The organism is Enterococcus haemoperoxidus ATCC BAA-382, assembly GCF_000407165.1.
GTDB lineage: Bacteria > Bacillota > Bacilli > Lactobacillales > Enterococcaceae > Enterococcus_L > Enterococcus_L haemoperoxidus.
Window position 1 is genome coordinate 2100491 of the sequence record NZ_KE136479.1, and the last position, 115343, is coordinate 2215833.

The 115343-nt window shown below is 35.6% G+C and carries 111 protein-coding genes, 2 CRISPR repeat arrays and 1 other annotated feature (2 of these 114 running past the window's edge); of the genes, 22 read left to right on the forward strand and 89 right to left on the reverse strand.

All coding sequences use genetic code 11. The annotated features are described in order from the left end of the window. The 15 genes from trhO to I583_RS09730 form a co-directional block, all read right to left on the reverse strand. On the reverse strand, positions 1–932 hold the 5' portion of the coding sequence (gene trhO / locus I583_RS09665; protein WP_010760670.1) for an oxygen-dependent tRNA uridine(34) hydroxylase TrhO. Its footprint begins 10 nt before the window's first position; the window shows 932 of its 942 coding nt (coding positions 1–932); its start codon is at positions 930–932; its stop codon lies beyond the left edge, outside the window. Positions 933–1150: 218 nt separating this feature from the next. Beyond that, complete coding sequence (locus I583_RS09670) at positions 1151–1522, reverse strand: VOC family protein (RefSeq protein WP_010760669.1); 372 nt, start codon at positions 1520–1522, stop codon at positions 1151–1153. Positions 1523–1709: 187 nt separating this feature from the next. Then, positions 1710–3101, reverse strand: a complete 1392-nt coding sequence (locus tag I583_RS09675) for an L-cystine transporter (protein WP_010760668.1) — start codon at positions 3099–3101, stop codon at positions 1710–1712. 225 nt (positions 3102–3326) lie between these two features. Continuing rightward, complete coding sequence (locus I583_RS09680) at positions 3327–3713, reverse strand: DUF1149 family protein (RefSeq protein ID WP_010760667.1); 387 nt, start codon at positions 3711–3713, stop codon at positions 3327–3329. A gap of 135 nt (positions 3714–3848) precedes the next feature. After that, positions 3849–5192 carry a PFL family protein gene (locus I583_RS09685; protein ID WP_034682922.1) on the reverse strand — a complete coding sequence of 448 codons (1344 nt, stop codon included), beginning with the start codon at positions 5190–5192 and terminating at the stop codon, positions 3849–3851. A gap of 145 nt (positions 5193–5337) precedes the next feature. Beyond that, positions 5338–5607, reverse strand: coding sequence for an ACT domain-containing protein (locus tag I583_RS09690; protein ID WP_010760665.1), 270 nt, complete (start codon positions 5605–5607; stop codon positions 5338–5340). 294 nt (positions 5608–5901) lie between these two features. After that, a complete protein-coding gene (locus tag I583_RS09695) occupies positions 5902–6333 on the reverse strand; it encodes a hypothetical protein (RefSeq protein ID WP_010760664.1) in 432 nt (143 codons plus the stop codon). A 78-nt stretch (positions 6334–6411) separates the two neighbouring features. After that, positions 6412–6903, reverse strand: coding sequence for a WYL domain-containing protein (locus tag I583_RS16970; protein ID WP_244264867.1), 492 nt, complete (start codon positions 6901–6903; stop codon positions 6412–6414). Between the two features lie 16 nt (positions 6904–6919). Then, the gene (locus I583_RS16975) at positions 6920–7300 is read right to left on the reverse strand and encodes a helix-turn-helix transcriptional regulator (protein WP_010760662.1); all 381 of its coding nucleotides are present in this window, start codon (positions 7298–7300) and stop codon (positions 6920–6922) included. Further along, positions 7293–7694 (reverse strand): DUF3224 domain-containing protein, encoded by a 402-nt coding sequence (locus I583_RS09705; RefSeq protein WP_010760661.1) that lies wholly within the window; start codon positions 7692–7694, stop codon positions 7293–7295. The genes I583_RS16975 and I583_RS09705 overlap by 8 nt, the downstream gene beginning before the upstream one ends. Before the next feature lie 99 nt (positions 7695–7793). Continuing rightward, positions 7794–8324 carry a hypothetical protein gene (locus I583_RS09710; protein WP_010760660.1) on the reverse strand — a complete coding sequence of 177 codons (531 nt, stop codon included), beginning with the start codon at positions 8322–8324 and terminating at the stop codon, positions 7794–7796. Between the two features lie 22 nt (positions 8325–8346). After that, the gene (locus tag I583_RS09715; protein WP_010760659.1) at positions 8347–8625 is read right to left on the reverse strand and encodes a hypothetical protein; all 279 of its coding nucleotides are present in this window, start codon (positions 8623–8625) and stop codon (positions 8347–8349) included. After that, positions 8626–9291 carry a hypothetical protein gene (locus I583_RS09720; RefSeq protein WP_010760658.1) on the reverse strand — a complete coding sequence of 222 codons (666 nt, stop codon included), beginning with the start codon at positions 9289–9291 and terminating at the stop codon, positions 8626–8628. Then, positions 9275–9979, reverse strand: a complete 705-nt coding sequence (locus I583_RS09725) for an ATP-binding cassette domain-containing protein (RefSeq protein ID WP_010760657.1) — start codon at positions 9977–9979, stop codon at positions 9275–9277. The genes I583_RS09720 and I583_RS09725 overlap by 17 nt, the downstream gene beginning before the upstream one ends. Further along, positions 9972–10343, reverse strand: a complete 372-nt coding sequence (locus I583_RS09730) for a GntR family transcriptional regulator (protein ID WP_010760656.1) — start codon at positions 10341–10343, stop codon at positions 9972–9974. The genes I583_RS09725 and I583_RS09730 overlap by 8 nt, the downstream gene beginning before the upstream one ends. Positions 10344–10563: 220 nt before the next feature. Here I583_RS09730 and I583_RS09735 point away from each other — a divergent pair, with 220 nt between their 5' ends. Next, a complete protein-coding gene (locus I583_RS09735; protein WP_010760655.1) occupies positions 10564–11169 on the forward strand; it encodes a Crp/Fnr family transcriptional regulator in 606 nt (201 codons plus the stop codon). A 167-nt stretch (positions 11170–11336) separates the two neighbouring features. On the opposite strand, the gene I583_RS09740 is transcribed toward I583_RS09735, so the two are convergent. From I583_RS09740 to I583_RS09755, 4 genes are read right to left on the reverse strand one after another with little or no spacing between them, the layout of a single operon-like run. After that, complete coding sequence (locus I583_RS09740; RefSeq protein ID WP_010760654.1) at positions 11337–11591, reverse strand: metal-sensitive transcriptional regulator; 255 nt, start codon at positions 11589–11591, stop codon at positions 11337–11339. Beyond that, entirely contained in the window at positions 11581–11886 is a 306-nt protein-coding gene (locus I583_RS09745) for a rhodanese-like domain-containing protein (RefSeq protein WP_010760653.1), read from the reverse strand. Before I583_RS09745 ends, I583_RS09740 begins: the two co-directional genes overlap by 11 nt. Continuing rightward, positions 11886–13538: an FAD-dependent oxidoreductase gene (locus I583_RS09750; protein ID WP_010760652.1), complete on the reverse strand. Its 1653-nt coding sequence runs from the start codon at positions 13536–13538 to the stop codon at positions 11886–11888. Before I583_RS09750 ends, I583_RS09745 begins: the two co-directional genes overlap by 1 nt. Continuing rightward, positions 13538–13852, reverse strand: coding sequence for a rhodanese-like domain-containing protein (locus I583_RS09755; RefSeq protein ID WP_010760651.1), 315 nt, complete (start codon positions 13850–13852; stop codon positions 13538–13540). The genes I583_RS09750 and I583_RS09755 overlap by 1 nt, the downstream gene beginning before the upstream one ends. 237 nt (positions 13853–14089) lie before the next feature. Here I583_RS09755 and I583_RS09760 point away from each other — a divergent pair, with 237 nt between their 5' ends. The 4 genes from I583_RS09760 to I583_RS09775 all read left to right on the forward strand — a co-directional run bounded on the left by I583_RS09760 (position 14090) and on the right by I583_RS09775 (position 19394). Further along, a complete protein-coding gene (locus tag I583_RS09760) occupies positions 14090–14659 on the forward strand; it encodes a glycoside hydrolase family 73 protein (RefSeq protein WP_010760650.1) in 570 nt (189 codons plus the stop codon). A 121-nt stretch (positions 14660–14780) separates the two neighbouring features. Continuing rightward, positions 14781–15425 carry a response regulator transcription factor gene (locus I583_RS09765; RefSeq protein WP_010760649.1) on the forward strand — a complete coding sequence of 215 codons (645 nt, stop codon included), beginning with the start codon at positions 14781–14783 and terminating at the stop codon, positions 15423–15425. Then, on the forward strand, positions 15409–16815 hold the full coding sequence (locus I583_RS09770; protein WP_010760648.1) for a sensor histidine kinase: 1407 nt from the start codon (positions 15409–15411) through the stop codon (positions 16813–16815). The genes I583_RS09765 and I583_RS09770 overlap by 17 nt, the downstream gene beginning before the upstream one ends. Positions 16816–17057: 242 nt before the next feature. After that, a complete protein-coding gene (locus I583_RS09775; protein ID WP_010760647.1) occupies positions 17058–19394 on the forward strand; it encodes a glycoside hydrolase in 2337 nt (778 codons plus the stop codon). Between the two features lie 45 nt (positions 19395–19439). Here the strand turns inward: I583_RS09775 and I583_RS09780 are convergent, their stop codons facing one another. Both I583_RS09780 and I583_RS09785 read right to left on the reverse strand, forming a co-directional pair. Next, positions 19440–20522 carry an endonuclease/exonuclease/phosphatase family protein gene (locus tag I583_RS09780; protein ID WP_010760646.1) on the reverse strand — a complete coding sequence of 361 codons (1083 nt, stop codon included), beginning with the start codon at positions 20520–20522 and terminating at the stop codon, positions 19440–19442. 422 nt (positions 20523–20944) lie between these two features. Then, complete coding sequence (locus I583_RS09785; RefSeq protein ID WP_010760645.1) at positions 20945–21490, reverse strand: DUF1697 domain-containing protein; 546 nt, start codon at positions 21488–21490, stop codon at positions 20945–20947. A 114-nt stretch (positions 21491–21604) separates the two neighbouring features. Here I583_RS09785 and I583_RS09790 point away from each other — a divergent pair, with 114 nt between their 5' ends. Continuing rightward, positions 21605–21976 (forward strand): iron chaperone, encoded by a 372-nt coding sequence (locus tag I583_RS09790; RefSeq protein WP_010760644.1) that lies wholly within the window; start codon positions 21605–21607, stop codon positions 21974–21976. Between the two features lie 1546 nt (positions 21977–23522). Here I583_RS09790 and I583_RS09795 read toward each other — a convergent pair. Beyond that, the gene (locus I583_RS09795) at positions 23523–24101 is read right to left on the reverse strand and encodes a GNAT family N-acetyltransferase (protein ID WP_010760643.1); all 579 of its coding nucleotides are present in this window, start codon (positions 24099–24101) and stop codon (positions 23523–23525) included. Positions 24102–24261: 160 nt separating this feature from the next. Then, complete coding sequence (locus I583_RS09800) at positions 24262–24498, reverse strand: helix-turn-helix transcriptional regulator (protein ID WP_010760642.1); 237 nt, start codon at positions 24496–24498, stop codon at positions 24262–24264. A gap of 284 nt (positions 24499–24782) precedes the next feature. Here I583_RS09800 and I583_RS09805 point away from each other — a divergent pair, with 284 nt between their 5' ends. Further along, positions 24783–25145: a MerR family transcriptional regulator gene (locus tag I583_RS09805; RefSeq protein ID WP_010760641.1), complete on the forward strand. Its 363-nt coding sequence runs from the start codon at positions 24783–24785 to the stop codon at positions 25143–25145. A 71-nt stretch (positions 25146–25216) separates the two neighbouring features. Here the strand turns inward: I583_RS09805 and I583_RS17070 are convergent, their stop codons facing one another. The 11 genes from I583_RS17070 to I583_RS09860 all read right to left on the reverse strand — a co-directional run bounded on the left by I583_RS17070 (position 25217) and on the right by I583_RS09860 (position 40620). Next, positions 25217–25345, reverse strand: a complete 129-nt coding sequence (locus I583_RS17070) for a hypothetical protein (RefSeq protein WP_010760640.1) — start codon at positions 25343–25345, stop codon at positions 25217–25219. A gap of 2 nt (positions 25346–25347) precedes the next feature. Continuing rightward, positions 25348–26718, reverse strand: a complete 1371-nt coding sequence (gene rlmD / locus I583_RS09815; protein ID WP_010760639.1) for a 23S rRNA (uracil(1939)-C(5))-methyltransferase RlmD — start codon at positions 26716–26718, stop codon at positions 25348–25350. A gap of 108 nt (positions 26719–26826) precedes the next feature. Beyond that, on the reverse strand, positions 26827–27468 hold the full coding sequence (locus I583_RS09820; protein WP_034682934.1) for a deoxynucleoside kinase: 642 nt from the start codon (positions 27466–27468) through the stop codon (positions 26827–26829). A gap of 15 nt (positions 27469–27483) precedes the next feature. Next, positions 27484–28173, reverse strand: coding sequence for a nicotinamide riboside transporter PnuC (gene pnuC / locus I583_RS09825; RefSeq protein WP_010760637.1), 690 nt, complete (start codon positions 28171–28173; stop codon positions 27484–27486). Between the two features lie 294 nt (positions 28174–28467). Further along, positions 28468–29529: a diacylglycerol kinase gene (locus I583_RS09830; RefSeq protein WP_010760636.1), complete on the reverse strand. Its 1062-nt coding sequence runs from the start codon at positions 29527–29529 to the stop codon at positions 28468–28470. A 16-nt stretch (positions 29530–29545) separates the two neighbouring features. After that, the gene (gatB, locus tag I583_RS09835; protein ID WP_010760635.1) at positions 29546–30976 is read right to left on the reverse strand and encodes an Asp-tRNA(Asn)/Glu-tRNA(Gln) amidotransferase subunit GatB; all 1431 of its coding nucleotides are present in this window, start codon (positions 30974–30976) and stop codon (positions 29546–29548) included. Next, complete coding sequence (gatA, locus tag I583_RS09840) at positions 30976–32445, reverse strand: Asp-tRNA(Asn)/Glu-tRNA(Gln) amidotransferase subunit GatA (protein WP_010760634.1); 1470 nt, start codon at positions 32443–32445, stop codon at positions 30976–30978. Before gatA ends, gatB begins: the two co-directional genes overlap by 1 nt. Beyond that, complete coding sequence (gene gatC / locus I583_RS09845) at positions 32445–32750, reverse strand: Asp-tRNA(Asn)/Glu-tRNA(Gln) amidotransferase subunit GatC (RefSeq protein WP_010760633.1); 306 nt, start codon at positions 32748–32750, stop codon at positions 32445–32447. The genes gatA and gatC overlap by 1 nt, the downstream gene beginning before the upstream one ends. 199 nt (positions 32751–32949) lie before the next feature. Then, positions 32950–34995 carry an NAD-dependent DNA ligase LigA gene (ligA, locus tag I583_RS09850; RefSeq protein WP_010760632.1) on the reverse strand — a complete coding sequence of 682 codons (2046 nt, stop codon included), beginning with the start codon at positions 34993–34995 and terminating at the stop codon, positions 32950–32952. A 210-nt stretch (positions 34996–35205) separates the two neighbouring features. After that, positions 35206–37446, reverse strand: coding sequence for a DNA helicase PcrA (pcrA, locus tag I583_RS09855; RefSeq protein ID WP_034683298.1), 2241 nt, complete (start codon positions 37444–37446; stop codon positions 35206–35208). 232 nt (positions 37447–37678) lie between these two features. Further along, a CRISPR array of direct repeats spans positions 37679–38858; the repeat unit is 33 nt; unit sequence ATTTCAATCCACTCACTCAATAAAGAGTGAGAC. A gap of 274 nt (positions 38859–39132) precedes the next feature. Next, positions 39133–40620, reverse strand: coding sequence for an alpha-amylase (locus I583_RS09860; RefSeq protein WP_010760630.1), 1488 nt, complete (start codon positions 40618–40620; stop codon positions 39133–39135). 185 nt (positions 40621–40805) lie between these two features. On the opposite strand from I583_RS09860, the gene I583_RS09865 reads away from it, so the two are divergent. The 4 genes from I583_RS09865 to I583_RS09880 all read left to right on the forward strand — a co-directional run bounded on the left by I583_RS09865 (position 40806) and on the right by I583_RS09880 (position 45559). Continuing rightward, a complete protein-coding gene (locus I583_RS09865; RefSeq protein WP_010760629.1) occupies positions 40806–41558 on the forward strand; it encodes a DeoR/GlpR family DNA-binding transcription regulator in 753 nt (250 codons plus the stop codon). Continuing rightward, on the forward strand, positions 41555–42469 hold the full coding sequence (gene pfkB, locus I583_RS09870; protein WP_010760628.1) for a 1-phosphofructokinase: 915 nt from the start codon (positions 41555–41557) through the stop codon (positions 42467–42469). Before I583_RS09865 ends, pfkB begins: the two co-directional genes overlap by 4 nt. A gap of 133 nt (positions 42470–42602) precedes the next feature. After that, complete coding sequence (locus I583_RS09875) at positions 42603–44525, forward strand: PTS fructose transporter subunit IIABC (protein WP_010760627.1); 1923 nt, start codon at positions 42603–42605, stop codon at positions 44523–44525. A 281-nt stretch (positions 44526–44806) separates the two neighbouring features. Further along, positions 44807–45559 (forward strand): SDR family NAD(P)-dependent oxidoreductase, encoded by a 753-nt coding sequence (locus tag I583_RS09880; protein ID WP_010760626.1) that lies wholly within the window; start codon positions 44807–44809, stop codon positions 45557–45559. A 38-nt stretch (positions 45560–45597) separates the two neighbouring features. Here I583_RS09880 and I583_RS09885 read toward each other — a convergent pair whose 3' ends face one another. The 6 genes from I583_RS09885 to I583_RS09910 form a co-directional block, all read right to left on the reverse strand. Then, the gene (locus I583_RS09885) at positions 45598–46929 is read right to left on the reverse strand and encodes a hypothetical protein (protein WP_010760625.1); all 1332 of its coding nucleotides are present in this window, start codon (positions 46927–46929) and stop codon (positions 45598–45600) included. Positions 46930–47093: 164 nt separating this feature from the next. Further along, entirely contained in the window at positions 47094–48332 is a 1239-nt protein-coding gene (locus I583_RS09890; RefSeq protein WP_010760624.1) for an MFS transporter, read from the reverse strand. Positions 48333–48466: 134 nt separating this feature from the next. Then, the gene (gene allB / locus I583_RS09895) at positions 48467–49834 is read right to left on the reverse strand and encodes an allantoinase AllB (RefSeq protein ID WP_010760623.1); all 1368 of its coding nucleotides are present in this window, start codon (positions 49832–49834) and stop codon (positions 48467–48469) included. Between the two features lie 50 nt (positions 49835–49884). Further along, positions 49885–51345, reverse strand: a complete 1461-nt coding sequence (gene allW, locus I583_RS09900; protein ID WP_010760622.1) for an allantoin permease — start codon at positions 51343–51345, stop codon at positions 49885–49887. A 158-nt stretch (positions 51346–51503) separates the two neighbouring features. Further along, entirely contained in the window at positions 51504–52787 is a 1284-nt protein-coding gene (locus I583_RS09905; protein ID WP_010760621.1) for an MFS transporter, read from the reverse strand. A gap of 206 nt (positions 52788–52993) precedes the next feature. Next, positions 52994–54202 carry a pyridoxal-phosphate-dependent aminotransferase family protein gene (locus I583_RS09910; RefSeq protein WP_010760620.1) on the reverse strand — a complete coding sequence of 403 codons (1209 nt, stop codon included), beginning with the start codon at positions 54200–54202 and terminating at the stop codon, positions 52994–52996. Positions 54203–54648: 446 nt separating this feature from the next. Here I583_RS09910 and I583_RS09915 point away from each other — a divergent pair, with 446 nt between their 5' ends. Then, complete coding sequence (locus I583_RS09915) at positions 54649–56289, forward strand: PucR family transcriptional regulator (RefSeq protein WP_010760619.1); 1641 nt, start codon at positions 54649–54651, stop codon at positions 56287–56289. 86 nt (positions 56290–56375) lie between these two features. Here I583_RS09915 and arcC read toward each other — a convergent pair whose 3' ends face one another. The 8 genes from arcC to allC form a co-directional block, all read right to left on the reverse strand. Further along, positions 56376–57314 carry a carbamate kinase gene (gene arcC, locus I583_RS09920; protein WP_010760618.1) on the reverse strand — a complete coding sequence of 313 codons (939 nt, stop codon included), beginning with the start codon at positions 57312–57314 and terminating at the stop codon, positions 56376–56378. A gap of 12 nt (positions 57315–57326) precedes the next feature. Continuing rightward, complete coding sequence (locus I583_RS09925; protein ID WP_244264868.1) at positions 57327–58181, reverse strand: oxamate carbamoyltransferase subunit AllH family protein; 855 nt, start codon at positions 58179–58181, stop codon at positions 57327–57329. Positions 58182–58184: 3 nt separating this feature from the next. Then, positions 58185–59453 carry a YlbE family protein gene (locus I583_RS09930; RefSeq protein WP_010760616.1) on the reverse strand — a complete coding sequence of 423 codons (1269 nt, stop codon included), beginning with the start codon at positions 59451–59453 and terminating at the stop codon, positions 58185–58187. Positions 59454–59469: 16 nt separating this feature from the next. Further along, positions 59470–61227: an acyl-CoA synthetase FdrA gene (fdrA, locus tag I583_RS09935; protein ID WP_010760615.1), complete on the reverse strand. Its 1758-nt coding sequence runs from the start codon at positions 61225–61227 to the stop codon at positions 59470–59472. Positions 61228–61264: 37 nt separating this feature from the next. Continuing rightward, a complete protein-coding gene (gene allD / locus I583_RS09940) occupies positions 61265–62314 on the reverse strand; it encodes an ureidoglycolate dehydrogenase (protein ID WP_010760614.1) in 1050 nt (349 codons plus the stop codon). A gap of 216 nt (positions 62315–62530) precedes the next feature. Beyond that, complete coding sequence (gene allD / locus I583_RS09945; protein ID WP_010760613.1) at positions 62531–63598, reverse strand: ureidoglycolate dehydrogenase; 1068 nt, start codon at positions 63596–63598, stop codon at positions 62531–62533. A 20-nt stretch (positions 63599–63618) separates the two neighbouring features. Beyond that, complete coding sequence (gene allE, locus I583_RS09950; RefSeq protein WP_010760612.1) at positions 63619–64404, reverse strand: (S)-ureidoglycine aminohydrolase; 786 nt, start codon at positions 64402–64404, stop codon at positions 63619–63621. A 21-nt stretch (positions 64405–64425) separates the two neighbouring features. Then, positions 64426–65652 carry an allantoate deiminase gene (allC, locus tag I583_RS09955; RefSeq protein WP_010760611.1) on the reverse strand — a complete coding sequence of 409 codons (1227 nt, stop codon included), beginning with the start codon at positions 65650–65652 and terminating at the stop codon, positions 64426–64428. Between the two features lie 324 nt (positions 65653–65976). Between allC and I583_RS09960 the strand changes: the two genes are divergently transcribed. Further along, entirely contained in the window at positions 65977–66840 is an 864-nt protein-coding gene (locus I583_RS09960; protein WP_010760610.1) for an alpha/beta hydrolase, read from the forward strand. Between the two features lie 76 nt (positions 66841–66916). Here the strand turns inward: I583_RS09960 and tig are convergent, their stop codons facing one another. The 14 genes from tig to I583_RS10030 all read right to left on the reverse strand — a co-directional run bounded on the left by tig (position 66917) and on the right by I583_RS10030 (position 81555). Further along, positions 66917–68200, reverse strand: coding sequence for a trigger factor (gene tig, locus I583_RS09965; protein ID WP_010760609.1), 1284 nt, complete (start codon positions 68198–68200; stop codon positions 66917–66919). Between the two features lie 282 nt (positions 68201–68482). After that, positions 68483–69487, reverse strand: a complete 1005-nt coding sequence (locus tag I583_RS09970; protein ID WP_010760608.1) for an SIS domain-containing protein — start codon at positions 69485–69487, stop codon at positions 68483–68485. Between the two features lie 12 nt (positions 69488–69499). Then, positions 69500–70549, reverse strand: a complete 1050-nt coding sequence (locus tag I583_RS09975; RefSeq protein WP_010760607.1) for an SIS domain-containing protein — start codon at positions 70547–70549, stop codon at positions 69500–69502. Between the two features lie 27 nt (positions 70550–70576). Further along, the gene (locus I583_RS09980; protein ID WP_174270344.1) at positions 70577–71410 is read right to left on the reverse strand and encodes a PTS system mannose/fructose/sorbose family transporter subunit IID; all 834 of its coding nucleotides are present in this window, start codon (positions 71408–71410) and stop codon (positions 70577–70579) included. Beyond that, complete coding sequence (locus I583_RS09985) at positions 71391–72179, reverse strand: PTS mannose/fructose/sorbose/N-acetylgalactosamine transporter subunit IIC (protein WP_010760605.1); 789 nt, start codon at positions 72177–72179, stop codon at positions 71391–71393. The genes I583_RS09980 and I583_RS09985 overlap by 20 nt, the downstream gene beginning before the upstream one ends. 14 nt (positions 72180–72193) lie before the next feature. Continuing rightward, positions 72194–72664, reverse strand: coding sequence for a PTS sugar transporter subunit IIB (locus tag I583_RS09990; protein WP_010760604.1), 471 nt, complete (start codon positions 72662–72664; stop codon positions 72194–72196). 19 nt (positions 72665–72683) lie between these two features. Further along, positions 72684–73100, reverse strand: a complete 417-nt coding sequence (locus I583_RS09995; RefSeq protein WP_010760603.1) for a PTS sugar transporter subunit IIA — start codon at positions 73098–73100, stop codon at positions 72684–72686. 72 nt (positions 73101–73172) lie between these two features. Beyond that, positions 73173–75944: a sigma-54-dependent transcriptional regulator gene (locus I583_RS10000; RefSeq protein ID WP_010760602.1), complete on the reverse strand. Its 2772-nt coding sequence runs from the start codon at positions 75942–75944 to the stop codon at positions 73173–73175. Between the two features lie 295 nt (positions 75945–76239). Next, positions 76240–76452, reverse strand: a complete 213-nt coding sequence (locus I583_RS16980) for a hypothetical protein (RefSeq protein ID WP_010760601.1) — start codon at positions 76450–76452, stop codon at positions 76240–76242. Between the two features lie 375 nt (positions 76453–76827). Then, positions 76828–77211 (reverse strand): GNAT family N-acetyltransferase, encoded by a 384-nt coding sequence (locus I583_RS10010; protein ID WP_167584575.1) that lies wholly within the window; start codon positions 77209–77211, stop codon positions 76828–76830. A 157-nt stretch (positions 77212–77368) separates the two neighbouring features. Next, positions 77369–78337, reverse strand: coding sequence for a DUF1002 domain-containing protein (locus I583_RS10015; protein ID WP_010760599.1), 969 nt, complete (start codon positions 78335–78337; stop codon positions 77369–77371). A gap of 859 nt (positions 78338–79196) precedes the next feature. Beyond that, entirely contained in the window at positions 79197–80924 is a 1728-nt protein-coding gene (gene ptsP, locus I583_RS10020; protein ID WP_010760597.1) for a phosphoenolpyruvate--protein phosphotransferase, read from the reverse strand. Then, complete coding sequence (locus I583_RS10025; RefSeq protein WP_010760596.1) at positions 80924–81190, reverse strand: phosphocarrier protein HPr; 267 nt, start codon at positions 81188–81190, stop codon at positions 80924–80926. Before I583_RS10025 ends, ptsP begins: the two co-directional genes overlap by 1 nt. A gap of 173 nt (positions 81191–81363) precedes the next feature. Further along, the gene (locus I583_RS10030; RefSeq protein ID WP_010760595.1) at positions 81364–81555 is read right to left on the reverse strand and encodes a hypothetical protein; all 192 of its coding nucleotides are present in this window, start codon (positions 81553–81555) and stop codon (positions 81364–81366) included. A gap of 330 nt (positions 81556–81885) precedes the next feature. On the opposite strand from I583_RS10030, the gene I583_RS10035 reads away from it, so the two are divergent. Then, positions 81886–84141 (forward strand): ATP-dependent Clp protease ATP-binding subunit, encoded by a 2256-nt coding sequence (locus I583_RS10035; RefSeq protein WP_010760594.1) that lies wholly within the window; start codon positions 81886–81888, stop codon positions 84139–84141. Positions 84142–84346: 205 nt separating this feature from the next. Beyond that, positions 84347–84661, forward strand: a complete 315-nt coding sequence (locus I583_RS10040) for a DUF1827 family protein (protein WP_010760593.1) — start codon at positions 84347–84349, stop codon at positions 84659–84661. A gap of 55 nt (positions 84662–84716) precedes the next feature. On the opposite strand, the gene I583_RS10045 is transcribed toward I583_RS10040, so the two are convergent. Both I583_RS10045 and I583_RS10050 read right to left on the reverse strand, forming a co-directional pair. Beyond that, complete coding sequence (locus tag I583_RS10045; RefSeq protein WP_010760592.1) at positions 84717–85376, reverse strand: CatB-related O-acetyltransferase; 660 nt, start codon at positions 85374–85376, stop codon at positions 84717–84719. Positions 85377–85581: 205 nt separating this feature from the next. Then, the gene (locus tag I583_RS10050; RefSeq protein WP_010760591.1) at positions 85582–87159 is read right to left on the reverse strand and encodes a peptide chain release factor 3; all 1578 of its coding nucleotides are present in this window, start codon (positions 87157–87159) and stop codon (positions 85582–85584) included. A 512-nt stretch (positions 87160–87671) separates the two neighbouring features. Here I583_RS10050 and I583_RS10055 point away from each other — a divergent pair. Beyond that, positions 87672–89162, forward strand: a complete 1491-nt coding sequence (locus I583_RS10055) for a helix-turn-helix domain-containing protein (protein ID WP_010760590.1) — start codon at positions 87672–87674, stop codon at positions 89160–89162. Between the two features lie 57 nt (positions 89163–89219). Here the strand turns inward: I583_RS10055 and I583_RS10060 are convergent, their stop codons facing one another. The 3 genes from I583_RS10060 to I583_RS10070 all read right to left on the reverse strand — a co-directional run bounded on the left by I583_RS10060 (position 89220) and on the right by I583_RS10070 (position 92398). Next, positions 89220–90599 carry a hemolysin family protein gene (locus tag I583_RS10060; RefSeq protein WP_010760589.1) on the reverse strand — a complete coding sequence of 460 codons (1380 nt, stop codon included), beginning with the start codon at positions 90597–90599 and terminating at the stop codon, positions 89220–89222. A 246-nt stretch (positions 90600–90845) separates the two neighbouring features. Beyond that, positions 90846–91991, reverse strand: a complete 1146-nt coding sequence (locus I583_RS10065) for an AI-2E family transporter (protein ID WP_010760588.1) — start codon at positions 91989–91991, stop codon at positions 90846–90848. Between the two features lie 218 nt (positions 91992–92209). Beyond that, positions 92210–92398 carry a hypothetical protein gene (locus I583_RS10070; RefSeq protein ID WP_010760587.1) on the reverse strand — a complete coding sequence of 63 codons (189 nt, stop codon included), beginning with the start codon at positions 92396–92398 and terminating at the stop codon, positions 92210–92212. A 147-nt stretch (positions 92399–92545) separates the two neighbouring features. Between I583_RS10070 and I583_RS10075 the strand changes: the two genes are divergently transcribed. Then, positions 92546–92980: a GNAT family N-acetyltransferase gene (locus I583_RS10075; RefSeq protein WP_010760586.1), complete on the forward strand. Its 435-nt coding sequence runs from the start codon at positions 92546–92548 to the stop codon at positions 92978–92980. A gap of 80 nt (positions 92981–93060) precedes the next feature. Here I583_RS10075 and bph read toward each other — a convergent pair whose 3' ends face one another. The 3 genes from bph to recX all read right to left on the reverse strand — a co-directional run bounded on the left by bph (position 93061) and on the right by recX (position 96367). Continuing rightward, positions 93061–93594 carry a biofilm phosphatase Bph gene (bph, locus tag I583_RS10080; RefSeq protein ID WP_025872814.1) on the reverse strand — a complete coding sequence of 178 codons (534 nt, stop codon included), beginning with the start codon at positions 93592–93594 and terminating at the stop codon, positions 93061–93063. Between the two features lie 274 nt (positions 93595–93868). Continuing rightward, a CRISPR array of direct repeats spans positions 93869–94236; the repeat unit is 33 nt; unit sequence ATTTCAATCCACTAGCTCTATACAGAGCTAGAC. Between the two features lie 165 nt (positions 94237–94401). Then, positions 94402–95577 carry an A/G-specific adenine glycosylase gene (gene mutY, locus I583_RS10085; protein ID WP_010760584.1) on the reverse strand — a complete coding sequence of 392 codons (1176 nt, stop codon included), beginning with the start codon at positions 95575–95577 and terminating at the stop codon, positions 94402–94404. Beyond that, positions 95567–96367, reverse strand: a complete 801-nt coding sequence (gene recX, locus I583_RS10090) for a recombination regulator RecX (RefSeq protein ID WP_010760583.1) — start codon at positions 96365–96367, stop codon at positions 95567–95569. The genes mutY and recX overlap by 11 nt, the downstream gene beginning before the upstream one ends. Positions 96368–96504: 137 nt before the next feature. On the opposite strand from recX, the gene rlmD (I583_RS10095) reads away from it, so the two are divergent. Continuing rightward, complete coding sequence (gene rlmD / locus I583_RS10095; protein WP_010760582.1) at positions 96505–97875, forward strand: 23S rRNA (uracil(1939)-C(5))-methyltransferase RlmD; 1371 nt, start codon at positions 96505–96507, stop codon at positions 97873–97875. 213 nt (positions 97876–98088) lie between these two features. Here the strand turns inward: rlmD (I583_RS10095) and I583_RS10100 are convergent, their stop codons facing one another. The 6 genes from I583_RS10100 to rplK form a co-directional block, all read right to left on the reverse strand. Beyond that, positions 98089–98331, reverse strand: a complete 243-nt coding sequence (locus I583_RS10100; RefSeq protein ID WP_010760581.1) for a GlsB/YeaQ/YmgE family stress response membrane protein — start codon at positions 98329–98331, stop codon at positions 98089–98091. A 124-nt stretch (positions 98332–98455) separates the two neighbouring features. Continuing rightward, on the reverse strand, positions 98456–98719 hold the full coding sequence (locus tag I583_RS10105) for a hypothetical protein (protein WP_010760580.1): 264 nt from the start codon (positions 98717–98719) through the stop codon (positions 98456–98458). A gap of 161 nt (positions 98720–98880) precedes the next feature. After that, positions 98881–99246, reverse strand: a complete 366-nt coding sequence (gene rplL, locus I583_RS10110; RefSeq protein ID WP_010760579.1) for a 50S ribosomal protein L7/L12 — start codon at positions 99244–99246, stop codon at positions 98881–98883. A gap of 62 nt (positions 99247–99308) precedes the next feature. Further along, complete coding sequence (gene rplJ / locus I583_RS10115; RefSeq protein WP_010760578.1) at positions 99309–99809, reverse strand: 50S ribosomal protein L10; 501 nt, start codon at positions 99807–99809, stop codon at positions 99309–99311. Between the two features lie 43 nt (positions 99810–99852). Continuing rightward, positions 99853–99980: a sequence feature (ribosomal protein L10 leader region), on the reverse strand. 79 nt (positions 99981–100059) lie between these two features. Then, on the reverse strand, positions 100060–100749 hold the full coding sequence (rplA, locus tag I583_RS10120; protein WP_010760577.1) for a 50S ribosomal protein L1: 690 nt from the start codon (positions 100747–100749) through the stop codon (positions 100060–100062). A gap of 110 nt (positions 100750–100859) precedes the next feature. Further along, positions 100860–101282, reverse strand: coding sequence for a 50S ribosomal protein L11 (rplK, locus tag I583_RS10125; RefSeq protein WP_010760576.1), 423 nt, complete (start codon positions 101280–101282; stop codon positions 100860–100862). Between the two features lie 300 nt (positions 101283–101582). Here rplK and sdaAB point away from each other — a divergent pair, with 300 nt between their 5' ends. Both sdaAB and sdaAA read left to right on the forward strand, forming a co-directional pair. Then, positions 101583–102251 (forward strand): L-serine ammonia-lyase, iron-sulfur-dependent subunit beta, encoded by a 669-nt coding sequence (sdaAB, locus tag I583_RS10130; RefSeq protein ID WP_010760575.1) that lies wholly within the window; start codon positions 101583–101585, stop codon positions 102249–102251. Between the two features lie 25 nt (positions 102252–102276). Beyond that, positions 102277–103164: an L-serine ammonia-lyase, iron-sulfur-dependent, subunit alpha gene (gene sdaAA / locus I583_RS10135; RefSeq protein ID WP_010760574.1), complete on the forward strand. Its 888-nt coding sequence runs from the start codon at positions 102277–102279 to the stop codon at positions 103162–103164. 50 nt (positions 103165–103214) lie between these two features. Here sdaAA and I583_RS10140 read toward each other — a convergent pair whose 3' ends face one another. The 10 genes from I583_RS10140 to rpmG form a co-directional block, all read right to left on the reverse strand. Further along, complete coding sequence (locus tag I583_RS10140) at positions 103215–103463, reverse strand: carboxymuconolactone decarboxylase family protein (protein WP_010760573.1); 249 nt, start codon at positions 103461–103463, stop codon at positions 103215–103217. Positions 103464–103645: 182 nt separating this feature from the next. Then, the gene (gene rbsK, locus I583_RS10145; protein WP_010760572.1) at positions 103646–104545 is read right to left on the reverse strand and encodes a ribokinase; all 900 of its coding nucleotides are present in this window, start codon (positions 104543–104545) and stop codon (positions 103646–103648) included. Positions 104546–104561: 16 nt separating this feature from the next. After that, on the reverse strand, positions 104562–105029 hold the full coding sequence (locus I583_RS10150; RefSeq protein WP_010760571.1) for a GNAT family N-acetyltransferase: 468 nt from the start codon (positions 105027–105029) through the stop codon (positions 104562–104564). 36 nt (positions 105030–105065) lie between these two features. Then, positions 105066–106439 (reverse strand): C4-dicarboxylate transporter DcuC, encoded by a 1374-nt coding sequence (gene dcuC, locus I583_RS10155; protein ID WP_010760570.1) that lies wholly within the window; start codon positions 106437–106439, stop codon positions 105066–105068. 15 nt (positions 106440–106454) lie between these two features. Continuing rightward, positions 106455–107375: a ribonucleoside hydrolase RihC gene (gene rihC / locus I583_RS10160; protein WP_010760569.1), complete on the reverse strand. Its 921-nt coding sequence runs from the start codon at positions 107373–107375 to the stop codon at positions 106455–106457. A gap of 144 nt (positions 107376–107519) precedes the next feature. Beyond that, positions 107520–108536: a LacI family DNA-binding transcriptional regulator gene (locus I583_RS10165; protein ID WP_010760568.1), complete on the reverse strand. Its 1017-nt coding sequence runs from the start codon at positions 108534–108536 to the stop codon at positions 107520–107522. A gap of 36 nt (positions 108537–108572) precedes the next feature. After that, entirely contained in the window at positions 108573–109439 is an 867-nt protein-coding gene (locus I583_RS10170; RefSeq protein WP_010760567.1) for an alpha/beta fold hydrolase, read from the reverse strand. Between the two features lie 87 nt (positions 109440–109526). Beyond that, complete coding sequence (gene nusG / locus I583_RS10175) at positions 109527–110072, reverse strand: transcription termination/antitermination protein NusG (protein WP_010760566.1); 546 nt, start codon at positions 110070–110072, stop codon at positions 109527–109529. A gap of 171 nt (positions 110073–110243) precedes the next feature. Further along, positions 110244–110414, reverse strand: coding sequence for a preprotein translocase subunit SecE (gene secE, locus I583_RS10180; protein WP_010760565.1), 171 nt, complete (start codon positions 110412–110414; stop codon positions 110244–110246). A 17-nt stretch (positions 110415–110431) separates the two neighbouring features. Then, positions 110432–110584 (reverse strand): 50S ribosomal protein L33, encoded by a 153-nt coding sequence (gene rpmG / locus I583_RS10185; RefSeq protein WP_010760564.1) that lies wholly within the window; start codon positions 110582–110584, stop codon positions 110432–110434. A 148-nt stretch (positions 110585–110732) separates the two neighbouring features. Between rpmG and cbpA the strand changes: the two genes are divergently transcribed. Both cbpA and I583_RS10195 read left to right on the forward strand, forming a co-directional pair. Continuing rightward, complete coding sequence (gene cbpA, locus I583_RS10190) at positions 110733–111377, forward strand: cyclic di-AMP binding protein CbpA (protein WP_010760563.1); 645 nt, start codon at positions 110733–110735, stop codon at positions 111375–111377. 121 nt (positions 111378–111498) lie between these two features. Continuing rightward, a complete protein-coding gene (locus I583_RS10195) occupies positions 111499–112356 on the forward strand; it encodes a PhzF family phenazine biosynthesis protein (protein ID WP_010760562.1) in 858 nt (285 codons plus the stop codon). 51 nt (positions 112357–112407) lie between these two features. Here the strand turns inward: I583_RS10195 and murB are convergent, their stop codons facing one another. The 3 genes from murB to I583_RS10210 all read right to left on the reverse strand — a co-directional run. Then, entirely contained in the window at positions 112408–113310 is a 903-nt protein-coding gene (murB, locus tag I583_RS10200; protein ID WP_010760561.1) for a UDP-N-acetylmuramate dehydrogenase, read from the reverse strand. A gap of 71 nt (positions 113311–113381) precedes the next feature. Continuing rightward, on the reverse strand, positions 113382–114296 hold the full coding sequence (locus I583_RS10205) for a Gfo/Idh/MocA family protein (RefSeq protein ID WP_010760560.1): 915 nt from the start codon (positions 114294–114296) through the stop codon (positions 113382–113384). Positions 114297–114331: 35 nt separating this feature from the next. Continuing rightward, positions 114332–115343 carry the 3' portion of a chloride channel protein gene (locus I583_RS10210; protein ID WP_034683306.1) on the reverse strand. The gene runs 224 nt beyond the window's last position, so 1012 of the gene's 1236 nt are visible here — the last part of the coding sequence; the start codon falls outside the window, past its right edge — the gene reads right to left on this strand; it ends in the stop codon at positions 114332–114334.

Here is a 115343-nt window from a genome sequence, read left to right on the forward strand (position 1 = left end):
ATTGCTTCAAGTCTAGCCTTCACGTCTTGTTCTGAAAGTTCATTTCTCATCACATAGCGATTTGCAGGATGATGGCGACATTCATCTGAACAGCTGCCAAGATACTTCGCTTCATTTTCTTCTGATGCTAAAATTTGTTTATTACAGAAAGGATTTGCACAGTTGATATATCGTTCGCAAGGTGTGCCGTCAAACCAATCTTTACCGATGATTTTTTTATCTACGTGATTGATTTCAACACTGATTCGCTCATCGAAGACGTACATTTTACCATCCCACAACTCGCCTCTTGTTTCTGGATCTTTTCCGTAAACTGCGATACCGCCGTGAAGTTGGGAAACATCTTCAAAGCCTTCTTTCATCAACCAGCCAGAAAATTTCTCACAGCGAATTCCACCCGTACAATAAGTGACAATTTTTTTATCCATAAATTGTTCTTTATTGTCTCTGATCCATTGCGGCAATTCTCTAAAGTTACGAATATCAGGACGAACAGCCCCTCTAAAATGACCTAAATCAAATTCATAATCATTTCTCGCATCGATCACAACAGTGTTTTCATCAAGTAATGCTTCTTTAAATTCAGCTGGTTCTAGATATTTTCCAGTTAATTCTAATGGATTAACATCTTCTTCCAAGCTTAAAGAAACGAGCTCTTTTCTAGGACGAACAAACATTTTATGAAAGGCATTTTCTGGCACTTCATCGATTTTGAAATAGGTATCTTTAAAGCGTTCATCCGCTAACATTGCTTCCATATAAGCATCAGTATCTGCAATCGTTCCTGAAAGTGTGCCATTGATTCCTTCTGTTGCCACTAAAATTCTTCCTTTTAGGTTCAATGATTTACAAAAAGCTAAATGCTCCTTTGCAAATTCTTCTGGGTTTTCAATCGTCGTGTATTTATAATAAAGTAATACGCGGTAATCCATTTTATCTTTCTCCTTTTTCTAAGAAACTGTTTTGCTATCTCCATAATAACTGTACAGTCCCTATTTTATCTTCATACGTATTTAGTATATAAAAAAATAAATAAGAAAAGCGAGCTATTTGCTTGTGTATAAATACACAGATTAAAAAGTACGGTAAAATTAAAACTACCCAAGCTTTCCAAAAAGAAAAGCTTGAGCAGTTAGTATAGACTGACTTATTATTGACCTGATACTGCAAAATAATTCTCATCATTATCAGCAAAGTTAAAAACTAATCCAGTTGGTAATTGAACTAATTCCCCTACTCGTACACCAGCATCTTTCATTTTTTTATATAAATCTATTACATTGTCTGCAAAAAACATCAATGACGGAGTATTACCAGCAACTTCTGGTGAATGTTGTTGAATAAATTCTAAATCGTATAAAACAATCATTGTTTCTGCAGTTTCGCTTGGCGCAATTTCTACTACAAGTGTGCCGTCAACGGCATCTCTTTCTTTTTCGACAAAACCGATTTTTTGCCAGAACTTACTTGATTCCTCAACGTTCGTTACATATAACATTATTTTGATTTGGTTAGTAAACATGGTTTTTGCTCCTCATCTTTTTTTTCATTTTAAATTAAATGCTTTTTCATTATATACTTTTTATCATAGCTTATGGTAAGATTTATGAAAATAAATTTGCTTGAAAAAAAAATAAGACATGATTTTAAAAAATCACATCTTACTTTTCATTAATTAACTATCTTGGGGAAGAAAAGTAGATCACTTCTTATGCATTTTCTTCAATAACTAAATTGCGATCATTCAAAACATCACGATCTAATTCATTGATTCTTGAACTAGTCACAATTCCTGCAACCATGCTATCACTAACGTTAACAGCTGTTCTAGCCATATCAATCAATGGTTCTACAGAAATCACTAATCCAACGATTGCAACTGGTAAATTCATTGATCCTAAAACGATCAATGAAGCAAATGTTGCTCCTCCACCGACACCAGCAACACCAAATGAGCTGATTGTTACGATCGCAACTAACATTAAAATAAATTCTAAACTAAAGACATTGATTCCCACAGTTGGTGCAACGATTGTTGCCAACATCGCAGGATAAACACCAGCACAGCCGTTTTGACCAATCGATAAGCCAAAACTTGCAGCAAAGTTCGCTGTTGCATCATCAACACCTAAGGCTTTGGTTTGTGTTTCAATATTTAAAGGCAATGCTCCGGCACTTGATCTTGACGTAAAAGCAAAACTCAAGACTGGGAATGATTTTTTCAAATAATTCACTGGGTTTACTTTAACTGCAACTAAAATCAATAAATGAACCAGCATTACTATAATCAACGCGGTATAAGAAGCCAGTACAAATTTTCCTAAATTAAGGATCGCATCAAAATCACTTGTTGCAACAACGTTAGTCATCAACGCTAAAACCCCATAAGGCGTTAAACGTAAAACCAAAGTCACGATACGCATCGTGATTTTGTACAAACTATCAATTAGATTTGCAAAAAATTCTGCTTCTTTCGGTGCTTTTCTTTTCACGCCTAAGTATGCAACGCCGACAAATGCAGCAAAGATTACGACACCAATCGTACTTGTTGGACGAGTCCCTGCAAAATCTGCAAAGACATTTCTAGGAATAAAGGCTAAAATTTGTTGAGGAATCGATAAGTTTTCAACGGTTTCCTGTCTCGTTGCAAGTTCTGCAATTCGTGCCGTTTCTGCCGTTCCTTGTGTAAATTTGGCGCCTTGTAGTCCAAACAACATTGTTGTTCCGATACCAATCAACGCAGCCACAGCCGTTGTGCCTAATAATGTTGCTAGCACATTGAAACTAATTTTGCCTAATTGCTTGGATTCTTTCATCTTAGTAAATGCTCCTACGATAGAAACAAAAACCAAGGGGATTACGAGCATTTGTAAAAATGCTACATATCCATTACCTACGATACCGATCCATTCCATTGCTTGCGTTGTGACTTTGTCTTGCGTACCGAATGCGAATTGAATAATTCCACCTAATACAATACCGACACCTAATGCGGCAAAAACACGAGTTGAAAATTTGTAGTGTTTCGTTTGCATACGATAAAAGACATATAACACAGCAAGAAATGCAAGGACCACTAAAACAGTGATGAGTGTTGTCATTTTTTTCCTCCTATATTTTAATTTAAATGACAAGTCCATCAAAGGAAGTAAAGGTTCCCGGGGATCATTCTTCAACGACCCGCCCTAAAAATAAACAATTCATTTTCAGTGATAGATCTATTGTACCTGATTTAAATGGTTGAGGGGTACTATTTTGTTTCTATAATGATAGAAAAAAGAGTTTGTGATAGTCAAAAACTATCACAAACTCTTTAATTGAACATCCTATTCAGCTGCTGACTGGAAGTTTAATTGGATACCAGGCTTGTCTAATGCAATTTCAGTGACTTCATAAGCCATACGTTGCACGATATCGAACAACGGACTAACCAACTCATCCACTTCCTCTTGTGAAATATCATCTTGCGTTTCAATCTTATGATTGATGATATGATTGATTTGGCTAACTGAACCTGATAATAGATATTCCTCAAAAACTAAACGAAACTCTAAGCGAGCTGCAATAATTGAATTTTCTTTTGGATAGTTTTCATCGGTTGATTCGATTGGTGAAAAACCTACTCTAAGATCCGTTTCTACCTCTTCCATATCCTGTGTACGCATATCGTAATGAAAAGCCTCAACGACTTCTTGTTGACGTTTTATTTCCATGAATTAAAATCTCCTTTTTTTTAAGTTCAAGAACTATTATTTCTATCCAAATTAATCTGAACAAAGCATAGTCTATCTATGTTTTCATTATACCACACATCTTTTTATCACAAAAACTCATATCCTCTTTTTAATCTAATTTTTAAACGAATGAATTGGGGCAGGAATACGGCCACCACGCAAAATAAAATCAGTAGAAGCATAGTTATTGACTTTCATAACTGGGGCTCTGCCTAATAATCCACCAAACTCAACCATATCACCAACTTTTGTCCCTTTTGCTGGTATAAGTCTAACAGCCGTCGTTTTGTGATTGATTACACCAATCGCTGCTTCATCTGCAATCATTGCAGCAATTGTTTCTGCTGATGTCTCACCAGGTATCGCCACCATGTCTAAACCAACGGAACATATTGCCGTCATTGCTTCTAATTTTTCTAGATTCAGCGCACCATTATTAACTGCATCGATCATTCCAGCATCTTCTGAAACGGGAATAAATGCACCTGATAATCCACCAACATGATTACAGGCCATGACACCGCCTTTTTTCACTGCATCGTTCAACAATGCCAAAGCAGCAGTTGTTCCATGAGTCCCTACACTTTCTAAACCCATTTCCTCCAAAATATAAGCTACGCTATCACCCACAGCTGGAGTTGGGGCTAAGGATAGATCGACAATTCCAAAAGGTACATCAAGACGTTCTGATGCTATTTTTCCAACCAATTGTCCCATTCTAGTAATTTTAAATGCCGTTTGTTTTACTACTTCTGCCACGACATCAAAGGGCTCTCCTTTGACTTTTTCTAATGCTCGTTTAACAACACCAGGTCCGCTCACACCTACATTGATCACACAATCCGCTTCGCCAACTCCATGAAACGCCCCTGCCATAAACGGATTGTCTTCTACCGCATTAGCGAATACCACCAATTTAGCACAACCCATATCAGATTTTTCTGCAGTTTCTTTGATTACATAGCCCATATGACGAACTGCATCCATATTGATTCCTGCTTTGGTTGAACCGATATTTACAGAAGAACAGACAAATTCTGTTTCAGCTAACGCTTGTGGAATCGAATTAATCAAAATTTCATCACCATGTTGGTAGCCTTTTTCAACTAGCGCACTGAATCCACCAATGAAATTGACCCCCACTGCTTGAGCTGCTCGGTCTAACGCTTTCGCATATTTCACATAATCTTTGTCTGGGCTTGCCGCCGCAATAATTCCAATCGGTGTTACAGAAATTCGTTTGTTAATGATCGGAATTCCATACTCAGATTCGATCTCTTCACCAACTTTAACTAGATTTTTGGCTAAACGAGTGATTTTATCATAGATTTTTTCACACGCTCGATCACTATCGCTATCAATGCAATCTAACAATGAAATTCCCATTGTAATGGTTCGAATATCTAAATTTTCTTCTTCAATCATACGGATTGTTTCTAGAATCTGATTCGTTTCCAAAATATTTCCTCCTAAATTTAAAAGCGTAGTGGGCCGTTTAGGACTAGCAGATTTCATCTTTTCCCTAGACCTTCAATCCTTCTTAGGAATTGATGTGGTCGAATCCTAGACCATACTCTGTAGCTAAACACCCAAGCACTGATTATTATAGTTTATGCATAACATTGAAGATTTCTTCATTTTGAATACTGATTGTCACATTTAGTTTCTCACCTAAAGTGTTTAATTCAGAACGGATTGCTTCAAAATCGTTCTTTTCTTTAGAAATTTCCAATACCATCATCATTGTAAAATAGCTGTCCATGATTGTTTGGGAAACATCAATAATATTCATGTCCAGTTCAGCTAACTTTTGACTGACTCCTGCAATGATTCCCACTTTGTCTTTACCGATTACAGTTAATACTGCGCGCATATCATTTCCTCCTAAATTTAAAAGTTAAAAGAGCTTTTGTAGCACCAAGTAAAAAATAGGAAAAAATGACTGAGATGCTTCTTTTCTCATTCCATTTTTGTCTTTTTTCTGAGGTGGTAGCTCTTGAAGTTAGATAATATAAAACTTAAATAAGTTTTTCCTATTATATCATAATTTGTTCAGCTATTAACAAAAAATCAGAACAAAAGACTTTAAAAAGTAGTGATTGTTCGCTTTTTATTTTGCACAAAAAAGCTTCTGAGATTTTCATAAATGTTCTCAGAAGCTTTATAATTAAACCGTTTTATTGAATTGTTCTTTACAAGTTGAACAAGTAACCTTGATTTTGCCTTTGCCTTTTGGTGCTCGTAATTGCTGTTTACAGTTTGGGCACTTGAAAAAAGTATAAGTCTTGCGCTCTTTGAGCGTTTCTTTTGAAAAATTAACTTTCTTTTTTAGTTGCTGTACTTTTAAAACATAGCGAGTATTTTCATTGGAGCGAGGATAAATTCTTTTAGAGAAAAAACGATAGTTCATCCATAATAAAAGTGCCACTGCTAACCAAAACGCAATCGATGTTGGTAAAAATAAATTAAGCAATAATAGTATCAGACTAATCTTCATCAAGGTATTATTCAATTGATCCATGCGGGCGTATCTTCCTACCAATAATTTTTGAATTTTTGCATTCCAGCGAAGTAACCGTTCAAGCCAAATTTGTCCCATATGATCCCTCTTTTCTTTGCTATTATCTCAATCAATAGTCGTAGTTTCAAGAGGTATAGTGAAAAAATCTAGAACAAATCAAAAATAAATCTGGTTGATTTTCACAATTTCGTCTTTGACTTTTTCTTTTAATTCAATTGGGCTTACTACTTCAATTGAAGCACCAAATGATAACAAGTAAGAAGTTAGCCAAGCTCCTTCTGGCTGCCAGGTTTTTACTTTAGTATATTCTGTATCTTGCTCTATTTTGATATTAGGTAAATCTTCTTGTACTCGGTAAAATAGGTCATTTTTTATCTTAAATTCAATATATATCTTTGAAAATTCTGGCTGATAATCTTTGATCAAATAAGCTTCATCGATATCGTTAGTAGAAATTACTAGATCGGTCATCCTTCTTAATTTGAATAGTCGAGTGGTTTTTCTAACACAACAATAACCAGCTAAATACCAGACATTTTGCTTGAAAATCAATTTATTTGGCATTGCTTCTCTTATAGTTTTTTGGCCTTTTCCATTAATGTAGGAAAAAATGATACACTTTTTTTGATTTTTGGCTTTGGTGATCAATCCGATCAGATTTGCTTCATCTTCTCGACCCCAAGTTGAAAAATCTATATCGATCCATTGTTCTACTTCTTTTTTTAAATAAGGAGGACAGTTTATTGACTAAAGGGGTTACGCTTTTTAAATTAGTCGCTGCTAAATTTTGCAGAGCTAAAATGATCTGATCTTGCTCTGCATCATCTACAAAAGTAGCGGACAAATGATGCGTGTCCAACAAACGAATTCCGCCATCTCGTCCGCTTTGAGCGTATACTGGAAAACCTAACGCAGACAACGTGTTAATATCTCGATAAATCGTACGTGTCGATACTTCCAGTTGTTCTGCTAGGATCATTGCATTCGCTTTATTATGCATCGTTAAATAATGCATAATATAAAACAATCTAAAAAGATTATTCATTGTCCTTGAAATCCAAAATCAGCTTACTATTGTCACCAACAAAATCATATTGATAAGAGCCAGTCAATCCTTGTAATTCTCCAGTACTTTTAATGATCATGCCTGGGGAATCAAGTGATCCTTTATCGAAAATTCCCTTTTCAGCCGCTGTAAAGGTTCCTGTTTTTCCTTTATATTGGCCTTCAAAGTGAAGGAATCCTGTGATTCTAGCTGTTGCAAGATGACCATCTTCTTTATTGCTTTCTAAATAATAGAGCAAATACTCCACCCATGCTTTACCTTGCAAAGCGCCTTCAAGTTCGTATTCTGCTCGGACTCGATTCACTGGAAAGTCTATTTTTTGTTCATCTACTGCTTGTTCGTCCCATTTTGTTACGCTGAATGTTACACTCATACTTATCCCTCCTTATGAATTACAGGATAGCAAACATACGTTCCTTTTACAAGCGAACAGCGTATTAAAAATTTATTTTGATACACACATACTTATTTCTTAGTTCAATAGGGCTTCTGTAATTTTTCTGCTAAATACCGTCACGTTTTCTGAATTAGACGCTGCCGTCGTAACATCTAAATGACCAGGATCTTTTGACCATGCGCCTGAATCTGCAGTTAAATAAATGCTTAACTTTTCTTCATTTTTATGTTTATTTAGGTAATCAAGAACAGTTTTAGGTGGATCACTTGATTGAACTGTCGATAAGACGATTACTTTATCCCAGTCTTCAATCTCATTTTCCCCAATTTCTTCAACCGATTCTACTTGTATATAAATATTTTCATCCACTAGATTTTTTTTAAGTTCATTGATTACCTCATTTTTAAAAGCACGGTCTTGAGTGTAAATAATGGCTTTATAGGAATCGGACTTTTTCTTTAGCTCTTTATTGATTTCATAACTTGAAGTAACACCTTGAATCCTTGCGATGCGGTAATATCCTAAAAATCCAGCTCCTCCTAGTGCAATTAGAACAATTCCGATCAATCCATATTTGAACATTTTATTTTTCCATAATTTTTTCATTTTTTTACCTACTTTCCTTATTTTATTCGTAACGTAACGCTGTTATTGGGTCTAATTTTACTGCTGGATAAAGTGCGAAAATCACGCCTAATATTCCCGCTATCCCTAATGCTGCTGGTGTATTGAGCAGTGCTAGCTGAATGATTTGATCAAAACCAATACATAATTCAATTACTGGATCTGCTAAAAATTGGATTAAATGGGCAAAAGTGTTGGATAAAAGCATAATATAGATTGCCTCCGTCCTGAATAAACGATTGATATATGCTTTTTTATAGCCAATTGATACATTTTTTCTCACCTATCTATTATCCTTTAACTGATTTTTTTCGAGCCATAGATAAACAAATATGATTGCTGCTGAAAGACAAGCATTTAAAATAAACGTACTTGGATAAACATTTCCATTATTAAGTGGTAATGCGATATTCATGCTTTGAGGAAAGTAATAACGAGTGACGTCATTCAGCAAAACAATCAGTATCCAACCAATTGCCACAACAACTATTTTTGATAAATTTGGCAACCATAATTTAGCAACAATACCTCTGAGCAAAATCAAATAACTGATCGTACCGGCAAGATAAACAGCTAACTCTAACGCTAGTAGCAGTAGTTCTACTAGGTCTAACGAAATCATTGTAAAATTAAACACTAAATTGATTGCACCAATCATGATGACTTGAATATAAGAAAGTAAATATTTGGCAGTGATTTTCTCAAAAGGTGACTGATTAGCTGTGCTTGCTAATGTCAGATGATTCGACTTTATATCTAGTTGATTGATCCGCCAAGTCAAAACGATTGTCGCCCCTACAGAGATTACAATTGGTAGACGCTCCCACTGAGATTCGGGTATCATTATTTGAAAAACATATTTAGCAAAATAGCTGGTTAAAATCAAAAGCAAACTACTTAAAAAGAACTTCTTGCTTTTTTCATGATAAAAATTAAATAAACGTATCATTGGCTTCCTCCTCATAGATTTTTTTTAAAGACAAACATTTTCGTTCCCGTAGGTCTTCCAAATTGATTACTTCGCAATATCTATTTGGATTCATAAATAATACATCTGTAAATAAGGTATCCATCTCTTCAATAAAATTTGTTGAAACTAAAATTAGTTTGTTTTCACCACTGGCTTTCCTCAACATTTTTTTTACTTGTATGCGAGAGGAATAATCTAAATAAGCAAATGGCTCATCTAGCAGAAAAATACTTGTTGCTTTGGCGTATTCACATGCAATCTTCACTTTAACTTTAGTACCCTCTGAAAGTTCCTGCCATTTTTGCTTAGGAGAAATCTGCCAGAGTTCAAGTTGCTCTATCGCCTTTTCTAGCTGAAAACCAGGAAATAATAAAGTATACTCAATCAGTATTTGTCTAATCGTTTGGGTATCTTCAAAATAGTTAATGGTTGATGCATAGGCTATGCTAGATTTAAATAAAGTACTACTTTGTGGCTGATCATTGTATAGGATCAGCCCAGTGCTAATATTTTTTTGTCCAGAAATACAATCTAATAGAGTTGTTTTCCCCGTTCCGTTTTTTCCGAGAATACCGAGAATTTGACCATCACTTAAGTCAAAAGATAACTCATGAAAAATATTTTTTTGATATTCTTTACCGATATTTTTTACCCGTAATTTATTCATTTGCACTCCTCACAATCCGTTCAATGATGTGCTTATTTTCGTTCTGTGTTAAATCAAGCTTCTTTAATTGAACGATGAAAGCTTCTATATGTGCTTCAATCAATCGTAAGCGTAAATCTGTAATTTTATCCGTTTTGTTTGTCACGAACTTACCAATCCCTCTCTGACTGATCAAAATTTTTTCTTGTTCTAAAAGACTGTAGGCCCGTTGAATAGTTGTTGGGTTTACCTCTAAATCTTCTGCCATTTGTCTGACAGATGGCACTTTTTCATTTGGTTGCCATTGGTTACTAGCAATCAAATGTTCGACCTGCTCGATAATTTGTTTATAGATGGGTCTGTTTCCATCATAATTCACCTGCATCCTCCCTTTCCTAGTTGTATGCTGTACTGTTTCAGCCATACACTCAACTGGTAAAACCTATTTTAGAGGAAATAAAAAAAACGATTTATATCACTGATATAAATCGCCTAAAGTTGCTTTATTTATGGAAAGTTAGTTCAAAGAATTAATCAGATTATGCTATACTTTCTATACTTGAAAGGGGGAGGAACCAATCGAATTATATAAAAATAATCTACTTTTGATTGACTATTTAAAGAAAGTTCCTCATAGTAAATGGTCAGAAAAAACGTATCAAAAAGATACTTTGGTCGTTGATGAATATGAAAAAACGAAAAATATCTATTATGTTGTTGAAGGTGTTCTTTGTGTGGAAATCCTTAATGATGGCAAACGCTATATTTCTTCTTTTATTTTTCAAAATGATTTTTTCGGCTTGGATAGTTTTTCTACCTTTAAACAAAAGGAGCATAGTATTCGTGTCATTAGTGAAGATGCTACAATTTTTTGCTTACCAAAGGACAAGTTTCTTCTTTCATTAAACGAAGATCCTCATTATTATGAGTTAATGCTGACTAATTTTGCTGACATCTTCCAACGACATTACGGTTATTTTAATTTTCTTCATTTACCTACTACTAAACGAATGAAACATGCACTGACTTATTTGAGTGATCACATTGGTATCGTAACAGAGAGCGAACAGTTGGAATTACCGACATTTATCACACAAGAAGTATTATCAAAATTCTGCCGTACATCACAATCCAGAGTTTCCGTTTCTTTAAATGAATTGGCAGAAGAAGGCTGGTTAATAAAAAAGAAAGTTCCGATCACTATGAAATAAAAAAGTCAAAAATCAGTATCATGCTGATTTTTGACTTCTTACGAATAGACGGCGGAAACAAAAACAGTCCCTTCTTATTGCTGTAGAACACAATAAGCTAACAGTTGATGTTGCACAGTAACTACTTGGTTCTCTTGGGGAAACGCTTTTGTTCCACGCCTTTTTATTTATCTTGTTTTTACGATCATTTCTAAGGCCTTTATCATTTCTTCTCCAGCTAGATCGATATTTTCATCTTCCATACACTGCTTTAGATTTTCAGTTACTACAAGCCCTATGACTTTATCGATACTTGAACGAACTGCCATCAATTGCGTCACAACTTCTCGGCAATCTTTTCCTTCATCCATCATTTTTAAAATACCGCGAATTTGTCCTTCCGAACGTTTCAAACGATTCGCTAATTTAGGATCACAAGCCATCCACAACTTCTCCTCTCCATGCAGACATACCGCCCATCACATTCGTAACATCATACCCTACTGAAGCAAAATATTCACTCGCCATTTGCGAGCGCCCGCCGGCATGACAAATAATATAGTAGTGTTGAGTTTTGTCTAATGATTCTGCTGTTTCTTGTAGCGTGCTTAGTGGTAGATTTTTTGCACCTTTGATGTGTCCAGAAACATATTCATCTTCCTCACGTACGTCTATGATTGCTAGTTGATTTCTTTTTTCTAATTGTTCAAATTCATCGATCATGATTGATTTATACATTATTTAATAACCTCCTGAGGGTAAATTGTACTGTATAGTTGAAACGCACCATCTAAATTTTTAACGTTAAAGTCATTATTTTTCAAAATTCGTTCTGCTAAATAACTACGTTGCCCACTTTGACAGCTTACAATGATTTCTTTATCGGATGGAAGTTCCGTTAGACGACTTCTTAATTCATCCAATGGAATATTTTCAGCTTGAGGTAATGAACCGTTACTCTTCAGTTCTCCTGGGTTTCGCACATCTAGTAAAAAGGCACCATTTTCAATTGCTTTTTTCAATTCGTAGTATTGAATAGTATCAGAAAAACCTTCAACAATATTAGTCGCAGCATAACCAATCATATTAACAGGGTCTTTTGCTGAACCAAATGGTGGTGCATACGTAAATTCTAATTCGGGCAGATCCATAACGGTCATATCTGCTTTGATTGCAGTTGCTATAATATCAATTCGTTTATCCACACCATCTTGACCAATCGCTTGGGCGCCATAGATTTTTCCCGATACAGGATGAAAAAGTAACTTCATCACGATCGGGTGACTCCCTGGAAAATACCCCGCATGGCTTTTGGATGTTGTGTGAACGGCTTTATATTCTAGATTATTGTTACGTAATTGACGCTCACTTAATCCTGTGCTCGCTGCCGCGAGATCAAACACTCGCACGATTGCAGTGCCTATACTTCCTTGGTTTTTACGAGCAACACCTGCGATCACATCCGCTACTTGGCGTCCTTGGCGATTGGCTGGTGAAGCAAGCAAGATCAAAGCATCTTCTTGTGTAATTTGTTGTTTGACAATGATCGCATCTCCAACTGCATAAATATCTGGATCCGTTGTTTGATATGTTTCATCTACAACAATACCACCACGTATGCCAGTTTTCAAATCAGCAACAACGGCCAGATCACTAGATGGTTTGACACCAATCGATAGCACTGTAAAATCACTTGAAATTGTTTCACCTGAGCTTAATTTGATTTGTTTTCCTGCTTTTTTAAACTCCGTTGCTCCGGATCCTGTATAGACAGTGATTCCTTTTTCTTTTAATTCTTTTTCAACAAAGGCCGCCATTTCCTCATCTAAAGGTGGTAAAATTTGTGGTGCTGCTTCTACGATTGTGACATCAATGCCTAAATGACTCAAATTTTCAGCCATTTCTAACCCAATGAACCCTGCACCAATCACAACGGCTTTTTTAGGGTGCTCATTTTTGACAGTTGCTACGATCTTATCGACGTCTGGCACGTTTCTTAATGTATAAACATTTGTTGCTTCATTCAGCCCTTCGATTGTCGGTAGCACTGGTTGTGCCCCAGGTGAAAGAATCAGTTTATCATAACTGATTGTGTCCTCTTTACCGTTTGCGTTGGTTAATACTGTTTTATTTTTTCGATCGATTTTAACTGCTTCTGTTTCTGGATAAACGTCAATATTGAATCTTTTTTTCAACTGTTCAGGTGTTTGTAAGATCAATTCAGAGCGTTCACTGATTTCTCCTGATACGTAGTAGGGCAAGCCACAATTTGCAAAAGAAACATAGGGGCCCTTTTCTAAAACGATGATTTCAATCTCTTCTGATAATCTTCTTAATCTAGTCGCAGCTGACATTCCGCCTGCTACACCACCAATAATCACTACTCGCATTATAATTTTCCTCCTCTGACTTCTCCACGCCAAGCACTCATGCCACCTTTGACGTTGATTGCATTGATTCCTTTAGCTTTTAATTTTTTTACAGCTTGCCGACTTCTCATTCCAGATTGGCAAATTACATAAACTGGTTCTTTATCTTTGTTTACATAAGAACCAATTTTACTGAGGGGTATATTTTTTGCTCCAGATATGTGACCCGATGCAAATTCTGTCTTTTCTCGAACATCAATCACTTCTGGCTTTGTTGCTAATTTTTGTTGAAGTTCACTTGTACTAACTGAATTTCCTTTAAAAAATGAAAACATTTGCTCCTCCTTTATACCCTATAGGGTATTTACAAAAACAATCATAAATGATTTTTTTTGAGTTGTAAAGCACTTTGTTTATTATTTTTTATGATTAAAAAAATAATTAGTGCCTTATTTATTAATCAATCTGAAGTATTTATTAAGAAAGCCAAACAACTATTAACTTCTTTGGCATATTTTTGTAACATATAAGCTCTATACTAAATGTAACACTTTAAGAAAAGAGGTTATTATATGAATCAAGGAATTCTAAGAAGACAAAATATTTTACCATTACTATTGATTCTACTTCTTTCATTTGCTAGTCTTTTCCTTATTTTTAATAAAGAAGAACAACCAATCCAAGATGAAACCACTGCTTACCAGCAGATTTTTATTGATGAAATAGCAACTGAAGCTAAACTTTTACAGAAACAGACTCATTTATTCGCCAGTATCACTATTGCTCAAGCAATTTTAGAATCTGACTGGGGTCGTAGTGATTTAGCAGTAGAAGCAAAAAATTTATTTGGAATCAAAGGAGCTTTTAACGAACAATCTAGCATTATGCCTACAGATGAATTTGTTGACGGCGAGCGGATCACGATCGATGATTCTTTTAAAAAATATGAAACGATCCAAGAATCAATGGTCGATCATATGGAATTTTTAAAAGGTGGGACCTATGATGCAATTAAAACAAGTAAAAATTATCAAGAGGCAGCTGTTGCTTTGCAAAATGGAGGCTATGCAACCGATCCAGACTATGCCGAAAAATTGATTCAATTGATTGAGGAGTTTAAACTTTATAAGTATGATAAATAATAAAAGCATATCATGAGCGGTTCTTATTTGATGCTGCTATGCTTTACACTGATTGAATTTTTTACTAATTCATCCCTTTCTCATCCTAAAGAAAAATAGATTTTTAAAAGGAGTCGTGAACATGAATATTTTAGTTGCCGATGATAGTCCCGAAATGGTGCAAATCGTTAGTGCTTATTTAAAAAAGGACGGATTTAAAGTCTATACTGCACTTGATGGTGAAGAAGCATTAGATATTTTTTATCAAGAAAAATTAGATTTAGCCGTTATTGATTGGATGATGCCTAAAATAGATGGACTAAAAGTCATTAAAACAATCAAAGCTGAAAGTTCATTAAAGGTCTTGATGCTAACCGCAAAATCAACCGGTGAAGATGAGTTTCTTTCTTTATCTAGTGGAGCAGATGACTATATTACCAAACCTTTTCATCCACAAGTGCTCTTGTTACGTATTAAAAAATTACTTAGTTTGGCTCATTCATTTTATATCAAAGATTTACTAATCGAACCCGCTAATTTGAAAGTTTGGAAAAATGAGCAACCAGTAGATTTAACAAAAAAAGAATTTGATTTATTGATGATGCTCATTAAGAATCGTGGCAGTATTTTAACCAGAGAACAACTATTAGTCGGAGTTTGGGGTATGGATTATGATGGTGTAGCACGTACTGTGGACACACATATTAGAAGGCTTCGTGAAAAAATTGGCGATGAGATTATCACCACCAAACGAGGAGTGGGCTATCTCATTGAACAAGAAAACTAGAAAAATCAGTACAACACTCACATTGACCTTTTCACTGATTATTGTAGGTAGCTTTATCATCATGTTTCTTTTAAATAGTCTGATTGTTCCTTATTACTATTTTTCTAAAATGGATCATAAAGTCACCTCCGTTATGACAGATATTCAGCAAAACACCCGATCTGAACAACAACTAGCTGAATTAGAAGAGAACAATCAAGTCACGATCATCTCACGAAGTTTAGATGGCACCTCTCTTGATGATTTTAATGAAGCCTTGAATGTAGAGTTGAATCGAAAAAAGGTCGCATTAAATCGCTTTTGGATTACACAAGAAACATTGGATCAACTACAAAATACATCTCAATCTGTCCAACGAAATTTTGACCAAGGGAAGCAAAAATCCAGCTTCTTGGTTGAGATGAGGGTGATCGATCATACCTTTTATTTAGTTGGTGTTTCAACAGTCAATTTTTCCGAAACCGCTAATCTAATCAATACATTTAACTTTATTTCTTTGAGTCTGACATTGGTTCTAATCATTATCCTAATTTACATCTCTGTTCGGAAAATAACAGATCCTTTAGTCAACTTAAAAAAAGTAGCGGAAGAAATCACTGGGTTAACATTTGTGACGACTGATGATATTCCAGCGAATGAAATTGGTGAATTAGCGCTTAGCATCAACAAAATGAGTTATGCTTTAGCTACTTATCAAAAAAATTTATTAGCTAAAAATGAACAACTTAAACAATTCACAGCAGACTTGACCCATGAATTAAAAACACCGATTGCTTTGATAAAAGCATATGGCTCTGGTATTGAAGATGATTTAGACGACGGAACGTATCTTGAGGTGATTTTACAACAAACCCAACGATTGAATGATATTGTTGATCAAATGTTGGATTATGCAAAATTGGAGCAACAACAGCCAATCAATAAAGTTCCACTACACTTGTCAGATACCTGGAGACAAACAGTGACTGAGCTTACGCCGACCATGGAAGAAGAGGAAATTCTATTATTAGAGGCCGATAGCGACAGACCTCTTTCATTGATCGAAGCTGATCCAATATTGATCAAACGTGTTTTTGAAAATTTATTGACGAACAGTCTAAAATATACAACTGACAAAGAAATTCAAGTTAGCTGGCGAGAAACAGACGAATTCATTGAATTTACGATTAGTAATCAAACAGCCCTACCTGCTGATTTTGATGTGAACAAGCTTTGGGAAGCCTTCTACGTTCACGAAAAATCACGGAATAAAAACTTGTCAGGAACAGGACTAGGCTTATCGATCGTTCAATCAATCATGCAAGAACATGGATTTACAATCGAAACAAGATTAGTCCATCAAACATTGATTTTTGTTCTACATTTCTATAAACCTGAAAGACAAGCGTAGCATTTTACGCTTGTTTTTTTGATGTCTGAATTTGGCATTTTTCTGTAACATTCACTTAGTAAAATTAGGGTACGCTATTGAGTTGGGCTAGTTTGCTCAGCTTTTGTATTATCTAGCTTTACAGGCTTGCTCCTTGGAAAAAAGATGATCTATGCTTGAGGCAAAGAGCGCCTCAGTCATACTTCCCTATTTTTCTGTCGGAGCAGGACGAGCCTGCTCAGCTTTTAAATTAGGAGGAACTCATGAAAAAATTGTCTATCTATCTTGGCTTAGCCGCAATCACATTCTCTTTATCCGGTTGTCATTTCAACCAAAGTAATGCAACAAACAAAGCAGAAAAGTTAATTGTCAACAATGAAATTGAAAAAAACAAGACTTATGCTAAAACTGATTTCTCTTTTGATGTTGATCCAGCAACTTTCACTGTCTCTATTACTGAAAATGGTGAAAAAGCAGAAGTGTCAAAACCTCAAGAACCAAAGGAAGTCTCTGAGCTAAAGAAACGCAAAGAAGAAATCAGTTGGACTTATCCGAATGAACAAATCAAGGTAAAGGTGAAAAAAGAAAACAATCATCTAGCTGTGGCACTCACAAGTTTATCCGATGAAGATACATCTTTTACTTGGCCTAAATTAGACGCTAAAAACTATGTACTCCCGATTGCTGAAGGAAAAACAATTCCTAATGATCAAAAAGAGTGGCTTGCCTACTTTAAACAAAATGAAGAATTATCAATGAGTGAAGCTTTCTCAATGAGCTTTTTTACAACAAATCAAGAAACTTTTGCTACAACTTTTGTAATGGATAACACTTTTAACAGTGATCTTTTAACAAAAACCGAGCCTCACCTTACTTTGGAAGCTAACCACAATTTTATTGGCTTCGACAAAAATAAAACTATGAATTACCGACTTTATGTTACCGATAACGATCCTGTCGCGATCGCCAAGACCTACCAAATGGATCGAATCGATTTAGGTGAATTCAAGACACTTGACGAAAAGGAAAAAGAAAATCCAGAAATCAAAAAAATGCGTGGTGCAATTCAAGTTTATTACTGGAACAGCCGCATTTTAACAACGGAAGATATTAAGTGGGACAAACTACCTCAAATGATTGATGAACCAATTTTTCAATGGATCGCTGAATTATTGACTCAATACGGTGAAGATGGTTCTGAGGAATACTTAAAGGCTTTAGAAGCGTTTAAAAACAATGAAGGCTATAAATATGAAAAAAACACCTTCTTAACATCGATTAATTATGTTCTGCTTTATCCACAATTTTATACTAAAGATATTTTCAAAAATCCGGATGCAGACGCACAAAAATTGATTGATAAAGGCATCGATAAACTAAGTGAACAAGAACGCTACACTTTGAATAAACACTTATTAGCCGGTGTCCTAGGTGATTTAGTCCCCCCACTTGCGCAATGGGGACAAGCAACGTCATCTGATGTTTTTAAAGAGATGAAAGACTCAGGAGTTGAAAATGCTTGGATTGGTCTACCAAACTGGGCGAATGGCTTGATGAATCCTGAAATGGTCAAAACTGCAGCTGATCAAGGTTATCTGATTGGTCCTTATGATTCTTATCAGTCGATTCAAGAAAATGCTAGCATCGATTGGAATACCGCTTCTTTCCCTAACAAAAATCTATATGACAATGCAACTGTCACGAAGAAAAACGGTGAAAAAGTTGCTGGTTTCTTGGGTAAAGGACGCAAGCTTAATCCAACACTGATTTTCCCTGATGTAGAAGAACGATTTACTGGTATCATGCAAAATAAAATTCCATTCAATTCTTGGTTCTTAGATACGGATGCTGCTGGTGAAATTTATAATGACTATAGTCCAGATCACTTAACTACACAAAGTGAAGATGTTGCCGGACGTTTAAAACGGATGGATTATTTTAATCAAAACGGTCTAGTTATCGGTTCTGAAGGTGGGAATGATTTTGCTTCAAAAAATATGGTTTTTGCTCACGGAATCGAAACACCTGTCATTATGTGGTCTGATCCTGATATGCGTGAAAATAAAGAAAGTGACTATTATGTGGGAAGTTACGCTGCTTTAGATGGCGGTATTCCAACAAAATATAAAAAAGTCGTACCAATCAAGGAAGAATACAAAGCAATTTATACTGATCCTGTTTATTCTCTGCCACTGTACAAGCTTGTTTATAACCGTTCAGTGATTACTTCTCATCAATGGGAATGGGATAGTTATAAAATCAAAGATCAAGTCGGCGAACGTCGTATGAAAGAGTATTTGTACAATACTCCGCCAATGATGCATATCGATAAAGCAGCTTGGGAGGAGCATAAACAAGATATTTCTGATAATGCTAAAATTTGGACTCCTTTCCAAAAAGCAGCTTTACAACATGAAATGACTGATTTTAAAGTGTTAACAGATAATCGTTTAGTTCAAAAAACTGAATTTGGTGATTCTTTATCTGTGATTGCAAATTTCTCTGATACTGATTATGAAGCAGATGGTGTTAAAGTTGCCAGTCATACTGCTTTGATCATAAACGATGGGAAAGAAACTGTTGTAAAAACAGAGGATTAACCATGAAAAAGAAACGAAGCCGAAATAAATGGCTTCGTTTCTTTTCTATTTTTTCAACTTAAACATCATCACAACAGGATTATGATCTGAATTTTTAAACTCAGCATCAATCACTTTTCCACTAACGTTCTCAACATTTTCTGAAATGATAAATCCATCAATCAACGCTACAAACGACTCTCCTTTTTTATAAGGTTTATCCAAATTGCGAACTGATGGCACTGGTATTTTTCTTTCACTTAAAGCCGCAACTTTTAAATTCTCTGGTAATTCTTTTTTAGGAAAAGGCTGCAGCCATGTGTATTCTTCTGTGGTATCATTTTTAAAAGTCTCAGTCGAAGAATCTAGCAGATCATGGTTAAAATCACCACCACAAACAACATAATTTCCTTTTTTATATTCATTTTCCATATGATCAAATAATTTATGGACTTGTTCTTTTTGGATTTTTTGGTCTTTGATGTAGGCAGATAAATGAACATTATACAGCATTAGATATTTGCCATTCTCAACAGGGATTTTTGATACAGTAAACGCACGGTCTAAATCAAAAAATTTATTAAAATTCGTTTCGATTGGTAAGCTATAGCGGGTACTTGCTTCAATGATATTATTGCTTAAGGTTAAAATACCTGATTTTGATTTTCCGATTGGATCTAGAATCGGATACATCAGAAACGCTGAATCGTAATTCGATGCGAATACGCTAGAATAGTCCCTGAATTGCTGATTGAGTTGCGCTACTTCATCCACATTACGACTACGGGTCGCTTTTTCATCAACCTCTTGAAATAAGGCAAAATCAGGACTGATTTTTTTAGTCGTATCGATCACGCCAGAAATATTTTCGATCACACTGTCTTTACTTACAGCTTTTGATTGTTTGCCACCATCCATAAAGAATGTATAATCTGGTGTGTAAGAGCCATAGCCAATATTGAAGGTTGTGATTTTATATTCCTTATCAGTCGATGCTTGTTTTACTTTAGCTTTTTGATTGATTTCAATAGGCAAGTTGTCCGCGGTTCTAGAGTAACTAAAATAAACGTAGCCAACATAAGCTAGAATGATTGCGATAAAAATGGCGAGAATGCCTATATAGATCTTGATACTTTTTTTTAAGTTCATTATTTTCTCAACTTTCTACTGTGTACTTTCCATTCTACAGTAAGAACAAACTAATTCATTTGAAGGCATTGGTGCTCCACAAAAATGACAGATTTTATTTCCTACTTTATTCGTTTTCTTTGGTGTTCGAATAACGGCTTCTTTTTCAACAACTTTTGTTACTGCAGCAAGGTTTCATATTATACAACAAACCAGCTCTTTTGATCATAAATAGACTATTTTTTATAACTGCCATATTTTTATTTTCCCCCAACACAATTCCATTTTTTTAACGTAATATCCATTATAAGCATAAAATTGATTAGATTCAATATGGTATAAAAATAGCTTGAAAATCATTTTAGCTACATCTGATTTTCAAACTATTTGAGGATTTATATTGAACTAAGTTCTTCTCTTTCGGTATCCAGTATCCTTATTTATTAATTTTTTTGTACTAGCTCGGCAAGCTTATTTACTGTATTCGCATTTCTAATCGTAATTCGACTATACATCTTGGTGCCAACGATTTTTGACCAACGGCTTTTAGAAAATGTTTTTATTGGTGCTGACCAGAAAATAACTCGTTCATGATATGCTACTTTTTCATAGCCTGCTTTCGCTTCACCGACAGATGCAATCACTTCTTCTGTTGTCGTTGGCGGAATCACAAAAATGACATTGTGTTTCGATTTTTTATCCGCATTCCACCATTTTGGTATCTCTTCTAACGCTGTCAGTAAAGCCTTAGCAGAGATGATCGTCACTATGATAGTGAGTTTAAACTCTTTTTCAATCAATTTTTCACACTCGTCAGTTAGTTGTAAAATATCTGTTACTTCACTAGAGAAAATAACATTTCCACTATTCAAATACGTAACCACATTTTTAAATCCATGTTGCTCAAAGCGCTCTTTCAAAGTTGCCATGACCACTCGATTTTTTCCACCAACATTCACACCACGTAACAAGGCTATATAGGTTTCCATTAGTATATCCCTCCTACCTAATAAATCATTCTTGTTAAAGTAAATATTTTCTTCAAGATCACTCTTATATTATAATAAAGAAAACAATAACTAGAAAGAAAAGAGGACACAGCGATGAAAGATATCAATGAATTTTTTTCAACTATCAGCGAACCCGAACATCGTAAACGCGCAGAAGAGTTGTTTGATTGGACGATGAAATCATATCCCCAATTCAACGTTGTCATAAAATGGAACCAACCTATGTTTACTGACCATGGAACATTCATTATTGCATACAGCTCGTCTAAAAAACATCTTTCAATTGCGCCAGAAACTGTCGCGATTTCAGCATTCAAAGAGGCTATTGAAAAATCTGGTTATCAACATACTGATAATATCATTAAAATCACTTGGGATCAGCCGATCGACTTTTCATTATTGAAAAAAATCATTGATTATAACATTCAAGAAAAAATTGATTATACAAAATTTTGGAGAGAATAGATTATATATTGGACACCTTATTCAAAAAAGTTTCATCGATAAGAAATTATTGAAGTAGTAAAACTGATTTAAATCTATTATTATTTAGACATAGAGAGTTACTTAATTATCTTCCCCAAAGATAAAATAAGAATCAAGAGCGTGGGACAAAACTAAAAAACAGTTTTGTTTCGCGCTCTAAATCCGAATAAACGGCGAGAAAAAAGCAGATCCTTCGGAAATAAGCTGAACGCTTTTGTCTCGGCCTATTTTTATCGGTATTTTATTAGACTTCTTAATCTTACAATGATAAATGGATTTCAGATTGCGCGTTAGCCTATATTCTTCTTTTTTCCTTACCGAACAAAAGGTTAAGAATTTCTATAGCAAAAAAAGGCTGATACTTATAACACCAGACCTACTTTTTACTCATTGCGTTTAAATTTTACTATTTTAAAAAACTTATTGACGAAACTCCTACCTTTAAGTTAAGATAATATTACAAAATTAAATAAAAAAAGGCGCTCTGCAGGAGGACCGCAAATCATCCCGCAGAGCCCTGTATTATCAGCACAAACTAATAATACAAGTTGCCTCCGTCAATAGTTCATTGACTATTCTCATTGTACTAAAAGTAAGAAAAGATTGCTAGTCATTTTTACGATTTCAATGAATTAGTTCATGCATATTTAGCGAACGCTTCATGGTATTAGTTGCTGACTAATATCATTTTTTTTGGTTTTGAATTTATTTTCAGATAATTAGAGCGAAAAACAAAATAAACAGGCACTCTGTAAGAAGACCGCAAATCCTCTTACAGAGCCCTGTATCGTCAGCACAAACTGACAATACAAGTTGCCCAGGTCAATGCGCATTGACTCATTCATTTTACCTAAAATTTGTAAGAAATACTAGCTTTTTTTTACAAGTTTTATTATTTGGAGAGTTAATGATGTCTTATTGAGCTTTTGCACGGTATTGGTTGGTGATCAATACCGTATTTTTTTCGCTCTTTTTATAAATAGTAAACACCAAGTTCTCCTTTTTTCTTAACCCTTTTCTATATTCATCTCTTGGTGTTTACGAGCTGATGTTACTGAAATTATTTGCCACCGTGCTTTTCTATTTAGTTTAAAAAAGTTGCCGAGTCAATGCGTACAACAACAAATGATAAAAAAATAAACATGCAAACAAATAATTTCCTAGATCTACAAAACTAAGTAGCTAAAAGTAATAAATAATTCCCAGTGCACCAGTGATAGTTAGATTCTGTCTGGCGGAAGACAGACTCTAGCTTTAAAATAAAAAATAGTGGTTTTGCAGAGCCAACTATTTCAAACAGTTGTTTAACTATGATGCTATTCCTTTTTAGTAAACTACCAACCAACCATTTTACCAATATAGATTAAACAACTGTTTGTTTTTTATGTGAAGATTTCCAGAAAAGACTATTAAGGAAAAACTTCTATTTATCACTAAGAACACATGCATAAAAAAGTACTTACTCTTTCTTCTATTCTACAAATTTTGCTTAACGATTTACTTTTTTTCAAAAGAAGTTTTCCCTCTATAAATCCTCGATAAAGTGCTCTGGATACTTATCCCAATACTCCATATAAACTCTGTCTTGATTCTCATCAAAATTTAGTTGATACATTCTAAAGGTCACTTTAATATCTTTAGGTTGCCATTGTTCCTTATACGAATAGTTGTAACTCATCCCATTTTTTTGCATGACTTTGCCACTTCCAATATTATCTATATCATGCGTAGCTGTAATAAAAGCCCAGCCTTGTATTTTTAAAAAATCGATAACTGCCTCACTTGCTTCTGTCACTATACCTTTGCCCCAATGCTCTTTTTGAAGGCCATAGCCGAAATCATGACTCTCACTGCCACTTGCTGCGATATACCCGATTAGATGGTTGTTCTCTTTAAGACAGATTACAAAATAATAACCATCATTTTCTTTGTAGTACGGTTTGATATGTTCTTTATAGAATTTTTTTGTATCATTTATGTCTTTCATGGGATACCAAGGAAGATATTTATTAACCTCTTTATCAGATAATAGTGTGTTCAACGCATTTAGATCTGTTTCTGTTGATTCGATTTCTCGAATAATCAATCTTTTCGTTTCTATCATTAAGATTCTCCTGAGTCTAAAACTTTTTTGTTCAACTATCTGGAAATAAAAAACAGAGTATCTCGCATAATAAAAGCTAATGCTTCAATTATGTTATCCTTGATCCGATTCAACTTTATTCTTTTGATACCATTTTACGAGAACACACTATTATAATCAATTATTTTTTATGGTTATTATCGTCTAGCTTATCAAAAGTAACAAGTTGCTCAATCGTAGTCCCCAGCACTTCTGAAATAGCATACATTAATAACAAAGAAGGATTGTGCTTATTTTTTTCTAAATTAATAATCGTCTGTCTTACAACGCCTACTTTATTTGCGAGCTCATCTTGAGACATTTTAAGATCTGTTCGATAAGTGTGTATATGAACATCGAGGATTTTACTTCTTACCATTCCAAACTCCTTTCTGATTGATTTTGATAATTCTTAAAACAAATTAATTTGTCTTAGAACTATTCTAAAACTTTTTTATTTAATAAACTCATATTTCCAACCATTAACCAAAAAATACTTAACTTAATGTTACCACATAAGATAAAAGTAGGAAATACTATAGAGGTGCTAAATAACCTTTTTCGTTAAAAAAACAAAATTGCAGAACATACCCTATTTCATTTGACCTAGAGTTAACTCTAAGTGTTAAAATGAAAAAAGTAATAACACGGGAGGAAACCAAAATGGGCTACAAAATAAATGAATTCTCAAAAATGACTGGCCTTACGCCATATACTCTACGTTTTTATGAAAAAGAAGGATTGCTTACGGTGAAAAGAGATCAAAATAATATTCGGATTTATGATGATCGCAATAAAGAGTGGATCGATTTTTTTATGCATTTAAAAAAAACAGGGATGACGATTGACGATTTAAAACAATATCTTATTTGGTGGTATGAAGGTGATGAAACAAATCAGGATCGATTAGATTTATTGAAAAAGCAAAAAGAGAACGCTCTAAACGAAATGAAACAAATTCAAGAGGGAATTGACATGCTTGATTATAAAATCGATGTTTATACAAAAAGAGTTCTAGGAAACTAAAAAAGCAAATCAAAACTAACAGATAGTTTTGATTTGCTTTTTAAATTTGTTTTCAGGCGCTATTCCTCAAACTACTTATTATAAATTTTCGGACCTTTACGCATGTTTCTGCGGTCATTTTTAGGCTTCTCCATTTTTTCAGATCTGCCTCCACCTTGTTTCTTCTTGATTAACTCTAACATTTTTTTCTTTGTATCCATATTTACACCGTCCTTGTTAGCAAAGTAACTGACTCGATATGAGTCGTTTGCGGGAAGTTATCCACCGGCTGTACTTCTTTTACTTCAAAGCCGCCCTCAACGAGTAAGGCAAGGTCTCGTGCCAATGTTGCTGGATTACAGCTAACATAAACAATACGGTCCGGTTTTGTCTCGATCAACGTTTCCACTAAACTTGCTTCTAAGCCTTTACGTGGTGGATCAACGATCACAACATCTGGTTTTATGTCATTTTCGATCATTCTTGGTAATGCTTCTTCAGCTAATCCTGCTGTAAATGTTGCATTCGTGATATCGTTTAATTTTGCATTGCTCTCAGCATTTTTCGCTGCTTCTTCGATGACTTCCACACCATAAACGTGTTTTGCATCTTTCGCCAATGTTAAACCAATCGTACCGATTCCACAATACGCATCTACAACAATCTCTTTACCAGTCAATGCTGCGTATTCTTTAACTTTATTGTACATCACTTCCGTTTGTTGCGGATTTACTTGGTAGAATGAACGAGAAGAAATTTCAAATTTCAAATCAAAAATCGTATCGATCATTTTATCTTCACCATGTAATAGAATCGTTTCATCTCCGAAAATCACATTAGTTCTCTTTGGATTCACATTTTGCACGATGCTAACAACTTCCGGTAAAGCTTCTAAAATATCCGGAATGATTTTACTTGAGGGGAATAGTTTTGGTGTTCTAGTAATTAGAACAACCATCATTTCACCTGTGTGGTAACCACGACGAACGACAATATGACGTAAGTTACCTGTATTATCTGATTCGTTGTAAGGTTTGATGCTATAACGTCTCATGATGTCACGGATTTTGATAACTGCATCATCGATTTTAGGATCTTGAATATAGAAATGTTCTAATGGAATTAGGTCATGACTATTTTTTCTAAAGAAACCCGTTTGTAGTTTGTCTTCAATTTTTCTTACTGGAATTTGAGCTTTATTGCGGTAACCCCAAGGATTGTTCATGCCTATTGCATCCAGCACTGGAACATCTGGTAATTTTGCTACACGCTGCATCACATTTTTCACTTGGTCTGTTTTAAAAGTCAATTGAGCGCCGTATGCTAAATGCTGTAATGGACTGATCCCAACTTTAGTAAAGTTAGCGTCTTTAACTGGTACACGGTCTTCGCTTGATTTTAAGATGGTCAAGACTTTTCCATAACCAAAACTTTTGCCGACTTTCAGTACTTTGATTTCGATTTTTTCACCAGGTAAGGCATTTTCTATAAAAAGCGGGTAACCATCAACTTTGGCAACACCCATTCCTTCATGTGTCAGATCAATAATATCAACTTCGATTGTTTCATTTTTGTTCACGGGAAAATTATTCATAAGTCGCTCCTTCTTTAATGCGCTTCTCTCATTCTAATGAAAAAATGTTAGAAAAGCAATAGAGAGTTTGTTTCTACAGCTAAAAGAAGTAAAAATCAATTTTTCTATTTAATTGATTTCAGCTAGTTTATTTTCAATCAGCTGAATCACTTGTTTTTTTGCTTCTTCACTTTCGATAAAATCATACTTATCTCCATCAATTTGGATTTTAGGGCTCTCATTGTATTCCTCAAACCATTTTTCATAGCGTTTATTCAATTCTTTATAGTAATCATACAAAGCTGGATCTTGTTCTACTTGCTCATAAGTTCGTCCCCGTCTTTGAATACGTTCCAACATCTTAGGAAATGATATTTTAATATGCACTAATAAATCTGGGCGCTTTTTATTCGCTGCAAAAGGCAATTCTTGCAGCATATTTTCTAATAAAGAATCATACACTTTTACTTCAGTCTCATTCGCTCTTCCTAAGTCAGCGTTTAAATGAAATAATAAAGAATCTTCATAGATCGAACGATCCAATACATTGTTTTCATGAGAAAGTGCTTGTTTAATACTATCAAATCGCTTGTTTAAGAAATAAATTTGTAGTAAAAATGCATATTTTTTAGGATCTGCATAAAATAAGGGTAATACTTCATTATCCTCAACTGATTCATAAAAAGCTTCTGATTTTAAATGTTCTGAAATAATTTCTGTTAAACTTGATTTCCCTGCACCAATTGTACCTGCTAAAACGATCACTGCCATCGAACTCCCTACCTATTAATAATTATTTTTTTTAATTTTTAGCCAATGGATCATGCCATAAATAGAATTGATTGTATACATGCAGTACATGACAAACAATGCATAGTCTCCCCCAGCATGGATCCCCGCTCTAAACCATAATACTATAGAAAACAAATTACCTAACAACCAAAAAACGAATTGTGACTGATATCTTTTGATCATCAATAGCATCGCTGTTGCCGACACACTAAATGTGACTGCATCCAGCAATTGCTGTGCATCATTGACGAAACCTAAAATAGAATAAGCAACAATGCCGATTCCCAGCCAAACGAATCCTGCATAGAGCCATTGAATGCCTTTTAAAGTTTTTACATCTGTCACATTACCTGATCCATCTTCGCTGACTTTTAACCATGTATACAAACCTGTAATATCCATTACAATGTAAAAACTTTGAAGTAGAACTTCTGCGTATACTCGAGTTTTAAATCCAAAATAGCCGATGATCAGCGCACTTATAAAACCAAATATATAATTGCTAGCTTTTCCTTGGGCAATTAAGTTAACACAAATAATCCCGGACAAACCACCCACTAGTGTAATCCAGCTGGATGGATTAAAAACAAAAGCGATTAATTGTACCAAAATCATTGCAAATAAAAAAAGATAGTTCTTTCTTTTCCATCCTTTAAAGTCATTAATAATAAAATTTGACCTCATATCAAACAACCCTCTCACTTGCCCTATTTATCATTTTCTGCAAAGATGACGACCTATTAAATTTACCCCTGTTTTCGTCCTAAGTCAATGAGAATCCTTCTCAATTATTGATTATGAGATATTTTTTATACAACATATTGTGTTTTTTAATATTATAAATCTATATATAGTATACCTGCTATCTTTAGCTCATTTTTTATTTGTTATAAACTTATATATAACTGAAGTGCTTCGACCCGCTGCAACAAAAAGTATCCAAGGCAAACTTGCCTTGGATACTTTTTGTTGCTTAAATTATTTTTCTTTATCAGCGATTTTTCCATCACCATCAATATCTTCTTCAGTTAGACGTTCAACTTCTTTTACAAACTCTTTACTTGTTTCAAAATACTCGTCTTCCTCTTCATCATAATCATCTAAAACAGAGCCCATAATCGCATTAGATGGAATTGCATCTGCATTGGCAAACATTTCAATATGCTGATGTAAATTCGTAAATTCCATTGGTGCATCACCACCATATTCACCATCTAAATTGATCATCATACGACTATTTGGTTCAAGTGTTTCCGCATGCAAATAACTGGTTTTTGTATAGATCAAACGATTATCTTCGATATGTTTACCGCCATTTAGCATTAATGCAGCCAAATGTAAAATCTCAAATACATTGGCGGTTTTTACGATGATCAATGAGAATTTCCCATCATCGAGTTTTGCATCAGGTGCAATTTTTTCAAAGCCACCAACTGAATTGGTCAAGCCTAAGAAAAACATCGAAGCATTCCCTTCGTAAACACCTTCATCATATTCCATCCTCATTTTTACTGGTTTGACCCTTGGCAACATTTCTGCTCCTTTTGCTAAATAAGCTAGGTATCCGAAAATACTTTTAAGCTCTGAAGGAACTTCATATGTCAATTCAGTTAAATGACCGCCAGCTGCAATATTGATAAAATAGTTATCTTTTGCTTTACCGATGTCCATCTTGACGGTTTGATTCTTTTTGATAACTTCTGCTGCTTTCACAATATTGTCTCTAGGAATTTTTAGTGCCCTTGCATAGTCATTAGTTGTTCCAGCTGGAATAATCGCCATAGACGGTCGCTTTTCTAACGGAGCAATACCATTTACGACTTCATTGATTGTTCCATCACCACCGGCTGCAACAATTAGATCAAACCCTAATTCAGCAACTCGGCGTGCTTCGTTCTTAGCGGAATTTTCTTCTGGAGTTGTAGCAAAAGCACTAGTTTCATATCCGCATTCTTCCACTATGGAAAGAATATCAGCTAGATTTTTTTTGACTAGCTCTTTACCTGAAGTTGGATTATAAATCACTCTTGCTTTTTTCATAATCATCTGCTGCTTTCTAGCGTTTTGCTAATTCTTCTTGTAGTAATTTATTTACAACACCTGGGTTAGCTTGCCCTTTCGTTGCTTTCATGATTTGCCCAACCAAAAATCCTACTGCACGATCTTTTCCATTTTTGAAATCATCTACAGATTGTTGATTATTGTCTAATACTTCATTGATGATCGGTAATAATTGTGACGGATCTGATAATTGAACTAAGCCTTTTGCTTCGACAACTTCTTTCGCATCCCCGCCGTTTTCAATCAACTCTTTAAAGACTTTTTTAGCAATTTTAGAGCTGATTGTACCATCTTCAATCAATGTGATCATGCCCGCTAAATTGGCAGGCGTTAATTTCGTATCTGGTAATTCGATTTTTTCACTATTCAAGTAAGCTGACACTTCACCCATCAACCAGTTAGATACTTGCTTGGCATCTGCACCTTCATTTAATGCAGCTTCAAAGAAATCAGACATTTCTTTCGTTAGAGTTAGAACCATTGCATCGTATTCTGGTAAGCCTAGTTCGTTGATGTAACGAGCACGACGAGAAGCTGGCATTTCTGGCAAGCTTTGACGAACACGTTCGATCCATTCATCATCGATCGCAAAACGAGGAACATCTGGCTCTGGGAAGTAACGGTAATCGCTTGAACCTTCTTTAACACGCATCAATAATGTTTTATTGGTTGTTTCATCAAAACGGCGTGTTTCTTGTTGAATTTCGCCACCAGATAATAATACTTTTGCTTGACGTTTTTCTTCAAAGGCAAGACCTTTTTTAACAAAACTCATTGAGTTTAGGTTTTTAAGCTCTGCTTTTGTTCCAAATTCTTCTTGACCATAAGGACGTAAAGAAATATTGGCATCACAGCGCATTGAGCCTTCTTCCATTTTCACATCTGAAACGCCAGTAAAGAGGATGATTGAACGGATTGCTTCTAAATAAGCATACGCTTCTTCTGGCGAACGCATATCCGCTTCTGAAACGATCTCGATCAAAGGTGTTCCTTGACGGTTCAAATCGACGTAAGAATAACCACCGTCACCGTGAATATTTTTACCAGCATCTTCTTCTAAATGCACACGTTCGATACGAATACGTTTTGTTTTACCTTCCACTTCAATATCAATCCAGCCATCATGACCGATTGGTTGATCGAATTGAGAAATTTGGTAAGCTTTGGGATTATCTGGGTAGAAATAGTTTTTACGGTCAAAATGTGTATCTTTAGAGATTTCACAATTTAACGCAAGCGCTGCTTTCATCCCAAATTCAAGTGCTTGTTTATTCATTACAGGTAATACGCCTGGATAACCCCAGTCGATCACATTTGTATTGCTATTTGGTTCTGCCCCAAAGTGAGCGGGTGCAGGTGAAAAAATTTTAGAATTTGTTTTTAATTCTACGTGGACCTCAAGTCCGATGACAGTTTCAAAATTCATTAGTCATTCCCCCCTAAGATCACAGGTTTTTTCGTATGGAAATCAGTCGCTTGTTCAAACGCATATGCTGCTTTATACATTGTGCTTTCATCGAAAGCTTTACCAATGATTTGTAGACCAACAGGTAATCCTTCTGAGAATCCTGCTGGAATTGACATACCAGGTAATCCAGCTAAGTTAACTGGAATTGTTAGTAAATCATTCATGTACATTGTGATTGGATCATTGATATTTTCACCTAAACCAAAAGCGACAGTCGGTGACGCAGGACCAATGATGATATCGTATTTTTCAAAGACATTATTAAAGTCTTGTTTGATCAATGTTCTTACTTGTCCAGCTTTTTTAAAGTGTGCATCATAATGTCCAGCACTTAATGAGAATGTACCAAGCATAATACGACGTTTTACTTCTATACCAAACCCTTCAGAACGTGAATTTACATACACATCTTCAAGGTTTTTCACGTTTTCAGAACGGTAGCCATAACGAATACCATCAAAACGTTGTAAGTTTGAGCTTGCTTCAGATGAAGCGATGATATAATAAACAGCTACACCATATTTAGAATGAGGTAAGCTAACTTCTTCAACCGTTGCGCCTAAAGCTTTAAATGTTTCTGCCGCTTTAAGGACAGCTTCACGAACGCCAGCGTCCACACCTTCACCAAGATATTCTTTTGGCAAAGCCACTTTCATCCCTTTGATATCTCCTGTTAAACCAGCAGTAAAATCAGGGACTGAAACGCCTGCAGAAGTGCCATCTTTTTCATCGTATCCACTAATTGCATTTAATGCTAAAGCATTATCTTTAACATTTCTTGTCAATGGACCAATTTGATCCAAACTAGAAGAGAATGCGATCAACCCAAAACGAGACACACGTCCATAAGTTGGTTTCATCCCAACGATTCCGTTAAATGATGCAGGTTGACGGATACTACCACCTGTATCAGTTCCTAATGAAACTGGGACTTGACCGGCTGCAACCGCCGCAGCTGAACCACCTGATGAGCCACCAGGAACTTTAGAATGATCCCAAGCATTTTTGGTTTTCTTAAAGTATGATGTTTCGGTACTTCCGCCCATCGCAAATTCATCCATGTTCAATTTCCCAACAGGAATCATATCTGCTTGATATACTTTATCCATAGCCGTTGCATCATAAATCGGGTTGAAATTGTGGAGCATTTTTGATGCTGCTGTCGTTAAAATATCTTTGGTTACAATGTTATCTTTGATCCCAATTGGAATACCTGCTAAAGGATTTGATTCTGTAATACCTTTAAGATCGATAGCTTTTGCAAGCTCTAAGGCTTTTTCATCATTAATCGTAATAAATGAATCCACATCTTTTTCGGTCTCATTGATACGGTTCAATGTAGCTCGCGTTAAATCAGTTGCTGTGATTTCTTTTGACACAAGTAAATCATGCAGTTCTGTTAGTGACTTATCATATAATTTTTCCATTATGCACCAGCCTCCCCATTGTCGATAATTGCTGGCACTTTGATATAGCCATTTTCTGATTCAGGTACGTTTTTCATTAATTCATTGCGATCCATACCAGGTGTTATTACGTCTTCTCTCATTACATTGATCGACTGTGCAACATTAGAGGTAAATGGAACGCCCTCTGTATCTACTTCTTCTAATAATTCTACCATGTCGATGATTTTGCCTAATTGATCAGTAAAGTCTTTTAACTCGTCATTAGAAAAAGACAGTTTAGACAATTTGGCTACATGTTTTGCTTTTTCTTCGCTGATTGCCATGGATACCCTTCTTTCCTTTAGAAAAACTCAATCAAGAGTTCACTAGTTCATTTTTATACTGTTAAACGACATTTCACGTTAAAAAACAGCTTTTTTCTTATTCTATCATAAATTTCTAAGAATTTTTGAAAGAGATGGAAGAAAATAGTCTGAAAATGTAAAAAATAGCACCGAAAATTCGATTTGTTTCATTTTTCAGCTATTCGTCTGACTCTTTTGTATAGCTATTATCTAATGCGGTGACCATTTGTTGTTCATCCCATACCTCAACACCAAGATCTTGTGCTTTGGTTAATTTACTACCGGCATCTTCACCAGCAACCACAATATCTGTTTTCTTTGAAACACTGCCCGTTACTTTTCCGCCTAGATTTTCGATTTTTTCTTTCGCTTCTTCTCTATTATAATGTGTAAGTTTTCCAGTTAAAACCACTGTTTTATCTTTGAATGGCGATTCTACAGCTTCTAATTGAGACGTACGAATCCCTTTGTATTCAAAATTCACGCCTGCTTTGGTCAGCTCGTCCATCAATTCGTGTACTTCTTCATTTTCAAAATAAGTCACTAAACTATCCGCAATGATCTCACCCATTGAGTCTAATGCCACGACTTCTTCTTTAGTCGCTTTGCTGATCGCTCGTAAATCACCAAAATGTTCTGCTAACACTTTGGCTGCCTTAGAACCAACGTGACGAATCCCTAAACCAAAAATCAAGCGTTCTACAGAATTATCACGACTTGCGGCAATTGCTTGATAAATATTACTGGCCGACTTTTCTTTGATTTTTTCTAACGTCATCAACTGCTCTTGTGTTAAAAAGTAGAGATCAGCTACGTCTTTGACCAACTCTTTGTCATACATTTGCTCTAATACGCGAGGACCTAAGCCATCAATATTCATCGCATTTCTAGATACAAAATGATTTAGTCCTTCTTTGATCTGAGCTGGACATTTTGGATTGATACAACGTAAGGCAACTTCTTCATCCAGATGAACTAATTCACTATTACAAACTGGACAGTGCGTTGGAATTTCATAAGGTTGACTGTTTTCATCCCGTTTTTCGGTCAAGACTTGGGCAACTTCTGGAATAATATCGCCAGCTTTATAAATAATCACCGTATCATTCAACCGAATATCTTTCATTGCAATGAAATCAGCGTTATGCAAACTCGCTCGACTGACCGTTGTCCCAGCTACACGGACAGGCTGCATCACAGCGGTTGGTGTTACAACACCAGTACGTCCAATCGTCCATTCAATTTCTTCCACGATCGTTTGTGCTTCTTCTGGCGGAAATTTATAGGCAATCGCCCAACGAGGTGCCTTAACGGTGAAACCTAATTCATCTTGAATCGTAAATTCATTGGTTTTGATTACGATTCCATCAATTTCATAAGGTAATTCTGATCTTTTTTCATGGTACTCTTCTATATAAGCCCAAACTTCATCAATTGTTTGACATAGTTTTTTTTCAGGATTGGTTCTAAAACCGATTTCTGATAATTCATTCAGCGCATCGTACTGCGTTTGTGCCGTCATTGGACCAAAATCAGCTACAGTATACAAAAAGGTACTAAGATTTCTTTTGGCAACCATACTTGTATCTAACTGACGTAAGCTTCCTGCTGCTGCATTTCTTGGATTAGCAAAGACATCTTGTCCAGCTTCTTCCCGTTCTTTATTCAAATTAACAAATGATTGTTTTGGCATGTAGCATTCGCCACGAACTTCAACTGAAATTGGCTTTTTCAACTCTAAAGGAATCGATTTAACTGTTTTTAAATTTTCCGTGATATTTTCACCGACTGTTCCATCACCACGAGTTGCGCCTTGAACAAATTTACCATTTTCATATTTTAGTGAAATAGCCAGTCCGTCAATTTTTAGCTCACAGCAATAACTCACTGGTTTTCCAGCTAATTTTTGGACACGTTCATCAAAATCGTAAATATCTTCTTTACTGAAACCATCATTCAAACTATACATCTGCACTTCATGTGTGACTTTTTCAAAGCCTTGTAAAATCTTCCCCCCAACACGCTGCGTTGGCGAATCAGAAGTGATCAAATCTGGATATTCGGTTTCTATGTCTGATAATTCTTTATACAAGCGATCATACACATAATCTTCTACGGTCGGTGTATCAGCAACGTAATATTCATGGGAATACTGATTTAACTGAGCTCGTAGTTCTTTTGCTTTGTCTGTTGCTTCGGCTAATGTTAACGGCGCTTGTGCCATGAATAATCCCTCCTAATATTAAAGTGGAGCAAATCAGTTAATCCTCTAGACAATCAGGAACTTAGCAGTGAAACGTTCTTTGTATCACTGCTAAGTTATTTATTGTCATAAGGATTAATTTGTGCAGCTAGATAAACTTAAAAGCTGAAAGAGCACATGCAGTCCTGACAGGAAAATAGAAAAATATGAGGGTGGTGCTTTTTACTACCCTTATATTTTTTCAATCGGAGCAAATGCTGCTAATAAACGCTTGATCCCTTTTTCTGGGAACGCAACGTCTAGTTCTAAGTCTTTAGCAGTACCGCCAACTCGCACAACTGTACCTGTTCCCCACGCTTTATGTCTGACTTTATCTCCTGCCTGCCAAGCCATTGATTCCCCACCACTAGCAACTTTATCCGTCACTGGCTGTTTGGTTGGCTGCGCATAAGCAGGTTTAAATACTTTTGGTTCAAAGGTTCTGGAAGGTGCTTTTGGTGCTGCAATCGAACCTTGTAAATCTAATAATTCTTCATCGATTTCATCTAAGAAACGACTTGGACGATTGTATTGCGTTCTTCCGTATAAAGTTCTGGAAAAAGCATTTGTGATAAATAAAATTTCTTCTGCTCGAGTAATTCCTACATAAGCTAAACGGCGTTCTTCTTCTAATTCACTTTCTTCTAACATCGCACGAGATAGTGGGAAGACTCCTTCTTCCATTCCAATCAAAAAGACAACTGGAAATTCAAGTCCTTTAGCCGCATGTAATGTCATTAGTGTCACTTGAGACGTACTTTCTTCTAAATTATCTAGGTCTGAAACAAGCGCTAGATCATTTAGGAAAACGGCTAATTTTTCATCTGGTGCATCTGCCTCTTCTTCACTTTGACGTTCATAACGTTTATCAAATTCTTGTGTAACCGTTAAAAATTCATCCAAGTTTTCTAAGCGCGCTTGAGATTCTAAATTATTTTGTCTGACTAATTCTTCACGGTAGCCACTGCGATCCAAAACTTCTTTCACCAATTCGGTGATTGTTAAATAAGGAATCATCTGTGTCAAATCTTGAATCATCATCCCAAAGCTACCTAACTCTTTACCAGCCTTACCTGAAATATTTGCTAGATCCACATTTTGTGATGCTTCGAGTAACGACCAACCGTGCATCTGAGAAAAACTTCTTAATTTCTCAACAGAGCTTTTACCAATACCTCGTTTTGGTTCATTGACTACTCGTTCGAAACTAAGTGAGTCCATTGGATTAGAAATGATATTCAAATAGCCTAAAATATCTTTGATTTCTTTACGATCGTAGAATTTATGCCCACCGACCATCGTATAAGGGATATTTGATTTAAGCAGCATTTCCTCCATTACACGAGATTGAGCATTCGTCCGATATAAAACCGCAAAATCACCATAGATACGATCTTTTTCACGCATTTCTTTTTGGATTTGCCCAACGATAAACTGCGTTTCATCCCGTTCGTTATCGCCACGGTAATAAACGATTTTTTCTCCGTCAGTATTTTCTGTCCATAATTGTTTGTCTCGACGATTGCTATTGTTTTTGATTACATTATTGGCTGCATCTAGAATTTTTTTGGTAGAACGATAATTTTGTTCTAACATGATCACAGAGGCATCAGGATAATCTTTTTCAAAATCTAAGATATTCTGCATATCTGCGCCACGCCAGCCATAAATACTTTGGTCAGCATCACCCACGACACATAAATTTTTGAAGCGTGCTGCTAACATATTAACTAAAGTATACTGAGCATGGTTGGTATCTTGGTACTCATCTACATGGATATAATGGAATTTATTTTGATAATATGTCAATGAATCAGGATGTTCATTAAATAAACGAATCGTATTCATAATCAAGTCATCAAAGTCCATACACTGATTGTTTCTCAATTCTTTTTGGTACATCTTATAGCACTTTGCGACAATTTCTTCATAGGGTGTGCCTTGTAATTCCTCAACTTTTGCTGGCGTCTGCAACTCATTTTTAGCATTACTGATTGTGCCAAGAATCGAGCGAGGATCGTATTTCTTTATATCGACGTTTAATTCATTTAAAATCCGCTTCATCAACGTTCGCTGTTCAGAAGTATCAATGATCGTAAAATTACGATTGTAGCCGATATGATCGACGTCACGACGTAAAATCCGCACACACATTGAGTGAAATGTCGAAACCCAAACATCATTTCCACCAACTTCTAATAGTTTCCCAACCCGCTCTCTCATTTCTTTTGCGGCTTTATTGGTAAATGTGATCGCTAGAATATTCCATGGGTTAACATCTTTTTCTTCAATTAAATAAGCAATACGGTGCGTTAGAACTCTAGTCTTTCCGCTACCTGCTCCCGCCATAACTAATAAAGGCCCTTCAGTATGTAGAACGGCTTCTTTTTGTCTCGGATTCATACCTTGGATCAAGGCGTTTTCTTGTGCCATCATCAACGTCCTCTCTCTTTTTTCAATCTTATACATTATACCAAATATAGCAGGAAAATTCTTTAATAATGATGGAATTCTTGGAACAATATTTTCTTTTTAAAGGATGATAATTATAGTGACAACTCAACTTTACTTATTGTTTTTTTGGAATTAAGGGGGAAATAAAAAAACTCACTCAAATAAAAGAGTGAGACCACTAACAAAAACAGGGACACTAACCAGCGCAGGCATTTCCATCCACTCACTCAATAAAGAGTGAGACCATGTCGAAACTTTGGCAGTTTACTAGATATAAATGATTTCAATCCACTCACTCAATAAAGAGTGAGACGATTTGGATGCCGACGCAGAGACAGACGACTTGCAAATTTCAATCCACTCACTCAATAAAGAGTGAGACTCTCCATCTCGCAACGCCTGTAAAGATGGAAGGAAATTTCAATCCACTCACTCAATAAAGAGTGAGACTACGAATACTTATCACAGGTGATTGTAGATAAATATTTCAATCCACTCACTCAATAAAGAGTGAGACGGAAGAACGTGCTTATATCACGTCCATTTTAAGGGATTTCAATCCACTCACTCAATAAAGAGTGAGACTTGGATGTATATTGCTTTTTTGAGTATCGGTAGAATTTCAATCCACTCACTCAATAAAGAGTGAGACTATGTGATATCAAAACAAACCATTAACGCAATTATTTCAATCCACTCACTCAATAAAGAGTGAGACAAATGGGTCAATCTGTTATCCAAGAGATCAGAGCAATTTCAATCCACTCACTCAATAAAGAGTGAGACATGCAGTCAAGAAAAAGTTTTGCTGCGTTAGAGTGATTTCAATCCACTCACTCAATAAAGAGTGAGACCCATCTTTGTTCTTAACTCTTCAGCGATAGTAACTATTTCAATCCACTCACTCAATAAAGAGTGAGACTTTCTGAGTTTGACGGGTTAAAAGACTTTTTTAATTTCAATCCACTCACTCAATAAAGAGTGAGACTCGTAAAGTTCTCTTAGTTCGTCTGTTTGGATAAATATTTCAATCCACTCACTCAATAAAGAGTGAGACGGAATCAGTGTAGATAAACTGGCTGAAAACTTAGCATTTCAATCCACTCACTCAATAAAGAGTGAGACATAAAAAAAGTTGAACAAGCTGTTTAGACCTTGAATTTCAATCCACTCACTCAATAAAGAGTGAGACTTTGTAGCTGATCGATACTTTTTTCTTTTTCCTATTTCAATCCACTCACTCAATAAAGAGTGAGACAATGAATCTCTTATAGATTGCATTTCCTTGAGAATTTCAATCCACTCACTCAATAAAGAGTGAGACAAAATTTGTATATTACTTAAACGCTGAGGAGGGCATTTCAATCCACTCACTCAATAAAGAGTGAGACTGTGAAAAAGTAACAAACAACTTACATATTTATTACTTTCTCGCATTGACTTCATCTAAAAATGTGAATACAATGAGAAAAAATCCGATTTAACACCTATTTTCAGTTGAATTCTGGTGCGGATATCCTAGTAATTTCATGTGCACTTAAGGTTCGCACCAAATTTATACCAATAACTTCCTACACTTAGTATAATTATTCTTTCAATAGAAGTCACGCTCTAATTTACATGTACCTATGTAAAAATAGCAAGTACTTCTCATCACTATTCTCTTTACAATGTCAAACCATCAATTCCTTTACTCAATTTTTCTACAATTTCTTCATTTACATAAACAGAGATTTCTCCGCCATTAACTGGAAATGTTCCGCCACCTGTTTCATCCAGTATTACTTTCGCATTGTTATTTCCTAAAATATCAACAAATACTTTTCCTGCATGTATGGCACTGATCGTCATTGTTTTTGCACCTGCTTGAGCATTTGTCATGATAACTGCATATCCTGACTTTTCATGATCAAAAGTCCCAGTTCTGATCCAGCCAATCACATTTTGATCGTCAAAATAATCCATTTCACTACCATACGCTAAACGTTCACGAATCTTCAATAATAACTCTAGATCCTTTCCAACAGCATCCACACCTTGAGAAGGAATGCCAAATAAATCACCCCAAAAGACAACAGGAGTCCCAGCTTTACGCAATAAAATCAAAGCATAGGCATGAACTTTAAACCATCCTGCGACCCACGACTCCAAACTTTGTCCTTTTTGAGTATCATGATTATCAACAAACGTTACTGCCCATTCTGAACGCTCTTTAGCCAGTGTATCTTCAAAAATATTCCGCATATCATAGCGACCATCCGAGTTTGCAGCCTCATAAAAATGGTAATGTAAAGGAACGTCAAATAAAGAAATCAGCGTTCCAGAACTATCGATATAATTTGTTAATTTCTTCAGCTCACCATTCCAGTATTCACCAACTACAAATAACTCCTTACCTTTTTCTTTTCTTCTATTTAATAACCAATCGACAAAATAATTGAACTGAATATGTTTTACTGCATCTAAACGATACCCGTCAACATCCGTAAGTTTTTGATACCAATGACCCCACTTATTTAATTGAGCAACGGTTTCTGGATACTCCATATCCAAATTACAGCCCATCAAATAATCGTAATTGCCATTTTCATTATCAACTTCTTCATCCCAACCTTTTCCCTCAAAGTTGAAAATCCCATGATCTTGTCTACGGTCGTCAAAATCAACACCAGAAAAATTCTTCCAAGTCCAGATATAGTCATTGTATTTCCCATTTCTTCCCGGAAAATTGAACTTCGTCCATGCCGAAATTTCTTCTTCCCCGCTGAGTGCTTCATTCCGATTATCCTGACGATATTTCACAGCTGAAACCGTCTCTTCCTCATCAGCTCCCATAAAATGATCAAACACAATGTCACCATAAACTTCCATTCCATGTGCTTTCAATGCTTTGATACACTTTAAATACTCTTCTATAGTACCGTACTTAGTTGGGACTGTTCCTTTTTGATCAAACTCACCTAAATCGTATAAATCATAAGGTGCATACCCCACATCATCTAGACCATTTGCACCTTTGTATGCAGGGGGAAGCCACACCCCATTGATTCCTTTTTTATGCAATTCTTCTGCTAATTCAGTCAGACGTTGCCAATGCTTGCCGTCAGCTGGCAAATACCATTCAAATCCTTGCAATATTGTACGATTATGCATACGTATCCCTCCGATTTATCCTAACTTCATTAAGCCAAACAACAAACCTCTTTGTCAAATGATAGAATTTTAAGTTCTCTCTCAACACTTTGAACGTTTTAAAACTTTTTTGATCGTTTTTGACCGATATTGATTGCATCGAGAAATTAGATGTGCTATTATAATCATTGAAAAGAGGTGTGAAAATGCTTACAGAAGAAAGACATCAAGCAATTTTACGTTTATTAGATCAACAGTCAGTCGTGAAATCACAAGAATTATCTACTCTTTTAAATGCTTCTGAGTCAACTATACGTAGGGATTTACAAGAACTAGAAGATGCAGAATTATTAGAACGAGTTCATGGCGGTGCAAAGCGAATTTTAAATTTAGGCTTTGAACAAAATATGACAGAAAAATCAGTCAAAAACACGCAACAAAAGCAATTAATTGCTTCATTAGCTGCTCAATTCGTTCATGATGGCGATGTTATTTATTTAGATGCAGGCTCAACTACTTTAGAAATGCTACCATTTTTAACAGGAAAAAATATCACAGTTGTGACTAACTCAGTCCATCACGCAGCTAAACTTGGCGATTTAAATATCAATACCATTATTCTTGGAGGATCATTAAAACTATCCACAAAAGCGATTATTGGTGCAACTGGCATGGAACAACTTAGTCATTTTCGCTTCAATAAAGTCTTTATGGGGATGAATGGCGCCCATCTTGAGTTTGGTTTAACCACTCCTGATCCTGAGGAAGCAGCTTTAAAACGTTTAGCTATTGCTCAAACTGATGAAGCATATGTTTTGATCGACCAAACCAAACTTAATAAAGTAACATTCACAAAAGTAACCGAGCTTGATGATGTCATTATCCTCACCAATCAATGTTCTCCAGAGTTACTTGAACAATTTCAGAAAAAAACAACGATCAAGGAGGCAATACAATGATCTACACAGTGACATTAAATCCTTCAATTGACTATATCGTTCATGTAGAAGGTCTTAAATTAGGCGACTTAAATCGTATGACCAACGACTTTAAGCTACCTGGCGGTAAAGGTATCAACGTTTCCAGAATCTTAAAAAGAATCCAAGCTGAATCGACAGCTCTTGGTTTTCTAGGCGGTTTTACTGGGAATTTCATTTCTGACTGGCTGAAAAAAGAACATATCCAAACGAAATTTACAACAGTTCAAGAAGATACTCGAATCAATATCAAACTAAAATCTGAATCCGAAACTGAAATCAACGGTTTGGGACCTGCTATCAGCAACGAAGAGATGCAAGACTTGAAACAAGCTTTAAGCATGATTTCAGCTGGTGATATTGTTGTTTTATCAGGAAGTACACCTGCAACACTTCGTGAAGGTTATTATGAAGAGTTGATTCAAATTATCAAAGATAAAAATGCTGAATTTGTCATTGATACCACAGGTAAAGATTTATTAAATGCTCTACCGCAAAAGCCTTTACTTATCAAGCCAAACAACCATGAACTGGCTGAATTGTTTCACGTAGAATTTAAAACTATGGAGGATATCTTGCCATTTGGAGAACGTCTGTTAGAAGATGGTGCACAACATGTCATCATTTCAATGGCGAGCGACGGCGCTTTCTTATTCACCAAAGACGGTATCTATCGATCAAATGTGTTAAAACGACCGTTGAAAAATTCTGTTGGTGCAGGAGATTCGATGATTGCAGGATTTGTAGGGACTTTTTCTAAAACTAATGATCCTATTGATGCTTTTAAATGGGGCGTTGCCTGTGGCAGTGCTACAGCTTTTTCAGATGACTTGGCATCTGCTGCATTTATCAATGAATTGATTTCAGAAGTGGAAATCGAAAAAATCAAGTGACTTTACATTATTTAGCTTCACGATCTCATTTTACTTTTGCTTTGAAACACAGTGAATGAAATGAACTGATGTTAAGAAATAAAAGGTGACGTGAAACAGAACGTTGTTACTTATATACTTAGGAGGAATAAAAATGAACATCAAAGACTTATTAGTCAAAGACGTTATGATCATGGATCTACAAGCGACCGATAAAAAAGGTGCCATCGATGAAATGGTCAAAAAAATGTACGATGGCGGTAGAATTTCTGATATTGAAACCTATAAAGAAGGAATTTTAGCTCGTGAAGCACAAACATCAACCGGTCTTGGTGACGGAATTGCGATGCCCCATGCTAAAAATAGTGCCGTTAAAGAAGCCACTGTTCTATTTGCTAAAAGTAACAAGGGAGTTGATTACGAAGCATTAGATGGACAGCCAACTTATCTATTCTTTATGATTGCAGCTCCAGAAGGCGCCAACGATACTCACTTACAAGCTTTGGCTGCCCTGTCTCGCTTATTGATCGATCCAGATTTTGTTGCGAAATTAAAAGAAACAAAAACTCCTGAAGCAGTTCAAAATTTATTCCAATCTGCTGAAGAAGCCAAAGAAGAACAAGAGAAACAAGAACACTTGGAAGAAGCAGCTAAAAACACTCAAGATTCAACTCGTAAATTCGTCGTTGCTGTTACAGCTTGTCCAACAGGAATCGCTCATACCTATATGGCAGAGGATGCTTTAAAGAAAAAAGCCAAAGAAATGGGCGTTGACATCAAAGTTGAAACAAATGGTTCTGAAGGAATCAAAAATCGTCTAACCGCAGAAGATATTGCACGTGCTGATGGTGTAATCGTTGCAGCTGATAAAAAAGTTGAAATGAATCGTTTTGACGGAAAAGAATTAGTTAACCGCCCAGTGAGTGATGGTATTCGAAAAACTGAAGAATTAATTACTCTAGCAACTAGCGGTACAGCTCCGACCTTCCATAGTTCTGAATCAGATACAAGTGAAGAAGACGGATCAGCTGATGGTTCAGTTGGTTCAAGAATCTACAAGGATCTGATGAACGGTGTTTCACATATGCTTCCATTCGTTATCGGTGGCGGGATCGCGATTGCTCTTTCATTTATGATCGACCAATTTATCGGCGTTCCTCAAGATCAATTAAGTATGCTTGGTAACTACAACGAAGCAGCTTCTTGGTTCAATCAAATTGGTGCTGCTGCATTTGGCTTTATGTTACCTGTTCTAGCTGGATTTATTGCTTCAAGTATTGCTGATCGACCAGGACTAATCGTAGGTTTTGCTGCGGGTGCATTAGCGAATACAGGTGGTGCTGGCTTCCTAGGTGCTTTAGTCGGCGGTTTCTTAGCCGGATATGTCATTCTTTTCTTGAAAAAGCTCTTCAAAGGCTTGCCTAAATCACTTGATGGTATCAAAACGATTTTATTTTATCCCGTTTTTGGTCTACTGATTACTGGTGGTTTGATGCTTTTAGTCAATGTTCCGATGAAAGTCATCAATGATGGTTTAAATAATTTCTTATTGAGTTTAGACGGAACAAACGCTGCTCTTTTAGGTGCTTTACTTGGTGGTATGATGGCTATTGATTTAGGTGGTCCAATCAATAAAGCTGCCTATGTATTCGGAACAGCTTCGATTGCTGCGACAGTTACAGAAGGTGGTAGTATTATCATGGCTTCCGTTATGGCCGGCGGTATGGTTCCTCCATTAGCTATTTTTATCGCAACATTGATCTTTAAAAATAAATTTACGAAAGACCAAAAGGATGCTGGTTTGACAAACTTAGTAATGGGCTTATCCTTTGTTACTGAAGGCGCGATTCCTTTTGCTGCAGCAGATCCATTACGCGTTATTCCAAGTTTTGTCGTTGGTTCAGCATTAGCTGGCGGTTTAGTTGGTGGTTTCGGCATTCGTCTATTAGCTCCTCACGGTGGTATCTTCGTAGCTTTATTATTAAGCCATCCAATTTTGTATCTATTATTTATTGCAATTGGTGCAATTGTTTCTGCCGTGATTTTGGGTATTGTGAAAAAACCGGTTACTCAATAATTTTTCATAAAAGAAACATAAAAAAAACTGTACTGTCTCCCAAAAAACTGCATAAAAAATAGAGTGGATTTTCCACTCTATTTTTATGCAGTTTTTTGATCGAATAAAAGTTTCACATTTTCGGTCTATATCATTAGCTTTAAAAAATGTTCTATATTAAACTTATATATAGGTAATACGCATTCTTTACAGGTTAAATTTTTTCAAGGTCACAATCATCTTTTTTAGAATAATCAGAAAGGATAACTATAATGATTTTTTCATTATAGCGGTTTTTTTATATGAATAGATTATTAGATAAAGTAATGTTGATTACGGAAGCTGATAGCAGCATCGGTACTGTAACTGCTAAATTAGCTGCCAAAGAAGGGGCAATTATTGTTTGTACAGGTAAACACTTAGATAAACTCACACCTGTTGTCTCAGCTATAAGACAAGTTGGTGGTTTAGCCTTTGCTCTTCAACACGATATAAGCTCTGTCAGCAGTTGGCAAAAAGTAGTTTTTGATACAATAAATAACTATGGAAAAATTGACGTCTTAGTTAATAACGCTGGGATTTCCTCTCCAAAAATGATTTTAGATCTATCGACTGAAGATTGGAAAAAAATTCAAGGAGTCGATGTAAACAGTCTCGTATATAGTCTAAACGAAGTGATTCCTTTTATGATAAAAAATGGCGGTGGATCCATCATTAATATTTCATCTATGGAGGGTCTAGTAGGCTTACCAGATAGCAATCCTTATGTGGCAGCTAAAGATGTTATTCGATCAATTTCACTTGATGCTGCATTTGAATATGCGAAAGACAATATTCGAGTAAATTCAATTTGTCCAGGTATTATTGAAACTCCGATGATTGAAACTACTTTTCCAAATACCAGACCTGCTTATAAAAAATCTATCCATTTTCCTTATCTAGGTAAGCCAGAAGATATTGCTAACAGCGTTATTTATCTAGCTTGTGACGAAGCTAGTTTTGTCACTGGTGCTAAGATGGTTATTAATGGAGACCGAATCGCTAAATTAATATAGTTATAGGGGCTGGGATAAATATCCCAGCCCCTATAAATCTACTCACTCACATCGAGCGTTTGATTGATTGTCTCTAAATAACTTGAATCCAAAAATACAACACGTAAATGATTTTTAGCCTTTTTCAAATCAAAGCGTGTAGACGCTTCTTTTTGCTTTAGATTACTAATATTCACATCAAATAACTTATCCCATAATGCATCTAAAGGAATTTGCTTAATTGCTTCTTTAGGTAAGTAAAAACGTAACACAGAGACAAATTCATCATATTTTTGATCAAAGACATCAATCTCTAAAAACTGCCGAATATAAAATTCATACGCTGAAAGTCCGTCATCTATCGCCATTTTTGGATCTACTACACGATAATTCATCATTTTACGGCTTTTTTCATCGATCCACGGAAAATAAGCTTGTGCATTCAATATTCCTTTTGTGCGATTTACTACATATTTTTGATGAAGCTTGTCGTAACTTCTTGTGACAAAATACGTGGCATCTTTTTTTTCAACTGGTTGGTAGTAGCTGTTTTGATATTGAACAGTTTGTGTAACGTCTTCAACAAAAGCGTACTCTATATATGGCGGACGTAAAACCCCCGTGCCATTATTCCAAGCTAGTTGATCATAGCCCATTTGATCTCGGAACAAACGCTGATATTTTTGATTAATAGGTAAATCCCAATTAAAAGGATTTTGAAATAATGTTACTTTGATTACTTGATTATCCATTTCCTCTACAGATTGAACTTGTTGCACTTCTAAAAAAATAGGTTTAGGAATAATTTGACAGTATAAACTTGAATAGTACATTTTCCAACACGAAGTCAAACACAAACCTTTAAAATAAATGTCATAGCCCGCTAGCTGATTGCAATCAACGATTACAGTTTTTTTATCATTATATCGTTTGGGAAGCATAGCGATTTCACTATCTGTCTCAAAGGTTCTTTTTTCAATAAGTTCAACATTATTATACAAATATTCATCTAACGGTCTAAGATAGCCATATATGCCATTTTTAATCATTCGGGTGTCGCAATAGTCTTCGATCATCGTTTGATTGTCTAGAAAAATAGTACCATCTAGAATCGTCCGTTCATGAAGTTTTAACTTAGAAATATGAAGCTGAAATTCTCCGCCTTGACTGTTCACCTTGATCCATAAATTTTCTTCTTCTGTCAGTTGTTGAATCTGATGAGTAATTGCTTGTAAATTAAACGGCTGCGCTTTTTCATCACCAAAACGATAGCTTTCAGGTATGGTCACAATGCGTAAAAAGCTTAACCAATCAAAAACATCCTTTTTTAACTCTTCTAAAGAAAAGTCAGCCCGAGCGACTACCATATATATTTTCTCAGTTTTTTCCATTTGCCCCACCTCGTTCCTTTAGATAAGTATAACGAAAATAAAGACAGAGTTCATCTAATATACTTCTAGAATCGTCAAGTTGAGTTTAAACAGCAAAAAAAACACCTTGCTTCTTTCGATTTAGAAAAAACTGAAAGAAGCAAGGTGTCTTTTATTACGCGTTTTCAATACGTGTTTTCATTTGTATCCCTAACAAAACGATTAATCAAGTAAAACAAAAAAGTTCCGATTCCTATAATTAGAATTGCTAAATAAAATGCATAGAGTTTTGAACCAGTGATATCAGAAATTTTCCCAGTTAATGACGGAACAATGACAGATGCAGACATTCCAAAGAAATTAAACACACCATACATTGTTGCAATGCTGCCCCTCGGTGCTGACTCCCCTAACCAAGAAATAATGATTGGCTCAACAGCTAACTTTCCAAAAAAACCATACGCCATAATACCGATCACTAAAATTGTTTGACTCGTTGTAGTCACGGTTATAAATAGCACACTGGCGGCTAGTAGTTCAAGTAAGATGATCATTTGAACTTTTTTCATTGGAATACGATCAGCAATTCGACTAAAAATAAGCGCACCTGGAATTGCTGTGAAAAATACCAAAGAAGAAGCTAAGCCAACTGAAGTTCCAGAAAAACCTTTTTCAGTTTCTAAAAAATTAGGCAACCAAGTATCGATTAAGTAATATGTGTACAATGTTGAAAAATATAAAATATACGCAGAAACCATTCGAGGTTTAAAAAGTGCTCTGATCGACATTGTTTTTTTCTTTTCTGATTTTGTATTAATTGCCTTGTTTGGTTTTTCCAACCGAATAAAATACAAAAACATAGTCACAGCTAGTAAAATCAACACGATCGTCGCAAAAATCAAGGCTTGCCAAGGTAATACACCTGTTCCAACTAGATAGCTTGAAGAAATCAAGCCTAAGCCACTTCCGATTGCTGTGCCGCTATTAACAATAGCTGTCGATAAACTTCTTTTAGAAACCGGTACATATTCAGCGGTCAGCGAGTAAGCCACACCATAATAAGTCCCACAACCTAGTCCGGCTAAAACACTTCCAACAAAAACAATACCAATATTTTGCGCTAATCCAACAACCAATGCACCCAGACCAAATAATAAAAAGCCCGGAATCAGAATTTGTTTTTTTCCTAATTTATCCACTAGCACGCCAGAAGGAATTTGCATGCAGACATACCCTAAAAAATAAAAGCTTGAAATATGACCAAGCTCTGCATCAGTCGCACCGCCAAAATAATCACTAATGATTGGATAAATAGGTGTTAAAATTGTTCGATAGATCCAAATAACGATCCAACCAATCGTTAATATATAAATAATCTGTTTCCAATATGGCATCTGGCCATTCAGTCTTTTTTTTTCATTCATAATCCACGCTCTCCTTTATCAGGCAAACTCACTTAATAAATGGCTTCTCCATTTTTTGCCACTAAAATAAAAAGGATCAGACAATAAAAATGAATATTTTCATGTCTGATCTCCTTCTTACTCTATTAACTTAGTTACTTCTTGATAAAGGCACCAACAAAGTCAGTTGAAACTCCGTCTTCTTTTGTATAGATAACATGACCTCTTAAAACAGTTTGTACAACCTGAGCACCGATTTCACGACCAATATAAGGGCTGATTTTATTACGATATTCTAAATCTTCAGCTTTTAACGTATAGGGTGCATTCGGTTTAATCAAAACAAAGTCAGCATCTTTCCCAATACTGATTCGCCCTTTTTGATCCAGGTCATAACGATCAGCAGGATTGGCGGCAATAATATCTGCAAATTGTTTCAATGACATCCCTCTTTTTTGAACCCCTTCGTCAAAAAGAACATCGACATTATTTTGAACCCCAGAGATTCCGCCCCATGCTTCAAATGCATTGTCTTTATCTTTTAAATCAGGTGTACATGGTGAATGGTCAGATGTTACAAAATCGATTTCTCCTGATAACACTTTTTCCCACATACCATTTTGATTTTCTTTATCACGAATCGGCGGTGAACATTTTACCACTGGACCGATTGCGTCTAATTCATCTGTTTCAAAGTAAAGATAATGAGTACAAGTTTCACACGTTACATCAACACCAGACCTTCTTGCCTTTGTTACTTCTTCTACACCTTCTGGACAGGCAATATGGCAAATATGGATACGACAGCCCGTTTCTTTAGCAAATAAAATCGCTCTGCGAATAGGTTCAACTTCAGTGAAGACTGGACGACTGGCAACGTATGCTTTCAACGTTGTTTCTCCATTTTTATAGGCAATCTCGCCCAACTTATCTGTAATCGCAGCATTTTCTGCATGAATTGCTAGAACCTTCCCAGTTTTAGCAACTTGTTTCATTCCTTCGTAAAGAGAATAATCATCGACATTCATGAAATCCCCATCAATGCTACGATCTCCACAAGTTGCCATAAAACATTTATACGCTGCAACTCCGCCATCATTTAACTCTTGAATACCACCTGTAAGATTAAACGGCACTAAACCACCAAATGATCCAACATCTGATTTCAATTTGCCTTTTCCAGCAGTATATTTTATTTCTAACGATTCACCATCGACCGTTGCCGGCACTTGGTTTAAAGGCATCTCCATAAAGGATGTGACACCACCTTTAGCACAAGAAGCTGTTCCAGTGATATAACCTTCCCATTGATCTCGATAACCGCCTCCTGGATCAGTAATGTGTACATGTGCATCCACCATACCAGGGCTAACAATTAAACCTTCTGCATCAATGACTTTATCCGCATCGCCAAGATCATTCCCGATAGCTACGATCAACCCATCTTTTACGGCAACATCCGTCTTAACTTCTCCCGAATCCAGAATAACTAAACCATTTTTGATTACTAAATCATGTGTCATATACGTTCCTCCTAAATTTATAAACCGAATGAGATAGCCCAAAAAGTTTATTAGTTTTTATCAAAAAATTTTCTTAATACTAAATATAAAACAAACGCAGATACAAAACCAGAAATCCAAGAAATATCAGAAATCACTTTTAAAGCAGGAATAAAATTACCACTTAAACAAATAACTAATGCCACAACAGTAGCAGCATACGCAGGTTTATTCAATCCTTTATAGATATTCTGACTATTGTCAGCTTTTTGATCCATATACAACTGATTCAAGTCGATCTTTTGTTTCTGTACAAAATAGTAATTAGCAATCATTGTTCCTGCAACAGGTCCCAAGACCGCACCGATCGTATTCAAGAAAATAAAAATACTATCTGCATTTTCCATTAATTTCCACGGCATAATCAGAAAGCTGATAACACTAGCAAGTAAAACACCTTTTTTATAATCGATTTTCTTAGGAAATAATGCACACAGCTGATAAGCAGCTGGAATGATATTCCCCGTTGCATTTGTAGAAACTGTTGTTAATAAGAATACTAGCATTGCAACAATAATAGCAAATGAATTATCCCAACGATCCACAATGTTTAAAATATTCCATTCTTGGATTCCGTAACGAATAGAACCACCGATTAAAATCACTACACTCGAAAAGGCAAATATGCCGTAACCAACTAAAAAGCTAGCTGTTTGACCAATAGTCTGATCTTTCGTTGATTTTGCATTTTGAGTAAAATCAGACACACTTGCTCCCGGTGCCGCCCAAACGGCTAAAACTGAATTAATGATCATAAAATAGACAAATACAGGTGAAATATTATGTGCTGCTCCCGCAACGTCATATGATAAAATAGGTCCCAAGCCACCTGCTGCTCCAATGGCCCAAATAGCCATACCACCAAACACAATATAAATCAATGGACTTAGAATAGCTGTGAACTTGTTCAGAATCTTTCCACCGCCGAACCCAATCAACATATTCACCGCCCAGAAAATCGTAAAGGCGATCAATCCTGGAATAGAAATTCCTAAGATCATCGTATCTCCGCCAAGAGTTAGAAAACCTGGCCAAATCTTACCAAGTAAAATCAATAATGCCAATGAACCTGTGTAATTCTGCAATCCAAACCAAGCAATCGCAGCAACACATCCCCTAAGAAATCCTGGCAATTTTGCACCTATATCGCCATAAGTTGAACGTAAATGAATCGCAAAAGGAATGCCATATTTTGATCCCGCTCGACCATTAAAGGTCATAAACAAAGCAACTGCCAATGCACTTATCACCAAAGCCAACATAATATTGATTGGTGAAAGTCCTAGAAATAAAAATCCCCCTACGGCTGTATAATTAGGAATATTATGCACTGAACCCATCCAAAGCGTAAAATAGTTCATTTTTCCCATCATCCTTTTAGACAATGGTTTTGGAAGCAGATCTTCATTATAGCCACGCTCTCGATACCTTTGAAGTTCTTCTTCCGTGATTTGGTAATCTTGGTTTTCCATTATTTCGCCTCCTTTTTAAGCGCTTACACACACTAAGATTCCAAATAATATCTTATTTTTATGTATTCTTTTTGACTAAAAAAATATGATGTGTTTAATTTCTATCAACTATATTTAGTTTCAGAAGCTAAACACATCACTATTATAATCACATGTACTTATTCAGCACTTGCTTTCTTTTTATTCAAGTTTGCTAATAAGAATAAAGCCGTTCCAACTACTAGTAGAATAACTGAAATATAAAAGCCCATTTCTTTTGAACCAGTCGCATCAGAGATTGAACCTGTCAATGTAGGTGCAATAACTGAAGACATCATTCCGAAAAAGTTAAATACGCCAAGTGTTGTACCAATCCCAACTTTGGGTGCATTTTCTCCAAGCCATGAAATAATGATCGGCTCTACAGCTAGTTTTCCTAGGAAACCATATAAAATCAAGCCAATCAATAATAGCGTTGAGTTTGTTGCTTGCACAGTCAATAATAACATTGCTGCTGCTAAAAATTCTAAGATAACAATAAACTGTACTTTTTTATGCATGAATTTATCAGCTAGACGGCTGAAGAATAACGCACCTGGAATTGAAGCAAACGCTACAAGAGACGCAGAAAATCCGATTGCTGCTCCTTCAAATCCACGTTCAGTTCCCAAGAAGTTTGGTAACCAAGTAACTGTCATATAATACGCGTAACAAGTAGCAAAATATAAAATATAAGCAAATAGCATTTTTGGTGAGAATAATTTTTTGATTGAAACATGTTCTTTTTCAGCAACAGGAGCTTCTGGTGCAGCTGCTGCGGCTTCAGCTGCCTCTGCCGCTTCAGATTGTGCTAAGAATTCAGCATCTTCTTTATTATTACGAATAATTGCAACAAATGCCACTAGCATCACAACAATCAATGCTACAGAAATATACATCATTGTTTGCCATGGGAATTTTAATTGAACAACTAAAAAACTAGATAAAATCAAACCTAAACCAGAACCAACAGCTGATCCGCTGTTTACAATTGCAGTAGAGAAACTTCTTTTTTCACGTGGAATATTTTGAGAAGTTAGTGAATATGCTGATCCGTAGAAAGATCCACAACCTAAACCTGCTAAAACACTACCAACATAAATCATTTGAATATTTGTTGCTTGAGAAATTAATAAAGCAGCTACTCCGAAAACGATAAAACCTGGAATCAATACTTTTTTCTTCCCGATTTTATCTACTAAGAAACCTGCTGGAATCTGCATTGCTACATATCCAAAGAAGTAACAAGTAGAAATAAAGCCTAACGCTGTATCCGTGATATTTCCGCCAAGTGACTCATTGATTTGCGGATATGCAGGTGATAAAGCTGAACGATATACCCAGATCGTTACCCAACCTGCACATAACAAAATAACAATTTTTTTCCAATAATCCATTCCTGAATTCTTACTTTTTGCATCCATGTCTTTTCCTCCATATGTTATCTTTTAAATGCGCGATACTAAAAATGTTTGTGCAATTTTTATTTCGAACATCTAATAAATAACTTCCTTATTCCTTTTAATTGTAAGCGGTAGCAAACTTTCATGCATCATTATTTTTCACAAACTTGTTAAAAAGTTTGTGCAAAACGAACAATCACTTGCTCTTTCACACAAACTAGTTTAATTTATTTTTTGTAGATTGATAATGCTGCTTTTACCGCTTCGCCTTTATTGATATCTGCCCCGTAATAGTTAAGAGCACCTTCTAAAGCAGATAATACATGAAGAACATTAGATTTTCTGCTACTATACCCCATATTTCCAATACGCCAAACTTTTCCTTGCAAAGCCCCAAAGGAAGAAGCAATTTCCACACAAAATTCATCTAGCATAAGCGCACGAACTTTTTCACCATCGATTCCTTCAGGAATCATGATCGGTGTAACTGTTGGCATTTTAGTCGTCAAATCACCATAAAAACCTAAACCCATCGCTTTTATACCAGCAACAATTGCTTGGTCATTTTGCGCATGGCGCGCGTAGACATTATCCATCCCTTCTTTGATCATCATTCTAAGGCCTTCATGCAGTCCGTAGATCATGCTTGTCGCTTCCGTATGATGATTGATTCGCTCTTCGCTCCAATAACGCTGTAACTGGCTTAAATCAAGATAATTACTGCTAATATGATTTTCATTGCGAATATCCTTACTTAACCCTAATTCTTTTTGGTAGCGGCTAGTAAGAACCTTTTCTACTCGGTCGTTATAAGTGATCAACGATAAACCAGAAGGGACGCTCACACATTTTTGTGTTCCCGCAATTGCGATATCGACTCCCCAGGCATCTACTTCAAGGGGCACGCCACCATATGTTGCAACCATGTCTACAACAAAGAAAATATCATTTTCTTTACAGTGTTGACCAATTTTTTCCATTGACTGCATTTGTCCATTGGCTGTTTCACCATGAACCATAGCAACAATTTTCGGTTGAAATTTTTTGATCTCTTCAATTACTGTTTCTTGTTCAAATGGTGAGTCCCATTCTTTTTCAAGATAATGAATCTCGGCTTGTGCTCGCTCACAGATTTCTCCTAAAAGATATGCAAAACGGCCATATACCGGAATCAGCACTTTATCTCCTGGTTCGATCAATGCGATTAAAGCAGCTTCTAAACCAGAACGTGATGTTCCATCAATTGCAAATGCTTGCTCATTTTTTGTGCCGAAAGGAATTTTGATCATTTCCTTCACTTCATCCATAATTTGTAAAAAAGCTGGATCAAATTGACCTAAAATAGAAGCTGACATTGCTCTTAATGCGACCGGATGAGCCTCAACTGGCCCTGGTGTCATGATTGTTCTGCTTGGTACTGATATTTCTGAAAACATAACTATTCCTCTTTTCCGTTTTAATTTCATCCTACCTTTATATCCAAAAAAGTCATTGTCACTTTTGAATAAAAAAAATGAATTTTCGGTTATTATGTACAAACCATTCTTGAATCTGCATGCGCTATCATTTAAAATAGAGATATGCTAGGAAATACAATAATATTATGAGTTGATACTTCCTCATCAAAAATTTATCACATGTCTGCATTTTTACTATATACTCTATAGCTTATCAGAAAATGAGAAACTATGCTTGTGAAATTTCCTATTTTTCTGCCAAAGCTGAACGAACCCGCTTTGCTTTTATTTTTATCTAGCTGTACAAATCAATCCTTATGAAAATGGCTAAATTAGCAGTAAAATAACGTTCGTATTAATGCTAACTTCCTAATTTCTACAGGTATAACCAATTTGTTCCACATTTAATAATAGGAGGAAATCCATTGACTACTTTAGAAGATTTATTAAAAATACCAAGATTTTCCGATCTAAAATTATTAACGCATCCTACAAAAGCCAACACAGTTGTTGAAAGTATTGAAATTTCTGAAACTCCTGATGTGGCAGATTTTATTCCAAAAAAGATTTTTCTTTTGACGACTGCCATGGTATACAAAGAGAATCAAAAAGAACTAATTACCTTGATTGATTCTTTAAAGGAACAAGAAGCTGCTGGAATCGGTATTAAAGTTGGACGTTTTATCGAAGCAATTGATCCTGAAGTAGTGGCTTATGCTAATAAAATTGATTTTCCGGTTATTCAAGTACCAAGTACCCAACCTTTAGGTGCTTTGTTGCATCAGCTATTAAATTACTTATGGGATACTAAAACTGAGCAATTAAGCTATGCTCTAGACATTCAAAAACGTTTTTCAGATTTATTAATTCATGATGTGAGCATTGCACGTTTTACCGCTGATTTTGGTAAAATGATCAATACGCCAGTTATTTTAGTAAGTCCTTATCGTAAAGTGATTGCGCACTCAAAACATTTTACCCAAACTTCAAAACCAGCAGAGTATTATGTTGAGCAACTCGTCAGTAAATATAAGACTTGGACCGAAGACAGCCACGCTTCATTTGTGATCAAAGATTTAAATCAAACTCCTTTGCAAATTGCAGGGTTTTCAGTTACAGTAAATAGCTATTTCCCACATTATTTATTGGTTTTAAATCCTGAACAAGTGCCTTATCCAATGTCTGAATTCGCTGTAGAACAAGCCTGTTTAGTCCTGTCATTCATGTTGTATAAAAATCAAAAGGTTCAAGAGTCATTAGATTTTCTCAAAAGTGATTTTTTAGCTCAACTAGTTGAATATCAACAAACGCCTCATCAAACTAAACGCGATTGGCTTGATCTAGGAGCAAATTATGGCTTAAAGAAAAGTACACAATATCAAGTTGTTTATGCTGTTTGCAGTCAAACAACCACCACTGCAACGAAAATCAAATATCAACAAGAAGAAAGCGACGTTGCTTTCCAATGGCTACATGAGACTTTGCCACTTCGAATCAAAGATATTAGTATTTTTAAAGTAAAAAATACGGATCACTTAGCCATTTTAATCCAAAGTAGAGTAAATGATTTAGATAAAATTTTAACTGAATTATCCTTAGAATTATCTAAAAAACTTCCAATTACGTTAACTTTTGCTTTAGGAAATTTATATGAAACTACTGAACAAATTGCTAATTCATTTATCGAAGCCAAAACGGCCTATGAAGAGATGCTCACAATGACAGATAGTCCTTTAATTCATCGATACCATCCTAAAGGAATGAAAAGTCTATTTGAAAAGATGAGCCTTGAAGATATTCATTATTTCTGTGAAACAACGTTAAAAGAGCTTGCTTACCCTGTGGAAGACTCGTTTATAGAACTTCGTAAAACCTTACAATGTTATTTGAGTTTCCAATGTGAGATTTCAAAAACGGCTAAAGCAATGTACCTACACCGCAATACCATAAAATACAGAATCGATCATTGTGCCAAATTACTGGGGAAAAATATCCAAGATCCAACAAATAGTTTGAATTTCCGTTTAGCCTTAGAATTATCTGAGCGATCGAATCAGCATCAATAAGTAAAAGAAAAGAAGCTGTGATTTAACCACAAGAGTCAAATCACAGCTTCTTTTTGGAAAAAAGTGCCTTTTCTATTTGTATTCGTTTAGCCTGTAATTCTTGTTCCTGCTCTACCTAATAACGCTTGGTCAGCCTCTTCTAAAGAACAAATAATAGCGGTCTTGCCTTGTGCTGCAAATCCAATTGCCGCTTCCATTTTTGGACCCATACTACCGTCAGCAAAATGACCAGCATCCATATATTGTTGTGCTTGTTTTACAGAAATTGTTTCTAGTTTTTCTTGATTTTCTTTACCATAATTAATATAAACATTGCTTACATCTGTCAACATCATGAAGACATTTGCATCGATTTGTTCCGCTAGTTTTTTACCTGTGCGGTCTTTATCAATAACAGCTTCAATTCCTTTTAACAAACCATCTTGGTTGCGAACAACAGGAATTCCTCCGCCACCACCAGCGATAACAATCGTATTTTGATTTAATAGCTTAACAATGGCATCTACACCATGAATTGCTTTTGGTTGTGGAGAAGGAACAACACGGCGATATCCGCGACCAGCGTCTTCCATCATCACCCAATTTTTTTCTTGTTCCATTTGTTTCGCTTCTTCTTCTGAGTAAAAAATTCCGATTGGCTTATTTGGATTATCGAATGCTTCATCATCAGCTGAAACTTCTGTTTGCGTTAATAATGTAATAACATTACTTGTCAACCCTTTTGTTTCCAATGAGTTTTTCAAACTTTGTTCTAACATATATCCAATAAAACCTTGTGATTCAGCGTTACAAACATCTAGTGGAAACGGTGGAACTACATCTTTTGCTTCCTCGTTTTGTCTTAAAATATTCCCAACTTGAGGACCATTTCCATGTGTCAAAACGATTTCATAGTTTAATTCTTCTACTTTTGCAACAAGCTCTGTACTTGCTTTTACATTCTCTAATTGCACCTCAAGTGTTGCTTCTTGGTTTGGTTTTAAAATTGCATTGCCTCCCAATGCGATCACGACACGATTTGCCATAATTATCCTCCTTCATTTAATGCTTATTAATTTAATTGTTGTTAAAAAGCCTGCCAGTAAATCAACACCTGATGTGTGCCCTACTGAAATAAGTGATTTAACTACTTTTATAATATGTTCTTCACTGCTATTTGTCGTCAATGCTTCCATCAATTTAAGAACTGGTTCGCTAAAATGTCCTGCTAACGCGCATAACAAATAATGCTTGCTGATATCTGTTGTAACAGAACGTTCTGATAACAGTTCAGTAAGTAATAGGTTCGTTAATATTGAGCTTTGTTTATCCAGTAGCAGTCTCGCAGCAAGATGTCCAACAATCATGTCATCTCCAGAAGGGGTTAGCCCCATTCCTCGACCTAAAAGAAAATCAAGACCTGATTTTTGTTGTGACTGATTTTCAGAACAGAGCTGAATAAGCGCATTTTTAAATGAGTGTTTTCCTTCTAAAAACTGAGCTAAAGACTGTTGATTTCCCGTTACCTTTACTAATGAATTTGAATATGAAAATAGTCTTTCTTGACTTTTTCCCTCTAAGTTTCCGACCACCACAGCTATTGACGAATACCGTTTCCCATGTGTCAGTAATAGATGATTTTTTGAAAAATGCAAACATTTTTGCTCCCAAGTAATTTGTTCTCCAATTTCGATTGTTGATAACACGTGTGAAAAATCACTAGCTTGTAAGTAAATACCATTCGGCATAAAAGGATAGTTAGTGGTCGTCACGACCACTAACTGTTGTTTCCTCTCATCTTGAATATTGAAGCTATTCTTATATTTACTATGGACCCGCCATTTTAGTTCTTCAAAGTTATCCATTAAAAGAAGTTGATCAATAAAACAAGCATTAACAAACAATATCTTCACCTTTTATTCTGTAAAACCTAATTTTTTTGCATAAGCTAAGACAGCTTTTTCAAAACAGTCGATTGGTGGTGTTACAGTTCCGGCACCAATTTGACCTAGACCAGCTTTTTTATTTGCGATCCCTGTATTGATTACTGGAAGAATTCCAGTTTCTACAACTTTTCTCGCATCAATTCCGAGACAAATTCCTTTAAAGTCCCAAGTTGGAACTGGAAAGTTAGGGTTAGTGTCAATACAAATTTCAGTCATTTCATTACTTGTATTCAATGCATCATAGAAACCACCTGAACCAACAAAACGAGTAACTGCTGGAGCTGCGATCATGGCCATACCACCGACACCAAATGTTTCAGTGATAGCACTATCTCCCATATCTGGCGCTGCATCTGCTTCACTAAAGCCAGAGAAATATAACCCTTGCGGTGTGTTAACAGGTCCTGTGAACCATTCGTCACCCATTCCAGCAATACGGATACCAAACTCATATCCATTTCTACACATTGCAGTTACGATTGTTCCTTCTTGAATTTGTCTTGCCCCATCCATTACAGCTTTCGCAGAAGCCATCATGATATTTAAGAAGAATTGATCTGTATCCGCTAAGAATTGTACAACTTCTTCACGTTTCGTTTGATCGATTTCAGTCAATCCAACAATGATCGGTGCCATTTCTTTCAAGAAAGCTAATGATGCTGCAATATTACGTTGGTGGAATTCATCCCCCATAGCAATTGCTTTAGCAACCAACACATTGATGTTTAAGCCGTCTTCTTTTGTTTTTAATGCTGCACTTAAAACAGGTGCCAATGTGTCTCTCATCCATCTCAAACGAGTGATTACTTCATCAGAATAAGCACCAAAACGTAATACTGCACCAATTCCTTCGTTCATCGTACAGAAAGCACGATTGCCATCTGTTTTATTTTCAACAACTAAAACAGCCATATTTGCTGATGTGATTCCACCCATTGGTCCTACAGCATTTACATGATGACATGGAATCAGTTTTACTTCGCCAGATTCTAGCATTTTTCTTGCTTCTTCTTCAGTTTCACACCATTCTTCAAATAATGCTGCTCCCACACAGGCGCCTTGAATTGGATCAACCATTTTATCGTAAGTGATTGGAGGTCCTGCATGAAGTAATACTTTTCCTTCATTTAATTCTGGGATTACTGATTTTGCTGGAACTACATCTAATAAGAAAGGAGAACCAGCAACGATTTTTGCTGCTACCGCTTGGTTTGCTTCATCGATTGTTTTATATGCCATTTGATTTTTTTCTCCCTTATTTAGCTAATGCTACTTTATTTAAGAACTGTAATGCTTTTTGCAAAGTGATATTTCCGCCTGCAACAGGTTGCCAGTCATATTGAACCACTTTACCACCATGATTGATGATTGCTTCAGAGAAACTACGTAAACCAACGTTGATAAAACCTTGATTTGTTAATAATGCTAACATTGCTTCTGTTGGCTCAATTGTAACTGGATTCACTGCTGGTGTTGCTTCAATTGCTTTATCTGTTTGTGTCAATGGATGATCTAGGATCGCTAAAGCTAAACGCACTGCTTGTGCGTTACTGTCACAAAGAATAACGCCAGCCTCTTTCATGATTGTTTCTTGCTCATGAATGTTTTGAGGATCTTCATCCGTTCCCACAATCGTACTGATCACAAATAATTCTCTACCTTCAGCTTTTGCATTTGCTTTGATTTCTTTGATAGTTGGTGCTAATTCTTGTGCCATATTTGCATGAGAACCGTAGCCTAATACAACATCTAATAAAATGATTGCTGTTTCAGGGTCTTTTCCTGCTTCTTCTAACATTTCTTTACGTTTTGATGGATCGATCATTGGATGAGGTTTACCTTGTGTATAAACATCATCTCCTAAATCGATGATTTCATGGCCTTGATTTTTTAAGATAAAGCCTTCAGGTGCATGATCGTCACCTGTTAAAGCTAAACCTTCTTTGATCAACATTGCTGCTTCATAAGCAAGTGTTCCACCAGAGTACAAGCCTTTAACATATTTTTGTTCTGGTTTGAAAGAATGTGCTGGTACAGATAATGTTTCTTTCACCGCTGTAACAGCTTCTTTATTCAATAATTGAATAGCCGTTTGAGCCGCTTCTTCTAATGTATAGGCACGATAAAGATTTTCTTCATGTGATGTTGGTTTTTCGCCTAGGAAAATCGTTACAGCAGGTTTTGAGATGCTTCTTAAAAGATTTAGGACTTCATCACGAACTTCTGGTGCAGGTGGTTTAGAGATCACGACAACCACTTCTGTGTTAGGATCTTTCTCTAATGTCATAATACTGTCTTTTAAAGTGATTCCGCCAATTTCAGCTTTCAAGTCACGTCCACCAGTACCGATTGCATTCGTCACACCGCCACCTAATTTGTGGATGATCGTTGTTACTTCTTGAATACCTGTTCCAGAAGCACCAACAACGCCGATTTTCCCTTTACGAACAGCATTTGTGAATGCCACAGGAATACCATTGATAATCCCAGTTCCGCAATCTGGTCCCATTAATAAAAGACCTGCATCATGTGCTTTTTCTTTTAGACGTTTTTCATCTTCGATTGCGACATTATCACTAAAACAAAAGACATGCTTGCCTTCATCTAATGCTTTTTCAATCTCAAGTGCTGCATGGGTACCAGGTATAGAGAAAACAACTACGCCAGCATCTTTGCCAAGCTCAAAGGCTTTATCCCACGTTTTTACGACTTCTTCACCAGTAGTGTCGCCGCCACCTTTTGTTTGTTCTTCTAAAAATACATCGATTTCAGTTAGGACTTGATCGATCAATGAGTCGTCTTCGATGTCTAAAACGATCACCATATCATTAGACGATGCCTTTTCTAATTCATCGGTGTATAAGCCACCTGTTTTAAAAATATCTTTATTTGCAGGTGTTCCCATCATAACTGAAACATTATGAACGCCATCGATTGTATTTAATTTGTTGGTTAATAACATCAAGACGATTGAATCTTGATAGCTATTTGCTTTAATAATTGTGTGCAGCATTGAAATTCCTCCATTTATTTATTTTGCTTTGCAAAATTTATTCCGCAAACTTATTTTTATGATCATAACGATCATAATGAATATCGTCACTGATTAAATATTCGTAAATATCATCCACAATTTCGATTCCATTTTCTTCATAATTTTTTTCACGTGCACGTCCTCGTTCACCTGGATAGTTTACTTCAGTAAAACCAGGACTTGGGCTGATTTCTTTTAATTCATCCAACATTGTTGAAATATTCTTTTTAAAGACGTCTAAACCAATGAAGAAATCTGGATTGATCACAATGTGAAGCTGACCTAATTCGCGGCCTTTAGATAAATCATGATACATGGAAGAAACGTGTTTGCCAAACGGCACGCCTAGTAAAATCCCCGATAAAATATCTACCATCATCATCAAACCATACCCTTTTGGTCCTGCAATCGGCAATAACGCGTTCACTGCTGTAGAATCCGTTGTTGGATTTCCTTTGGCATCGACTGCCCAAGAGTCTGGTATAGCTTCTTTTTTAGATCGAGCATGCAATATTTTCCCCCAAGCTTGAACGGTTGTTGCCATATCAAATGTAATCACACGATCGTCATTACTAGGGGCAGCAAACGCAATTGGATTTGTACCGAAGTAAGGTTCACTTCCTCCAAATGGTACAACCATTGGGTCAGATTGGCAAACAGAAAGGGCTACCATATCTTGTTCTGCAGCTCTTTCTACATAATAGGCAAGCGCTCCGCTATGAGAGATATTACGAACCCCGACAACAGCAACACCATTTTTCTTTGCCATTTCAATGGCTAGGTCCATTGCTTTTTCTGCAGCAACAAAACCAGAACCATTATCGCCTTCAAACATACCACAGCTAGGAGCTGTTTGCTCAAAAGAAAACGTAGGATCGTTGGTGATACCGCCTTTCGCAATTCTTTCCGAATAATATTCCACACGCATCGCACCGTGAGAATGAATTCCTCTTGCATCTGCAAACGTTAAAACATCACTTACGATTCCTGCATGTTCTTCCGATAAACCAGCTTTTTGTATTTTATCTTTGATTAGTTGATGTAAATCCGCTTTTTTTACTCTCATTTAAAACGCCTCCTTTTATTATCGGTAACAACGTTCCGCTTCGACAGAAAAATAGGAAAAATTGACTGAGGTGCTTTTGGCCTCATTCAATTTTTATCTTTTTTCCGAGAAGCAAGCCCGCGTAGCTAGATGCCATACGACAACAATTCTCCGCTTCGCTAATACTTATACAAACCAACAACATTTTTTATACTATATCTTAATTCCAAAACAATTCTATTTTTTTTCACCAAAAGCATTCGTATTTTCATATCGATCAAAATGAAGTGTGTCACTCTTTAAATAGTCATAGATATCTTTAACGATGTCGATACCATCTTTCATTGATTTTTCATAATTGATTTGATTGATTTCGCCTGGATAATATACTTGCTCAAACCCATCAGCTGCTGGAATGGCATGTAACTCTTCTACCATACCATCCACTGATTCTTTGAACATATCCAAGTCAGTAAAACGTTTTGGATCGATCAAAATATACATTTGACCAACATTACGTCCTTTGCTTATATCGTCATACATTGAAGAAACGTGTTTCCCAAATGGTAAGCCTAAAAGCATACCTGATAAAATATCTACCATCATCATCAAGCCATAGCCTTTTGGTCCTGCAATCGGTAATAAACCATTGACTTTATGGGGATCCGTTGTTGGTTTTCCTTCTTTATCAACTGCCCAAGTATCTGGGATATCTTTATTTTTAGAACGAGCATCCAAGACTTTGCCCCACGCTTGAACAGTAGTTGCCATATCAAAAACAACAGGTTCATGACCTTTTCTAGGCGCTGCAAAAGCAATCGGATTCGTTCCAAAATAATTTTCTTTTCCTCCAAATGGTACGACCATCGGATCAGATTGACACATTGCAATAGCAATCAAATCTTGTTGCGCAGCTTTTTTCACATAATAAGATAACGCTCCGCTGTGACTGATTTTAGAGATTCCCACAGCCGCAACTCCTGATTTTTTTGCCATATCTATAGCATAACCAAGACCAACATCTGCGACGAATTGTCCAGCGCCATTTTTACCGTGAACGATTCCTGAACTTGGGCCAGTTTCTTCAAATTCAATTACTGGATCAAGCGTCACACCGCCTTTGTCGATTTGTTCTGCATAATATTCTACCCTAACGGCTCCATGTGAGTGGATACCGCACGCATCTGCAAATACCAAATGTGTCGCCACTTCATCTGCATGCTCTGGTTTTAAACCAGCTGTTGTTAATTTTTTTTCGATCAAATCATGCAATTCTTCTGGTTTCACTACAACAGTTTCATTCATTCTTAAACTTCCTCTTCAAATTAAATTTCTGGATCACGGTTGCAATCTTTTGAATAGACATACATCAATGGTTCGTCACGTCCTACAGCATAGGCTGCTTGTTGTACGTATGAACTCATAAAGATATAATCTCCCTTTTCGACTGGCATCCACTCATTGTCTAAGTTATACATGCCTTGTCCAGAAAGTAAGTACGCACCGTGTTCTTGATAGTGTGTTTCAATATAACCATGACTTGCTCCTGGTTCAAATGAAAGAATGTGGAAGTTCATATCAAAGCCTAGATCTTTCGGTAAGAAGTCCCATAAAAGAACGTCTTTCATGCCTTCATATTCGATTGGTTCCATATCATTGACATTACCGACTACTTTATGTGCTTCATAGCCTTCTAGTGGTTGATAGCGTTTTTTGTATAAGAAAATTTCAGTATCCGCATCTTGTCCATTTTCCAAATACATCAATGTGCTAGCAGGTAAATAGACATAACCACCTTTTGTTAGTTCATGTGTTTCTGTACCATCATTGACTTTTAGGACACCATCAATCACATAAACAATTGTTTCCACACCGTCTCCGCCAAAGCCACGTTGGTTTTTACCATCTTTGTGTAGCGTAATAATATAATCGACAAAATTTGCACCTAATTGTTTTGATCCTAAAATTGAACAATCACAGTTTTCAAAACCTGGAATCACATTATTTACCAATCCATCATGAGGAATCAATGCATAATTATTTTTTTTGATCACAGCTCTAGATGATAATAAACCATCAAGATAACCTGTTTGATTATTTTTATAACCCATTTTTATTTTTCCTACTTTCTTTTATTTATATGCTAATTCGTATAAGGCACTTGCAAGTACTTTGACACCGTTGACCAAGTCATCGATATCTGTTGCTTCTGCTGGGTTATGACTAATACCATTAATACTTGGTACAAAAATCATAGCCGTTGGGAAGTGTGGTGCAATAACTTGTGAATCGTGACCTGCTCCACTGTGCATCACTTTATATTTCATGTTTTCAGCAATAGCTGCCGTTTCAATCGCAGTCACAATTTCTTCATTCATCGGTACTGGCGCTTCATCCATCCATAAATCGATATCGATTTCTAAACCATGTTCGGCAGCAATTTTTCTCATTAATTCTTCAATTTCTTTAGTAAATGCATGCAATTCTCCACTATCGGTATGACGACAATCCATTGTAAATAGAACTTCACCAGGTACTACGTTTACAGTATTTGGTTTTGGTTCAACTTTACCGAAAGTCAATACTAATGGATCACCGACTTCTAATGCACGATCGATTGCTTGTGAACAAATCTTAGCAAAAGCATAAACAGCATCTTTACGATAGCCCATTGGCGTTGTTCCAGCATGATTTGCTTCACCTTTTAGAACGATCGTATAGCGTCTTTGACCTGCAATATTATTCACAACACCTATTTGTAAGTTTTCTTTTTCAAGCACAGTTCCTTGCTCGATATGAATTTCTACGAATGCTTTAATATCATCTCTTGCAGCTTTGCTTTCATCTCTAAAGTCAAACCCGTGACGTTGCATTTCTTCAACGAATTTCAAACCTTCAAAGTCAGAGATTTCAATAACATCTTCTTTTTTCGCTTCGCCGACGAAGTTTTTACTTCCCCAGAAAACCGTTGGGAAGCGACTGCCTTCTTCTTCAGCCATTGAGATAACTTCTAATGAACGTTTTGGTTTACCGTATGTTTCTAATAAATATTGGATGGCAACATATGCTGCGATGACACCAAATTGGCCATCTAAGTTCCCACCATTGACAACAGTATCAATATGAGAACCTGATAAAATCGTTTCTTCTGGATGTTCTGTTCCTTCTACTCTACCAAAGAGATTACCGATTTCATCAAATGAAGCTGTCATGCCTATAGCTTCCAAATTTTCTTTCACAGTTTTTTGCGCTTTTAACCAAGAGTCAGAATACAATAAACGTGTCATTCCACCTGTTGGATCGTTACCAATATTAGAAATTTGATCGATATTTTCCTGTAAAACTTTTTTTAAATCCATTAGATACATCTCCCTCTTTTATTATCATAACCATTGTAAGCGGTTGCCGACTTTCATACACTATCCATATTTCACAAATTAACTACTATCTTTGTGCGCATTAAACATAAAGACTGAGGCTATTTGGGTTAAAATAGAAATAAGTTAGTGAAATTATCTTTATTCATAGGCTAATCTTTGGAAAAAAGATAAAATAGTAGTATGACATAATAATATAAATTCACATTTTTCTGTTAAAAGCTGAAAGAAACATTGCTTCCATTGGTTGCTTGATATTGAAATACACTCGGAGCATTGTTTCTTATAATTCAAGGAGGACTTTTTATGATAAAACAAGAATTCTGTTATAGCCAACTGAATGATTTAGACTTGTCTGTGACCTTTTATTCAAAACAAAATGACTCTTCTGCCAAAGCTACACTGATTTATTTGCATGGTGGCGGACTTCTCTACGGTAGTCGGGATGATTTACCAGAAACCTATTGTGAGCTTTTAGTGGAGAAAGGCTATAATTTGCTGACCGTTGATTATCCTTTAGCACCTGAAGTCAAACTGCCAACTATTATTAATTGTTTAAGAGAAGCCATTGATTGGTTCTTAAAAAATTACCAATCGATTTTAGGCTTGGAGCGTTCAGATTATTTCTTGTTTGGTCGTTCAGCTGGCGGGTTTCTTTCCTACCTATTATCTGCTCGTTATGCTTTACCAGAGCAAAAAGGATTGATCAGCTTTTATGGTTATTATGATTTGATAAACCCGGCTTTCAGTCAGCCAAGTAGTTACTATAATCAATTTCCTAAAATAGCACCGCTAACTGCTCAAGCTTTGATTCAGCCTGAACCAATTGCAGGTGTTTCTATCAATGAACGATTTTCACTTTATTTATCTGGTCGACAATTTGGTAACTGGTTGAGTTATCTAACTAACTCTCCTAGTGAAAAAGAAACGTTTAGTTTAACTGATACAGAACTTGCCCAACTTCCACCTACATTTTTAGCCCACAGTTCTGCTGATCAAGACGTTCCTGTTGAAGCATCTCGTATTGCCAGTAATAAAATCTCCAATGTTACTTATGAAGAAGTCGAAAAACTTCCTCATGATTTTGACGGTGATCTTACTAAAAATGAAGGGCTTAACGTTTACCATGCTTTGATTGAATGGCTTGACAAAGTATTAGCCACAACTTGATTTTAACATAATTGATTGATTCTTTAACTTAAAAAAAGACATTCCCGATCACTCAGGAATGTCTTTTAAATTTCGTTTATTTTTCAGTTGCAGTTTCAGTGATAACTTCTACTGCACGTTTCATGCGGATATCATGTTTTAACATGTCTTCTGTTAAGACTTTTTTAACTTGATCGATCGGCATGTTGTATTGTTCTGATAGTTCTTTGATTTCATTATCCATATCTTCTTGAGATACTTCGATATCTTCTGCTTTAGCGATCGCTTCGATTACAAGGTTTGTTTTCGTACGAACTTCTGCTTCTGCTTCAAATTGTTTGTGCAAGTCAGCTTCTGTTGTTCCAGTTAATTGATAGTACATATCTGGAGCGATTCCTTGACGTTGCATGTTGTTTAAGAATTCATCCATTGAACGGTGAACTTCATCATGTACCATTACGTGTGGTAATTCAACGATTTCAGCATTATCAACAGCTTGACGGATAGCTGCTTCGTCTTTTGCTTCTGTTGCAGCAGCTTCTTTAGATTCTGTTAATTCGTTACGGTATTTTTCTTTTAATTCGTCTAATGATTCTACTGAATCGTCAACATCTTTCGCAAATTCATCATCTAAAGTTGGTAATTCTTTCGCTTTCACTTCGTGAACTTTCACTTGGAAAACAGCTTCTTTACCAGCTAAATCTTCTGCTTGGTAATCTTCTGGGAATGTTACTTTTACTTCAACTTCTTCGCCAGCTTTTTTGCCAACTAATTGTTCTTCAAAGCCTGGGATGAAAGAGTTAGAACCTAATTCAAGAGAATAGTTTTCGCCTTTTCCACCTTCAAAAGCTTCGCCATCTTTAAATCCTTCAAAATCGATTACGACAGTGTCGCCTTCAACAGCTGCTTCGTCTTCTTTGATTACTAATTCAGCTTGTGCATCTAATTCACGTTGGATGCGTGCATCTAAGTCTTCGTCTGTTACTTCACGGTCTTGTTTTTCAACTGTTAAGTTTTTGTATTCGCCTAATTTAACTTCAGGTTTTACAGTCACTTCAGCAGTTACAACCCAATCTTCCCCTTTATTCATGCTTTCAACATCAATTTTAGGTTGTGATACAGGATCGATTCCAGCTTCTTTCACAGCTGCTTCGTAAACTTCTGGTAACACTGCGTTCAAAGCATCTTCATATAATGCTTCTTCGCCGTACATACGGTTGAATACTTGACGTGACACTTTCCCTTTACGGAATCCTGGTACGTTAAGATTTTTTTTAACTTTATCGAATGCTTGTTTCAAGCCTTTTTCAATTAGAGTTTGATCAACTGAAAAAGTTAACACACCATCATTGGTGCCTTTTTTTTCAAATTTCGCAGACATTTGTTTCCCTCCGAATAACTTAATTTTATACATGAATTTATGTTATGCATACCTTTAAATAGTACACTATCACTGGATAAATGTAAACATTTTAGGTGAGAAGAAGGGAAAATAAACTGATTTTTTGAATTGTAAAATGAATTACTTGATAAACGAACTAGACTAACTTACTTATTTCCTAGTATTTTCCAAAAAATTTTAAAGAGGCAATATTACTTATCTGCTATTCAATCAAACTGAAAACGGACTGTAACTTTTTAGTTGCAGGCCTTTTCTTTCATTTTAATAATCAAACTGACGATAATAACGTCTAATATCTAACGGATGGCAATTCAACTGTTCAACATGAGCATCAATACGTTGTGTCACACAATGCATCAGCAAGAATGACAAAACTCTTCCACGATATTTGTCACTGATTCCTGCGACTGGATAATCCTTTGAATCAATAATCGTATAGTTAGCGCAAATACGCGGTAACAAATTCGCTACTCTTTCAGACAATGGACGTTGTTCATCCTCACCAATAAATAAAGTGACTGCCGTTGTTTCCTCCACAATTTCTAACGTTCCGTGTAAAAACTCAGCAGCATGGATTGATTTTGAACGTAGCCAACTTTGTTCTTCCCAATAGCACATTGCATAAGAATAAACTGCGCCCCATTGATTACCCGCTCCGATAAAATAATGCATATCATCGTGACGATGGGCTTGGGCAAATTTTAACCCAAAGTCATCCGCTTTTTTCTCAGCTTCAACTAAACCAACAGGAAGATATTCTTCTAGTTCTTGATAATATTCTTCATAATCATCAAATTCGCTATTATTTTTCATCAATCGATCTGCTATCATAAAGAACTTGATTTGTTCCGTTCCTGGTGCTGGATACGTCACAACATAATCACATTTTTCTGCTAGAATACTTCCTTTTGCATCAATAAAACCGATCAATGTTGCCCCAACTGTTTTAATTTCTTCCACCGCTTTGACAACTTCTTGGGTTGTGCCAGTTACTGAAGACAAAATAACGATCGAATCTTTGGTTAAGCGACGATTGCCAGTTGTATAATATTCAGCGGCATGCTGTACATAAGCAGGTAGATTACTTTTTCCATTAATGTACGTCACTGCTTGCATCGCTGAAGCATAGGTTCCGCCAATACCAAGATAATAAATAGAGTCAAATCCTTTTCCCCACACTTCATCAACTATTTTTTCGACTTGCGGACGTAGTGCTAACGCTCCTTTGATATCTTCTATTTGCTTTGTTTCGTTAAATTTTAACATTGTTTACGCTCCTTAAATTTTACTTTTTAATACTTGGTCAAAATCATCAAAAATTCGTTTATTTAAATCAATTCCTTTACCTGTCGCAATTTGATACGCGAGGTATTGGAAGGGAATCACCAATAAAAGTGGACTGATTTTTTCAGGTGTTTTAATTGATAATCCTACTGTTTTTGAATCAGTTTTCGCTTCCGTGGTAATCGTGTAGCAATTCCCAACATCGTTTCTTAGATAATTTTTTAACGCTTTGCTTCTATCATTCAGTACATTATCATTTTCTATAAAAAATAGTGAATGTGTGTTGTTTGCTTCTAAATAAGGTCCGTGCATATAGGCTTCAAGTTCAAATCCTTGTGAGGGTAAACGTACCGTTTCAGTAAATTTTGTTTCAAATTCTTTAGCTGTTCCAATGTTAGGTCCGTAGCCAATCGTTATAAAACGTACCCCCTTACTTAGATCCGCTTGATTTTCCAACCAAAATTCACTCGTTTTTTCGATTACCAGATTGATTTGACTGATTGCTTTCTTTAATGCCAACAGTTCATTTTTTACTGTAGATTGATCAATTGACTCGCTTTGATAAGCGATACGTAACCCTAATAACATTAAATTCAACACAGTTGCTAAATAGCCTTTTGTAACAAACCCAACCGTCTCGATTCCCATATTTAAATCTAGCACTTCATCCACTACTTGACTGATTGGGCTACTTGTATTGCTAGTTAGAGCAATCGTTTTGATTTTTCTAGTTTGTGTTAGCTTTTGTACTGCCTGAATGGTTGATGCACTTTTGCCACTTTGTGAAACTGCTATGATCAAGTCAATACTCGGATCGATTTTCCCATAGTGGAGAAAATTAAAGGGTTCTTCTATTTGAACATATACAGGTGCCGTTTGTTCTATATAATATTTTGCAGATAGACAAGCATTATAAGAAGAACCTGTTGCTAAAATCAAACAGTGTTTAACATTTTTCACCTTGATTTGTGTGATATCAAATGAATTGATAATCGTTTCTAACGTTTCTTGTTCTTCATTGATATAATCCAACATCGTTTCCACTGAATCTCACCTCACTCTACTTTTCACTTAAAAAATTCCAATCAAGGAACCTAAAATTCCGACGACTGCCATTCCACCAAGAATTGCCAGGGGTTTTACTTCTTTTTTCAAAAGATAGAAAACTGCTCCAAAAGTTGCTAATGGCAATAGTTTAGGCATGATATCATCAAAAATACTCTGCACTGTTACTGCTGTTTCTCCACTGCCACTGATTGTGACTGGAATCGAAATATCGATCATCGAAGCCGTCATTGCGCCAACTACCATCAATCCAATGATTGAAGCGCCTAAAGTCAAGCTTTCCATCATCCCGTTCGCTTGAATCTTTTTCAAGAAACCAGTTCCTAATTTATAGCCCCAACCAGTAAATAGGTAGCGCAAAATAATATGTGGTACGTTAAAAATCAGCAAGAATAAAATGGGGCCTAAAATATTTCCTTGTAGAGCTAGTGACGTTCCAACTCCGGTCGCAATCAAACGTAATGTTCCCCAGAAAAATGAATCTCCTAACCCTGCCAAAGGACCCATCAATGAAGTTTTAATACTATCGATCGTACTCACATCAAATTGTTCATCTAGTACATTTTCTTCTTCCATCGCCGTATTGATCCCTAATATCAAGGTCACAATATGAGGTGTGGTATTGAAAAAGGCTAAATGTCGTTTCAGAGCGTGAGCCATATCAGACTTTTTAGGATACAATTTCTTCAAAATTGGAATCATCGCAAACACATATGCCATATTCATCTGACGCTCGTAGTTCCAAGAAAATTCCATTTGGAAAGACCGCCAGAAAACACTGTTCAATTCTTTTTTCGTGATTAACTTTTCCGTTTGTTCTTTAGAAGTCTTCGTCATCATCCATAACCTCCCCGTTTGATGTTTGGATCATTTCATTGCCTTTATTGTGGTTCATGATATTGACCACGATCACAGCTGTGATCGCCCCTAAAATTGCAATCCCTGTAACTGGTATTTCTAAATAAGCCATCAAAGCAAAACCTAGAAAAAAGTATGGTGCTACTTGTTTATTGATCAATAAACGTGCCAACATTGCAAAACCAAGTGCTGGAATAATACCCGTTGCAACGGATAAACCATGTTGAACAAACTCAGGAATCATATCTAATAATCCCTTGATTGTGTTACTCCCTACAGCAAATGAAATGGAAACAATGAGTGCTAACATCAGAGACAAACCAAAACCTGCCGCCAAATGCATTCTTTCTACCCCTTTATAATTCCCATCATCCGCGTAATTATCTGCTTTTTGGCTCATCGTTGGAATCACCAAACCCAGATAGACATTTTTCAAAATCAGCGTTAATGTTGCGATTGGTAAACCTAAAACCAATGCAGTTTCTGTTCCAGCGCCAGCCGTGATTGCAAATGCTGTTCCTAAAATCCCCCCTGTCACCACATCTGGGGGAATCGATGCTCCTACAGAAAAAGAACCAATAAATGCTAATTCCAAGGTTGCGCCCATAATAATGCCCGTTTTAATATCCCCTAAAACAATTCCTGTAAACAATCCCGTCACGATCGGTCGGGACAAAAGCGATGTACCTAAGGCATACTCAGACTGAGCAATAAATGCGATAACTCCTAACAAAATTGCTTGTACAATCATTTTAATCTTCCTTTCTAAAATGCATCTAAAGCAGCAACTTTTTTATCATTAGGGACTTGTCTAATCTCAATATCAACTCCTTCAGCGATTAATTCTTTAACCAAACTTTCTTCACCTGGCGTTATATTTACCGCCTTAGAAATGTTTCTAGTTCCTTCTCTGACTTTCATTCCACCAAGATTAATATGCTTGATTTCAGGACAAGACTTCGCCAATTTATACGCATCTGCCACACTTTCAACGACGATAAATAACTTATATTTATCTGTCACGCCACTTTGTAAAGCACTGATTGAATCTTCGATCGTTTTAATCACTAATTTAACGCCTGCAGGCTTGGCTAACTTGATCGTCGTTTTGCGAATATCATTTTGCGGTACATCATCATTGGCAATCAAAATACAATCTACCCCTAAACTTTGGGTCCAAGAAAATGCCACTTGTCCATGTAATAAACGGTGGTCTACACGTACTAATTTAATCATGATTGATTTCCTTTCTCTTTTAGAATTCTTCTTCTTCGTCTTTTGCTTTCAATAAGTTACAATACTTGATCGTTTCTTGAGACGTTTTTATTGCTTGTATAATCAAATTTTCTAAAGAGTCTGTGATTTCTAATTGAGTATAAAGTTCAATTAACAAAGACAAATTCAATCCAGAAATTAAATACACATTTGGCTCTTCAACATACTTAAAAAACTCATTGTTTACGCTACCACCAAAAATATCTGTGATTACGACCAATTCATTTTTACGATTTTCAGCTATAATTATTTCTACCGTTTGAGCTAAATCAAAGTCTTCTCTCATATAGGCACAAACAACTTCTACATTTGTTGATTTCCCACAAATCAGTTCTAAAGACGTTCTGATACCTTGTGCAAAATTCCCATGTGTTGCTAAAATAATTTTTCTTGCCATCCTGCTCACCTCACTTACACTTTATTAATAGCAAAAAGGGTGCCAACTTTAGTGGCACCCTTCGTTTAACGATTAAAAATCACTTTCATCGCTGATATATTCAGTGTTTTCAAATAAAACATCATGAACATAAAAAAGTTCTGAATCTGGAATATCGACACTATAGACTTTCTCTATGACACTAAATGCTTCTTTAATCTCTTGTAACTCTTTTTCATGACACTCCTGCAACATGTCAAAACCACTATATACTTCGATTGGTACATTGCGAATTAGGCGTTCGACTAAACAACTTACATGAACATACAAGGCCAATTTCCGATCATTACTAATCCGATGACCCCAACCTTCTTCTAACTGTTTCAAAAATCCCTCAATTTGTTCGATGATTTTTTCTGTATCCAAAATCGTCACAGATTGAATCACGCGATCCAACGAAAAATTACGAATCAATTGATTGCTAAACTCTTCTTGAGAATCTAATACTAAATTGTTTTTTAACCAATCCAACAAGCTCTCAATCCCGATACCAGCAATCAAATCCTCTAATGAAATGAACGGTACACCTTCCACAGCTGGATTAGCTGTCCCGACGATTCCTAATACATCATACAAGGAAAATGCTTTTTCAAATTCGACTGGATTGCATAGTTGCCTGAATTCACAGGGGATAAGTTTTACAGAAGTCGTATCTGGCAAACTTTTTTCAAGTAAATTACTAATTTGAACAGCCGTTCCAATGCCCGTGGCACAAGTCGTGAGGATGATTTTTTCTTTTTTCATTTCTGGCTGAATGATTTCCCATTGATACTGATGACTGCTTATCGCTTTGGCTGGGATTTCACCAAGTTGCTGTTGTCTTTGAATGCCTTCTCCCACTGCAATCGCTAAACTAGTGGTTACATTGTTCATCAATACGATTGGTGCCGTGGTTTCTTTTGAAAAATAACGATGGATTTCTTTTAGAGAGCCCATATCAAATAAAATAATCAACCCGTTTGACGTATCATTTCGCTCAATATATTGCATTAGTTTCTCAGCAATTTTCTTTGGCGTAACATCTAATGGCATATCAAAGGATTGAAATAATAGTTCATTTAACATCCGATTCGCTACATTAGCAATACTGCTAGCAGTGGCGTAGCCATGTGCCACAATTACTGCTTTAGGATAAGAAGTTTCTTTGGTATAGCCTAGATTATCAATGTAAATTGATAAAATAATCCGATCCATACTGGAAACTTCAATATCCAATGACGTCTTGACTAAGTTTAAAATCTGTTCTGCATATCGATAACTATTTGGTAACTGCGCTTTGATATCCAGTAACAACATCTCGATCAGCTGAACCCTCTCAATTTCTGGTAACCATTCCACGTATCGTCGTTGAAATAGATAATGACTGATTGCATAAACTAAGCTGCCATTAAAACTAATTTGATAAGCCGATTCAATTTTTTCAAGCATCTGCCGCATATGCTGTGTAATAAATAGCAACATCTCCTGTTTTTGATCTCTTTTTGTTTCAAATAATAAATAATCAAAAAGATAATCGATTTCTTTTGAGATCAAACCAACCGAGGCGTTGATCACTGATTGATTATTAAGATAAGTTAACAAGATTTTTTCGTAACTTTGGATAATTCTCTTTTGTTCTGGTTCACTTTCTTCAAGTAAATACTCCAAGTTACTTTGACTATCGATTCTCAAAAGCGATTCTGATTCTGAAAAAGTAGTTTCTTGATTTTCTTTTAGTACATAATTAGGCAAAGAATGAAGGGTGATTGGAATTTGTACTTTTGCATGATTGACTGTAAAACTTTTAGCTGTTATGATTTTAATCAAATTTTTTAATTCTCCTACGTTGCCTTTGTATGAACGATTTTCTAACATGCTGATAACCTGTGGTGAGACGATCAATGGTTTTAAAATTGTTTGCTGTTCTTCAAAGAACGACCGAATGATCAATTGTTTTCGTTCTGATTGAGTTCGTTCATTAAGCGCTGGAATTTTAATTTGTACTGGAATTCGTCTTAAAAAAGTAGTTAAAAAGGTACTGCTCACCTCTTCGGTCGTTGCAAAAGCTAAGCGACAATTCACTGTGATTGGATGATTACTTTCCCCCATTTTGTAAATAATTCCTTGATCTAAAAAGGTAAATAATTTTTCCTGACCTTCCGCACTTAGACGGTGAACTTCATCCAAGAATAAAAAACCATTTGCGGCAGCTTCAAAGGCGCCCATTTTTTCATTATCTGCACCTGTAAATGCTCCTTTTACATGACCAAATAAATGACTGGTCAATAATTCTGGGTTATCTGCGTACTGAGCGCAATTCACTGTGATAAAAGGGGCATCACTAGTTAATAAATCGTTGGCTAAACAAAATTGATATAATAATTGAACTAAATAACTTTTACCTGTACCACTTTCTCCAGTTAACAATAGCGGCAACCCACCATTAGGATACAACGCCGCCATTTTTAATTGCTCAATGGTTTGTGCTAAACTGCCTCTATTACCAATCACGTTCTGAAAAAAATCTATTTTCTTATCAAAAATTGGTTTTTCCTTTTCGATCTCTGATAAGTTTTGATAAAACGAATTTATTAATGGATAGTTTTGTAATTCAAATGTTTTTTTATGAAAAAAGTAAACAGGACGTGTATTGACTTTGACTAAGATTCCTTCGTCCGCAAGCTGATTCAAATAATGACTCGCTGTATTTCGTTTAATTGAGAATTTTCCAGCAATATCAGATGCCGAAAAAATATCGCTTACATTTTCAGGATTGAAAAAAGATGTTTGATTTTTTAGATAGTCTAACAGTTTTTCTTTTAACATATGATCCCTCCTACCTTTATCATAGCGAAAGTTTTTGGAAAAATATATCTCTTTTTTTGCCAGACATAAAAATTATTTTCTTATTCTGACGATACGTTGACTATACGGGCAAAAAGTGAATTATTTGGCTCTGTCATTGCTCCCTTAAAAATGTACTGAGAATAATCATCTAACTTTATTTCCTCTTATTTTTAACATAGAGAACAAAAAATCCCTGGAAGAGTTAAAGTCTCTTCTAAGGATCTGATAATCATTTATTTAAGTGTCTTTTTGGCATACTAAAACAACTTATTTACTAATTAAACAATGTATCATGTAACTTTTTTGCATAACCATCTGTCATATTACAGATAAAATCAACCGCCATCTTCAAACGATAATAATCTTTTTCAATATCGGAACTAGATTTAGTTTCTCTTTTATACAAAGCTTCTGCACTTCTCGATAAGTTGTTAAATAAGCGTTCCTCATATTTATTCATTGATTCTTTATCATACTTTAGAACCACTGGAATAAACTCAGACAATAGTCTATTAATAATATTAAATCCTAATACTTCTTGATCTAGTATTGTTTTTGTATGAAAAACATTTTACTTCATCACACTCTTCATTAATAATCTCACCATAAAAAGTGCCTGCCATAATCTCTTCATATGACGGAATTACCTGTAATTTATAACTTTATCTTACCGCACCGCATTAACATTCAGCTTCATTTTCTACCATTGTTACAAATTTTATGTAGGCACAATCAGTTAAATTACCAAAGGATCTAACTTTTTTTCGGTAACATTAATAAAATTCAACGAATTTTGTATCATCTTCTTTTTCTAATCTTTTATTTCTTGTTTAATAACTTACCTATTCTTACTTCATAATAGTTATTGTTTCAATTCTTTTACCATCACTATTTCATAAGGCTCATTTGTCGGGAAAAATCCCCCAACTGTTTTAAAACCCAATTTAAGATATAAATGCTGCGAATACTCTTCACTGGAAGTTGACAGCATAAGTTCTTTAAACCCTTGAACGAACATTTCACGTTCAAAAAAATGCATTACATCTGTCCCATATTGTTTACCTCTAAAAGGTTCCAAGATAAACAACATATCCACAAATGGAATAGACTCCCAAAAGAAACTAAATCTAAGCCAACCAATCATTTCGTTTTCTTCAATAATCAGAATTCTATTTTCCTCAATGGCTAATCGAAGTCTTTCCTGAGGTATGTGAGTATCATGTATCGCTAATAAATCTAGATCCATTAATGTTGCATTCCGTATCATCCTTGATAACCTTCTTTCATACAGCTTTATAGATTGATTATACAATAAAAAGTATGTTTCATTTCTTAATTATTCACCTTACAAAAAAATGAGCCAAAACTATTCAATAGTTTTAACTCATCAATCTTTGCTTATCTTATTTCCCAGTAATTGAATCCCAAAGTCCGCTAAAGAAGCCTTTAATATTCTCCCAAAGTCCTTTAGATTTCTCCTGAATTTGTTCTTTCGTTTTAGACAAATCTAGTTGATTAACAAAATCTTCAAAAATATTTTTGTCTTTCATATCACTCATCAAAGTCGTTAATTCTTTCACCTGATCTGATGACATTACATCTTTGATTCCTTGACTTTGCAAGGCATTTTCAACTGTTTTTTGAATATCTGCTTGCGTCAGATTTTTACCATCAGCCGTTTTTGCTGCCAATTCTTTTTTCGCTTGTTCTTGCGCTGCATTCAAGGCTTCATCGGAATAACCATCTTTGTCTTTATTTTCTTCTGTGATCTTAGATAGTACGTCCATTTCGTCCTGCGCAACACCTACGCGGTCTCGATTGATGATTCCACCAGATTCTTCGACGATTTTATAGACACCTGCTAAAGCTCCTGAACCATCAATTGGCACAGCAGATGCAACGGTTAATTTGGCATCTGTGATTCCTGCTGTCAACGCCGCATTTTGATACTGGGCTTCTGTGATTTTCGTGATATTTTTAGGTGTGGCGATATCTACAGATATTCCAGCCCCTTTTTTCTGAGTTTCCATCCGAACAGAACTATACACTGCCCATTCTGGTGTAAAACCACCATCAGGGATAAAACTCATCAAATCCTTGCCATTTGTTGTATATTGGGGTGTTTCACCTTTAATTCCTAATTCTTTTAACGTAAAGTCCTTTTGCTCTTGTGTTAATGCGTTACCCAATGCAACTGCGTTGATTTGTAGAGTCTGCTCAGAACTTTGCGTCGTCTCTGTATTACTAGAACTTACTGAAGTACTTTCTGCTGTGCTACCTTGTGTCGCCAATGCTGTTTTACCAGTGTATAAACCTGTAGTGATCAAGAGTAGTGCCATCGCTACAGTGAGTTTTTTTTGTTTGTTTTTCATAGAAGCCTCCTAAAAGATTTACTGGTTCCTTACTATACAACAATAGTTTTAGTTATTTCTTAAGATACATCAGGTTTAAGAAATTTTTATTGATTTTCTTTTAACACTCTCATTCTACCATCTTCTTATGATTTACAGCTTATAAAAACATCCTAAATGACAATATCTAATCAATGAATGAAAAATCCGTAAAAAATCTAAAACAAATGCTGAAATAATAAATGGAATTGTCTTGTAAATTTAACAATCAGAGCTTCCTGATCCACCCCAATGATCGCAATGATTAAAGTTGTTGATTTTATTCCAGCAAGATACGTTGCTGAAATGAACGCAAGCAATCATTACAATTCTATTTATACAAAAAAGCCACATCCCAAAAATATAAGTTGGCTTTTTTCTGATAAAGTTCTTTTCTATTCTATAAAACTGAAGAAAACAAAAATGACTTCATTACTACGCTAATGCTCTTTTTATAAAATCCATTTTACTACAATCGATAAAGAATATACTAAAACTAAAACGATGAAAATTATTCTATCTTTTACTGTCAACTTCTTCTTGAGATCAAAATAAACAAAAAGAGCTGACACAAAAAGCATAACTATTGAAAATAATGTAGACAATAAATTTAGCATAACTATTCTCCAACTTTCTAGCTTTGCCAAGACTTAACCTTATACAGTAACGCCTAAGCCATGTTTAAAATAACTACTTGATCTCTATTTTTATCGCAACTAAATTAAATTTATTTTACCATTAGAACGAAATACATTCAACATACTTATCTATTATTTCTTTGGACAAAAAAGCTTTCGCAATTCAGAATAAATTCTGAATTGCAAAAGCTTTTATTTACTATTTACTTCGTATACTCTTTAACCAAGTCAATAACTTCTTCCATTGTATCGCAGTCATTCAACGCACGATCCGCAAGTTCAGCCATTTTCTTAGTGTCTAGACGTTTCATTAAGCTACGAGTTTGAAGAATAGATGTCGCACTCATTGAGAACTCATCTAAGCCCATTCCTACCAATAATGGTACAGCCATTTGATCGCCACCCATTTCTCCACACATACCAGTCCATTTACCTTCTGCATGAGATGCATCAATCACGTTTTTAATCAAACGTAGAATTGATGGGTTATATGGTTGGTAAAGGTAAGAAACGCGTTCGTTCATACGGTCTGCTGCCATTGTGTATTGAATCAAATCATTTGTTCCAATACTGAAGAAATCAACTTCTTTGGCGAATTTATCCGCAATTACAGCCGCTGCAGGAATTTCAATCATGATACCAACTTGAATCGTATCAGAAACTTTTGTTCCTTCAGAAACTAATTTTGCTTTTTCTTCTTCAAAGATTTTCTTCGCTGCTCTAAATTCTTTTAACGTTGCAACCATCGGGAACATGATACGTAAGTTACCGTGAACAGAAGCACGTAATAATGCGCGCATTTGTGTACGGAACATCTCGTCGCCACGTTCAGACAAGCTGATACGTAAAGCACGGTAACCTAAGAATGGGTTCATTTCATGCGGTAATTGAAGATAAGGTAATTCTTTATCTCCACCGATATCCATTGTACGAACCACGACAGGTTTGCCGTTCATGCCTTCAAGTACTGCAGTATAAGCTGTATATTGTTCATCTTCTGTTGGGAAATCTGGAGAATCCATGTAAAGGAATTCTGTACGATATAAACCAACAGCTTCCGCACCATTGTTGTGTACGCCATCTAAATCTTTAGGAGTACCAATGTTTGCAGCTAACTCGATGTGTTTACCATCAGCAGTTACTGTTTCAGCATTTTTTAGTTTTTCCCATTCAACTTTAAGATCAGCATACTCTTTGCCTTTTGCTTCAAAGTCAGCTTTTTCAGCATCAGTTGGGTGAACGATAACATCGCCATCGATTCCGTTGACTGCTAAAATATCGCCTTCTTTGACTTTGGCAGTGATTTCTTTTGTTCCTACGATTGCAGGAATTTCAAGAGAGCGAGCCATAATCGCTGAATGTGATGTGCGTCCGCCAATATCCGTTACGAATGCTTTCACATACGTACGATCTAATTGAGCAGTATCACTTGGTGTTAAGTCATGGGCAACCACAACTACCTCTTCGTTGATCATTGAAGGATTAGGAAGAGTAACACCTAATAAATGAGCTAAAATACGTTTTGCAACGTCACGGATATCTGCTGCACGTTCTTGCATGTAGGCATTATCATCCATCGCTTCGAACATGCCGATATACATATCTGTTACTTCTTTTAATGCTGATTCAGCATTTACTTTGTTATCTTGAATGTTTTGTTTGATTTGACCGATCATTTCTGGGTCAGCTAAAACCATTAAATGTGCATCAAATACTTGCGCTTCTTCTTCACCAAGGCTTTGCGCTGCTTTTTCTCTGATTGCTTGCAACTCAGTCGTGGATTTTGCTAAAGCATCATCTAAACGACTTTCTTCAGCAGATGTATCATCTACGGATTTTTTGTCGAAAGATAAATCAGGTTGAACTAACAGGTAAGCTTTAGCAATAGCAACACCATCACTTGCGGCAATTCCCTTTAGCATTTCAGACATTATTCTGACAATCCTTCTTTTTGCATTGTGTCTACGATTGCTGCTAATGCATCAGCTTCGTCAACACCGTCAACTGAGATTGTTACGTCTGAACCTTGGCCAACGCCTAAAGACATAACGCCCATGATTGATTTAAGGTTAACAGATTTACCTTTGTATTCTAAGTTAATATCTGAGTTAAATTTACTTGCAGTTTGTACTAATAATGTAGCTGGACGAGCGTGAATCCCTGTTTCTGCTACGATGTGAAATTCTTTCTTTTCCATATAAATCGGTCTCCTTCGTAAGTAAAATAATTTTTTATGTTAGGGTTTTCCTTTCTTGATACGTTTCAAATGAAACTAGAATCTGGATAATACCCTTTCAATTTTTAAGATTACCATTTTTTGTGAGTAGTTACAACACTTTTCACCTATTTTTTATCAAATGAAACGATCAATTATTTTGCTTCTTTTATATAATGATATATAATTCGTCCATTTAATCCGGCTTCCCCAACAAAAGACATTCTATCGGGCAGATTTTTCCAAACTTCTCTAAAGGTTGTAAAATCTTTTGGCTCTACAACAAGTTCAGCAATAGTCCCTTCTTTCAAGGCATTTATTTGTTCTTCAAATGGATTTTCATACATTGATTAATCACAGCTTTCACTTTTATTTTTAGACTGAAGATATTGTATGACAAAAATAGATATTTGTCTAAATTATACCTAAAACCTACATAAACAAACCTTAATAATTTCATAAAAACATAATAATTTCAATTAAGTGTAAACTATGCAACCTATTAATAGGATTTCCCACTCTATTTATCAGGCTACTTAAAAGTTCAATTGCTTGATTCTTGTTAAAAAGATGCTATAATATTCTCAAAGGTCAAAAATGGTCAGCAGACTGTTTGACTTTAGAACAATGACTTTGATACATGATTAGTCTTATTATGAAAGGACGTGTTTTATCCTATGATTTGTCAAAATTGTCAACAAAATCCAGCAACGATTCATTTGTACGCAAATGTTAATGGCCAAAGAAAACAATTGGACTATTGCCAAAGTTGCTATCAAAAATTAAAAGCACAAGCAAATGATAATCAACCAACAATGTCTCAACAAGATCCATTTGGTTTTGGAAGTTTAGATGATTTATACCGCTCACTGTCTCGTCAAATGCAAGAACAGCAAGGGAATCCTAACGGTCAAATCCCTCCTACTCAATTTGGGGACGGAAATGGCTTTAACGGAGGTCAACCGCCAAGAGGAGGGGCAGGTCAATCTAACGGGCTATTAGGTGAATATGGCATCAACATTACAGAAGCAGCTAGAAACGGCAACATTGATCCTGTCGTTGGCCGTGATGAAGAAATCAAACGTGTGATTGAAATCCTAAATCGCCGCACGAAGAATAATCCTGTCTTGATTGGTGAACCTGGTGTCGGTAAAACTGCCGTTGTTGAAGGTTTAGCACAAAAAATCGTAGATGGCGATGTACCGCAAAAATTATTGGACAAAGAAGTTATTCGTTTAGATGTGGTTTCTTTAGTGCAAGGAACTGGAATCCGTGGTCAATTTGAAGAACGTATGCAAAAATTGATCGAAGAAATCAAGCAAGCAGAGAATGTCATTTTATTCATCGATGAAGTCCATGAAATCGTTGGAGCAGGTTCTGCAGGTGATGGTAACATGGATGCAGGGAATATTTTGAAACCTGCACTTGCTCGTGGTGAGTTGCAAATGGTTGGAGCAACAACATTAAACGAATACCGCATCATCGAAAAAGACGCTGCTTTAGAACGTCGGATGCAACCGGTTCGTGTAGATGAACCGACAGTAGATGAAACAATCGCTATACTTAAAGGTTTGCAAAAACGCTATGAAGACTATCATCATGTGAAATACACTGATGAAGCGATCAAAGCAGCCGCAATCTTATCGAATCGTTATATCCAAGACCGCTTCTTGCCTGATAAAGCGATTGATTTGTTAGATGAATCCGGTTCTAAAATGAACTTGACGATCCAAATCGTCGATCCTAAAACAATCGAAAAGAAACTAGCAGATGCCGAACAACAAAAACAACAAGCTTCAGCAGAAGAAGATTTTGAAAAAGCGGCTTACTACCGTGACCAAATCAATAAATTACAAACAATGAAAGACAAACAAATCAGCGATGAAGAAACACCTGTGATCGATGAAAAAAATATTGAAGCAATTGTCGAACAAAAAACAGGTATTCCTGTCGGTGATTTAAAAGAAAAAGAACAAACACAATTAAAAAACTTAGCTGTCGATTTAAAAGCACATGTTGTTGGACAAGATGATGCAGTCGACAAAGTATCTAAAGCAATTCGACGTAATCGCGTTGGTTTAGGCAAACAAAACAGACCTATCGGCTCATTCTTATTTGTAGGACCAACCGGTGTTGGTAAAACTGAATTAGCGAAACAATTAGCATATGAATTATTCGGCTCAGAAGATTCAATGATTCGTTTTGATATGAGTGAATACATGGAAAAACACAGTGTATCTAAATTGATTGGTTCACCTCCAGGTTATGTTGGTTACGATGAAGCAGGACAATTAACTGAAAAAGTACGTCGTAATCCATACAGCTTAATCCTATTGGATGAAATCGAAAAAGCGCATCCGGATGTCTTGCATATGTTCTTACAAATCCTTGATGATGGTCGTTTAACAGATGCACAAGGCAGAACAGTCAGCTTCAAAGATACGATCATTATCATGACCAGTAATGCTGGAACTGGTAATGTAGAAGCAAATGTCGGCTTTGGTGCTGCCCGCGCAGGACTTACAAAATCTGTTTTAGGACAGTTAAATAATTTCTTCACACCTGAATTCTTGAACCGTTTTGATGGAATCATTGAATTTAAGGCGTTGAGTAAAGAAAACTTGATGAACATTGTTAGCTTGATGTTAGATGACGTCAATAATTTACTTGCTCATCAAAAAATCCATATTGATGTTCCTACAGATGTCAAAGAAAAATTAGTTGATTTAGGCTATGACCCTGCAATGGGTGCACGCCCTCTTCGTCGGACAATCCAAGAACAAATCGAAGACGGTATTGCTGAGTATTTCCTAGATCATCCAGAAGAACATCAATTGATCGCCAAACTAAACGATGATGGAAAAATTATTGTTACTGGAGAAATCGCTGTAGATCCCAACGAGAATAACGACACTACATCAGAAGAAGAATAACATGTGAAGTCAATCAGGCAAACTGATTGACTTTTTTGTGTTTTCCAAGACAAATTTCTTTTTATTTAAGCTAAAAAAAATTATAATTAAGATGCATAGAATTTATATCAAATTTTAAAGAAGACTATTCCAGCTTTCTAAGTCTGTGAATACTCTGTTTTTTATTATTAACATACAAATAAAGAGTTAAACCGAGGTGAAAAAAATGAAATTAGTCAATGTAACTAACAGTTACAAACAGTTAGTCAATAAACAACTAGAAAATACCGATGCATACTTTGTCAAAGTTTATTCAGCGGGTAACACGACCGTCGTTTATTCAGAAGCTACTCAACATGCTGAAATCTTGGTTGTAAATAAAAAACGTGCTGTTCGTAAAACTGAAATCAATGAAATTCTAACTTACTTCTTGAAACGTATTCCAAAAGAAAAATACGACCGTGATCAAATTTCAATTATTGAATTAAAAGACGTTATAGAAATTTCGATTCCGATGACTTCTAGTCTTATTGAAAATTAGACACGTACAGCTAAAAAGCCAGTTTATCACTTATATGATAAACCGGCTTTTTTATTTAATTTAAGATGTGTTTTTTATAATAACAATATAGTTCCTCAATAGAGTTACTCATCAAAATATCCATAGCCGCTTCGACCTGTTCTTCTGTCCAATCGAACCATCTCAGTTCTAAAAGCATCTTAATTTCATTATCTGAGAATCTTTGTTTTATCACTTTCGCTGGATTACCACCAACAATCGTATAAGGTGGCACGTCTTTTATAACCATAGAACCTGCTGCGATTACAGCTCCTTCACCAATCGTAACACCTGGCATGATCATCGCATTCATCCCAATCCAAGCATCACTTTTAATGACTGTATCGCCTTTTGGTTCATAAGATTTTTCTACATGACTAGCAAAAGGATAAACAGTGATCCAATCTGGATGGTGATTGTGATTACCACCCATTAAAATCGTGGCACCACCTGCAATGCAAACATAATTTCCAATAATCAATTTATCTAGATGCCAGCCCATATCTCTGACAGGATCAAAGGCCGCTCTTGTTAATGGATCTCCCCATAAATAACGAACACAACCATCTTCAAAATTCTGATTGCTGTAGTAACCAGAATAATAAGAAAAATCACCGACCTCTATTAATGGATTCGTCACTAACTCTTTCAAATAGACTGTATCTGACCATTTTTCAAATTTATTATTGTTCTTCATTTTTCTTCCTCGCTTCTAAGTTAGATTATACTTTTGACTTAGAAGCTTGCTACCACTGAAACATTTTTTAATAGTCTTAAACGACGACTCATATTTATCACTCCAATAATGTTGTTGATTATACGTATTTGTTGCTTTAAAGTCAAATGATAAAAAAATCGTTCCTATCAAAAGAAAATTGATAAGAACGGTCAATAAAATAATCTTACATCAAACTCTTCAATTCAACATCTGGATATTTATCTGCAAACCAACGCATAGCAAATTGATTTTCAAATAAGAACAACGGCTGATCAAAGCGATCTCTTGCCAAGATATTCCGGCTAGAGCTCATGCGTTCATCTAAATCAGCTGGATCGATCCAACGAGCGATTTTCGAGCCCATTGGTGTCATGATTACTTCTGCATTATATTCATTCAGCATACGATGTTGGAACACTTCAAACTGCAATTGACCTACCGCGCCAAGAATATATTCTTCTGTTAAATACGTTTTATATAATTGGATTGCACCTTCTTGAACGAGTTGATTAATCCCTTTATGGAATGATTTTTGTTTCATCACATTTTTGGCACTAACTTTCATAAATAACTCTGGTGTAAATGAAGGTAACTCTTCGTACTGAACTTTTAATTTTCCTTCAAATAATGTATCCCCAATTTGATAATTACCCGTATCGTAGATTCCGATAATATCCCCCGCTACAGCTTCTTCTACATTTTCTCTAGCATCAGCCATAAATTGGGTTACGTTACTTAATTTGATTTTTTTACCAGTTCTGCCAAGTGTCACGTCCATTCCACGTTCAAAAGTACCTGAACAGATACGGACAAAAGCAATTCGATCTCGGTGGGCAGGATTCATGTTTGCCTGAATTTTAAAGACAAAACCTGAAAACTCTTCTTCATAAGGGCTAACTTCTTCTCCCTCTTCTGTCTTATGACCATAAGGTGATGGCGCAAATTGTAAGAATGTTTCTAGCATTGTTTGTACACCAAAGTTAGTTAACGCTGAACCAAAGAAAACTGGCGTTTGATCGCCGCGAGCAATTTTTTCCGTATCAAACTCGTCTCCTGCTTCAACCAACAATTCAACTTCTTCTAATACTTGTTTGTACACACTATCTTTATGCAACGGTAAATCACTTGGAATATCACCATCTACTAATGGAATGAAACGTTCTCCATTATTATTTTCAGGTCGATAAACTTCTACACGCTTGTTGTAGATATCATATAATCCTTCCAAGCCTTTTCCCATACCGATCGGCCAGTTCATTGGGTAAGATTCGATATCTAGCAATTCTTCTAATTCTTCAAGCAACTCTAACGGTTCACGACCATCTCTATCTAATTTATTGATAAAGGTAAAAATCGGTATTCCACGTTTTTTGACAACTTGGAATAATTTCTTTGTTTGAGCTTCAATCCCTTTGGCGCTATCGATCACCATGACAGCACTATCCACGGCCATCAACGTTCGGTACGTATCTTCTGAAAAGTCTTCGTGTCCAGGTGTATCCAGAATGTTCACACGTTTTCCATCATAGTCAAACTGCATCACAGAACTGGTTACGGAAATGCCTCTTTGTTTTTCGATTTCCATCCAGTCAGATTTTGCAAAGTTTCCTGTTTTCTTTCCCTTGACAGTACCTGCTTGACGGATTGCTCCACCAAATAATAAAAGCTGTTCTGTAATCGTTGTTTTACCAGCATCCGGATGGGAAATAATCGCAAACGTACGACGGCTATCTACTTGTTCTTTTAAATGTGGATTATTCATTTGTTACTCCAATCTATTATTATTTTCTAAGAAAAAATCATTATTATTTATTTAAAGGATCTCTACATCGGAAAATTCTCCTTACTCTTTATTATTCAACTAGTGTAGTATATCATGGAATTACAGTAGTTTTCAAAGTCTTTAGCTAAGTTTCAAAAAAATCAAAGAGACCAAAGTAAAATTCAATGAATTTTGCTTTGATCTCTATTAATTGGGGAAGAAATTGATCTTAATAGTTATTTTGCTAAAAGACTAGCATTATTACTAAAAATTGCTTTACAGTTAGCTTAGGTTAAGTATAAAGTTATGGACTTAATTGTGCAAATGTCTGTTTTTTTTGCTAAACCGTTGTATAACACTGTTATTTCGTTATTTATATAGATCACAGTTCTTATTAATTATACTTATAAGTATTTAACATTGTTATTAAACCATATATTTTTTTATAAATTATTCAAATTAGTTCCATACTTTTCACTATATTGATAAACTTATTTTAAAGGAGGAATAAAATGCTAGAATCGATGATGTTAGAAGACACCGCTAAACGTAAATTGACACTATTTAAATTGTTGACCATATTTTCTAATAAGCAACATAGCATCAATTTTTTTGAAAAAAGGTTAGATTATTCTTATAGCCGAGTCGTTTATCTTCTAGAATTGATTCAACAAGATCTCACTAAAATGATTGGAAAAAAAGAAGAAATTTTACAAGTGAACGGTGTGCATTATAAACAAGATATTTCTTATGATATGTATTATCAGTTTTTGATTACCCAAAGTGTTCCCTATCAATTATTAATCTCGATTCTTTTTTATCCAAATGACAACTTAGCCAAATTTTGCGAGAAAAACTACCATAGTAGAACTACCGTTGTTCGAAAATCCAAGTTGTTAAGTGATTATTTTAAACGGTTCAACATCAAATTGAATATCTCTCAATTAAGCCTTTCCGGTGATGAAAAGGTTATCCGAATAACATTGTACACACTGATCTGGTTAGCTTCACAAGGGACTAATCTACCAAAAATCAACAATAATCCAATCGATTATAAAAAAATCACCAAAATAATCAGTCCGTATTTCCCTGACAGTTACAGCTATTCAGCTCACAAACAAATCACCTTGATATTGGATATCGTTTATCTAAGAGTACACTCTGGAAATGTATTGACAGAAAAAACAACGATTGATCCTTATATTCCGTCAAATAAAACTTATACAAAAGCTTTATTTGGCGATCTGATCTGCGAGACAAAAACTTTGGAAGCAGAAGCTCAATTCGCAGCATATTTATTAATTTCTACACCAAATTTTTTCAGAAATAATGACTATCGACTATCATTGTTAAATATTTATTTAAAAGAACAGACAAATTCAGCGACTAAATTATTAGATGAATTTTGCACTTTATTTAGTAATGAGTTTGTCCCTAGTGACTTTTCTTGGAATGACGAACCCATTTTATTTGGAAATGTAGCAAATATTATTTTATCTGCTTCAATTATTGAACAACCATTTCCAACTTTGTTTCATTTGATTAATCATTCGCTTTATTCAAAAAATGAATATTACTACCGTTTATTCACAAAATTTAAAGCTTTATTTCAAAAAGTTTCAAAAAGAAAGAACTTTAGCTGGCTCAAAGATAATATTGAGCAATTATCAGACACATTAGCTGCCTTGTTAGTGCCACTTTATGAATCATTTCAAGTAAATAATATTGTACGGATTGCATTAATTGCAGAGTCTAATTATTTACTTGTCCAACCATTAACACAGTTTATTGAAGAGTTACCTTTTGTTCAATTAGTTGCTTATCAGGAGAATCAGTTATCTTCTTTTGACTTTATCGTCGCTACTTCTTCGTATTTAATACCAGAAGAATGCCAAAAACCATCATTTGTTTTTCGCTTTTCAGCTGATAACGACGATCAATATATTGGTCTCTACCAAGCGATCAAAACCATCCATAATAAAAAAGACATTAATTCTATTTAAACTAAAAAGGATAGTTCAAAACTAATCTCTAGTTTTGTCCTATCCTTTTTGACTTTTTTATCTTCTTGGTTCGTCATCTTCCATTTCTTTACGGAAAAAGCGACGGTATTCTTCTGGTTCTTCATCAACGATTTCTTCATCATGGAAAACCACTTTTAATGCTAAAACTCTTGTTCCTTCCATCTCTTCAGAAGTCAGTGTGATATTTCCAACGTCAAATGACAACTTCTCACCTTCATCAGGAATTGTGCCTAATGCTGTAATCAAGTATCCCGCCATTGTATCAACATCACTCATATGCAAATCTGTTCCAAATGCTTCATTGAATTCATCTATCAGCATTCTTCCTTGAATTAAATACTCGTGATCATTAATCTTAGAGTATAAATTTTCTACTTCATCTGTCTCATCATCGATTTCTCCAACGATTTCCTCTAATAGATCTTCTAATGTAGCTAAACCAACCACGCCGCCATATTCGTCTAATAAAATAGCCATTTGATTTTGGGTTCTTTTTAGCTCATACAATAGATCATCGATAAAAATCGTTTCCGGGACAAAGAGCGGTTCTTGTATAATATTTTTTAATTGAATTTTGTCAAAGCCTAATTTATGGGCTGCTTTTAATAAATTTTTAGTATGAAGAACTCCAACGATTTTGTCTTTGTCTTCATTGTAAACTGGAATTCTTGAATAGTTTTCTGATAAAACGGCATCGATATTTTTTTGAATGTCATCTTCAATATCGATCATAAAAGCATCTGTACGAGGAACCATTACTTCACGAGCAACTTTTGTATCTAAAGAAAAGACACCTTGAAGCATTTCTAATTCATCGTTATCTAAAACACCTTCTGATTCCAACATATAACGCATTTCATCACGTGTCATTTTTGAATCGGCATCATCAAATTTCATCGGTGTAAGTTTTGAAAGTAGATCTGTTGAAGCTGATAATAACCATACGAATGGTTTGGCCACAACACCTATAACACGAACAAAACCCGATGTAGCTTGAGCTACTTCTTCTGATTTATTCATAGCAATTCGTTTTGGATACAACTCACCAAAAACGATTGATACATAAGTCAACAACGCTAAAATAATAATATTTGCAATATTTTTTGCAGCAGCACCGCCGCCTAGAACAGGAGCTAATTTTGCTGATAATGAATCAGCTAATGAGGCACCAGATAAAATATTGACTAAAGTGATACCAACTTGGATCGTCGATAAAAAGCTTGTAGGATCTTGCAAAACTTTTAATAATTTCTTAGCTTTTGCATCTCCTTCTTCTGCCTTTTGTTCGACACGATTCTTATTTACAGAAACTACCGCAATTTCTGAAGCTGCAAGAAAAGCGTTGATCAATGTCAAAACAACCAATAGCAAAATTTGCGCGATAAGCGACTGACTCTCGGGGTCAGCATTATTCATAATGTTTTCTCTCCTTAAATGTTTGCGGGAATGACTATACGAGCTTATTTAATTAAAAAAATTAAAATTGTTGAATATGATTTTTCTTATCCTATTCATTATATTTTTTCATAATAACTAGTTCGTAACGTAGACTATTCCCAAATCTAGAAAGGGTTACTTTCTTCGTTTTAAAAAAACGTGACTACATGATGTAGTCACGTTAAAATCGTATCACAAATGGCTTCCGATTTCAATATTCACAAACTATTTTTCCTTACTTGGTGGCGAATTTATTTCGCCGGCTATTTCAACGGCAGGTTCTTCTGTTGCTTTAGTTTGGCTATACATCGTATAAACATGGACAACAATTGTTTTACAGACTGCATAAAATGGTACTGCTAAGAAAATACCTAAAAGTCCAGCAATATTTCCTGCGACAAGTAAAATAATAATAATCGTCAATGGATGAATTTGCAAAGATTTACCAATCACATTTGGGTAGATAATATTGCCATCGATTTGTTGTACGATCAACACAACTAGACAACAAAGTAATGCTTTAAACGGTTCATCAAAAACTGTGACAAAAACTGCAGGGGCAAGACCGATGTATGGTCCTAAGTATGGAATCAAGTTGGTCACACCAGCAATTACGCCAAATAAAAATGCATAACGGACACCGATCAATGAATAACCGATAACAGTAAATGTTGCAACGAATAAACATTCAATCGCCTGACCACTAATATAACTTGATAAGGTTTTATTCAATTTACCTAATAATTCAACAATGTCATCTTGGCGCTTTTCAGGTAAAAATCTTTTAACTCCTGGAACTATGCGATCTCCATCTTTTAACATATAAAATAAAATGAATGGAGCTGTAACAATAATGATCGTCGTTGAGGCAACCGTTGATACGATTGAACCTAAACTACTGGATAATCCGCTAATAAACTGTTGAATAATATTGCCATAAGAAATATCCAGTTGATCAATATATTTGGGCAAGTCAAAATCTTTAAAAATAGGCAACTCAGCCATTTGATAAACCCACGCCTCAACCCCTTTAAATACATCCGGCATGTTAGAAGCCAAACTAGATAGTTGCGAAACCAAGCTTGGAATCACACTTACTAAAAGCAATACAAGTGCTACAATCAAAAGTAAAAATACGATCAAAATCGCAAAAATTCGTTTCATATTCGTTTTCATCAATAAATTGACGATTGGATTTAAAATATAATACAAAAAACCAGCTACCAAAACTGGGGCAAATAATGTTGAAAAGAATGTTCCTATCGGTGTAAAGATAAAATTGATCTTTGATGATACAAAAATCAGCGTTGCAATCACCAATAATTCTGCTGACCAAAAAAATAATTTTGACTGTCTTAATTTTTCAAACAAAGATGATCCTCCTTTAGCATTAAAAAATTCTCTGTTATTCTTTTTACAAAAAATAATTGCTTGTTTATAGATTCTAGCATACATTTTCCTAAATAAGATAGCAATACTTCTTTGTACCTATTTTTGATCTCTATATTTTCTCAATTCATACAAAAAACATCCGCTAAATTGGATAATACGGATGTTTTTTGCAGAAAATTTTAATTACAAAAATAAATTTATTTTTTGAAAAATCCTTTTACTTTATCAGCCAAACTGCCTGCATCAATCTCGGGAATCATGGCTTTTAACTTTTCATAATGTTCACCAAGATCATCTTTGTGGTCATCAAGGAACTGTTTAGCTTTTTCAAAATTTCCTTCACCAACCAAGTCTTTTACTTTTTGCACGATTTCATCTGTATTCATTATGCACACAACCTTCCGTTTTTTTGTTATTTATACTGTACACTGCTGATACTTTTTTTACAAAAGATAAACACCAACCAATATCAACGTTCTAATGTCTGATTTTTTGGGGTATAATAAACGAAATACTTATAAGAGAGGTGCTAAATGAAAATCGTCCACACTAAAGATACTATGAGTGATATCTACTTAGATGCTGTTAAAATCCGCCGGCAAGTTTTTATGATTGAGCAAGGCGTTCCCGGTGAGATTGAAATTGATAAATACGAAGCGGCTTGTATTCATTTTGTTTTGTATGGTGATAATAACGAAGCTATTGCTACTTGTCGTTTGTTGCCGCTAGAAAATGGATTGATAAAATTACAGCGTATGGCTGTTCAAAAAGATTTTAGAGGGAATGATTATGGGCGTTTGATTGTAGCTAGTGCTGAACAGTTTGCAGACGAGCAAGGATACAATGCGATCACTTTAGGTGCACAAATCACAGCTCTTGGGTTTTATGAGAAAATGGGCTATACCAAGGAAGGCGAAATGTTTCTTGATGCAGCTATTGAACATTATCAGATGAATAAACGATTTTAGATTTCAAGTAAAAAAGAAGTCAAAGCAAAACTTAATCAGTCTTGCTTTGACTTCTTTTCTCACTTTGCATCTTACATTGGCTATTTCTTTGACAGCTCTTGATAACGCTTATACCAGATATCCACATAAGCTTCAGAGAAGGGACCTTTTTCGTTATTAATCCAATCGACTAGCGTCTTAACATTTTCTTTTAGAATAAAATCGATATCTTCTGGATAATCCATAATTTTACTGTGAAATTCATACTCATCCACATCCAATAATCGTTTTTCGCCATCAGGAAAAACTTTGATATCCAGATCATAATCAATATACTTCAATGCTTCATCATCTAAAAGATAAGGTGATGCTAAATTGCAGTAATAAGAAACCCCTTTTTCTCTAATCATCGCTATTATGTTGAACCAGTATTTTTTATGGAAATAAACGATAGCTGGTTCCCGAGTAACCCAACGGCGTCCATCAGACTCTGTTACCAAAGTATGATCGTTCACGCCGATTAAAGAATACTCGCTTGTTTTTAATACCATAGTATCACGCCATGTTCGATGCAAATGCCCATCGTGTTTGTAACTTTGGATCGTTACAAATTCACCTTCTTTTGGAATTGCCATAGTCCCCCAACTTTCCCTAGTACGAAAAATCATTTCTAAAAGCTACTAACTTTTCGTTTGGGTGTTCATTACACCGATATCAACATAATTATATCATAATTTTCAACTTTGCATACTAAGGAGTTTGCTTTCTCATCACAATGAAGGGGAACTATTAAAATAAATGGTTTGATTTTAGTTTTTTTGAAGGTTAATTGGTTATGATTTTGAAGAGGAGTGGGGTCTATACAGAGCTAGACATTTCTTGTGTTCCGACAACAGGTTCACCTATATTATTTCAATCCACTAGCTCTATACAGAGCTAGACCCTGTGTAATCGGGTGTAGATCCTTGATCTGTTTATTTCAATCCACTAGCTCTATACAGAGCTAGACTTTTACAGGGATCATATAAAGACGATCATGCTTGATTTCAATCCACTAGCTCTATACAGAGCTAGACGAAAAGTGGCGAGTAGCTCAAAACAGTTTTGGGGAATTTCAATCCACTAGCTCTATACAGAGCTAGACAAAGAGAATAAATTTAGTCAAGCTTATATGCGTATTTCAATCCACTAGCTCTATACAGAGCTAGACCAGGGTTTATAGCAACCGTAACCCCAAACTCTAGATTTCAATCCACTAGCTCTATACAGAGCTAGACTGTGAAAATACTGCAAATACCTACCATATTTCCACTATTCAACTATTAATCACAGTATAACATTAAATTAAAATGAGAAAAACCCTGTTTTTCCAACTAAAATCAGCAAAATTTTGGTGCGGACCTCCTAGGGGTTTTATGGGCACTTAGGGTTCGCACCTCAATTTATTCTTCTATTTTAAATTCTTGTTTATAAAGTTCTACCATTTTTTGCTGAGGCTTCGGAAAAACATAATTTTGAAAGTCTTCTTTTTTTGACCAAATTTGATTTTCACCTGTATCTAGCTTCCCAGTTTGGCGTCCATAGAAAACTAAAATATGCCATTTTAAATGACTAAAAATATGAATAACCTCTCCTAGAGATCGCTTTTGCCAAACAACTTGAGAATAATCTTCAAAAATTGCTGTTTTTTCTTCAGCAACTAAAAGCGGTTCTTCAAAATCAAATGATAACTGTTGCTCTTCTCTAACCGATGTCTTTTGTAGAAAATCAAAACGCTCTTTACTAACTTCTTCTATTGGAAATAGCCACATATTAGCCAATAATCCTTTTGCACTACGCTGACTCAGTAAAAATTCTTGCTCTTTATTTTCAATAATTCCACCGACATAGTAGACATCTTTTGGTTTCAACTTTTTTGATTTGACTGGAAAATTCGTCATTGTATTATTCTGATAGCTCAAACAATAAGACTGAATCGGGCATTCTTCGCACTTTGGCGACGTTGGCGTACAAATTGCTGAACCTAAGTCCATCATAGCTTGGTTAAAATCACCAGGACGATTTTGATCAATTATTTTATACATCGCTTCTTCAAACACCTTGCGGCTACTAGGTTTGGCAATGTCATCACTGATTTCAAACAAACGGCTCACAACACGCATAACGTTGCCATCAATTGCAGGTTCCGGGATTTGAAAAGCTATACTGCCGATTGCACCTGCCGTATACGGTCCAATTCCCTTTAATTGACGAATTTCTTCAATTGTTTCAGGCATCTGACCATTAAATTCTGTCATGATTTGTTGCGCTGCAACTTTTAAATTTCTTGCTCTAGAGTAATAACCTAAACCTTCCCAAGCTTTTAACAATCGCTCATCTGGTGCTTCAGCTAAATCCTTGATTGTCGGAAACCACTCCATAAAACGATAATAGTAATCGATCACTGTATCAACTCGAGTTTGCTGCAGCATAATTTCTGAGATCCAAATGCGGTATGGATCTAAATTGACTCGCCAAGGTAAATTTCGCTTTTCCTTTTCATACCAGGTGATAAATTCTTCTTGAAATGACTGGAGTTTATCATCACTCCACGTCTCCCAATATTTTTCATTCTTCATTCTCTAATTCCTTTTCATCAAAATATTGCTGAATCAAATCTGAGTCAAAACGTTTTTGGAAAAGTCCTTGTTTGACTTTCATTAGGCGTTTATAAGAATCTAATTTACGATGCTTTTCCCATAATTTATCGCCTTCTTTTCTGATCACATCTAATTCTTGGTCTTCATCTTTTTCAAACGATAACTCTTCTAAAGCCAAATCGATCACTTCACGATTAAACCCTTTTTGCATCAGATGCATTTGAACTTTTTGCAAAGCATCTTTGAAACTCTTTGTTCGATAACGTCTCATTGCTTTTTCAGCAGTTGCTTTTGCTACTTCTACTTGTTCGTCCATAGTATAAAAAGTTAACCCATGTTGAATGTCTTCGTCATTCAAGCCTTTTCGTTTTAATTGTTGTTCAATCATTTTGGGTCCTTTATCACTTGTTCGCATTAAGGTTCGAACATAACTTTCACTAAATATTTTATCGTCTAAAAGGTTCATTTCTTCTAAGCGAATCACGATGTTTTTTCGATCTTCTGGTAAAATTTCCTTTTCTTTCAAGTAATCTAAAATTTCTTTTTTTGAACGTAATTGGTAGCTTAAATAATTTAAGGACATTTGCAAGCCCACATCATAAGAACCAGCTTTTTTTATTTTCTCGACCATTTCATCCGATAATTCTTGTCCTTTTAACAAACGTTGTCGGACTAAGGTATCCTCAGATACACGTAATTTTTCTCCTGAAGATAGCCAGATAAGATAAAACTGACCTTTGTCTTTTGTAATTTTCGTGATTGTTTCCATCTTTCTCCGCCTTTCTAGTGAGAACGTATATTCTACTATAACATAAAATTGACAGAAGCTAAACTAGGCAAATTGTGCTAAAATAAGAACTATCGATATATTTGATTAATGGATCTACGGATCAAAAGGATGGAATTATGACCACACAACTATTAAAAGAAGGACAAACGATTCCTTTAAAAATAAAACGTTTAGGTATCAACGGTGAAGGCATCGGCTATTATAAAAAGACCATCGTTTTCGTACCTGGTGCTTTACCAAAAGAAGATGTCTCTGTAGAAATCACAAAAATAGCTCCACGTTTTGTGGAAGGGCAATTAAAAAAAATTGTAAAAGCAGCACCTGAACGTGTTGTACCGCCTTGTCCAGTTTACGAAGCCTGTGGTGGATGTCAGCTGCAACATTTGGCTTATCCGGCACAACTACTCTTTAAAAAAGATCTATTAAAACAGTCACTAAATAAGTTCAGACCAAGAAACTATGAACATTACCATTTACCAAAAACAATCGGAATGAAAAATCCTTGGAATTATCGTAATAAAGCACAATTTCAATTGCGGAAAATCGATGGTGAAGTTGAAGCAGGACTTTATCAAGCCGAATCTCATCGTCTAGTTCCAATCGATGATTGTCTCGTTCAACAACCTGCAACAACCAAAGTAATGAATGCTTTGGTAGAATTATTGAACAAATACCAATTACCAATTTATAATGAACGAAAAAATAGCGGCATCTTCCGAACTTTAATGGTTCGTGTCGGTGTTAAAACAGATGAAGTTCAAGTGGTATTTATTACCCAATCCGTAAAATTCCCACAGAAGAAAGCCTTAATTGAGGAGATCACACAACATCTTCCAGAAGTTGTTTCTATTATGCAAAATGTTCAAAACAAAAGAACATCAATTGTTATGGGCGATGAGACAATCCATGTCTGGGGGAAAGAGAGTATTGAAGAGCAAATCAACGAAGTAACCTTTGATTTATCTCCTAGAGCTTTTTTCCAGCTAAATCCAGAACAAACAGAAGTATTATATAGTGAAGCTGTAAAGGCTTTAGATTTACAACAAAATGAAACCGTTGTTGATGCCTATTGCGGGGTTGGAACAATTGGTTTAAGTATCGCTAAACAAGCCAAAGAAGTTCGTGGAATGGATATTATTCCAGCGGCGATCGAAGATGCTAAGTTGAATGCTGAACGCTTAGGCGTTACGAATACCCATTATGAGGTTGGAACAGCTGAAGAATTGCTCCCTAAATGGCTTCAGAGCGGTTTTAAACCTGATGCAATCATCGTTGACCCTCCTAGAACCGGATTGGATCAAAAATTACTAAAAGCTATTTTAAAGCAGCCTCCTAAAAAGATGGTCTATATTTCTTGTAATGTCTCAACACTTGCAAAAGATTTAGTTGATTTGGCTAAAGTCTTTGACGTGAAGTATTTACAATCAGTTGATATGTTTCCACAAACAGCGCGATGTGAAGTCGTCGTGAAATTAACTAAGAGATAATTTGATAATAAAAAGATCCAACAATCAAAAAAATCTGGTTGTTGGATCTTTTTTAAGCTCACTGCTAAAGTACTTCCACTATGCATCAAAAAAAGTTAAAGATTTCAAAGGATTTATTGTTTAGTTAATTAAACACAATTACTAAATGATTTACGTTATAGAAAAAAAGGCTAAGAGAATTTAATCTCCTAGCACTTTTTCTTATTGATTCACTTAGTTTTTACCTACAAAAAATGATACTACTGCAACTAAAATCACAGCACCAATAATTGACGGAAACAATGCCATACCGGCAACTTGAGGTCCCCAACTTCCTAGAAGTGCTTGACCAATCGATGAACCTACAAGACCTGCAATAATATTGAAGATCCAACCCATTGATTTACCTTTACTTGTGATCGCTCCAGCAATTGCTCCGATAACGCCACCTACGATTAAAACCCATAACCAATGCATACATATGACCTCCCTTACAAATAAAATAATATTAAAAATGATTACTTAATTATGCTAACAGATTATTTATTTTCTTGCGAAAGAAATGCACTTAAAATAAATTTATATCATTTAATTATCATTTTTATTTCATCTCATCTATTGCATGAATCGTCACATGATTTTTAGTACCGCAACTTTTGCAATCGTAGTGAAGATTTATTTCATCATCTACCAAAATATCATCACATTTTAATTCAATTTCATTATCTGAAAGCGTCAATTCTCCTAAAGGAATGTTTACTCTTTGATGATCTGCTTTGTCGGTTCTCGTATTCAACAAAAATTTACCCACCATTTCATTTTCGCAATTTTTACAAGTTACAGCAACGCTGATTTCTCTTTCCATCTTAAGCTCTCCTTCATTTTTTATCAAATAGATGATTATACATCTATAATTTTAAACGCCTACTAAAAAAAATTCGATTGATATGCTCTAAGCTTAATTTAGGCAAACAAAAAAAGCTAGAATCCAAATGAATTCTAGCTTGAAAGTTAATCTTAAAAAGATTATTTTACTGTGATTGAAGCGCCAACTTCTTCTAAAGCAGCTTTTAAAGCTTCTGCTTCATCTTTAGAAACGCCTTCTTTGATTGGTGCAGGAGCGCCATCAACTACTGCTTTAGCTTCTTTCAAGCCAAGACCAGTTGCTTCACGAACTGCTTTGATTACTTTAACTTTTTGATCGCCTGCAGAAGTTAATTCTACAGTGAATTCAGTTTGTTCTTCGCCAGCTGCTGCTGGTCCTGCTGCTGCTGCTACAGGAGCTGCTGCAGATACGTCAAATTTTTCTTCAATAGCTTTTACTAAGTCGTTTAATTCTAAAATAGTTGCGCCTTCTAATTCTGCAACAATGTTTTCAATGTTCAATGCCATTATGGTTTCCTCCGTTTTAATAATTCATTATTTTTTTAATTTAGTTTGTTACTAGGCTGCAATTATGCAACTTCTTCTTCTTTTTCTGCCACTGCTTTGACAGCGTAAGCCACTTGTCTGACTGGCGCTTGTAATACAGATAATAGCATAGAAAGTAGTCCATCGCGACTTGGAAGTTTTGCTAAAGATGTCATTTCTTCTACTGAAGATACTTTACCTTCAATAACGCCACCTTTAATTTCCAATGCTTTGGCAGTACTTGCGAATTCGTCGATGATTTTAGCAGGTGCTACTACATCGTCGTTACTGAAAGCGACTGCTGTAGGTCCTGTAAATACTTCGTCCAAGCCTTCTAGTCCAGCTTTTTTGGCTGCACGTGAAAGGATAGAGTTTTTGATAACTTTCATTTCAACATTTGCATCACGCAATTGTTTACGTAAGTTAGTCACTTCCTCAACAGTTAAACCACGGTAGTCAACGATGACTACAGAAGCTGCTGCTTGGAACTTAGCTGTTGCTTCTTCGACTAGGGTTTCTTTTTTAGCGATTGCTGCTTCACTCATTTATTTTCACCTCCTGATTATTGATGGAGAAGTTTATATTGTTATTAAAACAAAACAAACTCCATGCCACCGTTGACATAGAGGGACGTAATTGTATGTATCAACAATTGTCCTCGGTAGGAAATTAAGACTTACGTCACCTACTGTCTTCGGTACAGTTAATTATTAACCTCAACTACCTTACCATGGTAAAGGTAGTTGAGTCAAGTAAAATTTCTAATTGTCTAGTTTCATGAACTAGCTTTGCTAATTAAAATGAAGCTTGGTCAACGTGGATTCCAGGTCCAAATGTAGTTGTTACTGAAATGTTCTTGATATATTGACCTTTAGCTGCTGATGGTTTAGCTTTCAACAATACATCGTTGATTGTATTGAAGTTTTCTAGTAATTTTTCATTATCAAATGAAACTTTACCAATTGGCACGTGGATGTTTCCAGCTTTGTCAACACGGTAAGTTACTTTACCAGCTTTTACTTCGTTAACAGCTTTTGTTACGTCCATTGTTACAGTACCAGTTTTAGGGTTAGGCATAAGGCCTTTAGGACCTAAGACACGACCTAATTTACCAACTTCAGCCATCATGTCTGGAGTTGCTACAACTACGTCAAATCCAAACCATCCACCTTGGATTTTTTGAACCATATCAGCGTCACCTACGTAATCAGCACCAGCTGCTTCAGCTTCTTTCGCTTTTTCGCCTTTAGCAAAAACTAAAACGCTTTGTGTTTTACCAGTTCCGTTAGGTAATACTACTGCACCACGGATTTGTTGGTCCGCTTTTTTAGGGTCTACATTTAAACGGTAAGCAACTTCAACAGTTGCGTCGAATTTTGCAATATTTGTATCTTTAGCCAAAGCGATTGCTTCTGCTACAGGGTAAACTTTTGTTGCTTCAACTTTTTTTAATGCATCTTGCATTTTTTTGCTTTTTTTAGCCATTTTGTTTCCTCCTTGATTGTGGTTATAACGGTCGAACCTCCCACGTAATTCATATCTTTGAATATGAAATAAACTGAGAAGCTACTTCTTTGGGTTCTATAGAATAAAAATTATCCTACAGTGATTCCCATGCTTCTTGCAGTTCCTTCAACCATGCGCATAGCCGCTTCAACGTCTGCTGCGTTTAGGTCTGCCATTTTAAGTTCAGCGATTTCTTTCACTTGTTCTTTAGAAACATTCGCTACTTTATTTTTGTTTGGCTCACCAGAACCTTTTTCGATTTTTGCAGCTTTTTTAAGTAATACTGCAGCTGGTGGTGTTTTCGTAATAAATGTAAATGAACGGTCTTCATATACAGAAATTACTACTGGAATAATCAAACCAGCTTGATCAGCTGTACGAGCGTTGAATTCTTTAGTGAATCCCATAATGTTGATACCCGCTTGACCTAGTGCTGGACCTACTGGCGGAGCTGGTGTTGCTTTACCTGCAGGAATTTGCAATTTAACTAATTTTTCTACTTTTTTTGCCACGAGACATACCTCCTTGGGTCCGTGATGTGGTTAATTGGAGATGAAGATTTCTCCTCCCACGTCATTCTTTGACGAATCAAAGAAATTCTGCATGCAAAAATGCACACTCAAATAGTATACTCTGCTTCTGATTAAATTTCAATACCTTTCTATTCTTTTTGCACATAGAATTATGTTTAGAAATGAGAGAAAGATAAGTTTTTCTCGCATTTTTATTACCGTTCTAGTGTATTCTCTTTAATTATGATAGACTTTCGTTAGAAAAATCCTGATTCAAACAAAAGGATAGGTGAATAAACAATGGAAAATTTACGTTATAAAAGTGTTTTTGACATCATTGGTCCGGTAATGATTGGTCCAAGTAGTTCGCATACTGCTGGCGCTGCTCGTATTGGTAAAATCGTCCGTAGTATTTTTGGTGAACAACCAGATACTGTTGATATCTATTTATATGAGTCTTTTGCTAAAACGTATCGTGGTCATGGAACAGACATTGCCTTGGTTGGCGGTTTATTAGATATGGAACCAGATGACGAACGGCTTGCTGATTCGTTAAAGATTGCTCATGAACAAAATATGGAGGTTCTATTTGTTCCGCTTAAAGAAAAAGCTGAACACCCAAATTCAGTCAAATTACTTGTTTCTAAAGGAGATCGAAAACTTTCAGTTACAGGAATATCGATTGGCGGCGGTAATATTCAAATCTCAGAACTGAACGGTTTTAAAATTTCTCTGACGATGGGGACACCCACATTTATTATCGTACATCAGGATGTACCAGGAATGATCGCTAAAGTTACCAATCTGTTATCTGATACAAACATCAATATTGGCACGATGACTGTAACACGGGAATCAAAAGGTGAAAAAGCGATCATGATCATCGAAATCGACCATGCTGATATTGGTGATATTACAATGAAATTAGTCCAAATCCCTCATATTTATAGTGTAAATTATTTTGATTAATCTAAATTAAAGGAGCAAATCAGTTATGTTTCTATCTATAGAAGAATTAGTGCAACAAGCCGCAGATTTTCCATCAGTTGCTGAATTAATGATCGCAACTGAGATAGAAAATCACGGTCATAGCCGCGAACGGATCATCGAAACAATGGAACGTAATCTTGCGGTCATGAAGCAATCGATCGAAGAAGGTGTCGATGGTGTGACCTCTGTCACAGGAATTACTGGCGGTGATGCTACTCGACTAGATGAATATATTAAAAATGGAAACTTTTTAAGTGGAGAAACAATTTTAACAGCGGTTAGAAATGCAGTGGCCGTCAATGAAGTCAATGCCAATATGGGCTTGATCTGTGCAACGCCGACTGCTGGAAGTGCTGGTGTAGTGCCAGGTGTTTTGATGGCAGCAATTGAAAAATTACAGCTCACACATGAACAGCAATTAGATTTTCTTTTTACTGCTGGTGCTTTTGGACTAGTGATTGCCAACAACTCATCGATCAGCGGTGCTGAAGGCGGTTGTCAGGCAGAAGTTGGTTCTGCTAGTGCGATGGCGAGTGCCGCTTTAGTTTGTGCTGCTGGTGGCTCAGCTGATCAAGCCGCACAAGCGATTGCAATTACTTTAAAAAATATGATGGGATTGATTTGTGATCCTGTAGCGGGTCTAGTGGAAGTCCCTTGTGTAAAACGTAATGCATTGGGCTCTTCGCAAGCTTTTATTTCAGCTGATATGGCTTTAGCCGGTATTCGTAGTGTGATTCCACCAGATGAAGTCGTGGCTGCAATGTATCAAGTTGGTCGTCAAATGCCGCAAATCTTTAAAGAAACGGCTGAGGGTGGTTTGGCTGTTACACCGACTGCGCAACGATTGGCAAAGGAAATTTTAGAAAATCAAACAGAAAACCCAACTAAATAATAACGAAAAGGAGTAGTCAAAATGAGTTGATTTTGACTACTCCTTTTCGTTTAATCCATTTTCGGTTGCAATAACGTAGTAACCCCAATACGGTTATAGATATTGATTGTTCCAATAAGAATAAGTAATGCACCAATTTCTTTTTCACTGTAATGCTTCTGCAATTCTTGATACGTTTCATCACTGACCCCACCTTGATGAATCAGTGTAACTTCTTTCGTAAATGCAAGCACCGCACGCTCTTCTGCTGTATAAAATGATGCTTCTTCCCATGCAATCAATCCGAGGATTCTTTGCAACTTCTCTCCTTACTATTTTCTCCTCATTTCTGCTAGTCAATTCCTTAACATATACAACTAGATATTATTATAATTCTTATTAACAATTGAGACAATCCAGATTTATTTCTATGCTTTTTTAGTCAAAAAAACTGTTCTCTCCATTAAATTGAATGAAGAAAACAGTGTACAGTTTTATAAAATTAGAATGCTGCAATTTCTGTTAATGTCGGCATGCCGGTTTGTGCACCTAATTTAGTTACAGAAAGTGTCGCACCTTTTCCAGAAATCTCAACTGACTCTGAAACAGTCATTCCTTTTGCTAAACACGCTGCCAAAATCCCATTAAATGTATCACCCGCACCTGTTGTATCAACAACAGTTACTTTTTCAGCCGGAATCGTAATGACATTATTCTCAGCGGTATAAGAGATTCCGTCCCCTCCACGCGTTACAATCAATTGTGTGTCATTTGTTTTTGACCAGTCCAGCATTTCCTTTTCAAATTGCATAGTATCTGTGATCGAGTGACCCAATAACCCTTCAAATTCCGTTTCATTTGGTGTAATGATATCCACAAACGGCAACATGTCGATGACGCTCTCGTTATAAGGAGCTGGATTTAAAATCGTTATTGCGCCTTTATCTTTTGCTAGTGCTAACCCTTTTTTTACAGTTTCGATTGGAATTTCTAGCTGAGTCAATAACACATCTTCAGCCTTAATTTTTTCGTTTAATTCCTCATTGATATCTCCCAACAACATATTTGCACCCGGCAATACAACGATTGCATTGTCTTCTTGTAGTTTAAAAATAGAGGCTACACCTGTAAAAATATTTTTTTCAGATGTGACTGCACTGACATCTACCTTTTCTTTTTCCAGATGTTTATAAACTTTTGAACCAAATGTATCATCACCAATTTTCCCAATCAAAGCCACATCGACTCCGATACGAGCAGCAGCAACTGCTTGATTGGCTCCTTTTCCGCCAACATAATAGTTGATACTGTCTCCCAAAAGGGTCTCTCCCACTTTAGGTAGTCGATCTGTTTCCATGACCATATCCATATTGATACTTCCTAAAACTGTTACTTTATTCATCGCGGACTCTCCTTATTTATATTTTCTTCAAATACTTATAGAAAGAACCCAGATGCTCTCTTTCAATTTCAGTATACTCTGAAATCTTTTCAAAACCGTGCTTTTTAAAAAAATGCTGCATTTTGAGATTGGAGTGATTTGTACTTGAATAAATATGTTTCCCATTTTTTTCTTTTATATTATTTATTATATCATTCAGTAAGTTTGATGCATAACCTTTAGACAAATAATTTGGATTTGTTGCAATTCGTCTTAAAATATAACTCTCCTGATTCATAACTTCTATGGTCGCCACCGCAACTATGATACAGTTATCAACTAATTTATATAAGTGCTGATCATAGATATCGTGTTGAATGGTTTGTTCATTAGGATAAGTACTAGTCCATTGATACACACTCGTTTGATACATATAGCTTTTTGCCGCTTCAAATAAATCGTTGATTTCTTTATAGTCTTTTGAATCAGCCAACATTATTTTCATTTATACTCATCTCCGAAAATACTGACCCTCACCTTGTTAATAGGGCAACAGAAGAATAGATAATACAACCACACAAATAATCCCTATGATTGTCGGCACACTTGTCCGCTTCAAAATACGAACTGGACTTACACCTACTGTTGACGCTACGATCATTACAACTGCTGCAACAGGTGAAATTGTTCTCGCTAAATTTGCGATCATTTGCATTGGTAATGCGATCAAAATACCATCGATACCAGCTTTTGCTGCAATATCAGGGATCAATTCGATCACCGCATAAAACATCGCTAAGCCACCACCACTTAAAATCCCAAAGACTGTTGTTGCTCCACTAAAAATCAGGGTTGTCACAAGGCCTGCAGAAGCTGAAGATTCTACAGAGGACATGATATTATCAATGATTCCTAGCGATTGGATAGCTGTTGTAAACAATGAACCACCCACAACTAGCATAACCACTTGGCTAAATCCTTGTCCCATGCCTCTGAACATTTCAGCTGCTGAATCTTGAATTTTTTTATATGATTTATGTCTGATCGTTTCAAAAGCGACAGCAACAAAAAATGAAATAAAGGTCAAAACAAAAATATCCATTTGGATTCCTTTAACAAACATCCCAGTAATTCCAACAATTAAAATCAACATTAATGGTAACAATGGTAACAGCGCATAAATTTTGGGCGTATCTGATTCTTCTTGTTTAGTTAATCCGTCCTCTTCGATCGTGACAAAAGCTTGGTCACCTTCTTTTTTGTCACAATATTTTTGCCAGAAATAATGAGCGACTGCCATGATTAATAATGTTGGAATTGAAATTTTCGCATTCCAAGCTACATAGGTTAACAAATCATAACCTAACGTTTCAGCAGCAATCACATTATCCGCTCCAAGTGGTGTCGGCATGATCGTTGCAGTCATTGCGATGACTCCAGCAGCAGTCAATGAAGAAATTCCCATACTAGACAGCATTGGATATAAAATTGCCATCAAAATAATCGCTAAACTAGACGCACTTGGAACTACTAAAGACATTAAATTTCCTACTAAGAATACAAGTGGTACAAACAAAGCTTTTGATTTAATTTTTTGTAGTGGTTTTACCAGAATATTGACCGCTACCTGATTGGCACCGATTACATTCATATACCCAGAGTAGCCAAATAAAATCATGATCACGATCCCTGCTGAACTAACTTGAGCGATGATCGTATCTTTAAATTTCAAAAAGACATCAAAAAAGGCTAAACCTGTACCTTCTCCTGCTGGATAAAGAGGATGACCTAGCAAGACTGCAAATAGTAACAAAATCAGCGCCCCGCTAATCAAACTTAGAGCAGGATGGTAATTTTTAATAATCAAATAAGCAACAAGAGCTAAAACAACTAACACTAACAATGACTCAATCATAGTATGACTCCTTTTTTAATTTATTTTTTCTAAATTTGAGACAACCCATTTTTGGAATGCTGGAACATCGATATCTAAACAAACAATCGCATTCGTCGTATCATGATATTTCATTTTTAGATCAGCAACTGTAGCACCTGCTGCTGGACCATCTAAAGCGATTTCAATAAACGTTTCTTGAACTGTGAATAATTCTGAGTCAGTTAAATAGGCGATGGCACATACATCATGCATTTTTAAGCCCGTCTGTAAACTGCCCCCACGATAATGTTGAAATAATGAATAAAACATATTCCCGACTTTCCCGAATTCTTTGATTTTTTCTGTTTCATTTTTAGTCAATACTGCTGTACTAGTCACATCTAAGCCAACCATCACGATTGGAACACCTGATTGAAAAACGATTTGAGCAGCATGTGGATCGACATACGTGTTAAATTCTGCACTTGTATTCGTGTTTCCCCTTGATAAAGAGCCGCCCATCATAACGATTTCTTTAATATTTTGCTTTGTTTCTGGATACATACTGAAAAGTAATGCGATATTCGTTAATGCTGCTATTGGTACTAACGTGATTGGATCTGTGCTTTCAAGAATGCAGTCTTTCATTGCTTCAACAGCATGGACATCAAGTGTTTTAGTTGTAGCTTCCGGAAAATCATACCCATCCATACCGCTTTCTCCATGAATCTCTGCTGAATCTTCAAGCTGGATCAGCAAAGGAGTGTCGCAACCTTTAGCAACAGGTACTTGTTTACCAAAAAATGACACTAGTTTCAACGTATTCTCAGTCGTTTTGTTTACGTTTACATTTCCTGCAACAGTTGTTAATAACTTAACGTCTAATTCGGGGTGATTAAGGGCGATCGATAAAGCTACTGCGTCGTCAATTCCTGGGTCTGTGTCAATGATGATAGGTCTTTTCTTTTTTGCCATAAATGCTTCCTCCTTCTTAGGTTAAGCGCATTACCTAAATGGTATAAAAAAATACCTTTTCAATAATTAAAAAAGTATTTTTCAGATTAACCGCTTAATCTATCTGCTTATTATGATAGCGTTTTATTTCTGGTTAGTCAATAACTATTTTATTTTTTTAACACTTTCACCTTTAAATAGGTTGGGTTTCAAAATAATCGATTCCGTTTTTGGATTTTCCTTGGTAAGTATATTCTTCAATAATGTAACAGCCTGTTCTGTTAAAGATGAGATATTTTGCTCTACTGTAGCTAATGAAATCCCAAGAATATCTGCCATTTCTAAACGGTCATACCCAATAATCGAAAGATCTTCTGGAATCGACTTCCCACTACTCAAAGCTTGTTTTAATACACCAAAAGCAACCATATCATTGGATGTGAGTACAGCCGTTACATCTGTAAGCGCAAAAAGTGCCTTTGCTTTTTCTATACCGTAGTTAAAGCGATAACCCGTTTCAATGATGTAGTCTTCTCTTATCTTTACACCATAGCTTTCTAATGCTTGTTTATAGCCATTGATTCGATCAAGTGTACTTGGGACTTTAAAATCACCTGTCATAAAAGCAATATTTCGATGGCCATTTTCCAAAAGATATTCTGTTGAAAGTTTGCCACCAGCTTGGCTATCAAAATAGACTTGATTAACCCCTGCAAATGAAACCTGTCTATCAACTAAAACAAACGGTGCATCGATTTCTTTCAAGAAAAATTCTTGTTCTTCTTTAAATGAAAAAGATTCATTTGATAAAGCAATGATCAATCCGTCAACACCACGATTCAACAACATTTGAATCAGATTTTTTTCTACAGTAAAATCATCATTTGAATTAACGATGATGGTTAAGTAGCCCCATACTCTAAAACGTTCTTCTAATTGTTTGCAAAGCTTTGAAAAAAACGGATTTTCAATATCTGGAATCACGACACCAATAGTTTGTGAGGCTTTTTTGGCGAGGCTTTGCGCTGCAATATTTGGAACATAATTCAATTCTTTTGCGATTGTTTTTATTTCTTGCTTCTTTTTTTCAGAGATTCTAGAAGGTTTATCATTTAATACTAAAGAAACCGCAGCTTCAGATACGTTGGCCATTTTTGCAATGTCTTTCATTCTGATTTTCATGGCTTTCTCCTTTATCAATACACATGTTTTAGTCGTTTATTTCCATAAAAAATTTGCAACAAGTTGATCTACTTCTGTATTTTCGTGCAGTTGGCTGTGTTGTGCTGATTTTCCGTAAAATATTTTTTCTTGTACTACGTTACCACGTGTTTTAAACAATGACACAACGCTTAGTGCATCTGCAACTGGAACAGCTTCATCACTTGAACTACCATCCTCTACATCTCCTGCAACAATCATGACTTTCATGTCTTTAGACACATTTTCGATTCCATTGACATAGTCAGTATAGCGTTCACTTTGAACGATAGGACCTTTATTGATGACATCATCGATTGTCTCTCCATTAGATAATTCTACAAAATTATTAAAGGGTGCAGCGATACCAACAAATTTATTGATTTTGGGAAGGTTTGTATCATTACCAAATGTAGTTAAATAGCGTAAAGAGCTTGCTCCACCCATTGAATGACCTACCAAATTAACTTGCGTCACGTCATAATTATCTCGAATATATATCAAACAATTCTTGATCCACTCAGCTTGATTCCACTCATTGTTTTTATTATCTTCAAAAAGAACTTGGATACTTGGGTTGTTTTCTTTGCCCGTAAGTTTCCCTTTTGCTTGAACTTTTCCGTCAACACTAACAGTCAAAACGAGCTCTTTTTTAGTAAGATCATTTTTCTCCATCCTTTTGATCATGCGTCCGAAAGAATTATTACCACCACTATAACCGTGGATAAACAGTGTGGGAATCGATGATTTTTGAGTCGTTTCAGTAGCTTCTGAATTTTTATTTATTTGTTTATTTTCATTTTGGGATGATTTCTTACTCGTACAACCAGCAAAAATTAACAAGAGACAAACCATTATCAGCAAATAATATTTCTTATTTTTCATTTTCTCACCTTTTCAATCATCACTATAGTAAGAAGAGAGCAGGACAAAACTACGGTTAGTTTTGCTCCACTCTCTCGTTTCCCAACTTTATTGAATTGAATCTACTTGTTCAAAATCTAATTCTGTACTTGTTTCACGACCGAACATGTCGATATTAACTTTTAATTTTTGACGTTCTTCATCAACTTCTGTTACTTCACCTTCAAGACCAGAAAACGCACCTTCAATAATACGAACAGTATCGCCTAGTGCAACATCCAAATCAGATTGACGTGTGCTCATACCGATTGAACGCAAGATGTGATTGATTTCTTCTTGCAATAACGGCGCTGGTTTGCTTCCTGCACCATGTGATCCAACAAACCCAGTAACGCCTGGTGTATTACGCACTACATACCAAGAATCATCTGTCATCGTCATTTCCACTAACACATAACCAGGGAAAGTTTTATGAACGATTTCTTTTGACTTACCATTTTTTACTTCTGTTTCAGTTTCTTCTGGAACAACGACACGGAAAATGAAATCTCCCATGCCCATGCTTTGTGCACGTGATTCAATGTTCGCTTTTACTTTGTTTTCATAACCTGAGTATGTATGCAGTACATACCAATTTTTTTCAAATGATTCCATTTCTGATTCGGCTCCTTTAGGTTTATTAGTTGGTGAAACAATCATTAAGAGTAACAAGAATGCCTTGCACTCATTTTCTTTTTCTCATGTGAAAATAAAAAAACCTCAGTTCCCCGAAGTTTTTCCTCATGTGTTATTATAGCACTTCTCATAATGAAATACTAGTTTGAATTACTTAAGAATCCAGCCAAAAGCAGTTTGGATCACTGTATCCATTACAAAGAATAATGCTGCAAAAAGAATTGATGTTTCGATAACAACCAATGTGTCTTTGCGTAATTGTTTTTTAGATGGCCAAGAAACTTGTTTCATCTCATCTTTTACACTACGTAAAAATTTCATTTGAACTCCTCCTAAATCTATTTCGTCTCTTTATGTAACGTGTATTTTTGACAGTATTTACAGAATTTTTTGATTTCTAACCGTTCTCCACGCTTTCCTTCACTGACGGCTTTAGAATAGTTTCTGGAGCCACAATCTGAACAAGCAAGTGCTGATTTTTTTGTTGCCATTGTTCAACCTCCTCTATTCACAAATTTACTCAATAACATTATCATTATTTCACCAAAATGTCAATGGATACTCAATAAACTATGGTTTTCTTTCAAATTATGTTATCATTAGCTTGTTAGACGAATTTAACCTACGGGGGGTCAAGACATGTTATTAAAATCCGTTGTTATCAAAAAGAAAAATCTTACAACAGTCAATGAATCTTGTACTTTGGAAGAGGCTTTGACAATCCTTGAAGATTCAGGGTATCGTTGTGTACCGATCTTAGATGAATCGGAAAAGATCTTTAGAGGAAATATCTATAAAATGCACATCTACCGCCATAAAGCTAACGGTGGAGACATGAGTTTACCAGTTACTTATTTATTAAAAAATGCGACAAAATTTATTTTTTTGAACACTTCATTTTTCAAGGTTTTCTTTACGATCAAAGAATTACCTTACATTGCTGTGTTGGATGAGAATAACTATTTTTATGGTATTTTAACACATAGCACGTTATTGAATATCCTTGCTCAATCTTGGAATATTCAAAGAGGTAGTTATGTTTTGACAATTGCTACGACAGGTAAACAAGGAGATTTAGCTGCTATGACGAAGATCATTGCGAAACACAGCAGCATTGCCAGCTGTATTACATTGGATATCGGTGAAGATGAATTTATCCGCCGTACTTTGATTACTTTACCTGCTGAAACAACAGAAGAAACTTGTGCAGTTATCGTTGAGAATTTAGAGCGTAAAAATCTTAAAGTAGTTGAGATCGAAGATTTACAAGCAAATGCTGAATAAAATGCTAAAGAAAAGAAGCCTTTCAGTTGGAAGGCTTTTTTTATCTTTACTGTAGAAAATTTATTTATACTCAGTACTTTCTATGCTGCAATTTACTTTACATGAGAAAGGTAGGTCTCTTATGAAATTATCTGTTTATGTTGCAAGTGCATTTAGTAAGGATCATACAGGCGGAAATAAAGCAGGAGTCGTATTATTTGAAGATACATTGACCACTACTCAAAAAATGTCAATCGCCAAGCAACTAGGCTATGCCGAAACTGCATTTATATCAGAATCTGACATTGCTGATTATAAATTCGAGTATTTTACACCAAAAGAAGAAGTTGATTTATGTGGTCATGCTACAATTGGCTCTTTTTCAATACTGATGCATTTAAATAAACTTTTCAAAAATTGTTATACGATTGAAACAAACAGCGGTGTTCTTGCGATTACCATAAAAGATGACACTATATTCATGGAGCAAAACAAACCGATATTCTATGATGCTATATCACCAACTGAGTTCATCGATTGTTTTGCTAGTAAATCTATAGACAGCAAGTCTCCAATTCAAATTGTCTCAACAGGTCTAAAAGATATTTTAGTCCCCATAAAAAGTGAAACACAATTACATGCTCTGGAACCTAATTTTGATAAAATTAAAGAAATCAGCAAGTATTATAATGTTGTCGGGATGCATCTATATACATTTAATGACGATCGAATAATATGCAGAAATTTTGCTCCACTATACGAGATCAATGAAGAAGCAGCAACTGGGACTTCAAACGGCGCGTTAGCTTGCTACCTTTATGAACAGCACTCATTGCAAAAAGATGTCTATGTATTTGAACAAGGTTACTCCTTATACTCGCCTTCTGAAATATTAGTTAAATTAGTAACCAATAACAAAAATGAAATAGAAAAAGTTTATGTTGGTGGCAAAGGGTATTATTGTGAAACGAAGTGTTTAAATATAGAAGATCGTGAATAGACAAAGAAACCTAGACGTAAAAAGAAGCCTTCCAATAGAAAGGCTTCTTTTTTAACGTTCTTCACCAATAATACGTACTTCTGTCTCCAATACAACATCAAATTTTTCTTTGATCACTTGTTGGATATGGGCAATCAATTCGACATAATCTGTCGCTGTCGCATGATCGATATTCACGATAAAGCCAGCATGTTTTTCTGAAATTTGAGCGCCGCCCCATTTCAGACCTTGCAATCCAGCGTCTTGAATCAATTTCCCAGTGAAATGTCCTTCTGGTCGTTTAAAGACGCTACCACAAGATGGATATTCTAATGGTTGTTTCGACTCTCTAAGCTCAGTCAATTCAGCCATCTGACTCTTGATTACGCTATTTTCTCCTTCTTCTAAAGAAAAAATCGCTTCTAACACAATACAATGCATGTCTTGAATCGCACTGTGACGATAAGAAAATGCCATTTCTTCATTTGTAAATGTTTTGATCGTTCCGTCTTCCAATAAAACATCAACACTTGCGAAAACATCTTTGATTTCTCCGCCATAAGCACCTGCATTCATATAAACAGCTCCGCCTATACTACCTGGAATACCGCAAGCAAATTCAAAACCAGTCAAATCATGCTCTAAAGCAACGTAGGTTGTATCAATCAATTTTGCTCCTGCCTCAACAACAATTTGATTTTTAGAAACAGAGATTTGTTTCATATGCTCCAACATGATTACCATTCCACGAATACCGCCATCTCGAACAATCAAGTTGCTAGCATTGCCTAAAACAAGCCAAGGGATTTCATGACTTCTGCAGTATTCGACCAGAGCAATTATTTCCATTTTTGTTTTTGGAAAAGCTAAGACATCTACAGGCCCACCAGTTTTAGTAAAGGTAAAATTCATCAAAGGTTCATCAAATAGTAAGGTTATATCTGTTAATTCATTCATCATTTCAATTTTATTCATCGAAAGTCGTTCCTTTCTTTCAAACATCCTACTTATTCTAGCATGTCAAAGACAAACTTTCTAGTCTGACTCTATAAAATATGTTCTTGATGCTTGCGTATCATTTGGGCACATAGCTCATGACTAGTGAAGACTTTTTCTTGTTTTAACCGCGATCCCTCATTTGTTTGAACCGCTTTGATAAATTCCTCCACCATTTGCTGGAAACCGCGTTTTTCTAGTGTTGTTGCCCAATCACCAAAGTTTTTTTGTTGCGTCCCTAGTTGATTTTTGATTGTTAAATCTGTCAAGTTTTCTAATATTAACGTTCCTTCTGGACTTGTCAGTTGGTAGGTTTCAGTATTTGCCCCAGCATAAAGATTCATTGAAGCAATTGCTGTTGTGGTTGCTGTTTCTACATGGAGTATGGCTCTTTTTAATAGATTATTTTCCTCGATGATTTTAGTTTGGACATGTCGAATCTCATCATCAAGTAGATAAACAAGTATATCAGCTACATGTAAAAATAAATCATAAATCACAAAATTAGCTGTGGATTCTGACGCTATTCGATTTTTTTGGATCAGCAGCATATTTTTATTTTCAACTGCTTTTAATTCCTCGACCAATGGCGCAAAACGACGATTAAAGCCTACCATTAAAAGAAGATTTTTTTCTGCTGCTAGAGTTTGGATTTCTTTGACTTCTGCTAAATTTTCACTTAATGGTTTGTCAACGAAAACGTGAATACCAGCTTCTAGTAGTTGTTTTACTAGTTGACCATGAACTTTGGTTGCCGCATGGACGAAACAGGCTGACACTTTAGCTTCAATCAACTCTTCTGTTGAAGCAACCATCTCGTTGAAGTCGTATTTTTCACTGATTTCTTTACGGGTTTCTTCATTTCTGGTGGATAATATAAAAGTTGCTTGGTCTCTTAGTTGAGAGTACACGGGTAGATACGCTTTTTGCGCGATATTTCCTAAGCCAATAATTCCTATTTTCATGAAAAATCCTCCTAGTTCAACACATTATTTTTTTATTAGAATGTTTGATCAACTGTTTTCTTTTTAGTTAAGTCAGCAATTATCTTTTTGGCTACAAATAATATAGTTGCTACCGCTAAAATGATTGGGCTTAGATTCAGTGGGAAAAACAATATCATAAACAGTCCAACTGGAAACGGTGCTTTTATGATTGCTATAGCGATGCTCGTACTTACGATAGCAACAATCAATAAGCGATCTGTTTGAGGAAATAATTGCGATACAGCAAACCCTTGAATGATCGCAGAAAATACAATCGGGAAAATATCCCCACCAATCCAACCTGTATTAAGACATATTTGTAAGAACAATAACTTAAGCAATGCAATCATTGTCAATACTAAAAACGAGGCGTGACTTCCAACAAATGGCGCAAGTGATAATGATAGTTGTCCTGAAAAAAGTAAATTAGGTAGAAAAATGCCTATTAAAAAAATTGCTACAGACCCTATCAATGCTTTACGAATTGGGAACTCTTGCCAAAAATCTAAACGTTTCTTTAAAAAATTAGTAATGAGATGATAACCTTTTCCAAATAATACACCAAACATAATCAATGGCAATCCTAGCCACAACTCTCTCCATATCCAATTAGATTCGCCCATTTTTGAAACAAAAGAAGGTTGTCCTGTCATTTTCATCAAGAGAAAAAAAGTGGCTAAACCATTGATAATAAATAATAGATAAAAAAACTTTTTTTTCGATTTTTGTCGCTCTTTTACAGCCCTTTTTTCATCATAGGTCAATAAATATTTTTGAGGATTTAACAAATGTGCTACTCGTTTTTGCACAGACAGGCCTTTCAACTCGCTGTAATTAAAGTAATAATAACGCAGCTTATCTGCTTGCCAGACTGAAAAATAAATAACTGCACTTAATAATCCCGCTTCTGGTCCCACACCTGCACCAAAAATCAATACAATAAGCGCAATCCATAAGCTACGGAAAACACTACTGTAATTTAGTGTTTTCGTTTGCTTTAATTCTGTCACTGAATCATGAACTGTA

Bases quoted from the DNA above. Each gene is read 5' to 3' on its own strand.
- I583_RS09670 (WP_010760669.1), bottom strand. From the start codon at position 1,522: ATGTTTACTAACCAAATCAAAATAATGTTATATGTAACGAACGTTGAG.
- I583_RS09675 (WP_010760668.1), bottom strand. From the start codon at position 3,101: ATGACAACACTCATCACTGTTTTAGTGGTCCTTGCATTTCTTGCTGTG.
- I583_RS09680 (WP_010760667.1), bottom strand. From the start codon at position 3,713: ATGGAAATAAAACGTCAACAAGAAGTCGTTGAGGCTTTTCATTACGAT.
- I583_RS09690 (WP_010760665.1), bottom strand. From the start codon at position 5,607: ATGCGCGCAGTATTAACTGTAATCGGTAAAGACAAAGTGGGAATCATT.
- I583_RS09695 (WP_010760664.1), bottom strand. From the start codon at position 6,333: ATGGGACAAATTTGGCTTGAACGGTTACTTCGCTGGAATGCAAAAATT.
- I583_RS16975 (WP_010760662.1), bottom strand. From the start codon at position 7,300: ATGAATAATCTTTTTAGATTGTTTTATATTATGCATTATTTAACGATG.
- I583_RS09705 (WP_010760661.1), bottom strand. From the start codon at position 7,694: ATGAGTGTAACATTCAGCGTAACAAAATGGGACGAACAAGCAGTAGAT.
- I583_RS09710 (WP_010760660.1), bottom strand. From the start codon at position 8,324: ATGAAAAAATTATGGAAAAATAAAATGTTCAAATATGGATTGATCGGA.
- I583_RS09720 (WP_010760658.1), bottom strand. From the start codon at position 9,291: ATGATACGTTTATTTAATTTTTATCATGAAAAAAGCAAGAAGTTCTTT.
- I583_RS09725 (WP_010760657.1), bottom strand. From the start codon at position 9,979: ATGAATAAATTACGGGTAAAAAATATCGGTAAAGAATATCAAAAAAAT.
- I583_RS09730 (WP_010760656.1), bottom strand. From the start codon at position 10,343: ATGCAGGTGAATTATGATGGAAACAGACCCATCTATAAACAAATTATC.
- I583_RS09740 (WP_010760654.1), bottom strand. From the start codon at position 11,591: ATGGCTTGTGATCCTAAATTAGCGAATCGTTTGAAACGTTCGGAAGGA.
- I583_RS09745 (WP_010760653.1), bottom strand. From the start codon at position 11,886: ATGTATAAATCAATCATGATCGATGAATTTGAACAATTAGAAAAAAGA.
- I583_RS09750 (WP_010760652.1), bottom strand. From the start codon at position 13,538: ATGCGAGTAGTGATTATTGGTGGTGTAGCAGGCGGAATGTCAGCTGCG.
- I583_RS09755 (WP_010760651.1), bottom strand. From the start codon at position 13,852: ATGTTTTCATTTTTTAAAGGAAATTCAGTTAGTACAAGTGAACTTCAA.
- I583_RS09760 (WP_010760650.1), top strand. From the start codon at position 14,090: ATGAATCAAGGAATTCTAAGAAGACAAAATATTTTACCATTACTATTG.
- I583_RS09765 (WP_010760649.1), top strand. From the start codon at position 14,781: ATGAATATTTTAGTTGCCGATGATAGTCCCGAAATGGTGCAAATCGTT.
- I583_RS09775 (WP_010760647.1), top strand. From the start codon at position 17,058: ATGAAAAAATTGTCTATCTATCTTGGCTTAGCCGCAATCACATTCTCT.
- I583_RS09780 (WP_010760646.1), bottom strand. From the start codon at position 20,522: ATGAACTTAAAAAAAAGTATCAAGATCTATATAGGCATTCTCGCCATT.
- I583_RS09785 (WP_010760645.1), bottom strand. From the start codon at position 21,490: ATGGAAACCTATATAGCCTTGTTACGTGGTGTGAATGTTGGTGGAAAA.
- I583_RS09790 (WP_010760644.1), top strand. From the start codon at position 21,605: ATGAAAGATATCAATGAATTTTTTTCAACTATCAGCGAACCCGAACAT.
- I583_RS09795 (WP_010760643.1), bottom strand. From the start codon at position 24,101: ATGATAGAAACGAAAAGATTGATTATTCGAGAAATCGAATCAACAGAA.
- I583_RS09800 (WP_010760642.1), bottom strand. From the start codon at position 24,498: ATGGTAAGAAGTAAAATCCTCGATGTTCATATACACACTTATCGAACA.
- I583_RS09805 (WP_010760641.1), top strand. From the start codon at position 24,783: ATGGGCTACAAAATAAATGAATTCTCAAAAATGACTGGCCTTACGCCA.
- I583_RS17070 (WP_010760640.1), bottom strand. From the start codon at position 25,345: ATGGATACAAAGAAAAAAATGTTAGAGTTAATCAAGAAGAAACAAGGT.
- rlmD (WP_010760639.1), bottom strand. From the start codon at position 26,718: ATGAATAATTTTCCCGTGAACAAAAATGAAACAATCGAAGTTGATATT.
- I583_RS09820 (WP_034682934.1), bottom strand. From the start codon at position 27,468: ATGGCAGTGATCGTTTTAGCAGGTACAATTGGTGCAGGGAAATCAAGT.
- pnuC (WP_010760637.1), bottom strand. From the start codon at position 28,173: ATGAGGTCAAATTTTATTATTAATGACTTTAAAGGATGGAAAAGAAAG.
- I583_RS09830 (WP_010760636.1), bottom strand. From the start codon at position 29,529: ATGAAAAAAGCAAGAGTGATTTATAATCCAACTTCAGGTAAAGAGCTA.
- gatB (WP_010760635.1), bottom strand. From the start codon at position 30,976: ATGAATTTTGAAACTGTCATCGGACTTGAGGTCCACGTAGAATTAAAA.
- gatA (WP_010760634.1), bottom strand. From the start codon at position 32,445: ATGGAAAAATTATATGATAAGTCACTAACAGAACTGCATGATTTACTT.
- gatC (WP_010760633.1), bottom strand. From the start codon at position 32,750: ATGGCAATCAGCGAAGAAAAAGCAAAACATGTAGCCAAATTGTCTAAA.
- ligA (WP_010760632.1), bottom strand. From the start codon at position 34,995: ATGGCACAAGCGCCGTTAACATTAGCCGAAGCAACAGACAAAGCAAAA.
- pcrA (WP_034683298.1), bottom strand. From the start codon at position 37,446: ATGGCACAAGAAAACGCCTTGATCCAAGGTATGAATCCGAGACAAAAA.
- I583_RS09860 (WP_010760630.1), bottom strand. From the start codon at position 40,620: ATGCATAATCGTACAATATTGCAAGGATTTGAATGGTATTTGCCAGCT.
- I583_RS09865 (WP_010760629.1), top strand. From the start codon at position 40,806: ATGCTTACAGAAGAAAGACATCAAGCAATTTTACGTTTATTAGATCAA.
- pfkB (WP_010760628.1), top strand. From the start codon at position 41,555: ATGATCTACACAGTGACATTAAATCCTTCAATTGACTATATCGTTCAT.
- I583_RS09875 (WP_010760627.1), top strand. From the start codon at position 42,603: ATGAACATCAAAGACTTATTAGTCAAAGACGTTATGATCATGGATCTA.
- I583_RS09880 (WP_010760626.1), top strand. From the start codon at position 44,807: ATGAATAGATTATTAGATAAAGTAATGTTGATTACGGAAGCTGATAGC.
- I583_RS09885 (WP_010760625.1), bottom strand. From the start codon at position 46,929: ATGGAAAAAACTGAGAAAATATATATGGTAGTCGCTCGGGCTGACTTT.
- I583_RS09890 (WP_010760624.1), bottom strand. From the start codon at position 48,332: ATGAATGAAAAAAAAAGACTGAATGGCCAGATGCCATATTGGAAACAG.
- allB (WP_010760623.1), bottom strand. From the start codon at position 49,834: ATGACACATGATTTAGTAATCAAAAATGGTTTAGTTATTCTGGATTCG.
- allW (WP_010760622.1), bottom strand. From the start codon at position 51,345: ATGGAAAACCAAGATTACCAAATCACGGAAGAAGAACTTCAAAGGTAT.
- I583_RS09905 (WP_010760621.1), bottom strand. From the start codon at position 52,787: ATGGATGCAAAAAGTAAGAATTCAGGAATGGATTATTGGAAAAAAATT.
- I583_RS09910 (WP_010760620.1), bottom strand. From the start codon at position 54,202: ATGTTTTCAGAAATATCAGTACCAAGCAGAACAATCATGACACCAGGG.
- arcC (WP_010760618.1), bottom strand. From the start codon at position 57,314: ATGGCAAATCGTGTCGTGATCGCATTGGGAGGCAATGCAATTTTAAAA.
- I583_RS09930 (WP_010760616.1), bottom strand. From the start codon at position 59,453: ATGGCATATAAAACAATCGATGAAGCAAACCAAGCGGTAGCAGCAAAA.
- fdrA (WP_010760615.1), bottom strand. From the start codon at position 61,227: ATGCTGCACACAATTATTAAAGCAAATAGCTATCAAGATTCAATCGTC.
- allD (WP_010760614.1), bottom strand. From the start codon at position 62,314: ATGAGAGTAAAAAAAGCGGATTTACATCAACTAATCAAAGATAAAATA.
- allD (WP_010760613.1), bottom strand. From the start codon at position 63,598: ATGAATGAAACTGTTGTAGTGAAACCAGAAGAATTGCATGATTTGATC.
- allE (WP_010760612.1), bottom strand. From the start codon at position 64,404: ATGGGTTATAAAAATAATCAAACAGGTTATCTTGATGGTTTATTATCA.
- allC (WP_010760611.1), bottom strand. From the start codon at position 65,652: ATGGATTTAAAAAAAGTTTTACAGGAAAATATCGATCAAATTTCTAAT.
- I583_RS09960 (WP_010760610.1), top strand. From the start codon at position 65,977: ATGATAAAACAAGAATTCTGTTATAGCCAACTGAATGATTTAGACTTG.
- tig (WP_010760609.1), bottom strand. From the start codon at position 68,200: ATGTCTGCGAAATTTGAAAAAAAAGGCACCAATGATGGTGTGTTAACT.
- I583_RS09970 (WP_010760608.1), bottom strand. From the start codon at position 69,487: ATGTTAAAATTTAACGAAACAAAGCAAATAGAAGATATCAAAGGAGCG.
- I583_RS09980 (WP_174270344.1), bottom strand. From the start codon at position 71,410: ATGATGACGAAGACTTCTAAAGAACAAACGGAAAAGTTAATCACGAAA.
- I583_RS09985 (WP_010760605.1), bottom strand. From the start codon at position 72,179: ATGATTGTACAAGCAATTTTGTTAGGAGTTATCGCATTTATTGCTCAG.
- I583_RS09990 (WP_010760604.1), bottom strand. From the start codon at position 72,664: ATGATTAAATTAGTACGTGTAGACCACCGTTTATTACATGGACAAGTG.
- I583_RS09995 (WP_010760603.1), bottom strand. From the start codon at position 73,100: ATGGCAAGAAAAATTATTTTAGCAACACATGGGAATTTTGCACAAGGT.
- I583_RS10000 (WP_010760602.1), bottom strand. From the start codon at position 75,944: ATGTTAAAAGAAAAACTGTTAGACTATCTAAAAAATCAAACATCTTTT.
- I583_RS10010 (WP_167584575.1), bottom strand. From the start codon at position 77,211: ATGGATCTAGATTTATTAGCGATACATGATACTCACATACCTCAGGAA.
- I583_RS10015 (WP_010760599.1), bottom strand. From the start codon at position 78,337: ATGAAAAACAAACAAAAAAAACTCACTGTAGCGATGGCACTACTCTTG.
- ptsP (WP_010760597.1), bottom strand. From the start codon at position 80,924: ATGTCTGAAATGCTAAAGGGAATTGCCGCAAGTGATGGTGTTGCTATT.
- I583_RS10025 (WP_010760596.1), bottom strand. From the start codon at position 81,190: ATGGAAAAGAAAGAATTTCACATCGTAGCAGAAACAGGGATTCACGCT.
- I583_RS10030 (WP_010760595.1), bottom strand. From the start codon at position 81,555: ATGTATGAAAATCCATTTGAAGAACAAATAAATGCCTTGAAAGAAGGG.
- I583_RS10035 (WP_010760594.1), top strand. From the start codon at position 81,886: ATGATTTGTCAAAATTGTCAACAAAATCCAGCAACGATTCATTTGTAC.
- I583_RS10040 (WP_010760593.1), top strand. From the start codon at position 84,347: ATGAAATTAGTCAATGTAACTAACAGTTACAAACAGTTAGTCAATAAA.
- I583_RS10045 (WP_010760592.1), bottom strand. From the start codon at position 85,376: ATGAAGAACAATAATAAATTTGAAAAATGGTCAGATACAGTCTATTTG.
- I583_RS10050 (WP_010760591.1), bottom strand. From the start codon at position 87,159: ATGAATAATCCACATTTAAAAGAACAAGTAGATAGCCGTCGTACGTTT.
- I583_RS10055 (WP_010760590.1), top strand. From the start codon at position 87,672: ATGCTAGAATCGATGATGTTAGAAGACACCGCTAAACGTAAATTGACA.
- I583_RS10060 (WP_010760589.1), bottom strand. From the start codon at position 90,599: ATGAATAATGCTGACCCCGAGAGTCAGTCGCTTATCGCGCAAATTTTG.
- I583_RS10070 (WP_010760587.1), bottom strand. From the start codon at position 92,398: ATGAATACAGATGAAATCGTGCAAAAAGTAAAAGACTTGGTTGGTGAA.
- I583_RS10075 (WP_010760586.1), top strand. From the start codon at position 92,546: ATGAAAATCGTCCACACTAAAGATACTATGAGTGATATCTACTTAGAT.
- bph (WP_025872814.1), bottom strand. From the start codon at position 93,594: ATGGCAATTCCAAAAGAAGGTGAATTTGTAACGATCCAAAGTTACAAA.
- mutY (WP_010760584.1), bottom strand. From the start codon at position 95,577: ATGAAGAATGAAAAATATTGGGAGACGTGGAGTGATGATAAACTCCAG.
- recX (WP_010760583.1), bottom strand. From the start codon at position 96,367: ATGGAAACAATCACGAAAATTACAAAAGACAAAGGTCAGTTTTATCTT.
- rlmD (WP_010760582.1), top strand. From the start codon at position 96,505: ATGACCACACAACTATTAAAAGAAGGACAAACGATTCCTTTAAAAATA.
- I583_RS10100 (WP_010760581.1), bottom strand. From the start codon at position 98,331: ATGCATTGGTTATGGGTTTTAATCGTAGGTGGCGTTATCGGAGCAATT.
- I583_RS10105 (WP_010760580.1), bottom strand. From the start codon at position 98,719: ATGGAAAGAGAAATCAGCGTTGCTGTAACTTGTAAAAATTGCGAAAAT.
- rplL (WP_010760579.1), bottom strand. From the start codon at position 99,246: ATGGCATTGAACATTGAAAACATTGTTGCAGAATTAGAAGGCGCAACT.
- rplJ (WP_010760578.1), bottom strand. From the start codon at position 99,809: ATGAGTGAAGCAGCAATCGCTAAAAAAGAAACCCTAGTCGAAGAAGCA.
- rplA (WP_010760577.1), bottom strand. From the start codon at position 100,749: ATGGCTAAAAAAAGCAAAAAAATGCAAGATGCATTAAAAAAAGTTGAA.
- sdaAB (WP_010760575.1), top strand. From the start codon at position 101,583: ATGGAAAATTTACGTTATAAAAGTGTTTTTGACATCATTGGTCCGGTA.
- sdaAA (WP_010760574.1), top strand. From the start codon at position 102,277: ATGTTTCTATCTATAGAAGAATTAGTGCAACAAGCCGCAGATTTTCCA.
- rbsK (WP_010760572.1), bottom strand. From the start codon at position 104,545: ATGAATAAAGTAACAGTTTTAGGAAGTATCAATATGGATATGGTCATG.
- I583_RS10150 (WP_010760571.1), bottom strand. From the start codon at position 105,029: ATGAAAATAATGTTGGCTGATTCAAAAGACTATAAAGAAATCAACGAT.
- dcuC (WP_010760570.1), bottom strand. From the start codon at position 106,439: ATGATTGAGTCATTGTTAGTGTTAGTTGTTTTAGCTCTTGTTGCTTAT.
- rihC (WP_010760569.1), bottom strand. From the start codon at position 107,375: ATGGCAAAAAAGAAAAGACCTATCATCATTGACACAGACCCAGGAATT.
- I583_RS10165 (WP_010760568.1), bottom strand. From the start codon at position 108,536: ATGAAAATCAGAATGAAAGACATTGCAAAAATGGCCAACGTATCTGAA.
- I583_RS10170 (WP_010760567.1), bottom strand. From the start codon at position 109,439: ATGAAAAATAAGAAATATTATTTGCTGATAATGGTTTGTCTCTTGTTA.
- nusG (WP_010760566.1), bottom strand. From the start codon at position 110,072: ATGGAATCATTTGAAAAAAATTGGTATGTACTGCATACATACTCAGGT.
- secE (WP_010760565.1), bottom strand. From the start codon at position 110,414: ATGAAATTTTTACGTAGTGTAAAAGATGAGATGAAACAAGTTTCTTGG.
- rpmG (WP_010760564.1), bottom strand. From the start codon at position 110,584: ATGGCAACAAAAAAATCAGCACTTGCTTGTTCAGATTGTGGCTCCAGA.
- cbpA (WP_010760563.1), top strand. From the start codon at position 110,733: ATGTTATTAAAATCCGTTGTTATCAAAAAGAAAAATCTTACAACAGTC.
- I583_RS10195 (WP_010760562.1), top strand. From the start codon at position 111,499: ATGAAATTATCTGTTTATGTTGCAAGTGCATTTAGTAAGGATCATACA.
- murB (WP_010760561.1), bottom strand. From the start codon at position 113,310: ATGAATAAAATTGAAATGATGAATGAATTAACAGATATAACCTTACTA.
- I583_RS10205 (WP_010760560.1), bottom strand. From the start codon at position 114,296: ATGAAAATAGGAATTATTGGCTTAGGAAATATCGCGCAAAAAGCGTAT.